The sequence below is a fragment of the Caballeronia sp. LP006 genome, from assembly GCF_031450995.1.
Lineage (GTDB): Bacteria > Pseudomonadota > Gammaproteobacteria > Burkholderiales > Burkholderiaceae > Caballeronia.
Window position 1 is genome coordinate 1,885,690 of the sequence record NZ_JARTVW010000005.1, and the last position, 113,281, is coordinate 1,998,970.

Below are 113,281 nucleotides of genomic sequence, written 5' to 3' on the forward strand. Positions count from 1 at the left end.
GGCGCGCACGTTGTCTTCGTCACGCGCGCGCTCGATGCCTTCCACGATGCCAAGCCGTGTCGCGTGCCCGAGGCCGTTCACCGGCGGATTGTCGAGTGTGATGACGGCGACGCCGTTGTGGATCGTGAAGTGCACAGCCATGAAGATGTCTCCCGTACGCGCGTCTTTGGCGAGGTTATTGTGAGTGATCGACGCAGAATACACAAAGGAGAACGATCGTTCAAATGCGCGTCGTCCGGCGAATGAAAACGCCCCGGATCGACCGGGGCGCGAGGTCAGCCGGAAGCGCTGGTATCAAGATGTCTTCTCACCCTTCTCCGGCAGCACATGCTCCCGATACAACGCGCGCAGCCGCACCTTCTGCAGCTTGCCCGTCGCCGTATGCGGCAACTCGTCGGCGAACACGACATCGTCCGGAATCCACCACTTCGCGACCTTGCCCTCGAAATGCGCGAGCAAATCCTCACGCGTGATGGTCGCGCCCGGACGCAGCACGGCGACGATCATCGGCCGCTCCGTCCACTTCGGATGCGAGCACGCAATGCACGCCGCCTCCGCCACCTGCGGATGCGACACCGCTATGTTCTCCAGATCGATCGAACTGATCCACTCGCCGCCCGACTTGATCACGTCCTTGCTGCGATCGGTGATGTTCATGAAGCCATCGGCGTCGATGGTCGCGACATCGCCCGTTGGAAACCAGCCGTCGATGAGCGGCGACTCGTCGCGCCGGAAATAGCGGTCGATGACCCACGGTCCGCGCACGTGCAGATCGCCGAACGACTGGCCGTCCCACGGCAGTTCGTGGCCGTCGTCGCCGACCACTTTCATATCGACGCCAAAGAGCGCGCGCCCCTGCTTTTCGAGCGAGATGCGCTGTTCCTCGGCTGAACGCTGCTTCTGCCGGAAACTCAGCCGCGCGAGCGTGCCGAGCGGCGACATCTCCGTCATGCCCCACGCATGAATCACCTGCACGCCGTAGTCTTCCTCGAAGGTCTTCAGCATGGCGGGCGGACACGCCGAGCCGCCGATCACCGTGCGCTTCAAGGTCGAAAAGCGCAAATCGTTCTGCTTCATGTAGGCGAGGAGCGCCAGCCATACGGTCGGCACGCCCGCCGAATAGGTGACGCCTTCCGCTTCCATCAACTCATAGAGCGACTTGCCGTCGAGGTCCTTGCCGGGAAACACCAGCTTCGCGCCGACGAGCGGCCCCGCATGCGGAATGCCCCACGCGTTGACGTGGAACATCGGCACGACGGGCAGGATGGAATCGCTCGATGAAGCGCCCATCGCATCGGGCAAGGCCGCGCCATAAGCATGCAGCACCGTCGAGCGATGCGAGTACAGCGCGCCCTTCGGATTGCCCGTCGTTCCCGACGTGTAGCAAAGAAACGATGCCTGACGTTCATCGAGCATCGGCCATTCGTAGACGCCATCCTGTTCGCCGACGAGACTTTCGTAGCTCATCACCGGCACGCTCAGGTTCGAAAGATGCTGCTCGATGCAAGCGGCATCGCCGAGTGCGATCCAGCCTTTCACGTTCGGACACTGCGGCGCGATCATCTCGACGAGCGGCGCGAAGGTCATGTCGAACAAGACGTACGAATCGTCGGCATGATCGATGATGAACGCGACCTGATCCGGAAAGAGACGCGGATTGATGGTGTGGCACACGGCGCCCATGCCCGCCACGCCGTAATAGCACTCCAGATGCCGGTAGCCGTTCCAGGCCAGCGTGCCGATGCGCTCGCCCTGCTCCACGCCGAGCGCGATCAAGGCCTGCGCGAGTTGCTTCGCGCGCTTCTCGCAATCGCGGTAGGTGTAGCGATGGATATCGCCTTCGATACGCCGCGACACGATTTCCGTATCGCCGAAGTGGCGCGAGGCATGGGACAACAGGGACGACGCGAGCAACGGTATTTCCATCATCTGGCCGTAAAGCGGCGACGTCATGGGTGATTTCCTCGGTGAGTCGGTTGGCGAGTCTGGGCTCGAGTCATTGGATCGGTCATTGGCTTTGCGCCGCCCGATGCCCGGCCGGGCGCGGCCCTGCAGGCCCGCGGGCGCGGATTTACAATATCGTTTAACCAAAAGGCGCTCAATATGTCGTTTTCCCCAAGCAATGCCGTGCGTGCAGCGTCCGGCGAGAAGGCTTCCGGCGCTGATTCCATGGACGCCATCGCCGCCGCGATCAAGGTTGGCCAGCCCGGCTCGTTCGCGGCGCTCGGGGCCGCGTTTCTGACGCGCCTTCCCGCCACGCCGGTGCCCGATCCTTATCTCGTCGCGATCTCGCGCGAAACGGCGGACATGCTCGGCATCGATCCGGATGTCGCGGAAGGCAGCGAGCAAAAGCGCTTTGCCGAATACTTCGCCGGCAATCCCACGCGCGAATGGCCCGCCGGCGAACTGCCTTACGCAGCGGTCTATTCGGGGCATCAGTTCGGCGTGTGGGCAGGTCAATTGGGCGATGGCCGCGCACTTACACTCGGCGAGATCGAGCCAGACGCCGATCGGGACCATGACGGCACACGCTTCGAACTTCAGCTGAAGGGCGCGGGCCGCACACCGTATTCCCGCATGGGCGATGGCCGCGCCGTGTTGCGTTCGTCGATCCGCGAATTCCTGTGCTCCGAAGCCATGCACCATCTGGGCATTCCCACGACGCGCGCGCTCGCCATCGTCGGCTCCGATATGCCGGTGCGGCGCGAGAGCATGGAAACAGCGGCGATCGTCACGCGCGTCGCGCCGAGCTTCGTGCGCTTCGGGCATTTCGAACACTTCTATTCGAACGACCGCGTCGACGATCTCAAAGCGCTTGCCGATCACGTGATCGAGCGCTTCTATCCGCATTGCCGCGATGCCGACGATCCCTACCTTGCGCTCCTAGACGAAGCCGTGCGCAGTACCGCCGATCTGATGGCGGAGTGGCAAGCCGTCGGCTTCTGTCACGGCGTGATGAACACCGACAACATGTCCATTCTCGGTCTCACGATCGACTACGGCCCGTTCGGTTTCATGGATGGCTTCAACGCGCATCACATTTGCAACCACACGGACACGCAAGGGCGCTATTCGTACAGCCGTCAGCCGCAGGTCGGCTATTGGAACCTGTTTTGTCTGGCGCAGGCGCTGGTTCCGCTCGTCGGCGCGAACCTGCCGGAAGAAGGCCGTGCGCAACGCGTGGTCGAGGAAGCGCAGAAGGTTCTCGAACGCTACAAGGCGCGCTTCGGCCCTGTGTTCGAAGCGAAGATGCGCGCCAAGCTCGGCCTCGAAATCGCGCGCGAAGGCGATGACAAACTCGCCAACGGTCTCCTCGAAATCATGCACGCGAACCGCGCGGACTTCACGCTCACGTTCCGGAACTTGTCGAAGCTCGCGAAATCCGATACCTCGAACGATTCGCCCGTGCGCGACCTCTTTCTCGACCGCGCCGCTTTCGACGCGTGGGCGGTGCAGTATCGCGAACGTCTCGCGCACGAAACGCGCGACGATACGGATCGCGCGGCCGCGATGAATCGTGTGAATCCGAAGTACGTGCTGCGTAATCACCTGGCCGAACAGGCGATTCGCCAGGCGAGCGAAAAGGATTACACCGAAGTGGCGCGGCTTCTCGACGTGCTGCGCCGTCCCTACGACGAACAACCCGAATACGAAGCCTACGCCGGCCTGCCGCCCGACTGGGCGAGCGATCTGGAAGTGAGTTGTTCTTCTTAGGATCGCCCCAAAATAGCTGGCCTGATCCGTTTTTCCGACTTTCGGCCGATAAAAGGAATGATATGAGCAGAGACGACACCACCGACAACACTGGCGCCACGGCGTATCCGCTGCAAAAGGACGATGCGGCGTATCGCAGCGAACTCAACGACATGCAGTATCAGGTCACGCGCCACGCGGCGACCGAGCGCCCGTTCTCCGGCGAATACTGGGACCACTTCGAGCGCGGCGTGTATGACTGCGTGTGTTGCGGCACGCCGCTTTTCGAATCCGCGACCAAGTTCGACGCGGGCTGCGGCTGGCCCAGCTACTTCAAGCCGATCAACGGCGAAGTGATCGAAGAGAAGACCGACCGCTCGCACGGCATGCTGCGCATCGAAGTGCAGTGCAAGAACTGCGGCGCGCATCTCGGCCACGTCTTCGAAGACGGCCCGGCGCCCACCGGTTTGCGGTATTGCATCAACTCGGCTGCGCTACAATTCGAATCCAAGTAAGCGCGGGCGGGTTGTGGCGGGCTAATCAATAAGCCCGTGCATAATTTTCTGCCGCATGGAACGCCCGCTTCTCGAGAGCGGGCGTTCGTTTCGCGCGCCGCAGCCTGCTCGCTGCCCACCTCATCGCCACGCCAATGAAATTTCTGTTCGATCTGTTTCCGATCATCCTGTTTTTCGTCGCATTCAAGATCTGGGGCATCTATACGGCAACTGCCGTGGCCATCGCGGCGACGCTCGTGCAGATTGCGTGGGTGGCGTTCCGCCATCGCAAGGTCGATCCAATGCTGTGGGTGAGTCTCGGCGTGGTCGTGGTGTTCGGCGGCGCGACGCTCGTGCTGCACAACGATACCTTCATCAAATGGAAGCCCACCGCGCTTTACTGGCTCTTCGCCGTGGCGCTGATCGTCGCGCAACTCGGCTTCAAAAAGAACCTCATCGAAGCGATGATGGGCAAGCAGATCGTCCTGCCGCATCGCGTGTGGGGACAATTGAACGTGGCGTGGGCGGTGTTTTTCGCGCTGCTCGGTATCGTCAATCTCGTGGTGGCGTTTCACTTCACCACGGACCAATGGGTCAACTTCAAGCTCTTCGGCGCGACGGGGTGTCTCGTGGCGTTTATCGTCGCGCAAAGTTTCTGGCTCGCCAAATACATGAAGGAGGATGGTCAATGAACGCTTCCTTCGATTTTCCGAACGCGAGCGCGGCCGAGAAGATCGCGCATCTCGAAGCGCGCCTCGAAGCGGCGCTCGAACCGCAAACCGTGCATATCGAAGACGACAGCGCGGCGCATGCCGGGCATGCCGGCGCGGCTTCGGGCAGTCATTACACGGTCACGGTCATCGCCGAATGCTTCGCGGGCCGCGCGCGAGTGGCGCGGCATCGACTGGTGTATGATGCGCTGGCCGCGGAAATGCAGCATGGCGTGCATGCACTGGCCATCCGGGCTTATACGCCGCAAGAGTTCGCAGAACAATTCGAATAGACTCCGCGCGGGCTTTGGCGCCTGATTGCCGCGCTTTTGCCTCGCCTCTCCCGCGTGTCGAATCACTCAGCTTCTTCCAGATCAACCTCTCAATCAAGCGCCTTTCGAGATCGCTCGTTGCTCAGTTAGGAACCTCCGATGACTTTGAAAAAAACCCGCGTCTGGGTCTTGCTGGCTGCGTTCGCCGCGGCTCCCGCGTTTGCGCAGAACATCGCCGTCGTCAATGGCACGCCGATTCCCACGTCGCGCGCCGATGCGCTCGTGAAGCAACTCGTCCAGCAGGGTCAGCAGGATTCGCCGCAATTGCAACAGGCGGTGCGCGAGGAACTCATCAACCGCGAAATCCTGATGCAGGAAGCATCGCGCGAAGGCCTGCCAATGCGTCCCGACGTGAAGGCGCAGATCGCGGTCGCGCAACAGACGGTCGTGCTGCGCGCGATGATCGAAGACTTCGTCAAGAAGAACACGCCGACCGACGCCGAGATCCAGGCGCGCTACGAGCAACTCGTGAAGCAGACGGGCGGCGGCAAGGAACTGCATCTGCATCACATCCTGGTAGAAAGCGAAGCGCAGGCGAAGGACTTGATCGCGAAGATCAAGGGCGGCGCGAGCTTCGAGGATTTGGCGAAGCAATACTCGAAGGACCCGGGATCGGGCAAGAACGGCGGCGATCTGGACTGGTCCGCGCCGCAAGCCTACGTGCCGGAATTCGGCGCCGCCGCCGAGAAGCTCAAGAAGGGTGAAGTAACGCCGCAGCCGGTGAAGACGCAATTCGGCTGGCACATCATCCGTCTGGACGATACCCGCGACGTCGCCCCGCCGCCGCTGGAACAAGTGAAGGCGCAGATCGCGCAGCAGATTCAGCAGGAGAAGCTGCAGGCGTTCGAGGAAGGGTTGCGGAAGAAGGCAGTGGTGAAATAAGCACGCTGATCGCCCTTCGTCGCTGTCGGACAAAGCCGCCTTCGGGCGGCTTTGTCGTTTTCGGTGCGTGTCTGCAATCGGCAAAAAAACACCCCGAAAAACCACTTCGGGGTGCTCTCATCCCACCAATACGATCCATCCTCACCCCATGAACCGCCGCGCGTTCTGAAACACGCGCAGCCACGGACTGCCGTCAGTGGTCCAGTCATCCGGTGTCCAGCTCATCTGCACATTGCGATGCACGCGCTCCATATGCGGCATCAGAACGGTGAAGCGGCCGTCGGGCGTCGTGACCGACGTGATGCCTTGCGGCGAGCCGTTCGGGTTGAACGGATACTGCTCCGTCGCGCGGCCGTGATGATCGACGAAACGCATGGCGACGAGTGCCTTCGCGGCATCGCCCTGTTGCGAGAAATCGGCGAAACCTTCACCGTGCGCGACCGCAACCGGAATGCGCGAGCCTTCCATGCCGCTAAAGAAGATCGACGGCGAACTCTCCACTTCCACGAGCGAGAAGCGCGCTTCGAACTGCTCGGACTTGTTGCGCGTGAACTTGGGCCACGCCTCGGCGCCGGGGATGATGGACGCCAGGTTCGACATCATCTGGCAGCCGTTGCAGATGCCGAGCGCGAAGGTATCGGCGCGGCTAAAGAAGGCGGCGAACATATCGGAAAGACGCGGGTTGAAGCGAATGGTCTTGGCCCAGCCTTCGCCCGCACCCAGCACGTCGCCATACGAGAAGCCGCCGCACGCCACCGCGCCCGCGAAGTCGGCGAGTGTCGCGCGGCCTTCGAGCAGATCGCTCATATGTACGTCATGCGCATCGAAGCCCGCGCGGTCGAATGCATACGCGGTTTCGAGATGCGAGTTCACGCCCTGCTCGCGCAGGATCGCCACGCGCGGACGCGTGTTCGTCGCGATGAACGGCGCGGCGACGTCTTCCGCCGGATCGAAGGTCAACACGGGCGACAAGCCGGGATCGCCGGCATCGAGCAATGCGTCGTATTCGGCGTCGGCACAAGCGGGGTTGTCGCGCAGACGCGCGATGCGCCAGCTCACCTCGCTCCATGCGCGCTGCAACTCGGTACGCGGCGCATCGAAAATCTTCTTCGCGTCGCGATAGATCTCGACCGTGTCGCGCTCGTTCGGCTTGCCGATGACATGCGCGCACGCCGACAAACCATGCCCGCGCAACGCGCCGAGCACGGCATCGCGATCCGCCGCGCGCACTTGCACCACCGCGCCGAGTTCTTCCGTGAACAGCGCGCGGATCGTGCGGTCGTCGCGCCGGCCGCTCGTCTGCTTGGTCCAGTCTTTCGCGTCGCCGTAATCGGATTCGTGGTCGGCATCGAGTGTCAGCATGTCGACGTTGAGCGACACGCCCACGTGCCCCGCGAACGCCATCTCGCAGACCGTCGCCCACAGGCCGCCGTCCGAGCGGTCGTGATAGGCAAGCAGCTTGCCGTCGGCGTTGAGCGCCTGAATGGACGCGAAGAAGCGCTTGAGGTCTTCGGGATCGTCGACGTCGGGCACGGCATCGCCCACTTGCTGCGTCACTTGCGCGAGGATGCTGCCGCCCATGCGATTGCGCCCGCGCCCCAGATCGATGGCGATCAGCACCGTATCGGACTCCGCGACGAGTTGCGGCGTGAGTTGACGGCGCACGTCCTCGACCGGCGCGAACGCCGAGATGATGAGCGACACCGGCGACACCACTTCCCGTGAGCCGCCGCGTGCGTCCTGCCACTTGGTGCGCATCGACAGCGAATCCTTGCCGACCGGAATGCTGATGCCGAGCGCCGGGCACAGTTCCATGCCGATGGCCTTCACCGTGTCGTAGAGCGCCGCGTCTTCGCCCGCGCTGCCGCACGCGGCCATCCAGTTGGCGGAGAGCTTGAGCTTGCTCAACGATTCGATCGGCGCGGCAGCGATATTCGTCACTGCTTCGCCCACTGCCATGCGGCCGGATGCGGGTGCGTCGATGACGGCGAGCGGCGTGCGCTCGGCCATCGTCATGGCTTCGCCGCGATAGCCCGCGTAGTCCATGGTCGTGATGGCGCAATCGGCCACCGGCACTTGCCACGGGCCCACGAACTGGTCGCGCGCCGTCGTGCCGCCCACCGAACGGTCGCCGATGGTGATGAGAAACGACTTGCTCGCGACGGTCGGGTGCTTGAGCACATCGACGGCGACTTCCGAAAGCTGCAGGCCGGTGACATCGACCGGCGTGAAGCTCGGATGTTCGCGCGCAACGTCGCGATGCATTTTCGGCGGCTTGCCGAGCAGCACATCCATCGGCATGTCGACGGGTTCCTGACCTTCGTTTTCATCGTCGATGAGTTCGAGGTCGCGCTCGTCCGTCGCCACGCCAACCACTGCCACCGGGCAGCGTTCACGCTCGCAGATTGCCTCGAAGGCCGGCAGATCGGCGGGCGCGATGGCCAGCACATAGCGCTCTTGCGCTTCGTTCGACCAAATTTCGCGCGGCGACAGTCCGCTTTCCTCGAGTTGTACCTTGCGCAGTTCGAAGCGCGCACCCTTGCCCGCGCCATCGACGAGTTCGGGGAACGCATTCGAAATGCCGCCCGCGCCGACGTCGTGAATCGACAGAATGGGGTTGTGCTCGCCCAGTTGCCAGCACGAGTTGATGACTTCCTGCGCGCGGCGTTGAATTTCAGGATTGCCGCGCTGCACGGAATCGAAGTCCAGCTCGGCGGTGTTCGCGCCCGTGGCCATCGAACTCGCCGCGCCGCCGCCCATGCCGATGCGCATGCCCGGTCCGCCGATCTGGATCAGCAGCGTGCCCGCCGGCAGATCGTTCTTGTGCGTGTGCTGGTCCGAGATATTGCCGATGCCGCCCGCGATCATGATCGGCTTGTGATAGCCGCGCACGCGGCCCGCGACGTTCTGCTCGAAGGTGCGGAAATAGCCGCCCAGGTTCGGACGGCCGAATTCGTTGTTGAATGCCGCCGCGCCGATGGGGCCGTCAATCATGATCTGCAACGGCGACGCAATGCGATCCGGCCGGCCATACGCCTCATGCGTTTCCGACGGATTGCGCGAGACGAGCGGCGTGGCGGCATCGCGGGCGTTTTCCCACTTTTGACGCGCATCGGGCAAATCGAGGTTCGATACCGTGAAGCCCGCGAGACCGGCTTTCGGACGCGCGCCGCGACCGGTCGCGCCTTCGTCGCGGATTTCGCCGCCCGAGCCCGTTGCCGCGCCCGCGAACGGCGAGATCGCGGTCGGGTGATTATGCGTTTCGACCTTCATCAGCGTGTGCGTCAACTCGACCTTGCGCTGATACTGCTCGCTCTCGCCGCGCGGAAACCAGCGCTCCGCGACGCCGCCCGCCATGATCGCCGAGTTGTCCGAGTACGCGACGATCGTGCCTTCGTGATTCAGCTTCTCGGTGTTGCGGATCATGGCGAAGAGCGACAGATCCTGCTTCTCGCCGTCGATGGTCCATTCGCCGTTGAAAATCTTGTGGCGGCAATGTTCGCTGTTGGCCTGCGCGAACATCATCAGTTCGACGTCGGTCGGATTGCGGTTGAGGCTTTTGAAGGCATCGACGAGATAAACGATCTCGTCTTCCGCGAGCGCGAGGCCCAGTTCCGCGTTGGCCGCTTCGAGCGCCGAACGCCCGGCGCCGATGATATCGACCGTCTGCAAGGGCTTGGCGGGCAGTTCGTCGAAGAGATGCAGCGCCTGATCGCGCGAGGCCGCGACGCTTTCGGTCATGCGGTCGTGCAACGCGTGGGCAACGGCGGCGCGCGCTTCGTCCGACAGGGTTTTCTTGCCGCCGAGCAGACCGCTCTTCAGGACGACCGTGTATTCGACGCCGCGCTCGATACGCCGCACTTGCGTGAGGCCGCAATGATGTGCGATGTCGGTTGCCTTGCTCGCCCAAGGCGACACCGTGCCGAAACGCGGCACGACCAGAAACGTTTCGGCGTGTCCGCGTTCCTTGCCTTCTTCGAGCGGCGCACCGTAGTGCATCAGCGCGTGGATGCGGTTGCTGTCCTCATCGGAAAGCGGTTCGGCCGAATTCACGAAGTGCAGAAACTGGCCGCGCACGCCGACGATGTTCGCGTCGATGCGCGCGAGCGTCTCGAGGAGGCGGGTCTGACGGAAATCGGAGAGAGCCGAAGCGCCGGGGAAACACGAGAAGTGGGCCATTGTGACGGTGCGTCGATGACGTCTGTGTGCCGCTAGGTGCCGCGCTCGAAACGCCGGAAACGGCCACGAGCGTGGATGAGCGACGTGAGGCGAAAGGAAGACCGCGATTATACCCCGGATGCGTCTCAAATTCGGCCGGCCCGACCGGCGCCATTGCCCGTCGCGCGTGCGCATCCCGCCGCAAACGTGACGCATGGCTTATCCTGAAATCGATCCTGCAGTGTACGCAGTGCAGAAACGTTCGCGACGGACATGCTGCGATCTGGCACCTATGGTCCCGGCGCGGCTCATTTGGCGCTATCATGGCGCGCTTTCTTCGGGTGTGGCGAGTCTGCCGCGCCCGCCGTCTCATCGTCGACATGCGCGGCGCGCCCGAGCTTGCGGCGCGGTATGCGGCGCAAGTTCGCGCCTTCGGGCAAAAAAGTCATGGATGTCATCGTTATCGGCGGAGGAATCGCCGGCATCGCCACCGCTTACCAGTTGCATGCGGCCGGGCATCGCGTCTGCGTGGTCGAGCGCTACGCGACCGTCGCCCAAGGCGCCACATATGGCCAGGGCGGCGCGCTTCTGCCCTCTCCGCTCGACGTCTGGTTCGGACCGACCTTCATGTCGTCGAACCGCGCGAAGCAAAACGGCATGGTCGTGAAGACCGGCTTTCATAGCGCCGTGCGCGATTTTTTGAAACAACTCGCCATGCTGCGCGAGCCGGACGCGTTCGCGGCGCAATATGCGTTGCTGGAACCGCTCGTCGCGTTGTCGCGCCGTACCGTCGCGGAAATCGAGAGCGCACTGCAACTCGAATTCGAACAGCGGCGCGGCATGTTGCACGTGTTTCGTCACGCGCGCGAGCTGGAGGAAGCGCAACCGGCCATCGATCTGTTGCGGCAGTTCAAGGTGCCGCATTGCGTGCTGACGCCTGAGGAATGCGTCGCGGCGGAGCATTCGGTGCCCGAATATCCCGAATTCGCAGGCGGCGTTTTGCTGCCCGAGGAGCGCACGGCCAATTGCCCGCTCTTCACCAAGCAACTGAAGCAGCTGCTCGAAGACGGCGGCGTGCAGTTTCGCATGAATCGCACGGTGACGGCGCTGCGTCTGGACGATAAGCGCGCGGCCGTCGAACTCGCCGATCCGGACGCAAGCCGCAACAAGCGCAACGAAAATGTCGAGTTGATCACGGCGGACGCCGTCGTGGTCGCGGCGGGAGCCGAGACGCCCGCGCTCGTCAGGAAGTCCACGCCGTGGCTCTATCCGCTGCGCATGCATACGCTCACCGCGCCGATTGCGTACGAAGAGCGCGCGCCGCATCTGACGGTCGTCGATTCGATGAAGCGCATCACGATGACACGTGTGAACCAGCGTCTGCGCGTGGCGGGCGCGGGCGTGTTCCAGAGCGCGTCCAAGGCCGACAAGCCGCTCGATGCGAGCCTCGCGCGACGTGCGCTCGACGTGCTCGGTCAGGGCACGCACGACTGGATTCCGGGCGCGGGACGCGTCTCGGCCGCGCGTCCGTGGGAAGGCCTGCGCCTCTTTTCCGCCGATGGCCTGCCGGCAGTCGGCGCGACACGGCATCCGCGTGTGTTCGTCAACGCGGCGCATGGTCCGGCGGGCTGGGGGCTCGCGTGCGGGTCGGCGAAGGTGGTGGCGGACCTCCTGTCCGATGTGACGCCCGAGGTTCCGGAACAGACACTTGCGGCATTGAGTATCGAGCGGTTTTGAAGAGCGCGCGTCCGTGCTCTCGCGTGCTGCGGTGCTAGTGGCTGCGTCGGCTTGGCATTCGGTTTGTGCGAGCCGCGCGCGTCTTTGAGCGACTCACGAAACTTGCGATCCTGGTCGAGCCGAATCGCCACATGCTTCAGGCACGAACGGTGCGAATCGGCGCAATGTTCGCTGCACGCCTATCATCGTCGACATGACCGATCCCCGACCGCCCTACTTCACGCCCCGCGACGATGCCCTCGCGCTCCTGACGCTCACGGAGCTGCGTTCGCTCGAAGCGCGCGCCGCTGCCGCGCTGCCGCCTCACACGCTGATGGCCCGCGCAGGCGCCGCCGCCGCACAGCTTCTGCTCCATACGCGCGACTTTCATACGAAGAAGCCCGTCTGGATCGTCGCCGGCCCCGGCAACAACGGCGGCGATGCGCTCGTAATGGCCGAGCGGCTTCACCGCGCGGGCGTGACGGTGCGCGTTTGCATGCCGGTCGAGGTCAAGCCCGACGACGCCCGCTGGGCGCTCGAAGCGGCGCGTGCCGCAGGCGTGACGATCGACACCGCAGTCCCCGCATCGTTCGATGAATTCGGCTGGCTGGTCGACGGCATGTTCGGCATCGGCCTGACACGGGTGCTGGACGGCGTGTTCGCCGGCATCGCGACACGTCTGTCGCAAAGCGCGCGCGATGCCGACAGCCGCGACCATGGCCGAGTGCTCGCGCTCGATGTCCCGAGCGGTCTCGACAGCGACACCGGCGCACCCGTCGCGGGTGGCGCAAGTGTGCGCGCGAACGAGACGATCACGTTCATCGGCGCGAAGCCGGGCCATTTCACGGCGGAAGGCCGCGATCTGTGCGGCACGCTGCACGTCGCCACGCTCGACATCGAGCCGCCCGCCGCGCCTTCCATCGTGCTCAACGTGCCGGCCCTTTTCGCGGCCCACATGCCGCCGCGCGACAACGCGACCAACAAAGGCACGTTCGGCACGCTTGCCGTGATCGGCGGCGATACCGGCATGTGCGGCGCGCCCATCCTCGCCGCGCGCATGGCGCTCTACGGCGGCGCGGGCAAGGTCAACGTGGCGTTTCTAGGCGAAGGTGCGCCGTCCTACGATCCGCCGCATCCCGAACTGATGCTGCATCACGTCGACGACTTCGCGCTCGAAAAGATGGACGCAATTTCGATCGGCTGCGGCATGGGCAAGAGCGACCGCGCGAGAAAAGTGCTCGCCGATGTCCTGAAGCTCGACGCCGCCAAGCTGCTCGACGCCGATGCGCTCAATCTCGTCTCGAAGGACGACGCCCTCGCCGCAGAAGTCGCGGGACGCGGCGCCAAGGGCAATCCGTGCGTGCTCACGCCGCATCCGCTAGAAGCCGCGCGGCTCTTGCAAACCGATGCAAAGGCGGTTCAGGCGGACCGCATCGCGGCCGCGCGTCGGTTGGCAGCGCGTTACTCGGCGGTCATCGTGCTGAAAGGCTCGGGCACGGTCATCGCGTCGCCGGATGGCCGCGTCGCCATCAATCCGACCGGAAACGCAGGACTCGCCACCGGCGGCACCGGCGACGTGCTCGGCGGATTGATCGGAGCATTGCTCGCCCAAAAGTTGCCTGCGTATGAGGCGGCGCTGGCAGGCGTGTACTTCCACGGCCAGGCTGCCGAGCATCTGGCGAGCGAAGGCACCGGGCCTGCGGGACTGACGGCGGGCGAACTTGCGCCTGCCGTGCGCAGTCTCATCAATCGGCGCTTCTATCAACGGCAGCAGCGCGCCTGATTTGTCCGAGGCTTGCACGGCGCCGCGATGACGCCTTGCAAGCATTCGTTCATGCATCGTCGCTATACTGCCTCTTGCTTCTTACATTCGAGCATCCGCGGCACCGCTGGTCGCGTTCACGAACTGACTGACGCCACCCGCTAAGCCGCCTTTGCACGAACGTTTCCTTTGTCACTCAGGACTATCGAACCGTTATGACGCTCAAATCGCTACCCGCCTGGTCGGCGCTCCAATCGCACTACGATGCCATCTCCGGCGAGCGCCTGCGCGACTGGTTCGCGCCGCAAAACGACACCGCGCCCACGCGCGCCGAGCGCTTCACGTTCGACGGCGGCGGTATCAGCATCGACTTCTCCAAGAACCGCATCACCGACGCCACGCTCAAGCTGCTCATCCAGCTCGCCGAAGAGGCGAAGGTGACCGAGCGCCGCGACGCCATGTTCGCGGGCGATATCGTCAATATCACGGAACATCGCGCGGTGCTGCATACGGCGCTGCGCGCGCAAACCGACGACGCGCCCTTCGCCGAACAGGTCCGCGCCGAGCGCGCGAAAATGGCCGCGTTCGCCGACAAGGTCCGCGACGGCTCGTGGACCGGCTATACCGGCAAGCGTATCCGCCATGTGGTGAACATCGGCATCGGCGGCTCGGACCTCGGGCCGAAGATGGTCGTGCACGCGCTGCATCATCTGGCATCGAAAGAACTCGACACGCATTTCGTCTCCAATGTCGATGGCGCCGATCTCTGGAACGTGCTCCAGCAAGTCGATGCCGAAGAGACGCTCGCGATCATCGTCTCCAAGACCTTCACGACGCTCGAAACCATGACCAACGCGCACTCCATGCGCGATTGGTTCTTGAAGCAGGGCTGCCCGGAAAGCGAGCTTTCGAAGCACTTCGTCGGCGTCTCGGCGAACCCGGCGGAAGTGGTCAAGTTCGGCATCGCGAAAGAAAACGTCTTCGAGATGTGGGACTGGGTCGGCGGGCGCTATTCGCTGTGGTCGGCGGTGGGCCTGTCCATCGTGATCTCGGTCGGACCGAAGAATTTCGACGCGCTGCTGGAAGGCGCGTACGCGATGGATCAACACTTCCGCGAAGCGCCGCTCGACAAGAATCTGCCCGTGCTGATGGGCATGATCGGCATTTGGTATCGCAACTTTTTCGGCTCGCAGAGCGATCTGATCGCGCCTTATTCGCAGGCGCTGCACTATCTGCCTTCGTATCTTCAGCAACTGGAGATGGAAAGCAACGGCAAGTCGGCGACGCTGGCAGGCGGCATGGTCGATTACCCGACCGCTGCCGTGATCTGGGGCGAGCCCGGCACGAACGGCCAGCACGCGTTTTTCCAGATGCTGCATCAAGGGCCGACCATCATCCCGATCGATTTCATCGCCGTGCTCACGCCTGAGCATCCGCTCGTCGATCACCATGCGAAGCTGCTCGCCAACTGCTTCGCGCAAAGCGAAGCGCTGATGCTCGGCCGCACGCTCGAAGAGGCGAAGAAGGTCGCGGGCCCGGGCAAGGAAGAACTTGCCACGCATTTGAGCTTTCCGGGGAATCGGCCGACCACGACCATCATTCTCGATGCGCTCACGCCCGAGGCGCTCGGCGCGCTTATCGCGCTGTACGAACACAAGGTGCTCGTGCAGGGCGCGGTGTGGGACGTGAACTCGTTCGATCAGTGGGGCGTGGAACTCGGCAAGATTCTCGGCAAGGTGGTCGAGGCGGATATCACCGCCGCGAGCGCCGATCCGAAGAAGCACGATGCCTCGACCTCCGCGTTGATCGAGCGCGCGCGCAAGGCTCTGAAGTATTGACGGCTGGTTGCGTCGTTAAAGCCCGCATCGGCCCGCATCGGTCGATGCGGGCTTTTTTATACGCTCAGGCCATTGACGAGCCGCCCTGCTTCGATCGTCACGGTGGCATCGCAACGTTCGGCGAGTTCGACGTCGTGCGTGACGAGCACGAGCGTCGCGCCGTTGCGTTCGTTCATCGCGAACATGAGATCGATGATGGCATAGCCCGTGGCGGCGTCGAGGCTGCCGGTGGGTTCATCGGCGAACAGCACCGCCGGATGCGTGACGAAGGCGCGCGCCAACGCCACGCGTTGCTGTTCGCCACCAGACAGCAGCTTGGGATAATGCGCCGTGCGTTGCGCGAGACCGACCTGATCGAGCAGCGAGCGCGCGCGCGCGGCAATCTGATCGTGCGGCAACTCCGCGCGCAGTTCGAGCGGCAGCATGACGTTCTCGAGCGCGGTGAGATGCGGCATCAACTGGAACGACTGGAACACGAAACCGACCGCGCCGCTTCTGAGCGCGGCGCGCTGGTCTTCATCGAGCGTGGAAAGCTCCTTGCCCAATAAACGAACCGAGCCCGCACTCGCGCTGTCCAAACCCGCGAGCAGGCCGAGCAGTGTCGACTTGCCCGAGCCCGATGCCCCGACGATCGCCACGCTGCTGCCCTTCGCGATGGACAGATCGATCTGATCGAGTATCGTGAGCTCGCCCGTTGCGTCCTTCACCCGCTTGCTTAAACCCCGAACTTCGATGACCGGCTCGATATTGTTTTGCATGGACACCCTGAAAAAGAACTGGAGCGCGCGTGCTTGCGTCGCCTTGACAATGCTTGCGACAAGTTCCGCGCTGCATGCACAAGACGCAGCGACGAACAAGCCTGCAATCGTCGTGCTTGGCGACAGCCTTTCTGCCGAATACGGTTTGCCTCGCGATACCGGCTGGGTCAATCTGCTGCGCCAAAGGCTTGCGAAAGAGCGTCTCGATTATAGCGTCGCCAATTCGAGCATCAGCGGCGACACCACGAGCGGCGGACGCGCGCGATTGACCGCCGTGCTCATGCGTATCAAGCCGGCGGTGGTAGTCGTGGAACTCGGCGCGAACGATGCCTTGCGCGGCGTGCCGCTTGCCACCACCGAAACGAATCTGCGTGGAATAGTCGAGGCATCGCAGGCGGCGCATGCGAAGGTTTTACTCATCGGCATGTACGTTCCGCCCAATTACGGCCCCGACTATTCGCAAAAGTTCCACGCCATCTATGAACGCATCGCCAAGGACAAGAATGTGGCGCTCGTCCCTTTCCTGCTTGCCGGGATCGAAAACAAGCCGACGATGTTCCAGTCGGACCAGATTCATCCGACGGTGCAGGCCCAGCCATTGCTATTAGAAAACGTCTGGCCAAGCTTGAAACCCTTGCTGGGCGCAAGTGCGTCGTAACAACGAAGACGCCAGCCGCGACAGCTTTTCCAACAAACGCGGAACACGGCCAAGATTCAGTTATCTGAGACTTTCGCGTAACTCTTATAACCCCGCTCGCAAGAGAGCGCTCTACAAGGAGGTCACGTGAAATACTTCCCTCTGGTTGCATTGACCATCGCGATTTCGGCATGTGCCGCTCAACCGCCCGCAGGCGTGCAGCAAGTCGGCATGAGCGACAAGCCGGTCAAGGCGGTCGCCGAATGCGTCTCGCATGCATGGGCTGACAAGACGCAACAGCAAGTCGTGTCGCAAGATACGCTGGCCAACGATCAGGCCGTCGATGTCTATGTGCCGGGTCAGCAGCCGCCGAATGGCGCGGCCGCCGTGGTGCGTCCGAAGTGGTCCGGTCCGGGCTCGTGGGTGGGTTTCCGCGCATCGGATGCCGCTGGCAGCCAGGCGACGGGCGACATTCAGGCTTGCCTGTAAGGACACTGTTGCTGGTTACATCGGGCAGCATTGAAAAAGCCCCGCGTCCTTTCGGACGCGGGGCTTTTTTGTGCGACTGACGTTTTACTGCTTCTTATTGATTGGCCGCAGGCACCGGCGCCTGACTTAGCTTGACCTTCGAGCGCGCCTTCAACGAGTCGATATACGCTTCCATCTCGGCTTGAGCATAGACCTGCGCGATCTGCTGCTGCGCGCCGGCGAGACGATCCGCGGCCACCGCGTTGGCTTTCTCGATACCGTTGACGCGATAGATCGCATAGCCGTCCGTGCCGAGATCGACGCCGACGTACGCGGGCAACTTCGAGGCATCCGCCTTGAAGATCGCGCTCAACGCGGCAGGCGGCAAGCCCTGCGCGTCGTTGCGCGAGACGATGATCGGTGACGTGAAGCCATCGGTCGACTTCGATTTCTGCAGATCGGCAAGCTTCGTCTGGCCTTCCTTGAGCGCCATCGCAGCTGCGTCTTGCGCGACGACCTTCGTGCGTACCGCGTCCTTCACGGCGTCGAACGCGGGAACGGTCGAAGCCTTGTAGTCGGTCACGCGCGCGGCGATCAGCGTGTTGTTGCCTGCATCGACGGCTTGGGTGTTGTTGTGATCTTTCACCGAGTCCGGTGAGAACACGGCCGCCAGAAACTTCGCATTGTTGAGCGGATTGTCCTGCGGCAATTGCGTGTTGAGCTTCGGACCGACCGTAGCGGTCTGAACCGTGAGCTTGTATTTGTCGGCCGCGGGCTGCAGCGACTTCGCCTGTTCGTAGACGGTGTCAGTGAAGCCTTGCGCTGCTTCTGCAAAGCCCTTGCTGCCCTGTTGCGCGGCGTAGTCCTTGGCGAGCGCTTCCTTCACTTCGTCGAACGACTGCGTAACCGACGGCTTGACGTCCGTTGCCTGAATGATGTGGTACCCGAAGTCCGACTCGACGATATCGCTCACTTCGCCCTTTTTCAGGTTGAACGCGGCGTCGTCGAAAGCCTTGCCGCCCGCGATCTGACCGCGCGCGAAGTAACCGAGGTCACCGCCCTTCGACGCCGAGCCCGGATCTTCCGAATTCTTCTCCGCTACTTGCGCGAACTGATCGGGATGCGCCTTTACTTGCGCGAGCAGTTGTTCGGCCTTCTGCTTCGCCTTCGCCTTGTCGGCCGCGCTGGCGTCTTTCGGCGCGTTCACGAGGATGTGACTCGCGCGCACCTGACCTTCCGTGCGGTAGCGCTGGATGTTGTCGTCGTAGAACTTCTTGAGATCGGCGTCGCTCGGCTTCGATGCCGCCGCGAGCGTGGACGGCGACAGCACGAGGTACTGAATGGTCGCGGTCTCGGGCGTGGCAAAGTCATTGCGATGCGCGTCGTAGTACGAATGCAGTTGCGCGTCGGTGGGTTGAACTTTCGCGGCGTAATCCGCCGCGCGCAGCGACATGCCCTGCACCGCGCGACGCTGCTCGGACAATTCGGTCAAGCTCTGCGCGAGCGACTTCGAGGTGAACGAAGACTCCTGAATGCTTGCCGGGATCTGCTGATTTGCGATTGTGTAGCGCATGCGCTCGTCGTACTGCGCGGGCGTCATGCCCTGCATGGCGAGCATTTCCTTGTAACGCTCGATGTCGACGGAGCCATCGGGCTTGCGCAGCGACGCGACGATCGGATCGGACAGCAGCGCGCGACGCACGGCGTCGTCGGATGCGGTCAGATGCAGGCGTTGCGTCTCGTCCGACAGCGCGCGCTGTTGCACGAGACTGTCGACCATGGCGGCGCGCGCTTCGGGCGTGTCGAACATGCGGGCGTCGAACTGAGCGCCCAGCATGGAGCGCGCGCGATCCACCTGCTGGCGGAAGGCGTTATCGAATTCGGGGCGCGTGATCTTGTGACCGTTCACGCTGGCGACGTAAGCGCTTTCGTCGAAAAAGTTGCTGAAACCCTGAATCCCGACAATGCCGAGACCCGGCACGATGATCAGGATCAGCAGGGCCATCATCAGGCGCTGGTGATTACGGAAGAAGTCGAGCATGCGTAGCGCTGCGTGGTTAGAACAAAACGCTCGATATTACAACAGCGCGAGGGGAAAAGGCGACAAGTCGGGGTGTAAGGCTTCCGGTGGGAGCCGCGTTTGATGGTCCATCTATGTTCCAGGAAGCGGAAAATCCTTCGTACTCAAAGGCTTAACCGTTCATGCGGAAGATTCGGCGGCATTATCGCAATGCCTGCAAATTTGGCGATGCACGAGACGCGTGGACGCTGGAAATTGCTTCGGAATCTTAATTAAGAAGCGGAAAAGAGAAAGTCCCGCAAGCTTGTGACTTGCGGGACTCTTTCAGTCGATCCTGGCGGAGCGGACGGGACTCGAACCCGCGACCCCCGGCGTGACAGGCCGGTATTCTAACCAACTGAACTACCGCTCCTTGCTTGATGCTCAACGCAGACTGCTGTGAACCGGAAACTGGTGGGTGCTGAGAGGCTCGAACTCCCGACCTACGCCTTGTAAGGGCGCCGCTCTACCAACTGAGCTAAGCACCCGTTCCGCGATTCAAGCGTTGCTGCTATTTGCTACTCCGCGCTGACCAGCAGCTCATGTAAGAGTTGCCGTATCCAGCGAGTCCGCTAGTTTAGCGCATCCTTCAGCGCTTTGCCAGGCCGAAATTTCGGCACCTTGGCCGCCTTGATCTTGATGGCCGCGCCCGTGCGCGGATTGCGTCCCGTACGCGCCACGCGCTTGCCCACGGCAAAGGTTCCGAACCCCACGAGCGTCACCGTTCCGCCCTTCTTCAAGGTCGCGCTCACGCCGCCGATCACGGCTTCGAGTGCACGCCCCGCTGCCGCCTTTGAAAGATCGGCTTGCTCCGCGATATGGTCGATCAGGTCAGTCTTGTTCATTGTGATCCCCGAATCTGTAATGGCACGATGTAGGCGATGTCGTTTCGTATCGAAACGAGCAGCATCGATTTTTCGATTCGATGCGCGGCCATTAAACGCAGCCGAAACGGGAGTGTCAACGAGGGTTGCGCCTGATTTCATCTGCTTTGGAAGCACTGCTCGAATTGGTCGACGCAAACAAAAAGACCCCGCAAGCGTGAACCTGCGGGGTCTTTTTTTACGACTTGGGCCGTAAGTGCGACAGCGTCAATGAAGCGTGCTCAGTGCTTCACGAACTCGCCGACAGCCGGACCATCTTTCTTCGCTTCAGCGGCCACTGGCGGCTTGGCTTCTTCTTCCGGCAACGGTGCCGGCGCGCGTTCGAGCGCCAGTTCCAATACGCGATCGATCCAGCGAACCGGAATGATCTCGATGGCGTTCTTCACGTTGTCCGGAATGTCGGCCAGATCCTTGGTGTTTTCTTCAGGGATCAGCACGAGCTTGATGCCGCCGCGATGCGCCGCCAGCAGCTTCTCCTTCAACCCGCCGATAGGCAGCACTTCGCCGCGCAGCGTGATTTCGCCCGTCATCGCGACATCCGCGCGAACCGGAATACCGGTCAGCACAGAAACCAGCGCCGTCGTCATGGCGATACCGGCGGACGGACCGTCCTTCGGCGTCGCACCTTCGGGCACGTGAATGTGGATGTCCTTCTTCTCGAAGGCCTCGTCCGACACACCGAGACGACGCGAACGCGAACGCACCACCGAGCGCGCCGCTTCGACGGATTCCTTCATCACGTCGCCGAGCGAACCCGTGCGGATCACGCCACCCTTGCCGGGCATGACCGCCGCTTCGATCGTCAGCAAATCGCCGCCGACTTCCGTCCACGCAAGACCCGTCACCTGACCGATCTGGTTTTCCTTCGCGGCCAGACCGAAGTCGTACTTGCGCACGCCGAGGAAGGTGTCGATGTTCGTGCCATCGACCTTCACCGCGCCTTCGGCCTTCTTCAGCAACAGCATCTTCACGACCTTGCGGCAGATCTTCGACACTTCACGTTCGAGCGAACGCACGCCCGCTTCACGCGTGTAGTAGCGAATGATGTCGCGGATGGCTTGTTCCGCCACTTCGATCTCGCCGTCCTTCAGACCGTTGTTGCGCTTTTGCTTCGGCAACAGATAACGCTGCGCAATGCTGACCTTCTCGTCTTCCGTGTAACCCGAAAGGCGGATGACTTCCATCCGGTCGAGCAGCGGCGGCGGGATATTGAGCGAGTTCGACGTCGCGACGAACATCACGTCCGACAGGTCGAAGTCCACTTCGATGTAATGGTCCGCGAACGTATGGTTCTGTTCCGGGTCCAGCACTTCGAGCAACGCCGATGCAGGATCGCCGCGGAAATCCATCCCCATCTTGTCGACTTCGTCGAGCAGGAAGAGCGGATTGCGCACGCCGACCTTGGTCAGGCTTTGCAGAATCTTGCCGGGCATGGAACCGATATACGTGCGACGGTGCCCGCGAATCTCGGACTCGTCATGCACGCCGCCAAGCGCCATGCGCACGAATTTGCGATTGGTCGCGCGAGCGATGGACTGCCCAAGCGACGTCTTGCCGACGCCCGGAGGCCCGACGAGGCACAGAATCGGCGCCTTCACTTTCTCCACGCGCTGTTGAACCGCGAGATATTCGAGAATGCGTTCCTTGACCTTTTCCAGACCGAAGTGGTCTTCGTCGAGCACGCGCTCGGCATTGGTCAGGTCGTTGTTGACCTTGCTCTTCTTGCGCCACGGAAGACCAATAAGCGTGTCGATGTAATTGCGCACGACAGTGGCTTCAGCCGACATCGGCGACATGAGCTTGAGCTTCTTGAGCTCGGCGTCCGCCTTCTTCTTGGCTTCCTTCGGCATGCGCGCGGCCGTGATGCGCTTCTCGAGTTCTTCGAGATCCGCACCCTCCTCGCCTTCGCCCAATTCCTTCTGGATGGCCTTGACCTGTTCGTTCAGGTAATACTCGCGCTGGCTCTTCTCCATCTGGCGCTTCACGCGGCCACGGATACGCTTCTCGACCTGAAGGATGTCGATTTCAGCTTCGAGTTGCGCGAGCAAATGCTCGAGGCGTTCGATCACAGGGAACATCTCGAGGATGTGCTGCTTTTGATCGAGCTTGAGCGGCAAATGCGCGGCGATGGTGTCCGCGAGACGACCCGCTTCGTCGATGCCCGACAGCGACGTCAGGATCTCGGGCGGAATCTTCTTGTTGAGCTTCACGTACTGATCGAACTGCGACACGATCGCGCGACGCAGCGCTTCAGTCTCGGCGCTGTCGGCGTGGTCGGGTTCGAGCGGCATCACGTCGCAGGAAAACTGCGTTTCCTGTTCTTCGATGGACAGCGTCTTTGCGCGCTGCAAGCCTTCGACGAGCACCTTCACGGTACCGTCCGGCAGCTTGAGCATTTGCAGGATGTTGGCGACACACCCTACTTCGTACATGTCCTTTTCGGTCGGCTCGTCCTTCGCCGCCGTTTTCTGGGCGACGAGCATGATGTGCTTGCCACCTTCCATCGCGGCTTCGAGCGCCTTGATCGACTTGGGCCGCCCGACGAAGAGCGGAATCACCATATGCGGGAAAACGACTACGTCGCGCAGCGGGAGCAGCGGCAACGTGATGCGTTCCTGCGGGAGGAGTTGGGTTCCTGACATTTCATTTCCCCATTAATGGAATCGGTTCGTTCGTAAGTAAGGCCGTTAAGAGCTATTGCAAGCCTTTATCGGAAGGGAAAAGTCGTTAGTCGACGACCTGGTCAGTAACGTCCACAATAAACCGAAAAATAAACAAAGGCCGTTCACGTTGCCATGAACGGCCTTTCGCCGGGACACAGCCTGCTTCAGTTCGACCCTGCTACTTTCGGTGCGTCTTCGTAGATGAGCAACGGCTTGCCGTCGCCGTCGATCGTGTTGTCGTCGACGATCACCTTCGAAACGCCCTTCATGGTCGGCAGCTCGTACATGACATCGAGCAACGCTTGTTCCAAGATCGAACGCAACCCGCGCGCACCCGTCTTGCGACGAATGGCTTTTTGCGCGATGGCCTGCAGTGCCGCCGGACGAATCTCCAGTTCCACACGTTCCATGGCAAAGAGCTTGTGATATTGCTTTACCAGCGCATTTTTCGGCTCGATCAGAATCTTCACGAGCGCGGCTTCGTCGAGCTTGCCGAGCGTGGCCACAACCGGCAGACGGCCGATCAGTTCGGGAATAAGACCGAACTTGATCAGATCTTCCGGTTCCACATCCCGCAGTACTTCGCCGGCATCGCGATCCTGCTTGCTTTTCACGCTCGCGCCAAAGCCAATGCCGGTTTTTTCCGTACGATCGGTAATGACTTTCTCGAGCCCGTCGAACGCGCCGCCGCAAACGAACAGGATGTTGGTCGTGTCGACCTGAATAAAGTCCTGGTTCGGATGCTTGCGCCCGCCTTGCGGCGGCACCGAAGCCATCGTGCCTTCGACAAGTTTCAGCAGCGCCTGCTGGACGCCCTCGCCCGACACGTCGCGCGTGATGGACGGGTTATCCGACTTGCGGCTGATCTTGTCGATTTCGTCGATATAAACAATTCCGCGCTGCGCCTTGTCGACTTCGTAATTGCAGTTCTGCAGCAGCTTCTGGATGATGTTTTCGACGTCTTCACCGACATAACCGGCTTCGGTCAGCGTGGTAGCGTCGGCAATGACGAACGGCACGTTCAGCATGCGTGCAAGCGTCTGCGCGAGCAGCGTCTTGCCGGAGCCGGTCGGCCCGATCAGCAAGATGTTGCTCTTCGACAGCTCGATCTCGTCTTTCTTGTCGAGGTGCTTGAGACGCTTGTAGTGGTTATACACGGCCACGGCGAGAATTTTCTTCGCGCGTTCCTGGCCGATGACGTACTGATTGAGGATGTCGCTGATTTCCTGCGGGCTCGGCAGGTCGGACTTGGTCAGCCCGGCCTCTTCTGCCGCGCCGGCCGCTTCGTCGCGAATGATCTCGTTGCACAAGTCGATGCATTCATCGCAGATGAACACGGACGGCCCAGCGATGAGCTTCTTCACCTCATGCTGGCTCTTGCCGCAAAACGAGCAATACAGCAGCTTTTCGCTGCTGGAACCTTTTTTGTCCGCCATAAATGTGTGAGCCTCCGGACACTCTTGTTACATGATACGCCCTTCGATCCGGCCACGCAGTTTCGCCTGTGTGGCCCGTCCGAAGCGCGTTTTGGCGCGTTTCGCGTGACGCCGCATGCGCCACTCGCAACAGCCGGCTTCGTGTTTCGTGGAAGCCGGCGCGGCGTCGTTCCGGACGCCTTAAGGACGCTTATGCAAAACCTGGTCAACGATGCCGTACGCTTGCGCGTCATCGCCCGACATGAAGTTGTCGCGGTCGGTGTCGCGTGCAATGCGCTCGACCGGCTGACCCGTGTGATGCGACAGCAATTGGTTCAGACGCTCCTTCAAGTACAGGATTTCCCGCGCTTGAATTTCGATGTCCGACGCCTGACCACGCGCGCCACCCAGCGGCTGGTGAATCATCACGCGCGCATTCGGCAACGCGACGCGTTTGCCCTTTGCGCCCGACGCCAGCAGGAACGCGCCCATGCTTGCGGCGAGCCCCATGCAAAGCGTGGTGACGTCGGGTTTGACGAATTGCATCGTATCGTAGATTGCCATGCCGGCCGAAACCGAACCGCCCGGGCTATTGATGTAGAGGCTGATGTCCTTGTCCGGATTTTCGCTCTCGAGAAACAGCAACTGCGCGACGACAAGATTCGCCGACTGATCATTGACTTCGCCGACGAGAAACACCACGCGCTCTTTCAGGAGGCGCGAATAGATGTCATAGGCACGCTCGCCGCGGCCGCTGGTTTCCACGACCATCGGAACGAGGCCGAGCGCCTGGGCTTCGAAGTCCCGCGATGCGTGGGACGCCAGTGTGTCGAGCAATTCAGCGCGAAAGGTCATGCAATTTCCTTGTTCGGAATAGGGATACTGATCGACGAAGGAGCATCCGGTAGAACGGCATGCGTACGCACAAACTTTAATGCAAAAAAGGCGTGAGGGCCGTCAGTCCGACGACCCGCACGCCCCCGGGCTCTACGCGTCAGGCTTGCGCCGTTGCGCTGGCCAGTTCCTCGAAGCTGACTTCCTTGTCGGTCACCTTGGCCTTGCCGAGAACGAAATCGACGACGTTGCTTTCAACGACGTACGCTTCCATTTCGGAGAGGCGCTGCTGATTCGAATAATACCAGCGGACGACTTCCTTCGGGTCTTCGTAGCTCTTGGCGAATTCGTCCACTTCCGCGCGGATCTGCTCGGGCTTGGCCTGCAGTTCGTTGGCCTTCACCAGTTCTGCCAGCACGAGGCCCAGCTTCACGCGACGCTCGGCTTGTTCAGCGAACATTTCGGCGGGGATCGGTGCGTCGGCAGCGTTCGGCACGCCACGTTGTTGCAGATCCTGGCGCGCCATTTCGACGAGACGTTCCTGGTCCTGTTCGATCAGCGCCTTCGGCACGTCGAGTTCGGAAATCTTGAGCAACGCGTCCATGACCTGATTCTTCACGATCTGCTGCGTGCGGCGCTTTGCTTCGCGCTCGAGGTTGTCCTTGATCTCGCCGCGCATTTTCGTGAGATCGCCGTCTTCGATACCGAGCGACTTCGCGAATTCCGCGTCGATTTCCGGCAGATGCGGCCACTCGATCTTTTTCACGGTGACGGCGAACTGCGCGGTCTTGCCGGCGACGTCCTTGCCGTGATAGTCCTCGGGGAACGTAAGGTCGAACTCGCGCGTTTCGCCGACCTTCAGGCCGGTCGCTGCTTGTTCGAATTCCGGCAACATGCGGCCTTCGCCCAAGACGAACGCGAAGTCTTCCGCGCTGCCACCTTCGAACGGCACGCCGTCGAGCTTGCCGATGAAGTCCAGCGTGACGCGGTCGCCTTCCTTGGCCGCCGTGTCCGCGCCGCCGTCGCCATGCTCGCCGCCTTCGCCGCGCGCGTGGAAGTGCACGCGCTGCTTGCGAAGGATGTCGAGCGTACGGTCGACTTCGGCTTCGGAAATGGTCGTGACGGTGCGTTCGATTTCAGCGGTGGCGACGTCGCCGAGCTTCACTTCGGGATACACCTCGAAAGTGGCGTCGAATGCGTAGTCTTCCGCAGCGGCTTCGACCTTCGGCGCAAAGCTCGGCTGGCCCGCGACGCGCAGGTTTTCGGTGCGCGTGACGTCGAAGAATTCCTTGCCGACCTTGTCGCTCAACACTTCGGCTTCGACCTGACCGCCGTATTGCTGCGTGACCATCTTGAGCGGCACCTTGCCCGGGCGGAAGCCCGGCATGCGCACGGTCTTGGCCAACTGGCGGATGCGCGAGTCCACTTCCTTCTGCACGGTGTCTTTCGGCAGCGAGATGGTGACGCGGCGTTCGAGCTTGCCGAGGTTTTCAACTACGTTAGCCATGGCTTCAATCGTCCTAGAGTATTCGGGTGTTCGGTGTTCGGTTCTTCCGCGGTTCTGGTTGCGCGGGTCCGGATGAGTTCTGCATGAGCCGCGCCGGGTGCGATGTCGGGCTTCGAAAACGCGCCGCCATGTCGAGACAAGGGAGCGCATCTCGCGACCGCCAGATGTTCGCCAACGCCGAGTCAGCCGGCAGAGCCAAGTATTCTAGCAAACAAATCGCGCGGCCTCTGGCCACGAAACCCGCTTGGCCCGTTTCGAGCGATTTGCACGGTTTTTCCGCACATTTCCGCTCGAAATACACAATTTGAGTCCATCGGCACGACACTCCGATGGCGGTTATCGCACCTTCGCTATTTTGCTGCGGGCGGAGCGCTGATAAGCTTGCCGGCGCGTGATCACGAGAAGCGAAAGGAGCGCGCGTTGCGTTGCACGCTCGATTACCTCAACGCATGAAGCGCATGCGCCATACGCATGGCGACGCGCGATGCAATGCGCATACATCGGGCTTCGCTTCGGCTTTTCAACGTCCACTCACACAGAAAATATTCGAGACACCATGCCTAACGTCACGTCTGCCACGTCTGCCCCTGTCGTCGTCATCGCGCCCGATTCGTTCAAGGGTTCGCTTTCCGCCGAGGGCGTTGCCAACGCCATTGCAGAGGGCATTTTGCGCGCGCGTCCGGATGCCGAAATACGCATTCATCCAATGGCCGATGGCGGCGAAGGCACGCTCGACGCCATGCTCTCCGCAGGCGGCGAACGACGTCTGCTCAACGTGCGCGGCGCGGCTTCGGCCCGGCGCGACGCGGCGACCGGATTGCTGGCGGATGGCGGCGCGATCATCGAGACGGCCGAAGTAGTCGGCATCACGGACCCGGACGGCATGGCGACGCCCGTCACGGAGCGCAGCACGCTTGGCATGGGCGAGGCGATTCGCGCCCTGCTCGATTCGGGCGCGCGCACGTTCTACGTTGCGCTGGGTGGCAGCAGCACGAACGACGGCGGCGCGGGTCTGCTCGTCGGGCTCGGCTTGAAGCTTTTCGATGCGAACGGGCGCGAACTCGAGCCGGTGCCGTCGGCGTTGGCGAAGATCGCGCGTATCGATGCGTCGGGGCTCGATCCGCGCGTGAAGGAAGCGGAGTTCATCGGCATGTCGGACGTCGATAATCCGCTCACCGGCGAGCACGGCGCGACCGCGATCTTCGGTCCGCAGAAGGGGGTGACGCCGGAGCAAGTGGCGACCATCGATGCCGCCCTCGCGCATTTCGCGGATCGACTCGAACCGGCGATGGGAATCGTCAAGCGCGACGAGCCGGGCGCGGGCGCGGCGGGTGGCCTGGGTTTCGCGCTGCATATGCTGGGCGCGCGCTTCGAAACCGGCGCCGAAGTGGTTGCGCGAGAGATCAGACTGGATGCGGCACTCGAGGGCGCTGACTGGCTCATCACCGGCGAAGGCCGGTCGGACGTGCAGACGCTGCACGGCAAGGCGCCGTTCATCGCCTGCAAGCACGCGCGGGACGCAGGCGTGCCGGCGACGCTTTTGTCGGGCGCGGTGGATTCGGCGGCGCTGCCGCGTCTGTCGGAGTTTTTCAGCGGATGCTTTTCGCCCGCGCCCGGCCCGATCACGCTCGATGTCGCGATTCGCGACGCCGCGCGCTTGCTGGCGAACGAAGCGGAGCAGTTGACGCGGTTGAGGTTTGGAGCGAAGTGAAGGGTCGGTGCTTGCGAAATGGCAAGCGCCAACAAAAAACCCCTTTAAGAAACAAAGGGGTTTGTTTGGTGCGAGGAGCGGGACTCGAACCCGCACACCATTGCTGGCGTCAGGACCTAAACCTGGTGCGTCTACCAATTTCGCCATCCTCGCAGCACGACTTCGAGCGGGGTTTCGTTTTGCCGCACAACCTTGGTTGCGTGGCGCCGCAAAGCGCCCGGCGCTGTTTCGCCGTGTTCGACACCGGTCCAGTGTGTCGAGCCCGAGATTCTAACGCATTCGTCTGGTGATGTCTGGGAAAATCCGTGACAGCTTTCTAGGGGCGTGATTTTGGCTCAGGGAAGCATTGAATCTTCAGGAATCCTCGACGTCGATCGTTGCCAGGTTCGAGGATAGTCGCGTCTGTTGTGAGCCACCCGACAGCGAACGATTCAGGGCTCACGCATCCGTTCACGGTTCAAAGCGTCTCCTCCGGCGCGGCTCGTCAAATTGCGACGCGCGATCGAGTGCAAGAAGCCGCAGCGCGCATCGTCAGACAGACACGCCGCCCAACTCCACCATGACCACTTCGCCTTTGGCCTGCGAGCGTCCGGCGAAATCGATACCCGATTGCCCCATCAGCTTCCTGATCTCGTCAGGCATCCTTTCGCTTGCTTGCGCTGCCGCAATCGGCCTGTCGATATGCGACAGAAACTGCCGCACGCTAGATGGCGGCAGGAACACGAAAACGTTCAGCGGATAAGACAGCTTTGCATCGCTGGCTCGGTTGGCCGTGATGTGCAGTCCCATGGTCGGCGAGACGTGCATCTGACGCGGACACACTCGAAAATCGAAGCCGAAATCGCTTGCCACGCTTCTCAGGAGAAACGGCAGGCATCTGTCTCCAAACTGCTTGTTCTCGGTCTTGCTGAGGGCCATGGCAGCCTCCGGTGCGCGCACGGTTCGTTCACGAGCGCCCAGTGTTGCGCGGCGCGAAAACGGCGTCGGTGGGTCGGCGCACATCCGCGTCGATCACCGTGCATCGGGAAGACGTTCGCCGCGCCTGGCAGCGGAGCCTTTCGCGGGCGGATAAAATAGGCGTCGCGTCACGTTCATGCGTCAGAACAATCAAAGCCGGACGCCCCGCCCCACTTGGCCTACCCCACAAGCTCAGTTCGTGAATTTCGACGATTATTGCCAGCAAAAAGCCGCGCCCGAAGGCTCGGGCACTTACTACGCGCTCCGTCGCGCGCCCACGGCGCGTCAGCCGCTTTTGAGCGCGCTCTATGCGTTGCGGCGCGAACTCGAAGAGACCGTGAAGGAAACGAGCGACCCGACCATCGGGCGGACCAAGCACGCGTGGTGGCAAAACGAACTAGGCAAGCTCGATGCCGGTGAACCCACGCATCCCGTGACAAAAGCCTTGCTGGCGCACGCACCGTCCGCGGCGCAACCCGTGCTCGAAGATGCGGGCCGCGCGCTGATCGATGGCTTCGGCATGGATCTCGATCAGGCGCGCTATCTGGACTGGCCAGGACTGCGTCGCTATCTGGAGCAGACTGGCGGCGCGTTCGGAACGGCGGTCGCGCGTGCGACCGCGCGCGATCCGGCGCAAGCCGCGTCGTGGGCGGCGCCGCTCGGTTCGGCGCTGTTGCTGGCCGAGCGCGTGCAGGAAATCGGCGACGACGCGCGACATGGACGCATCTACGTTCCTATCGACGAACTGCAGCGCTTCGGCGTGACGGCAGCGGACATCATCAATCGCAAATACAGCGATAGCTTCACGGAACTAATGCGCTTCCAGACCGAACGCGCCCGACGTGCGCTCGAAGATGCGCTTGCCGCAATACCGCCGGCCGAGCGTTCATCGCAACGTGTTTTGCGCTCGCAGGCGGCGCTGTCGCTTGCGCTGCTCGACGAGATCGAGCGCGAGGGTTTTCAGGTGCTGCATCAGCGGATAGCGCTAACGCCAATTCGGAAGCTCTGGATCACCTGGCGGACGCGATAGGCGCGTGGACAGCGCTTTTCAATGCTGTTGATTCTTCGGCGCGTCGATTGGACGCGGGGCGCAACGGGCTGACGTCGTCACCGCGATTCGAAGGCGCTCGTGAATACCGCTTCCGCCATTCGTGTCTGCAAACGGCCAATGCACGCGAATAAACCGCAGCGCTTGCGCAGCAGGCCCAATGCGGCTATCGATCGGGTCGAACGCGTGAGCGGCGGCTCTTCAATGGCGCGAGCCGGAAACGGAAGACCGCTAGAACGAAGCAATAACGTCTACGCACGAATCAATGGCAGCGCGTCCGAAGACGGCCCCAGGCTCGCCACCGATTCGAGCTCCGCGCACGCGCTCAGAACCGTCGCATAAACCCGCCTGAAGTCGATGCCGACGCTCACGCCGCCATCGACGTCCAAGTCATCCAAACGCGGCGCTGCCCCATACAGCCCGCCGCTCACGCTTCCACCCAACACAAATTGCGGTGCGGCCGCGCCGTGATCGGTGCCTCGCGCATCGTTTTCACGAGCGGAGCGCCCGAACTCCGAATGACTCATCACGAGCGTGCCGCGCCAGTCGCCCGACGCGATCAACGCGCGTCGCAACGAAGCGAGCCCGTCCGCAAGCTGCGCCAGCACACGCGCGTGCTTGGCCGCCTGATGCTCATGCGTATCGAACCCCGGCAGCGTAAGACGCACGAGCGCGACCTTGTCACGTTCAGCGCGCCCGACGATGAAACACGACGCCGCATCGCATGAAGCGGCAAACGAAGCGCGTGCCTGCCCGATCCATTCGACCGCGCGGCCGGCATTTGCGAAAGGCCCCGCCTCCGCCGTGCCAACGACGCTCGCACGCGTTGCGTCCGAACGCGCAAGCCAGCCATCACGGCGATATTCGGCGGCGCTCGAAGCCGTATCCCAGATTTCGCGGGAGCGAAAATGCGAGCGGCTGGAGCTCGCATACCCCACGCCCTGAACGATGGCGAATTCGCGCGCTTCCCAAGCTGGCATCAACGCGAGCAAGGAAGGATGCAGTCCGGTTTGCTCATCAAGATGCAAGACATGCTCGCGCGGGATCGCAAGCGTCGGCCTGAGCGCGCGATAGCGATCATCGTTGAGCGGGATGACCGTGTTGAGGCCGTCATTGCCGCCGCTGAGTTCGACGAGCACCAACGTCTTGATCGAACGTCGCGCACGCGCCGTGGCGAATCCGTCCGCGCTCGCGCCACCTGCAAGCGCGCCGGCGATCTGCATGAAGCGGCGTCGGTTCATCGCGGCTCGCGCTCAACGCTTGTAGAGATCGCGCACGGCCTCTTCGATATGTTGACGCAAGAGGCGCCGCTCATCGGCGGTCATGACGGTATGGCGCGGAGGACGCGCGGGCGGTGCCTGATCGACCTGCTGAACAGGCTGCATCGTGGCGGCTTTGGTGTCGCGGTCGGGAAAATTGCCGTTCTTGGACGAGCGCTGCTGCGCGCGAATCATACGGCCGTCGAAGCGATTCGGCCGGGTGTCGGACGTGGTGTCGAAAGCGGTTGAGGGACGCGCGAAGCCCGGCGTCTGGGCGAAAACATGGTGCGTGCTCAGGATGGCGGAGAGCGCGCTGGCGAGAAGCGTTAGCTTGAAGATGCGCTCGACGCGCACGGGTCCGCGTTGCCGCGCTCCCAACATGTTTTTCCCTTCGTTGCTCGACAACCGGACAGCCTCATTCTTTTAGCGCACGTCTCAAAAGGCTTGGTCCGGCCAAATGACGCGCTGGTCTAATGGAGTATCTACCGAATGGCGGGCTTAGGTAAGGGAGTGTACGCATAGAACCTTTTGGGCGTGCCACAGTCGCCGTAAATTTTGTAACGGACTGTTACACTCGCTTTTGTTACAAACTCGACGATTGAACAAACGCGCTAAGATGCCGCCATGGAAACCAAGAACCCATCCAAAATTCTCGTCGTCGACGACGACCCGCGCCTGCGCGATTTGCTGCGCCGTTATCTGGGCGAGCAAGGCTTCAACGTGTATGTCGCGGAAAACGCGCCGTCGATGAACAAACTCTGGGTGCGCGAGCGCTTCGATCTGCTCGTGCTCGACCTCATGCTGCCCGGCGAAGACGGTCTTTCCATCTGCCGCCGCCTGCGCGGCAGCAACGACCGCACGCCGATCATCATGTTGACGGCCAAGGGCGAGGACGTGGACCGCATCGTCGGTCTGGAAATGGGCGCGGACGACTACTTGCCGAAGCCGTTCAACCCGCGCGAACTCGTCGCGCGCATTCACGCGGTGCTGCGCCGCCAGACGCCGTCGGAGTTGCCGGGCGCGCCGTCCGAAACCACCGAGGTATTCGAGTTCGGTGAATTCGCGCTGAATCTCGCCACGCGCACGCTTACCAAGAACGGCCAGGAAATTCCGCTGACCACGGGCGAATTCTCGGTGCTGAAGGTGTTTGCACGGCATCCGCGTCAGCCGCTCTCGCGCGAAAAGCTGATGGAACTCGCGCGCGGCCGTGAATACGAAGTGTTCGACCGCAGTCTCGACGTACAGATTTCCCGCCTGCGCAAGCTGATCGAGCCGGACCCGAGCAGCCCGCGTTTCATCCAAACGGTGTGGGGCCTGGGCTACGTGTTCATTCCCGACGGCGCGGCCTGATGCCTCATGCTTTGACGCGAGTCCGCCACGCTTTTTTTCCTCCATCGAGCCGAACCCGATAGACCCATGCGCATCGACAGGCGGCTACTGGCGCTTGCGTTCGGCGGCCTGTTCTGGCGAACCTTCGCGCTGATCGCGCTGCTCATCGCGGTCAGTCTCACGGCATGGTTCCAGAGCTTTCGAGTGATCGAGCGGGAGCCGCGCGCGCAGCGCGTGGCGCTTCAGCTCGTCGCCGTGGTCAAGCTCACGCGCACGGCCCTGCTCTATTCCGATCCCGATCTTCGTCGCGCGCTCCTGCAGGATCTGGAGAGCAACGAAGGCGTGCGCGTGTATCCGCGCGAGACCACCGACAAATACCGCCTGCAGCCGGATGAATCGCTCAACCGTCTGATCGAGCGCGACGTGCGCGGACGCCTTGGCAACGACACGATCATCGCGCAATCCGTGAACGAGATTCCCGGCGTGTGGATCAGCTTCAAGATCGACGACGACGACTATTGGGTTGCGCTCGACCGCGATCAACTGGATACCGTCACCGGTCTGCAATGGGCCGGCTGGGGCGTCTTCGCGCTCGCGCTGTCGCTCTTCGGCGCGGCGTTTATCACGAGTCTCGTGAACCGGCCGTTCGCGCGACTGGCGCTCGCCGCGCGCAAGGTCGGTTCGGGACAATCGCCCGAGCCCTTGCCGGAGCGCGGCATGGGCGTCGCCGCGGAAACCAATCGAAGCTTCAACCAGATGGTGCAAGACCTCGAACAGCTCGAAGCGGACCGCGCGTTGATGCTCGCGGGCATTTCGCACGACCTGCGCACGCCGCTCGCGCGTTTGCGGCTCGAAACCGAAATGAGCCCGTCGGACGAAGCCACCAAGCTCGCGATGATCGACGACATTGAACAGATGGACATGATCATCGGGCGCTTCCTCGACTACGCGCGGCCGATGCAGCGCATGCCCGAGGCCGTCGATCTCTCGATGATCGCGAGCGAACTCGTCGCGCGCTTCCAGGCCGACGAAGGCGTCGTGATGCGCACCGACCTAGCGCCCGGCGCGGTGATCGAAGGCGACCCGACGGATGCGCGCCGCGTGGTCGGCAATCTGCTCGAAAACGCGCGCAAGTACGGGCGCAGCGAGCAGGACGACATCGCGCGGATCACCGTGCTTACGCGCGTCACGCACGGCAAGGTCGAACTCTCGGTGATGGACGAAGGCCGCGGCATCCCCGACGACCAGGTCGCGCTCATCACACGGCCCTTCTATCGTGTCGATGCCGCGCGCACGCAAGCGAACGGCACGGGTCTCGGCATGGCGATCGTGCAGCGGCTCGTCTCGCGTCAGCGCGGCACGTTGCGCCTGCGCAATCGCACGCCGCTTGCGGGCTTCGAAGTCACCATCGATTTCCCGGTGATGAAAGGCGCACGTTTCGACGGCGTCTGACACCTCCCGCGTTTCCTGGAAATTCGTCAAAAACTATTTGAAGTTATAGTCAAATACTATTGCTTCGATTTAGTGATACGCTTAATATGGATTTGTGCAGCGCGATGGCATGACGATTGTTTCCATCTCCGCGTTACGAAGATTCAGTAGCCTCATTTTGCGTTTGTCCTTTCAACGAACACAGGAGTCACTGCATGAAGACCGTTGGCGATAAAGTCGAAGCATTCACCGTCACCGCTGCCAAGCCGGGTTTCAATCACCACGAAGAAAACGGCCAGTCGGCATTCGAAGAAATCACCGAGCAGTCGTTTCCGGGCAAGTGGAAAATCATCTACTTCTACCCGAAGGACTTCACGTTCGTCTGCCCGACTGAAATCGTCGAGTTCGGCAAGCTGGCAAAGGACTTTGAAGACCGCGACGCCATTTTGCTCGGCGGCAGCGTCGACAACGAGTTCGTCAAACTCGCATGGCGTCGTGAACACAAGGACCTGAACAAGCTGAACCACTACTCGTTTGGCGACGTGAAGGGCGAACTCATCGACCAGCTCGGCGTGCGCGACAAGGAAGCCGGCGTGGCGCTGCGCGCAACGTTCATCGTCGATCCCGACAACGTCATTCAGCACGTCTCGGTCAATAACCTGAACGTCGGCCGCAATCCGGAAGAAGTGCTGCGTATTCTCGACGGCCTGCAAACGGACGAACTCTGCCCGTGCAATCGCGCGGTCGGCGGCTCGACGCTCTGATCGCACGAGCCTTTAAGCGCCTGAGGCAACGCCCGTAGCCCGCCCTCTTTCGAGCGCCCGCTTGGAAGCCGGCGGGCTTTATTGACGCCATCGAATAAGGAGAACGCATGGAATTCCTGTCATCGATCAAGGAGCTGGTGCCGGACTACGCGAAAGACATTCGCCTGAATGTCGACGGGACGATCGCCCGTTCGTCGCTGGAAGGCAACGACGCAGTCGGTGTCGCGCTCGCCGCCGCGTATGCCGCGAAGGCGACGAAGATCGTGAATATCATCCGCGAGTCGGGTGTCATGGCGCCGGAAGAAGTCAATGCCGCGCTCACGGCGTCCGCGCTGATGGGCATGAACAACGTCTGGTATCCGTACCTGGAGATGGCCGACAACGCCGATCTCAAGACGCAGCCGGCTGGACTGCGCATGAACGCGTATGCATCGCACGGCGGCGTCGACAAGCGGCGCTTCGAGATGTACGCGCTCGCGGCGTCGATCATCGGCAAGTGTCACTTCTGCGTGAAGTCGCACTACCAGAATCTCGTCACCGAAGGCATGTCGACGACCCAGTTGCGCGATGTCGGGCGCATCGCGGCCGTGATCAACGCGGTGGCGCTCGCCATCGAGGCCGAGGCGAAGTAAGCCCTTGACGCCACGCGCGCGTGGCGTTCGACTTCAACTATCGATCGACGTGCGCCGCAACAGCACCGCGGCCTGCGCCTCGATACCTTCCTTGCGGCCGAGATAGCCGAGCTTTTCGTTGGTCTTCGCTTTCACGTTGACGCGATCGACGGCCAAGTCCAAGTCTTCCGCGATATTCGCGCGCATCGCCTCGATGTGCGGCGCGAGCTTCGGCGCCTGCGCGATGATCGTGCTGTCGATATTGGCGATGGCGAAACCCGCTTCCGACACGCGCTTGAACGCTTCGCGCAGCAGCACGCGGCTGTCGGCGCCGGCGAATTCCGTCGCGGTATCCGGAAAGTGCCGGCCGATATCGCCGAGCGATGCCGCGCCGAAGAGCGCGTCGGTGATGGCGTGCAGCAGCACGTCCGCGTCCGAATGGCCGAGCAGGCCGCGTTCGTAGGGAATCGTCACGCCGCCAATGATGAGCGGGCGGCCCTCGACGAGTTGATGTACGTCGTATCCCTGTCCGATTCTGAAATCCATCGATGCAACCTTGCTGTAGAAAGTGTGTGTCGGAGCCGTCAGGCCTTCGTGGCGAGCATCGCGCCCGCGAGCGCGAAGTCTTCCGGATAGGTCACCTTGAAGTTGCGCAGGCTGCCCTGAACTAATCGCGGCGAATGGCCGAGCCATTCGATTGCGCTCGCTTCGTCCGTGAGATCGTGACCGTCGTGACGCGCACGTTCGATCGCTTCGCGCAACATGCCGAGGCGGAACATCTGCGGCGTTTGCGCCTGCCAGAGCCCGTCGCGCGATTCCGTGCGGGCGACGCGCGGGTGGTCATCCGCTGCATCGGGCATGCTCGGTGCGACCCGTTTCAGCGTATCCGCGACCGGCAATGCGAGAATGCCGCCCACGGCGTCGTGACGCAGGGCGCCGACGAGCTTGCGAATCAGTTCCGGCGTGATGCCGGGACGCGCGGCGTCGTGGACGAGCACCCAGTCGTCGTCGCGTGCGCCGAAATCGGCCAGCGCGACGAGACCGTTATACACCGATGCCTGTCGTGTAGCCCCGCCACAGCGCTGCACCGCGAAGCGCAGGCCGGCAAAGCGGCGCGCATCGAAGTGATGATCGTCGGGAGCGAGTACGACGAGGGTCTGCGAGAATTCGGAACACGCGTCGAAGGCGGATAACGTGTAACCAAGCATCGGGCGGCCCGCGACGGTCTGATATTGCTTCGGCATGGGTGCGCCGGAGCGGCTGCCGTTGCCGGCGCACGGAATCAGCGCGAACAGGCGCGAGGTAGTGGCGGGTGAAATCGTTGGCGCAGTAGACGGCGCATTTGACGAATTTGCAGTCGTAGTCACGGGCAGATCACTGAGCCAGGTCAAAGTGGAGCCCGGATTTTATAATAGGTCTTTAGCGACCACGTCCGGCGCGTCCTCGAAGAGGGCGAAAGAGCCGACGGTTAATTGCATATATATGTCCTCGAAAGCCGTCAACGCGCAGTCCAGTTCTCCCATCCCGCTTGTGAAGGCGGGTCAGCGCTTTGTCTTCGACGGCGCGCCCGGTTCATCCGATGCCCTCGCCATCGCGCGTTATTACACGGCAAATCGCGAGTCCGTGCGGCTCTTGACGGTGCTCTGCGCAAGCGCGGTCGATGCGCAACGCCTCGCAACCGAAATCCCCTATTTCGCGCCGGATGCCCGCGTGCGTCTCTTGCCGGACTGGGAAACGCTGCCGTACGACACGTTCTCGCCGCATCAAGACCTCGTGTCCGAGCGTCTCGCGACGCTGCACGATCTCGGCGAAGGACGTTGCGACATCCTGCTCGTGCCGGCGACCACGGCGCTTTATCGCATGCCGCCCGCGTCGTTTCTCGCGGCTTACACGTTTTCGTTTACGCAGGGCGAGCGCCTCGACGAAAGCAAGCTCAAGGCGCAGTTGACGCTCGCGGGTTACGAGCACGTGAGTCAGGTCGTGCGTCCCGGCGAATATTGCGTGCGCGGCTCGCTGATCGACCTTTATCCAATGGGCTCGCCGCTGCCGTATCGCCTCGACTTGTTCGACGATCAGGTCGATTCCATCCGCGCCTTCGATCCCGACACGCAACGCAGCCTGTATCCCGTGCGCGACGTGCGCCTCTTGCCGGGCCGCGAATTTCCGTTCGACGAAGCCGCGCGCACCGCGTTTCGCAGCCGCTGGCGCGAAGTGTTCGAGGGCGATCCGAGCCGCTCGCAGATTTACAAGGACATCGGCAGCGGCGTGCCGTCGGCGGGCATCGAATATTACTTGCCGCTCTTCTTCGACGACACCGCAACCCTCTTTCACTATCTGCCGGAGAACTCGCAACTCGCGTTTGTCGGCGACATGGACGCCGCGATCAAACGCTTCACGGCCGACACGAAGCAGCGCTACAACTTTCTTTCGCATGATCGCGAGCGGCCTTTGCTCGAACCGCGCCGCCTCTTTCTCAGCGACGACGACTTTTTCACGTTCGCCAAGCCATTCGCGCAACTGAAGTTCCCGGCGTCGCCCGAAGGCGGCTGGGCCGTGCCGCTGCCAGGGCTTGCTATCGACCGCCACGCGGACGAACCGTTGCTCGCGCTGCGCCATTATCTGGAGCAGACCGAAAACCGCGTGATGCTGGTCGCGGAATCGGCGGGACGGCGCGAAGCCATCCAGCAATTGCTCGTCGATAACGGCTTGCGCGGCGAACTGCGCGACACGTTCCAGGAATGGCTCGGCGCGGATGCCAAATTCACGCTCGGCATAGCGCCGCTCGCGAACGGTTTTTCGTTGCCGGAAGCGAAGCTGTCTATCGTCACCGAGACCGAGCTCTACGGGCCGCTCGCGCGCCGCGCAGGACGCCGCCGCCAGGAACAGGCGAGCAATGTCGATTCGATGGTGCGCGATCTCGCCGAATTGAAAATCGGCGATCCGGTGGTGCACGCGCAGCATGGCATCGGCCGATACATGGGTCTCGTGTCCATGGACCTCGGCGAAGGCGAAACCGAGTTTCTGCACCTCGAATACCAGAACGACGCCAAGCTCTACGTGCCCGTCGCGTTGTTGCATGTGATCTCGCGCTATAGCGGCGCCGATCCCGAAAGCGCCCCGCTCCACACGCTCGGTTCGGGCCAATGGGAAAAAGCCAAACGCAAGGCCGCGCAGCAGATTCGCGATACCGCAGCCGAACTGCTCAACCTCTACGCCCGCCGCGCCGCGCGCGAAGGCTACGCGTTCAAGCTCGATCCACGCGACTACGTGAAGTTCGCCGAGAGCTTCGGCTTCGAGGAAACGCCCGACCAGGGCGCCGCGATTGCCGCGGTCATCGGCGACATGACGAGCGGCAAGCCGATGGATCGGCTCGTGTGCGGCGATGTCGGCTTCGGCAAGACGGAAGTGGCCTTGCGCGCGGCGTTCATCGCGGTGATGGCGGGCAAGCAAGTGGCGATACTTTCCCCCACCACGCTGCTCGCCGAACAGCATACGCAGACTTTCACCGACCGCTTTTCCGACTGGCCCGTGCGGATTGCCGAACTGTCGCGCTTCAAGAGTTCGAAGGAAGTCACGCAGTCGATCGCGCAGATCAACGAAGGCAGTGTGGACATCGTCATCGGCACGCACAAGCTGTTGTCGTCGGATGTGAAGTTCAAGCGGCTCGGGCTCGTGATCATCGACGAGGAACATCGCTTCGGTGTGCGGCAGAAGGAAGCGCTCAAGGCGTTGCGTGCGGAAGTGGATGTACTCACGCTCACCGCGACGCCCATTCCACGCACGCTCGGCATGGCGCTCGAAGGCCTGCGCGACTTCTCCGTGATCGCGACCGCGCCGCAGAAGCGCCTTGCCATCAAGACCTTCGTGCGGCGCGAGGAAGACGGCGTCATTCGCGAAGCCATGCTGCGCGAGCTGAAACGCGGCGGGCAAGTCTACTTCCTGCATAACGAAGTGGAAACCATCGAGAATCGCCGTTCCATGCTCGAAGCACTAGTGCCCGAAGCGCGCATTGCCGTGGCGCACGGCCAGATGCACGAGCGCGAACTCGAACGCGTGATGCGCGATTTCGTCGGCCAGCGCGCGAACGTGCTGCTGTGCACGACCATCATCGAAACGGGTATCGACGTGCCGAGCGCGAACACCATCATCATGCATCGCTCGGACAAGTTCGGTCTCGCGCAGCTGCACCAATTGCGCGGGCGTGTCGGGCGTTCGCACCATCAGGCTTATGCGTATCTGCTCGTGCACGACCCGCAGTCGCTGACCAAGCAGGCGCAGCGCCGGCTCGAAGCCATTCAGCAGATGGAGGAACTCGGCTCGGGCTTCTATCTGGCCATGCACGACCTCGAGATTCGCGGCACGGGCGAAGTGCTCGGCGACAAGCAATCGGGCGAGATTCACGAGATCGGTTTTCAGCTTTACACCGACATGCTCAACGACGCCGTGCGCGCACTGAAGGAAGGCCGCGAGCCGGATCTCAACGCGCCCCTCGCCGCCACGACCGAGATCAATCTGCACGCACCGGCCATCTTGCCCGCCGATTATTGCGCGGACGTACAAGAGCGTCTTTCGCTCTACAAGCGGCTTGCGAACTGCGAATCGAGCGATGCCATCGACGGCATTCTCGAAGAGCTCGTCGACCGCTTCGGCAAGTTGCCGCCGCAAGCGCATGCGCTCGTGGAGACGCATCGGTTGCGGCTTGCCGCGAAGCCGCTCGGTATCTCGAAGATCGACGCCAACGAGAGTTCCATCGGCTTGCAGTTCGTGCCGAATCCGCCTGTCGATGCCATGAAGATCATCGAGATGGTGCAGAAGAACAAGCACATCAAGCTCGCGGGACAGGACAAGTTGCGCATCGAAACGCGCAGCCCCGATCTCGCGGTGCGCATTGCCACGGTGAAGGAAACGTTGCGCGCGCTCGGCGCGCCGGTGCGGCAGTCGGCGGCCGTGGCGCGTTAGGTTCATCCGGCGCGTTGGTATCGACGGGAGACACGGCGCGCGCATCGACCGGAAGAAGGGTCAAGCGCCCCGCCCGACGCACCCCGTCATTGCCGCTCTTTGAAAGGCAGCGACGGGAGCCATGCCGCAGCGCATATATTGACCAGAAGGTCAGCAAGCGTGGTTTCGGCTATGATCGGCTTCTACCCCGCAGGAGCGAAAAATGTCCCAAATCGCCGCTGAGGCGCAACAAGCCACGACCTCCGCCACGCCTCAATCCTTACCCTGGATCGAACGTCTCGTTTCCTTCGATACAGTCAGCCGCAATCCCAACCTCGGCCTCATCGAAACCGTGCGCGACGAACTGCGCAAAGCGGGTGTCGAAGCCAGCATCACGACCGATTCACGCGGCCAGTGGGCCAATCTCTTCGCCACGGTGCCCGCGCACGACGGTCAGACGAACGGCGGCATCGTGCTGTCGGGACACACCGACGTAGTGCCGGTCGACGGTCAAAACTGGAAAAGCGATCCTTTCAAGCCCGAAATCCGCGATGGTCTGCTCTACGGTCGCGGCACCTGCGACATGAAGGGGTTCATCGGCGCGGCGCTCACAATGCTGCCGAAGATGCAGGCGACAAAGCTCGCCAAGCCGATCCACTTCGCGCTTTCGTTCGATGAAGAAGTAGGCTGCGCGGGCGCGCCGCTCATGATCGCCGACTTGCAAAAGCGCGGCGTCAATCCGGATGGCTGTATCGTCGGCGAACCGACTTCCATGCGCCCGGTCATCGCACACAAGGGCATCAACGCGTTCCGCTGCTGCGTGCGTGGCTTTGCGGCGCATTCGTCGCTTACGCCGAAGGGGCTGAATTCGATCGAGTACGCCGCGCGCCTCATCTGCTTCATTCGCGACGTCGCCGATGAATTCCGCGCCAAGGGCCCGTTCGACGAGTTCTACGACGTGCCCTTCACCACCGCGCAGACGAGCACGATCAAGGGCGGCAACGCGCTCAACACCGTGCCCGCGGAATGCACTTTCGACTTCGAATTCCGCAACTTGCCGACCATCGACCCGGACCCTATCTTCAAGCGCATCGAAGCGTTCGCGCGCGACACGCTCTTGCCGAAAATGCAGAAGGAGCACGAGAACGCGGCCATCGAATTTTCGAAGATCGCCGCCGCGCCCGGACTCGACGCCACCGAGCAGGCCGCCATCACGCAACTCGTGCGCGCGCTCACCGAGAATCAGGAGAAGCGCAAGGTCGCTTACGGCACCGAAGCGGGACTTTTCGCGATTGCGGGCGTGCCGAGCATCGTGTGCGGACCGGGCAACATCGAACAGGCGCACAAGGCGAACGAATACGTGTCGCTCGACCAACTCGTCGCTTGCGAAGCGTTTCTCGGCAAGTTCATCCATAGCATGTCGGTCGAAGCCCAGGCGCGCTAATCATCGACCGTCGCACGATCCATCGAGCCATGTCCACAGCAACGCATTCCGACCATACGATCGACGGCACGCCCATTCCGACCCTCGACGAGATCGCCGAGCAGCATATGGCGCTCACGCCCTGGGTAGCGCGCACGCCGATCTTCGAGCGGCACGATTTTCCGACGCTCGAAGGCACACCCGTCACGTTCAAGTTCGAGCTGCTGCAGGCAAGCGGCACGTTCAAGGCGCGTGGCGCGTTCTCGAACATCCTCGCGCTCACCGACAGCGAACGCGCGGCAGGCGTGACGTGCGTGTCGGCGGGCAATCATGCGGTCGCGGTGGCTTACGCGGCGCAGCGCATGGAAGTGGGCGCGAAGGTGGTCATCACGAAGAACGCCAGTCCGACGCGCATCGCGCTTTGCCGGCGCTTCGGCGCGGAAGTCGTGCTGGCGGAAAATGTGATCGAGGCCTTCGAGATCGTGCGGCGCATCGAGGCCGAGGAAGGACGCTTCTTCGTGCATCCGTTCAATGGTTATCGAACGGTGCTGGGCACGGCGACGCTCGGTTACGAGTGGACGTCGCAGGCGCCGGATCTCGATGCGGTCATCCTGCCAATCGGCGGTGGCGGGCTGTCCGCCGGCGTTTCGACCGCCATGCGTCTCGCCAACCCTTCGCTGCATGTCTATGGCGTGGAACCGGAAGGCGCGGATGCGATGAGCCGCAGCTTCGCCGCCAATCACACGATCAAGCTGAGTTCCCTGCACAGCATCGCCGATTCATTGATGGCGCCGCATACCGAGCAATACAGCTATGAACTGTGCAGGCGACATATCGACGAGATCGTCACCGTATCGGACGACGCGTTGCGGCACGGCATGCGGCAGTTGTTCAACGAACTGAAGCTGGCTGTGGAACCGGCGTGCGCGGCGGCGACCGCTGCGCTGCTCGGACCGTTGCGCGAGCGTCTGCAAGGCAAGCGCGTGGGCGTGTTGCTGTGCGGAACCAACACGGACCCGGCGACGTTCGCGACGCATTTGGCGAATACGTGAAGTGCCATTGCAGGCGCTGAGTGGAACTCAAGCATCTGGCAATTGCTCGATGCTCACAGTGACATCGTAGGTAAAAGCGGCTTGAAGCGGCGCTTGCGGTGTTCAGGCGAACACGCGGAAAAGCGCGGCTCTCGCGGTTCCTCGTCAACGAGCGCAAACTAACGCGCCTGCGTTCACAGCACCTCGGCCAGCCTTCTGCGCTCATTGCGCTGCATGAAGTAATTCGCGGCGATCACCCCGACCGTCACCAGCGCGATGAACAACGTCGCGAGCGCATTCATCTCCGGATTCAGCCCAAGCCGCACGCGCGAAAACACGACGAGTGGCAGCGTGGTCGATCCCGGTCCCGACAGAAACGCGGAAAGCACGAGATCGTCAATCGACAAGGTGAACGACAGCAGCCAACCCGCCACGAGCGCCTGCGATATCAGCGGCAGCGTGATCGCGAAGAACACGCGCAGCGGTGTCGCGCCGAGATCGAGCGCGGCCTCTTCCAGCGACGGATTCAGCTCCCGCACGCGTGACTCCACGATGATCGCCACATACGAGATGCACAGCATCACGTGGCCGATCCAGATGGTGAAGAGCCCGCGCCCCGCCGGCCAGCCGATCAGCTTGGCCATCTCCACGAAAAGCAGCAGCAACGAGATGCCCTGAATGACCTCGGGAATCACGAGCGGCGCGTTGATCATGCCCGTGTAGAGCGTGAAGCCGCGAAAGCGTCCCATGCGCGCGAGCACGAACCCCGCCCACGTGCCGATCACGACCGACGCGCACGCCGTCAGAAACGCGATGCGCAACGACAGCCATGCCGCCGCGATAAGCTCGTCGTCGTACCAGAGCGCCTTGTACCAGCGCAGCGAAAACTCCGTCCACACGGTGACCAGCTGCGACTCGTTGAACGAATAGACGATCAGGCTGAGGATGGGGATATACAGGAACGCGAACCCGATTCCGAGCGCGGTGATCTGCAGCGGACGGCTCGGCTTGATCATCGTTTCTCCTCCAGTTGCTTCGCCTGGAAGTGCTGGAAAAGCGCCATCGGCACGAGCAGGAGGAGCACCATCGCGCAGGTGACGGAGGATGCCATCGGCCAGTCGGCGTTATCGAAGAACTCGTTCCACATGACGCGGCCGATCATCAAGGTATCCGCGCCGCCGAGCAACTCGGGAATGACGTATTCGCCCACCGCCGGAATGAACACGAGCAGACATCCGGCAATAATCCCGTTCTTCGACAACGGCAAGGTAATCTGCAGGAACGCCTTCCAGGGCTTGGCGCCGAGATCGTAAGCGGCTTCGAGCAAGGTGAGATCCATCTTCACGAGATGCGCGTAAAGCGGCATGACGAGAAACGGCAAGTACGAATACACCATGCCGATATAAACCGCGACATTCGTGTGATAAAGCTCGATTGGCGAATGGATGAGGCCGATCGACATCAGGAAGTTGTTGAGCAAGCCGTTGTTCTTGAGAATGCCGATCCACGCGTAGACGCGTATCAGGAACGACGTCCAGAACGGCAGCATGACGGCCATCATCAGCAGATTGCGCGAGGCCGGATTCGCCCGCGCGATGTAATACGCCATCGGATAGCCGATCACGAGGCACAGCAAGGTCGAAACCGCCGCGACCAGCAGCGAATTCATGTAGGTCGCGAAGTACAGGCTGTCGGTGACGAGAAACGCGTAGTGCGAGAAATCGAGCGCGATATTCAGCACACCCTCTTTCAACGCCACGATATCCGTGTACGGGGGAATGCCGAGCTGGCTGTCCGCGAAGCTGATCTTCACGACGAGCAGGAACGGCACGAAAAATAGCAGCAACAGCCACAGGAACGGCCCGGCGATGACCGCGGTGCGGCCGCTCACGCCCATCCGGTCGAGCAGTTTCATCATCATGCCGTCAGCACCACGCCCGCCGACGCGCTCCAGCGCACGTAGACTTCATCGTCGAAAGTGGGGGAATCGATTTCGCCGAGCGCGAGGCTCGATACGTTCGCGACCACCGTCTTGCCGCTTTCGAGCGTCACGTGATAGAGCGTGTAGCCGCCCATGTAAGCGATATTCGTCACACGTCCGCGGCCCCAGTTGAACGCGCCCTCGGGCGGCTTTCTCATGAGCGCGATACGTTCCGGGCGCACCGAGATGGTCACCGGCATGCCGAGCGGCCCGGTAATGCCGTGGTTCACATAGAGCCTGACCGGCAGTTCCGGCGACTCCACGAAGATATGGTCTGGCTCGTCCTCGACCACGTTGCCGTCGAAGAGATTGGTCGAACCGATGAACTGCGCCGAGAAGCGGCTGTTCGGATACTCGTAGACCTCGTGCGGCGTGCCGATCTGCACGATACGCCCTTCGCTCATCACGGCGAGGCGCCCGGCCATGGTCATCGCCTCTTCCTGATCGTGCGTGACCATGATGCAGGTGACGCCCACCTGATCGAGGATGTTGACGAGTTCCATCTGCGTGCGCTGGCGAATCTGCTTGTCGAGCGCGGACATGGGTTCGTCGAGCAAGAGCAGCTTGGGACGCTTGACGAGGCTGCGCGCGAGCGCCACGCGCTGCTGCTGGCCGCCCGACAACTGATGCGGTTTGCGCTTCGCGTACTGGCCCATCTGCACGAGTTCGAGCGCGGCTTGCACGCGCTCCTTGAGTTCGCCACCGCGCACGCCTTCCTGCTTCAAGCCGAATGCCACGTTCGATTCCACGCTCATGTGCGGAAAGAGCGCGTAGGACTGAAACATCATGTTCACCGGCCGGCGATACGGCGGCATCTGCGCGAGGTCTTCGCCTTCGATCAGAATCTGCCCTTCGGTGACGGTCTCGAGCCCGGCGAGCATGCGCAACAGCGTGGACTTGCCGCAGCCGGAACTACCGAGCAGCGCAAACAGTTCGCCCTTCGCAACCGACAGGTCGACGCCCCTCACGGCCACCGTCTCGCCGAACTTCTTCACGACGCCGACGACCTGCACGAAGTTGTCGTCCGACACGAGTCCGGTGGACGGAAAATTGTCCGGCGCTTGTCTGCCGGAATTAGGCGCTGCCTTCAACGCGCTCGACTGCTCACTCATGATTGCCTGTTCGACTCCTGCAACTTGTCCTTCATCGATGACTTCGTCTGCCCGGCTACGCGACGATCACGAACAAAGCCCCCGGAGGTCCAGGGGCTTCGTCGGTTCAAAGCATAACCCGCTTTTGCAAACTAGCGGCCGGATTTGAGTTCGGTCCACAAGCGCGTCTGCAGACGCTGGATTTCGGGCGGCAACGGCTTGAGCAGGAACAGCGTCTTGATGACATCCTGCGGCGGATAGACAGCCGGATCGTTCGCCACGTCCTTGTCGACGTACTTGCGCGCTTCGAGGTTCGCGCTAGGGTAATACACCGCATTCGTGATCGCGGCGTGCACCTGCGGCGTCTCGATGTAGTTGATCCACTCGTGCGCGGCGTCCTTGTTCTTCGCGTCCTTCGGAATGGCCATCACGTCGAACCACACCGGCGCGCCGCCCTTCGGAATGTAGTACTCGATCTTGTAAGCCTTCTTCGCGTCCACGGCGCGATGCTTGGCAATGACGACATCGCCCGACCAGCCGTAGGTGAAGCACACGTCGCCGCCCACCAGGTCGTTGATATAGCCCGACGAGTTGAATTGCGTGATGTACGGGCGAATCTTCTTGAGCATCGCGAGCGCCTCGCGATAATCGGCGGGATTCGTGCTCATCGGGTCCTTTCCGATGTAATGCAGCGCGGCGGCGAACATCTGGTCGGGCGCATCCAGCACGGACACGCCGCACGCCTTCAGCTTCGAAATGTTCTCGGGCTTGAAGAGAATGTCCCAGTTATTGAGTTCGACGTTCGCGCCGAGTATTTTCTTTACCTTGTCGACGTTATAGCCGAGGCCGGTCGTGCCGTACGCCCAGGGCACCGTGTACTTGTTGCCGGGGTCCGCGCCTTCCACGAGCTTCATCAGTTCGGGATCGAGATACTTGAGGTTCGGCAGCTTGGACTTGTCGAGCGGCGCGAAGATGTTTGCCGCGATCTGCTTGCCCGCGTAGTTGCTCGTCGGCACGACGATGTCATAGCCCGAATTGCCCGTCAGCAATTTGGCCTGCAGCGTGTCGTCGCTGTCGTAGTTGTCGTACTTCACCTTGACGCCGGTTTGCTTGGTGAAGTTGGGGATCGTGTCCTTGGCGATGTAATCCGACCAGTTGTACACGTTGAGCTGCGTGTCTTTGGCCGATGCCGTGAGGGACATCAGCGGCAACAGCGTCGCCGCGCACGCCAGCGCGCCCGCGAATTTGGCCAGCTTGGCCACGGGGGCCGCCAGTTTCTCGTTCATCTCGTTTCTCCCTTGTTCCGACTGTCGACGGCGTCGTGTCGGGCCCAGCTCTCAAGGAACGGCCCGCGAACCCCATAAAAACCCGAAAACTACCATTAAACCGAAGCACGACAAAAATAATGTCCGGCTTGTCGCGCGAATCTCACGTGCGTCGAGGGCAGCCGCCTGGTCATAAGGCCTGCCCGTGCCACGGTTCATCGATCTGCTGTACCGAAAGTGCGCGCATTTTAGCGTCTAATGACGCCGTGCGACACCTGATAAAACCACACTCGTCAAAGGGAACCACGCCGCGAAAGCATCGCGAAATGTCATTATCGATGGAAGGGACTTGAGGCATCCAGGTGCGACCGTCGCTCGTAAAGACAGAAGAGCGGCGCGACGGCACGGGTTGAGCCCAATTCCTTGCCTGACGAATAGCCAGCGGAACACTCGTTGCTAGCCAATTCGGATGTGCGTTGATTTTCCCCACGCATTCTCAACCGGCAACGCGTGCGCTCGTGCCGCGGCTTCAGAAGCCGTGACACGACAGCGCTGTTGCAACGCTATTCAAGGCAACCGACCGCATGAACACCAATCCGTCCGCGCTTGCGCAGCTTTCGGCTACCGAGCCCGACGTACCGCCTCAATCCGGCAATCGTCAAGACCGGCCCCGCGCGCCACGCGGCCGCTGGTACACGTTCGTCGGCGCGGGTTCGCTCGTCGCGGTCGGCTACATGGACCCGGGCAACTGGGCGACGGCGCTGGCGGGTGGCGCGCGTTACGGCTATCAGTTGCTCTTCGTCGTGCTGCTCGCGAGTCTCATGGGCATGCTGCTGCAATGGGTGGCGTCGCGCGTGGGCGTCGTCACCGGCCGCGATCTCGCGCAGTTGTGCCGCGAGCGCTATAGCCGCCGCACGACGCTCGTGCTGTGGCTCGCGTGCGAAATCGCCATCATCGCGTGCGACGTGGCCGAAGTCGTCGGCAGCGCGGTCGCCTTGCAGATGCTCTTCGGCGTCTCGCTGACGGCGGGCGTGTTGTTCTCGGCGGTCGGCACTTTCATCATGCTCGCGTTGCAAAGCCGTGGACAGCGGCCGCTCCAGCGTGCCATCACGGCGATGATCCTGTTCGTCGGCTTCTGTTTCGTCGTCGAACTGGCGCTGGCGCATCCCGTCTGGAGCGATGCCTTGCGTGGCTTCGCGCCCCCGCGCGAGCTTCTGCGCGATGCCGGCATGCTCTGGCTCGCCGCCGGCGTGCTGGGCGCGACCGTCATGCCGCACAACCTTTATCTGCACTCGGCGCTGGTGAAGGAACACGCCCCTCACCACGACGACGCAACCATCGGCCGCGCGCTCAAGGGCGTGAATATCGATACGTTCGCATCGCTCGGGCTGGCGTTTATCGTCAATGCGTCGTTACTGGTGGTGGCCGCGTCGGTGTTTCATGCAAGCGGCCACTTCGATGTCGATGATCTCGCGGACGCGCATCGGCTCATCGCACCGCTCGTGGGAAGCCACTGGGCGGGCATTGCGTTCGCCGCCGCCCTGCTCGCGTGCGGCTTGAACGCGACGGTCACGGGCACGCTCGCCGGTCAGGCAGTGATGGAGGGCTTCCTGCAGCTGAAGATGGCGCGCTGGGCGCGGGCGCTCTTGACGCGTTCGCTTGCCATCGGCCCAGCGCTTTTCGCCGTCGCGAGCTTCGGGCAGCACGGTTCGAATACACTGCTCGTCGCGACTCAGGTCGTGCTGAGTCTGCAATTACCGCTGGCAGTGATTCCGCTCGTGCGCTTCGCTTCCGATGCCGGTCTCATGGGACGCTGGCGCGTCGCCCGCGTGCCGCTTGCACTTGCCTGGGCTTGTGCAGGACTGATTCTTGCACTGAATGGCGGGCTGTTGTGGCAGATGGTGGGTTCGGTCTGAGCGAAAGGCGTTGGTATCGGCGTCGGCGCCTGGGCAATCCTCCCGCGGGCTCGAGCAAGAAATGCCTGCAAGCGCGGTAGTGCGAGTGCCCAACCAATGACTCGGCACAGCGCGCCGCGTCAGCAGCCCTGCCGCACACCCCGACAACAAAACGCCAAACTACCCGATGCATCGTCCAAATTCGTTTGTTTTGCCGACACTCCTTCGTGCGGCTCATGCCCAAACCGGCGCTCGGCGCCGTCTTCGCGCCGCGATGTTCGCCCTTGCCACGCTGAGTGCAGCGAGCACGGCGCATGCCACTGTCTCCGTGCTGCAACCGGCACGCGAAGCGGCGGCGTCGCAGCCGCTCGAAATCACGCTGCTTTATACCGATGACGGTAGCAAACCGCTTTCCATCGATGTGCCGAAGCAACTGACGGTGAATCTCACCAATGGCGATCTGCCGCCTGCGCCGCTCACGCTCGCCCGCGATCCGAAGGTGCCGGACCATGTGCGCCTCGCGCCTGGGCAGTATCGCCGGGTGCGCTTTACGGCTGCGTGGCCCGAAAGCGCGCGCGGCACGATGAAGATCGATCCGGTCGGCTTCGATGCTTCACCCATGCTCGTCACGCTCAACCGCGGCAATACGCAGACGCAGGTGGTCGCCGCCGAGAAACGCGAAGCGCAGGCGACGACGCCCGCGCAAATGGCCACCGCCACCGCCGCCGCGAACACGACGGCCGTGCCGACGACGACCATCGACACCATGCTGTCCGGCCGCCTTTCGACCTTCGAGCCGATGTACTTCGCCGATGGCGAAAACGGCGACAATCTCGCCAAGTTCCAGTTCAGCTTCAAATACCGGCTGCATCTGCCGGACGACCCGCGCTCGCGCGGCTTCCTCGACAATCTCTACTTTGCGTACACGCAGACGACCATCTGGAACCTCTCCGCGCCGTCCGTCCCGTTTCGCGATACGAGCTATCAGCCGCAGCTTTTCTACTACGTGGAAGACACGGGCGTGAAGAGTCCGTTGTTCACGCGCATGGGCGTGGCGGCGGGTATCGGGCATGAATCGAACGGCAAGAGCGGCGATGAATCGCGCGCGATCAACATCATGTTCGTGCGGCCGACGTGGGATTTTGGCGACCTGAACGGCGAGCATCTGACCATCTCGCCAAAGATCTATTACTACTTGTCGAGAAGCGGGAATCACGACATCGCGGATTATCGCGGCTACACCGACTTCCTGGTCAAATACGGCAGCCCGGATGGCTGGCAGCTCGCGACGACCTTGCGCAAGGGCACGAAGCACTGGTATGGCAGCGTGGATTCGCAGCTCACCTACCCGCTGGCTAAGCTGATCGGCAGCGCATGGGGCGGTTATGTGTTTGCCAGCTACTTCAACGGTTACGGCGAAGATATCCTCGATTACAACCAGCGGCGTCACTGGATCGCGCGAATAGGCTACAGTATTGCCCGCTAATGTCTTTCAATGCGCGCGTCATGGCTTTCGTCATGGCGCGCGGCAATCAACGAATCCATGTCTTCGAATCTCCACGGTCTTCCTGATAGTCCCTGCATCGGCGTGTGCTCCACGCTTTTCGACGACGTCTGCAAAGGCTGCGGCCGCACGGCGGGTGAAGTGTCGAACTGGGTGTTTCTTTCCGATGCCGAGAAGCAGGCCGTGTGGGAGCGGATCAGGCGTGAAGGGACGGCGATGCGGTTCAGGAAGCCAACGTGAACCGGCTCGGCTAAAATGATTTTGGCGGACCCGGACGAGCAGCATCCGCCTCAGTCATGGCGAAACCCGGGATGGGCTGCCGATGCGGGGTTGCTGGTTTCCCGACACAACAAAACCAGCGCCATAACCAATGAAAAAGCCGCGCATACGTCTGTATGCGCGGCTTTTGTTTGCAATGCCGACTGCGGCTTTACTGAATGCCCTGACTCGACAAGAAGTCCTCGTAATTCCCACCGAAGTCGCGCAATGTGCCATCCGTCTTCACTTCGATGATGCGGTTCGCCAGCCCGCTCACGAACTCGCGGTCATGCGACACGAAGATCAGCGTGCCTTCGAACTTGTCGAGTGCAATCTGCAGCGATTCGATGGACTCCATGTCCATGTGGTTGGTCGGCTCGTCCATGAGCAGCACGTTATGGCGGCCGAGCATGAGCTTGCCCCAGATCATGCGGCCCTTCTCGCCGCCCGACAGCACCTTGACGTTCTTCTTGATGTCGTCCGCGTTGAAGAGCAGGCGCCCGAGCGTGCCGCGCACCATCTGGTCGTCATCGCCTTCCTGACGATACTGGTCGACCCAGTCGGTCAGCGTCTCGTCCTTCGGAAACTCTTCGTAAGTGTCCTGCGGCATGTAGCCGACGTTCGCGTTCTCCGCCCACTTCACGCGGCCGCCGTCCAGGTCGAGCGCGCCCCTGAGCGACTTCAGAAGCGTGGTCTTGCCCGCACCGTTTTCGCCGATGATGGCGATCCGCTCGCCCGGCTGCACGCTCAGGCTGAAGTTCTGAAAGATCGGGCGGTCGTACTTCTTCGTGATGCCCTCGGCCACCACCGCGATGTTGTGCAGCTTCTTCTCGAACTCGAAGCGGATAAACGGATTCTGCCGCGACGACGGCTTGAATTCCTCGATCTTGATCTTGTCGATCATCTTGAGACGGCTGGTCGCCTGACGCGCCTTCGACTTGTTCGCCGAGAAGCGGCGCACGAAGTCCTGCAGGTCGGCCACGCGTTCCTTCGCCTTCGCGTTCGCGTTCTGCTGACGCTCGCGCGCCTGCGTGCTCGCCAGCATGTAGTCGTCGTAGTTGCCCGGCCAGAGCTTGAGCGTGCCGTAATCCATGTCCGCCATGTGCGTGCAGACCTGGTTCAGGAAGTGTCGATCGTGCGAGATGATGATCATCGTCGAGTTGTACTGGTTGAGCACGTCTTCCAGCCAACGGATCGAGTTGATGTCCAGGTTGTTGGTCGGCTCGTCCAGCAACAGCACGTCCGGTTTCGAGAACAGCGCCTGCGCCAGCAGCACGCGCAGTTTCCAGCCTGGCGCAACGTTGCTCATCGGGCCATTGTGATCGGCGATATCGATGCCGATGCCAAGCAACAATTCGCCCGCGCGCGCTTCGGCCGTATAGCCGTCGTATTCGGCGAACTTCGCTTCGAGGTCGGCGGCGCGCATGTAGTCGTCGTCGGTGGCGTCGGGGTTCGCGTAGATCGCGTCGCGCTCGGTCATCGCGGCCCACATTTCGGTGTGACCCATCATGACCACATCGAGCACGCGCATGTCTTCATACGCGAACTGGTCCTGACGCAGCTTGCCCAAACGCACGTTCGGCTCGAGCATGACGTTGCCCGAACTCGGCTCCAGATCGCCACCCAGGATCTTCATGAAGGTCGACTTGCCGCAGCCGTTCGCGCCGATCAAGCCATAGCGGTTTCCCTCGCCGAACTTGACCGAGATGTTCTCGAAGAGGGGCTTGGGCCCGAATTGCATGGTGATATTGGCGGTAGACAGCACGGCGCGTCCTTTGAATGATGTACGGCGAAAAACCTATGATTTTAGCAGATTTTGGTGGCGATTCTGGCCGGGAGCGGCATGAGGCTTGGCATTCCGGCAGATTACGCGGATCAAAAAACATCGGGGCGCCGGCCGAACCGGCCGCGCCCCGCGCTCAACCGCTCTCGATCCGCGCGCGGCGGATGCGCTTCAAGTCCGTTCAGCGATAAACGCCTTCACCACGGCTGCATCCGCAGGAACGATATCGAACCTTTGTGGCAGTTTTTCAAGTCCCACGAACGCGATAGGACGCTCGGGCTCGCGGTTCAACGCCTCGCGGATGGTCTCGCCGAATTTGATCGGCTGCGCGGTCTCGAGCACGATCATCGGCACGCCGGGTTTGAGGTTCTCGCGCGCAACCTTCACGCCGTCGGCGGTGTGCGTGTCGATCATCGTGCCGTAACGCTCGAACACATCGCGAATGGTGTTCACGCGGTCGTCGTGATCGCTCTTGCCCGACACGAAGCCGAATTGCTTCACCCGCGCAAAGTCGCCGCTCGCCGCGAGATCGAAGCCGCCCTTCTCGTCGACGTCGCGGAACAGTTGCAGCACGCGCGCCGGGTCGCGGCCCAGCAGGTCGTACACAAAACGCTCGAAGTTCGACGCCTTCGAAATATCCATGCTCGGGCTGGTCGTGTGATACGTCTCGTCCGCGCCGCGCACGCGATAGATGCCCGTGCGGAAGAACTCGTCGAGCACGTCGTTTTCGTTGGTGGCGACCACGAGCTGATCGATCGGCAGACCCATCATGCGCGCGATATGCCCCGCGCAGACGTTGCCGAAGTTGCCCGACGGCACCGTGAACGACACGCGCTCGTCGTTGCTCTTCGTCGCGGCAAAATAGCCCTTGAAGTAGTACACGACTTGCGCGACCACGCGCGCCCAGTTGATCGAATTGACCGTGCCGATCTTGTGCTTCGCCTTGTAGGCGTGATCGTTCGATACGGCCTTCACGATGTCCTGGCAATGGTCGAAATTGCCTTCGACCGCGAGGTTGAAGATGTTCGGGTCTTGCAGCGAGAACATCTGCGCCGTCTGAAACGCACTCATCTTTTTATGCGGCGAGAGCATGAACACACGCACGCCGGTCTTGCCGCGCATGGCATATTCGGCGGCGCTGCCGGTATCGCCCGACGTTGCACCGAGAATGTTGAGCGTTTCGCCGTGCTTTTCCAATGCGTACTCGAAGAGATTGCCGAGTAGTTGCATTGCCATGTCTTTGAAGGCGAGCGTCGGACCATTCGACAGTTCGAGCAACGACAGCGGCGTGCCGTCCTCCACGCCGAGCGTCTTCAGCGGCGTGATCTGCGCGGCGCTTTCTTCGTGGCGCACGTTGCTGTAGACCTGCGCGACGTAAGTCTTGCGCGTAAGCGAACGCAGGTCGTCGGCGGGAATGTCATCGCTGAATTTCGACAGCACTTCGAAGGCGAGATCCGCATACGACAGCGTGCGCCAGCGCGCGAGTTCATCGGCCGATACGCGCGGATATTCCGCCGGCAGATACAGACCGCCGTCCTTTGCGAGACCGCCGAGCAAGATGTCCGAGAACGTGTGGCGCTCGTTCGAGCCGGCGCCGCGCGTCGAGATGTAGTTCATGTCGCGTTCCTGTGCTTAATTCAGCGTTGCCATGCGCAGTTTCGTCACCTTGGAGACGACCGTGGAAAGCGCTTCGATCTGGGCGATCGCCGCGTTCGCGTTCTTTTCCACCGTCTCGTGCGTGATGAGGATGATGTCCGTCTCGCCCTTGTGCTCGCCGCCGACGTCTTCCGATTCCTTCTGCAGCAACGCGTCGATGGAGATGCCCTTGTCCGCGAGAATGCGCGTGATGTTGGCAAGCACGCCCGTCACGTCGGCGACACGCAAACGCAAGTAATAGCCGCTCGTCACTTCGTCGATTGGCAAGATGGGCGTGTTCGCCAGACTGCCCGGCTGGAAGGCCAGATGCGGCACGCGATGCTCCGGGTCGGCCGTATGCAGACGCGTGACATCCACGAGATCGGCGACCACGGCCGACGCCGTCGGCTCCGCGCCCGCGCCCTTGCCGTAGTAGAGCGTGGTGCCGACCGCATCGCCATGCACGACGACCGCGTTCATCGCGCCTTCGACGTTGGCGAGCAGACGCTTGGCCGGCACCAGCGTGGGGTGCGTGCGCAACTCGATGCCCTTCTCCGTGCGCCGCGCGATGCCGAGCAGCTTGATGCGATAGCCGAGATCCTCCGCGTAACGAATATCGATGGCCGCGAGCTTGCTGATGCCTTCCACGTACGCGCGGTCGAACTGCACCGGCACGCCGAACGCGATCGCGCTCATGATCGTGACCTTGTGCGCGGCGTCGACGCCTTCGATGTCGAAAGTGGGATCGGCCTCCGCGTAACCCAGATCTTGCGCGCCCTTCAACGCGGTCGCGAAGTCCAGCCCGCGGTCACGCATCTCCGAAAGAATGTAGTTCGTCGTGCCGTTGATGATGCCCGCGATGTATTCGATACGGTTCGCGCTCAGGCCCTCGCGAAGCGCCTTGATGATTGGAATGCCGCCCGCCACCGCTGCTTCGAACGCAACCATCACGCCCTTCGCGTGCGCGGCTTCGAAAATCTCCGTGCCGTGCACCGCGAGCAGTGCCTTGTTCGCCGTGACCACGTGCTTGCCGTTGGCGATGGCGCGCAGCACCAATTCGCGCGCGAAGCCCGTGCCGCCGATCATTTCGCAAATGATGGATATCGCCGGGTCGTCGACGACGGCGAGGAAGTCGTCGGTGACCGCCACGTCGGCTGCCGCTTGCACCTTCGACGGTGTACGCACGGCAATGCGCGTGATCTCGATACCTCGTCCCGCGCGGCGCCTGATTTCTTCCTGATTGCGGCGCAGCACCGTGAAGGTGCCGCTGCCAACCGTGCCGAAGCCCAACAGTCCTACTTTGATCGGTTCCATACAGCGTGAGTCTTCTAAGAAAAGTTAAGCGGAGTGACGTTTGCGATAGCCGTCGAGAAAGCGCGCGATGCGGTTGATCGAGTCGGCCAGATCGTCGAGGTTCGGCAGGAAGACCACGCGGAAGTGATCCGGCGTCGGCCAGTTGAAGCCCGTCCCTTGCACGAGCAGCACGCGTTCTTCGAGCAGCAGGTCGGTGATGAATTGCTGATCGTTTTCGATCGGGTACATCTTGGGATCGAGCTTCGGGAACATATACAGCGCGGCCTGCGGTTTCACGCACGTGACGCCCGGAATGGCCGTGAGCATGTCATAGGCGAGCTCGCGCTGTTTGAACAGCCGCCCGCCCGGCACGATCAGGTCGTTGATGCTCTGATAACCGCCGAGCGCCGTCTGGATGGCGTATTGGCCGGGCACGTTCGGGCACAAGCGCATGGACGCGAGAATGCCCAGGCCTTCGAGATAGTCTTTCGCGCGACGGCGATTTTCCTCGATGAGGCCCGACACGGCCATCCAGCCCGCGCGATAACCGCACGAACGGTAGCTCTTCGAGAGACTGTTGAACGTGACGGTGAGCACGTCCTCGGAGAGCGCGGCCATGGACGTGTGCGTCATGCCGTCGTAGACGATCTTGTCGTAGACCTCGTCCGCGAAAATGATCAGGCCGTGTTCGCGCGCAATGTCGATCAGTTCGAGCAGCAGTTCGTCCGAATACAGCGCGCCCGTCGGATTGTTTGGGTTGATGACGACGAGCGCCTTGGTGTTGGCGGTGATCTTCGAGCGGATGTCGTCGAGATCGGGCATCCAGCCATTGCCTTCGTCGCACATGTAGTGACGCGGCGTGCCGGCCGAAAGACTTACCGCGGCCGTCCAGAGCGGATAGTCGGGCGCGGGCAGCAACACCTCGTCGCCATCGTTCAGAAGCGCCTGCATGGCCATGACGATGAGTTCCGACGCGCCGTTGCCGATGAAAATGTCGTCGAGCGTCACGCCCGTCACGCCCTTTTGCTGCGTGTAATGCATGATCGCCTTGCGCGCGGCGAATACGCCCTTCGAATCCGAATAGCCCGACGAACCCGGCAGATTGCGGATCATGTCCTGAATGATCTCGTCCGGCGCTTCGAAACCGAACGGCGCCAGATTGCCGATATTGAGCTTGATGATGCGATGCCCTTCTTCTTCGAGACGCTTCGCGTGTTCGAGCACGGGCCCGCGAATGTCGTAGCAGACGTTTTGCAGCTTGTTGGATTTGAGAATCGGTTTCACGGGCGCGGCTCTTGTGTTTGGGCTGTCTGGTGGATTCGTTTTTAAGGATTCGTTCTGGCGTTCTGGCGTTCTGTCGTTTCGGCGTTTCGATGCAGCAGGTGCTTCGGTCGATGCTCCGGCGGTTCGTGTCCGCTTCTGGAACGCGCACGCGAAGCGAGATGACACGAAGTGACGCGGGATGGCGACGAGCTGCGGCAGACTACGGCATGTTACTGGACTGCCGCCGCTTCTCGGGATTTTGAACCCTGGGCGAGGAACACCGCGCCGGATAGGGGCGCAGGCGTAACGGTACGGATTGCGTGTCGAAGGCGGCTTTTGGCGGCACGCGAGCGCAACGGGGGCCGCACGAGCGGTCCGCGCGGCTGGAAAGTTATAATTTACTGATTATGGCCCGGTTCCGCAATGCACCAAACACTGGCGCGAAGCGCCTTTTGGTGCGTTTTCCGCCGCCTTCTCGCGCTTTTTTCAGCCGCGTTCGGCGGATGTCGGGTTTCACTCCTTTCCTTGCCGGACCATCGTTTTGAAACTTCATCAAGACTCCAGCGGCGCGCTCAACACCATCACGAGCTACGGAGACGACTTCGTCGCAATCAATCTCGAACGCCATGAGGGCAGCGTGATCGTCATGCCCGAGGCGCCCGTCGTCAAATGGCCGGTGGCATCATTCGACGCGCTCGCGCCCGAGCATTTCGAGGAACTCGTGAAAGCCGCGCCCGAAGTGGTCATCTTCGGCAGCGGTTCCAGATTGCGCTTTCCGCATCCGCGACTCACGGCGGCGTTGACCAAGCATCGTATTGGCGTGGAAACGATGGATATCGGCGCTGCCTGCCGCACCTACAACATATTGATGTCCGAAGGCCGGCGCGTGGCCGCCGCACTGCTGATCGAGGAATGAGCGGAAACTAAGGCTCGGCTAAGGATGCGCCGCAATACTTCGGCGACAGGCGCCTCTTTGGCGCACGCGCTGGCGTCGCGACGCCCGGCGTGCGCCAATTTGACGAATCCGGCCTGGCAGTGCGATACACTCCCGCCCGGCGAACGTTGCGCCGAGCCTGAAAGGCGGTAACACGGCGTGCGCCACGGCCAGTCCGGCGCTCATGCGAGCCTGCACGCAAGCGACGGCTTCGCGCCCCGCGCGGCCGGTTGCGCCACTCATTCACAAGCGCCGCGCATGGCGGCATCGAACAGGTCGACTTCATGAACGATACGCCTTCGCGGCTACCGCTCACGCGTCTCTCACTCATTCTTCTCGTCGTCGCGCTGGCCGTCATCTGGTTCGGGCCGCTCGGGCTCAGGCATCTCGTGCCGAGCGACGAGGGCCGCTACGCCGAAATGGCGCGCGAGATGTTCGTCACCGGCGACTGGATCACGCCGCGCTACAACGGCTACAAATACTTCGAGAAACCGCCGCTGCAGACCTGGGCGAACGCGCTGACCTTTGCGTGGTTCGGCGTCGGCGAATGGCAGGCGCGGTTCTATACGGCGCTTTGCGGCTTCGCGGGCGTGCTTATGGTCGGCTACACGGGCGCGCGGGTCTTCAACGCAATGACGGGCTTCGCGGCCGCCGTGATTCTCGCGACCTGCCCGTACTGGAACCTGATGGGCCACTTCAACACGCTCGACATGGGCCTGTCGTTCTGGATGGGGCTCACGCTCTGCGCGCTTTTGCTCGCGCAACGCCCAGGGCTCGCCGTGCGCGAAGTGCGGCTCTGGATGTGGCTTTGCTGGGCGGCGATGGGCGCGGCCATGCTCTCCAAGGGGCTCGTCGGCGTGATCCTGCCGGGTGCGGTGCTGATCATCTACTCGCTCGTGGCGCGCGACTGGGCGCTCTGGAAGCGGCTTTATATCGGCAGCGGGCTGATCGTGTTCCTGATCGTCGTCGCGCCGTGGTTCGTGCTCGTGCAGATGAAGAACCCCGAGTTCTTCAATTTCTTCTTCATCGTGCAGCAGTTCAAGCGCTATCTGACGCCCGAGCAGAACCGTCCCGGACCGTTCTATTACTTCGTGCCGGTGCTCATCGTCGGCTTTCTGCCGTGGCTGTCGATCGCGTTCCAGAGCGTGCGCCACGGTCTCAAGACGCCGCGCCAGCCCAACGGCTTCGCGCCCGTGACCATGCTGCTCGTCTGGTCCGCGTTCATTTTTCTGTTTTTCAGCGCCTCGCATTCGAAGCTGCTGTCCTATGTCTTGCCGATTGCACCGGCGCTCGCGCTCGTCTTCGGGCTTTATCTGCCGTCGCTGACGAAGCCGCGTTATCGCATGCATCTGATCGGCTATGCGGTGTTCCTGATCGCCGCGGCGTTCGGCGCGATCTTCATCGGCCGGGCGGGCAGCGCGAATACGCCCAATGCGCTGTATCGCGCGTTCCAGATATGGGTTTATGCGGGACTGGCGGTGGCGTTCGTCGTGACGCTCACGGCGCTCTGGCTCAATCGCCGGAACGTGCTTGCGGGCGCGGCAGGGCTGGGCGCGGCGTGGCTGCTGCTCGGCACCATCGCGGGAACGGGTCACGACGTTTTCGGCACCGACAGCTCGGGCGTCAAGCTCGTGCCGGCCGTGAAAGCCGCGATGGCGAAACTCCCGCCCGGCACGCCCTTCTACTCGATCGCCAAGCTCGATCACACCATGCCGTTCTATCTCGATCAGCCGATGATCATGGTGCAGGAAGCCGACGAACTCACCTTCGGCGTGCAGACGGAGCCGCGGAAGTGGGTGCCGAGCATCGACCAATGGGTCAAGCTTTGGGACTCGCAACCGTATGCGCTCGCGCTGATGCCGCCTGGCCGCTACGACGACCTCGCCGCCCGCCATGTGCCGATGCAGGTCATCGCCCGCGACGCGCGCCGTGTGATCGTCGAGAAACCGCAACCGTGATGGCGCACTCTGCCACCTCGCGCGGCACCACGTCTGACACAGTGCGTGCCACGCGCGCAAACGGATTGCACGACCGTTCGGCCAACCCCGTTGTGGCGGCCCGGCTTTTTCCTTATCGTGTGAGACCAGCAAGACCGTCGGCACGATCAACCAGGCGCCAACCCGCGACTAATCCGCAATGAATCCGATTTCCTTCGCTTGTATCCTCATCGGCGTATTGTTGAACGCGTGCGCGCAGTTGCTGCTGAAGGCGGGCGTCAACGCCGTCGGGCACTTCGAACTCACGGCGAGCAACATTCTGCCGGTCGGTTTCAGGATCGCGACGCAATGGCCGATCATCGGCGGCCTTGCCTGCTATGTGCTGAGCGTGGGCGTGTGGATCGTCGGCCTGTCGCGCGTGGATGTGTCGATCGCCTATCCGATGCTCTCGCTCGGCTATGTCGTCAACGCCTTCGCGGCGTGGTATTTGTTCGGCGAGGTGCTGTCGCTGCAGCGGCTGATCGGCATCGGCATCATTCTGCTCGGCGTGGTCGTGCTGGCGCGCGGTTAGGCGCCGCGACCGGCGTTGAATTCACTCGTGCCGCCAATACATCAGATCAACTCCATTTTCTTAAGCAAATAGTCCATGACTCAGACATCGCGGCCGTTCCTGCCCTTCGTCAAGCCCGACATCGATGAAGAAACCATTCAGGGCGTCGCCGACGTGCTGCGTTCCGGCTGGATCACGACGGGCCCGCAGAACCAGCAGTTCGAGGCGGAATTGTCGGCGTTCGTCGGCGGCAGGCCGGTGCGCGCGTTCAACTCAGGCACCTGCACGATGGAAATCGGCCTGCGAATTGCAGGCGTCGGCGCGGGCGACGAAGTCATCACGACGGCGATGACTTGGGTATCGACGGCGAACGTGATCATCGAAGTCGGCGCGACGCCGGTTTTGGTCGATATCGACCCGGCCACGCGCAACATGGACCTGAACTTGCTGGAACGCGCCATCACGCCGCGCACGAAAGCGATCATGCCGGTGTTTCTGGGCGGCCTGCCGGTGGATATGGACCGGCTTTACGCCATCGCGCGCGCCCACAAGCTGCGCGTGATCGAAGACGCGGCGCAGGCGTTCGGTTCGAGCTGGAACGGCAAGCGCATCGGCGCGTTCGGCGATCTCGTTTCGTTCAGCTTTCACGCGAACAAGAACGTGACGTCGATCGAAGGCGGCGCGCTCGTCTTGAACGACGAGGACGAAGCCGAACTCGCGCGGAAGTATCGCCTGCAGGGCATCACGCGCACGGGTTTCGACGGCATGGACTGCGACGTGCTCGGCGGCAAGTACAACCTGACGGATGTGGCGGCGCGCGTGGGTCTCGGGTCGCTGCGCAAGGTGGAAAGCATCACGCAACGGCGGCGCGAACTGGCGCAGCTTTACTTCGATGCCTTCGACGGCGGCGCGGCCGTGAAACTCGGTCTAGGCTTGCCGCCGCGCAACTTTAAGGACAGTAACTGGCACATGTTTCAGGTCACGCTGCCGCTCGATCAACTGAATCTCACGCGCGCGCAGTTCATGGGCGAGCTGAAGGAGCGCGGCATCGGCACCGGCGTGCACTATCCGGCCCTGCATTTGTTCACGCTGTATCGCGAGCGCGGCTTCAAGGAAGGCATGTTCCCGCACGCGGAGCACTTCGGCGCATCCAACGTGACGTTGCCGCTTTTCCCGCAAATGAGCGCGGAGGACATCGCGCACGTGGTCACTTCCATCGACGAGATCTGTGCGCAGCACGCCAGACTGCATGCCTAACAAGGACACCCAGCGCAACATGAGTCATACGGATTTCGCGGCGACGGCACCCGAGGTAACGGTCGTCATTCCGGTCTACAACGAGGAAGCCGGCCTCGCCGCCCTCTTTGAGCGCCTTTATCCGGCGCTCGATGCGCTCGACGCATCGTACGAGGTGATCTTCATCAACGACGGCAGCCGCGACAAGTCGGCCGCGCTGCTCGCGCAGCAGTTCCACGTGCGTCCGGACACCACGCGCGTGATCCTGCTCAACGGCAACTATGGTCAGCACATGGCGATTCTCGCGGGCTTCGAGCAATCGCGCGGCGAGATCGTTGTCACGCTCGACGCCGACTTGCAGAATCCGCCCGAGGAAATCGCCAAGCTCGTCGAAAAGATGCGTGAAGGCTACGATTACGTCGGCACCATTCGCGAACAACGGCAGGACAGCCTGTGGCGCAAGAAGGCATCGCTTGCCATGAACCGTCTGCGCGAGCGCATCACCAAGATTCGCATGACGGATCAAGGCTGCATGTTGCGCGCGTACAGCCGGCATATCATCGACACGATCAACCGCTGCGGCGAAATCAACACGTTCATTCCGGCGCTTGCCTACACCTTCGCGCAGAACCCGATCGAAGTGGGCGTGGCGCACGAAGAGCGCTTCGCGGGCGAATCCAAGTACTCGCTTTATAGCCTCATCCGGCTGAACTTCGACCTCGTGACGGGCTTTTCGGTCGTGCCGTTGCAATGGCTGTCGTTCATCGGCGTGATTCTTTCGGTCGGATCGGCGGGCCTGTTCCTGCTGCTGTTGATTCGCCGCTTCATGTTCGGCGCGGAAGTTCAGGGCGTGTTCACGCTCTTCGCCATCACGTTCTTCATGCTCGGCGTGATCATCTTCGCGCTCGGCCTGCTCGGCGAATATATCGGCCGGATCTATCAGCAAGTGCGCGCGCGTCCGCGCTATCTCGTGCAGACCATCCTCGAGCAGCGCGACGGCCTGCCCACGGCCAGCCAGCCGCGCCAGCAAGTGATCCATCTGGCGGTCGCCGATCGCGAGGACGAAGGCCGATGAAGCCGCGCGCCGTCGTATTCGCTTATCACAATGTCGGCGTGCGCTGCCTGCAGGTGCTGCTCGCGCGCGGCGTCGACGTGCGGCTCGTCGTGACGCACGAGGACAGCGCAAACGAGAACATCTGGTTCGGCAGCGTGGCGCAGGTCGCGGCGGAACATGGCATCGACGTGATCACGCCCGCCGATCCCAAAGCGCCCGACGTGCACGACGCAGTCGCCCTCGCCGCGCCGGAATTCATCTTCTCGTTCTACTACCGGCACATGCTGCCCGTGACGCTGCTCGCGTTGGCCAGGCGCGGCGCGTACAACATGCATGGCTCGCTGTTGCCGAAATATCGCGGCCGCGTGCCGACCAACTGGGCGGTGCTCAACGGCGAAACCGAAAGTGGCGCGACGCTGCACGAAATGGCCGAAAAGCCCGACGCCGGCGCGATCCTCGCGCAGACGTCCGTGCCTATCCTGCCGGATGACACCGCCGCTCAGGTCTTCGACAAAACCGTGGTCGCCGCCGAGCAAACGCTCTGGCGCGTACTGCCCGCCCTGCTTGCCGGCGAAGCGCCGCGTCTGCCGAACGATCTCGCCGCCGGCAGCTACTACGGCGGGCGCAAACCGGAAGATGGCCGCATCGACTGGACGGCGAACGCACAACGCGTCTACAACCTGATTCGCGCGGTGGCGCCGCCCTATCCCGGCGCGTTCACGGACATGGGCGGCGAGCGCTTCATCGTCGCGCGGGCGCGGCTCGTTCCTGAAACCGGTGCGCCCGGCGTTACGCGCGAGCGGCTCGCCGCGCTCAGGGATTTGCCCTGCGGCCTGACGCTGGCGGATAATGCGCTGTTTGGCGTCTGCGGCGATGGCCGCGTCGTCGCCGTGCACGAGTTGCGTCATCGGCCATTGAATGCCGAAGCGCAGCCCGTGGGCGAGGAGCGCACCGTCGAACCCGCCGAATTCGGCCGAATCATTCAATCCTCTCGTCATTCATGAAAAAAGTTCTCATCCTGGGTGTCAATGGCTTCATCGGCCATCACCTTTCCAAGCGCATCCTCGAAACGACCGACTGGGAAGTCTTCGGGATGGACATGCAAACCGATCGCCTGGGCGACCTCGCGAATCACGAGCGGATGCATTTCTTCGAAGGCGACATCACCATCAACAAGGAGTGGGTCGAGTATCACGTCAAGAAGTGCGACGTGATTCTGCCGCTCGTCGCCATTGCCACGCCCGCGACCTACGTGAAGCAGCCGCTGCGCGTGTTCGAACTGGACTTCGAGGCCAACCTGCCGATCGTGCGGTCGGCGGTCAAGTACGGCAAGCACCTCGTGTTTCCGTCGACCTCCGAGGTGTACGGCATGTGCGCGGACGAGCAGTTCGATCCGGAGAACTCCACGCTCTCCTACGGCCCCATCAACAAGCCGCGCTGGATCTACGCCTGCTCGAAGCAGTTGATGGACCGCGTGATCTGGGGTTACGGCATGGAAGGCCTCAACTTCACGCTGTTCCGCCCGTTCAACTGGATCGGCCCGGGCCTCGACTCCATCTACACCGCGAAGGAAGGTTCGTCGCGCGTGGTCACGCAGTTCCTGGGACACATCGTGCGCGGCGAGAACATCAGCCTCGTCGATGGCGGCGCGCAAAAGCGTGCGTTCACGGATATCGACGACGGCATCGGCGCGCTGATGAAGATCATCGAAAACAAGGACGGCATGGCGTCGGGCAAGATCTACAACATCGGCAATCCGGTCAACAACTTCTCGGTGCGCGAACTCGCGCACAAGATGCTCGCGCTCGCCGCCGAGTATCCCGAGTACGCGGAGACCGCGAAGAAGGTGCAACTCGTCGAGACTTCGTCGGGCGCGTACTACGGCGCGGGCTATCAGGACGTGCAGAACCGCGTGCCGAAGATCGACAACACCATGCAGGAACTGGACTGGAAGCCGGAAGCGAGCATGGACGACGCGCTGCGCAAGATTTTCGAAGCGTATCGCACGCTCGTCGGCGAAGCTCGCGCGCTCGTCGAGCAGTCTTAAGGAACGGCGCGTGGCCCGTATCGTTCTCAAGATCGACGTCGACACCCTGCGCGGCACGCGCGAAGGCGTGCCCAATCTCGGCAGATTGCTCGACAAATACAGCGCCCGCGCGACGTTTCTGTTCAGCCTCGGGCCGGATCACACCGGCTGGGCGCTGCGCCGCGTGTTCCGGCCGGGCTTTCTCAAGAAGGTGTCGCGCACGTCTGTCGTCGAGCATTACGGTGTGAAGACGCTGATGTACGGCGTACTGCTGCCAGGGCCGGATATCGGCCGCGAGGCGAAGGCCGAAATGCGCGCCATCCACGAAGCCGGGTTCGAATGCGGCATCCATACGTGGGATCACGTCTACTGGCAGGACAACGTGCGCGCGCGCGATCAGGCGTGGACCGTGTCGCAGATGCAGCAAAGCCATGCGCGCTTCATCGAGATTTTCGGCGCGCCGCCCGTCACGCATGGCGCGGCGGGCTGGCAGATGAACGGCTACGCGTTCGAACAGATCGACGCCTGGGGCATGCGCTACGCATCCGACGGGCGCGGCCATACGCCGTATATTCCAGTGCTCAATGGCCGCACGCTCGATCACATTCAGATGCCGACCACCCTGCCGACCCTCGATGAGATCCTCGGCGTCGATGGTGTCGACACGACCAACGTGGCCGCGCATCTCTTGCGCCACACGCAGAACAATCCGCGCGACCAGGTTTTCACGCTGCACGCCGAACTCGAAGGCCAGAAGCTCGCGCCGGTGTTCGAGCAACTGCTGGCGGGCTGGCGCGCGCAGGGACACAGCTTCGCCACGATGGGCGACTATCATGCGACGCTGGACCGCGCTTCCCTGCCCACGTACCCTGTCACGTGGGGCGAGATCCCTGGCCGCGCCGGCGAGTTGATCGTTCAGCCGGGCTGATCCGCTTCTGCTTGCTAGTCCCTCTGCTTCAAATAAACAACATCTGACCAAGGTAGGGCTACGCGCCCGACCCTGGCCGACAAAGGAGAAACTTCGTGTCAGTCGCAGTCGATCAGCCCGTCCCCGACTTCACCGCACCCGCCACCGGCGGCGAGTTCACGCTCTCGAACCTGCGCGGCAAGAAAGTCGTGCTGTTCTTTTATCCCAAGGACAACACGCCCGGCTGCACGACGGAAAGCCTGCAATTTCGCGACCACTACGATCAATTCCAGGCCGCTGGCGCGGAAGTGGTCGGCATCTCGCGCGACAGCGTGAGATCGCACGACAACTTCAAGGCCAAACTGGAGCTGCCGTACACGCTGGTATCGGACGCCGACGAAGCCATCTGCTCGCTTTTCGATGTCATCAAAATGAAGAAGATGTATGGCAAGGAAGTGCGCGGCGTCGAGCGTTCCACGTTTCTGCTGGATGCAAAAGGCGTGCTGCGCCGCGAGTTTCGAGGCATCAAGGTGCCGGGGCACGTCGAGGCCATCGTCGAGGCTGTACAAGCAATTTGAGGCGCGCTATATTGGTCCGCAATGAGCGCCTGTCCAACCCATGACCTTCTACCGAGCGAAAGCTGCCGTACGCCTTTAGGCGCAATCGGCAGGAGCCCGGGCTATGCGAGGCATCTACGGCGGTACAGCGCACCAGACTCGAAGTCAGCCGCTGGTTCCGGTAGTCGGGACGGCGGCTTTTTTATTGGCGTCGCGCGAATGCCACAGTCGGCCACGAAGTTTTCGGGACCTTCGCACGACACCAGTGGACGCACACTCAAGGAGCAGATCGAAACTTAGGCGAACCGGCGTTTTCGACAAACGAAGCGCGCCGCCGGACGCAGACTGCGAACCACGATTCGCTGCGAGGGCGAACGAGCAGAATGCGACAGGCGGCGCGCAATATACGACCCGATTCCTTTCGAGGGAACACCATGCCTTTGCCTACCGCCCCGGCCAAGCTCGGCCATCTCCTCCCGGCTGAGGAATACAAAGCCAAAGCCCGGCCGTCGAAGCAGAAGAAACAGACGTCGTCATCCGGCGACGAGGAAAACGGCGCGGTCCAGACCGTCGCCGCCGAGCGTCCCGCGGCGAATGCCGCGCATACGCTGCGTTCCATCGCGAGCGAGGTGCTGACCCAGATTCCGCTCGAAGCGCCGAGCGAAGCCGTCATGCCCGCCGCGCCCGCACCCGCCACGCGCGCACGCCGCACCAAACAGACCGCCGCGCTCCTGCAGCCGGCGCCGAACGCGCGTCAGGCAGCCGATGAAGCCGCGCCCGCAACGCCTGTCGAACCCGCCGCGCGCGAAGCCCGTACCGGCCGCGCGGATGCACCCGTCGCGCCCGCAGCCACGACCGCCGCGCGCGCCGCGAAAGAGCCGGCCGCGCAGAACAAACGCCGTCAGCGCGGCGTGCAGGAAGCCGAATTGCACAAGCTTTTCGTGCTCGATACCAACGTGCTGATGCACGATCCGAGCTCGCTCTTCCGCTTCGAGGAGCACGACGTCTATCTGCCGATGATGACGCTCGAAGAACTCGACAATCACAAGAAGGGCATGTCGGAAGTCGCGCGCAATGCGCGTCAGGTGAGTCGCACGCTCGACGCGCTCGTTGCGCACGCGGGCGAGATGTCGGCGGGGCTGCCGCTCGCCGCGCAGGGTAATCGCGACGCGCTCGGACGGCTCTACTTCCAGACGACGCTCACCGATATCGAACCGGTCGAAGGCTTGCCTGTCGGCAAGGCGGACAACCAGATTCTCGGCGTCGTGCGCGCGTTGCAGAAAGAGCGCCCGGACCGGCAGGTCGTGCTGGTGTCGAAAGACATCAACATGCGTATCAAGGCGCATGCGCTCGGCTTGCCCGCCGAAGACTACTTCAACGATCAGGTTCTCGAAGACAAGGACCTGCTCTATTCGGGCGTACGCGCGCTGCCGCAGGACTTCTGGACCAAGCACGCCAAGGGCATGGAGAGCTGGCAGGACACGAAAACCGGCACCACGTATTACCGCGTGACCGGTCCGCTGTGTTCGTCGATGCTCGTCAACGAGTTCGTCTATCTGGAGCCGCAGAACGGCGAGCCGTCGTTCCATGCGGTGGTGCGCGAGTTGAACGGCAAGACGGCGCTCTTGCAGACGCTGCGCGACTACGGCCATCACAAGAACAACGTGTGGGGCATCACGGCGCGCAATCGCGAGCAGAACTTCGCGCTCAACTTGCTGATGAACCCGGAGGTCGATTTCGTCACCCTGCTCGGTCAGGCCGGCACCGGCAAGACGCTCATGGCGCTTGCCGCCGGCTTGGCGCAAGTGCTCGACGACAAGCGCTACAACGAGATCATCGTGACGCGCGCGACCGTGCCGGTGGGCGAGGACATCGGCTTTTTGCCGGGCACCGAGGAAGAGAAGATGCAGCCGTGGATGGGCGCATTCGACGACAACCTCGAAGTCCTGCAGAAAACCGACGATGCCGCCGGCGAATGGGGCCGCGCGGCGACGCAAGAACTGATTCGCTCGCGTCTCAAGGTGAAGAGCATGAACTTCATGCGCGGCCGGACGTTCGTGGATAAGTACGTGATCATCGACGAGGCGCAGAATCTCACGCCCAAGCAGATGAAGACGCTCGTCACGCGCGCGGGTCCGGGCACGAAGATCATTTGCCTGGGCAATATCGCGCAGATCGACACGCCTTATCTGACTGAAGGCAGTTCCGGCCTGACGTACGTGGTGGATCGCTTCAAGGGATGGACGCATAGCGGCCATGTGACGCTTGCGCGCGGCGAGCGCTCGCGTCTGGCGGATTACGCGTCGGATATTTTGTAAGCGCTTTTGACTTGACGAAACGGCCCGGTGAAGCGATTCGCCGGGCCGTTTCTATTCGTCCGATCGTTTCGCCACTGCAACACTTACGACGCAAACTTCATGTGATGTCTCAGGAAAACTTGCCGCACGTCCGTTCGACGGTCTAGTATCGACAGACTGCCCTCTTTTGGCGAGATGCTGCTCGCCGTCTGCAATGCGTCGAATCTGGCTGCCGTTTCTTGTCTCCGTTCTGCTCGCCGCGTGTGGAAGCGTGCCGCAGGAGAGCGCGCGCAAGCCGGCGGCATCGTCGACAGCCGCGAATCGCACGTACAAGCCGCCTCCTGGTTTCCCCACTTTCGTCGACCATAGCGTCGGGCGCGAGGAAATCTCGATTCAGGCGATGGCGCTCGTTGGTGTGCCGTATCGATGGGGTGGGAATACGCCGGAAGCGGGCTTCGACTGCAGCGGACTCGTACGCTACGTGGTGGATCGCGCGGCGTCGGTGAATCTGCCGCGAACGACCGCCGAGATGAGCGGGCGCGGGGAATCGATCGAGCCGGACGGCGTTGCGCCCGGCGATCTGATTTTCTTCAACACGACGGGGCGGGCGCATTCGCATGTCGGGATTTATGTCGGCAAGTTGCGGTTCGTGAATGCGCCGTCGACGGGCGGGACGGTCCGGCTCGATTATTTGACCAATCCTTATTGGGCAAAGCGTTTCGACGGAATCCGGCGCGTTGCGCCGCCGAAGAGCGGGCCCGCGCCTTTCGATGCGCCGACGTACTTGGCGTCGCCTGCTGGATCTGACGTGCCGACGGCGGCGGGTGCGAGCGCTCAGGCTTCGGCTAATGGACGGTTATTTTCGACGCCTGCCGATTCATATGCTCGGGAAAGCGCGGCGGGGACGAGTAACGAGGCATATCAACCGCCTGTATCGGCATTGAATGCGGGGGAACGGCGAAGCACGGTGACCAATGCCGCACGATCCAACGCCGATGCGTTCGAGCCGCCGCCATCCAGTTTAAGTGCAGCGCAGCGGCAGGCGCTTGCGGCCGGCGCGACGGCCAGTTCCGCGCGATCGAATGCCGATGTTTCCGAGCCGCTCCCATCGACCTTGACAGCGGCGCAGCGGCAGGCACTCGCGGCAACCGGTACTGCACAACCCAGTACCGATGCCTTCGAGCCGCCGCCACCTTCTTTGAGCGCAGCGCAGGGTCAAGCGCTTGCGGCAGGTGCAACCACCAATACCGCACGATCCAGCGCCGACGCCTTCGAACCTCCGCCGCCCGCCTTGAGCGCCGCACAACGCCAAGCCCGACTTGCCGGTGCAATTGCGCCATCCGCAGTGGCAGGCTCGGCAAACGCTTCCCCCGATCCTATCCAAGCCGCCGCTGACGCCTTCGAACCGCCGCCGCCGACATCGAACGCCGCACGCAAGCAAGCGCGCGCGGCGCAGGCAACGAGCGATCCCGCCGATCCGCCCGCGCACGTCATCCGCGCATCGACCGGCTCGCTTACCGCGCCGCGTCCGAACCAAGCTGACGATCCCATCGCGCGCTTCGCCACCGGCAGCAACTGAGACTCACACGAGATTCAAGGCGCGCGGCCGCGTCCCGAAACACCGACTTTGAGGCCGGAATCTCTTCGTCGCGCTGTTCGCGTCTGCCGTTTTGTTCTGTCCGCGTTGCCCTATATCGCCGGATTTAGGCTTCATGGATAGAAATAGCCCTTCGGTTTCGGCACCGCCGCGCGCGGCTCAAGCGCATCCAATACATATCGAACCGAGCGAAACGCAACCCCATCGCCATCCACAGTCGTCGCCCCCCTCTGCTATCGTGACTAGATCCCGCCGCGACAGGCGGCGCAATCAGAAGGAGCCAATCACCATGGACTTGGGTCTTGCCGGGAAAGTCGTCCTGATCACGGGCGGCAGCAAGGGAATCGGTTTTGCATGCGCAAAAGCCTTTGCAAGCGAAGGCGCAAAAGTCGCGATCGTCTCGCGCGATGCCGCCAACCTCGCGCGCGCCCGCGAACAACTCGCGAAAGAAGGTCATCACGTGCATCTCGCCCGCGCCGATCTGCACGAAGCGCACAGCGCCGAAGATGTCGTCGAGGAAGCGAGCGCCGCGCTCGGCCCCATCGACATCCTGATCAACAGCGCCGGCGCCGCGCGCCGGTACGATCCCGACACGCTCGACGCTGCCGCGTATAAAGCCGCGATGGACGCGAAGTACTTCTCCTACGTCTATCCGCAGCAAGTGGTGCTAAAGCGCATGGCCGAACGCTTGCGCGGCGATCCGAACATCGAGCCGGGCGCGATCGTGAATATCGTCGGCATGGGCGGGAAAATCGCATCGGACATTCATATCGCGGGCGGCGCGGCCAATGCGGCGCTCATGCTCAATACCGTCGGCCTTGCGCATCACTATGCCAAGCTCGGCATTCGCATCAACGCGATCAATCCGGGATCGACGCTCACCGAACGCGTCGAGGAAGCCCTCGCGCTCGAAGCCGAACGGCAAGGCACGACACGCGACGCCGTGCTCGCCGAGAGCCAGTCGAAGGTGCCGCTAGGCCGCTACGCGAAACCCGAGGAAATCGCCGACGTCGCGCTGTTCCTGGCGAGCCGTCGCGCGAGTTATGTATCGGGCGCAATCATTCCGATGGACGGAGTGTCGTCGCCGATCATCTGAGAGCGACGCCGCCGAGCGCGGCAATCGATTTGCAACAGATGCAAAACGGCCCCGTCGTGAACGGGGCCGCTGAAGAAACCGACTACAAGATACGGTGGCCGATCCACCAACCGACCGCCGCGAGCACCGCGGATGCCGGAATAGTCAAGATCCACGCCCACACGATATTTCCCGCGACGCCCCAGCGCACCGCGCTGAATTTCTGCGTCGCGCCCACACCGACGATGGCGCCCGTGATCGTATGCGTGGTGGACACTGGAATGCCGAGGAACGATGCGACGAAGAGCGTGATCGCCCCGCCCGTTTCCGCGCAAAAACCACCGACGGGCTTGAGCTTGGTAATCTTCTGACCCATGGTGCGCACGATGCGCCAGCCGCCGAACAAAGTGCCAAGACCCATCGACAGGTAACACAAACCGATAACCCAGATAGGCGGCGCATCTGCCGTGGAAGAAGCGTAGCCAGTCGCGATCAGCAGCATCCAGATGATGCCGATGGTCTTCTGCGCGTCATTCCCACCGTGGCCGAGCGAATAGAGCCCGGCGGAAATGAGCTGCAAGCGCCGGAAGCGCCTATCTACCTTCGATGGCGGCGTGCGGAAATACAGCCACGACACGAGCAGCATGAAAAACGAGCCGAGCACGAAGCCGAGCAGCGGCGAAATGAAAATGAACGCGACAGTCTTCAGGAGACCGTCCATGTTGAGCGATCCCCAGCCCGACTTGGCGAGGGCGGCACCGACGAGTCCGCCGATCAGCGCGTGCGACGAGCTAGACGGAATGCCGTAGTGCCATGTGACGATATTCCAGCCGATCGCGCCGACGAGCGCGCCGAAGATCACGTAGTGGTCGACGATATCGGGATCGATCGTTCCCTTGCCGACGGTCGCCGCGACCTTCAGGTGGAAGATGAAATACGCGATGACGTTGAACGCCGCCGCGAAAGCGACCGCTTGTTGCGGCTTGAGCACGCCGGTGGAGACCACCGTGGCGATGGAGTTGGCCGCGTCGTGAAAGCCGTTCATGAAGTCGAACGCGAGCGCGACTATGACGAGCAAGGCGACTGCCCAGATGGCGAGTTGAATCGAATGCATCGGTTGCTTTTGTTTTGACCAGCTGTGAAAAGCGCCGGTTTTGTCCTCTTGACCCGCCGCACGGAGCTTTGATCACGCGCTGGCGGGCATGGCCGGCGTGGTCAGGCGTTTTCCAGAACGATGCCTTCGATGATGTTCGCGACGTCTTCGCACTTGTCGGTGATCGTCTCCAGCAACTCGTAGATGGCCTTCAGCTTGATCAGCGTCTTGACGTCGTCTTCCTCGCGGAAAAGTTTCGACATGGCGGAGCGCAAGACGCGGTCGGCGTCGGATTCCAGGCGGTCGATTTCTTCGCAGATCTTCAGGATTTCGCTCGCGCGCTTCATGTCCGCGAGCAATTCCACCGCCTTCTGCACACGCAGGCACGTCGCCGTGCAGATGTGCGCGAGCTGGCTCGCCTCGGAAGTCACCGCGCGTACGTCGTAGAGCGAAATGGCCGTGGCGACGTCCTCCATCAAGTCGAGGATGTCGTCCATCGTCGTGATGAGCTTGTGGATTTCGTCGCGATCGAGCGGCGTGATGAAAGTCTTGTGCAGCAGATCGATGGTTTCGTGCGTGAGCTTGTCGGCGCGCTTTTCGGCCGTCTGGACGTTCTGCTTGTGGACCTCGGCTTCGTCGAGGTTATCGATCAGCAATTCGAGCTCGCGGCTTGCATCGATGATGCATTTCGCGTGCGCGTTGAAAATCTCGAAGAATTTGCCCTCGGTGGGCATGAAACGACCGAACATGAAAATCCCGAAAAATGGGTCAATGAGACAGACATCAAACCGACATATTGTACCTTCGCCCGGCAGCCCACGCACCGCGCGCGAAGCGCCGCGCGGCGCGTGTCGACACGAAGTCTTGACATCGAGCAGAAGGGATGCGCGCGGCTTCGGGCGTTATTCGCCGTAAAAACTCTGCGCGCCGGCAAAGTTGTCGAACTTCGTGTATTGGCCGTGGAAAGTCAGCCGCACGGGCCCGATCGGACCATTACGCTGCTTGCCGATGATGATTTCCGCCGTGCCCTTGTCCGGGCTGTCGGGGTTATAAACTTCGTCGCGGTAGATGAAGAGAATCACGTCCGCGTCCTGCTCGATAGCGCCGGATTCCCGCAAATCCGACATGATCGGACGCTTGTTGGGGCGCTGTTCCAGACCGCGATTCAACTGCGAAAGCGCGATCACCGGCACGTCGAGTTCTTTCGCGAGCCCCTTGAGCGAGCGCGAGATTTCCGAGATTTCGGTCGCGCGGTTTTCGCCGCCGCCGGAGCCGGACATCAACTGCAAATAATCGACGATGATGAGCCCGAGCTTGCCGCACTGCCGCGACAAACGCCGCGCGCGCGAGCGCAGTTCCATGGGGTTCAGGCCGCCCGTTTCATCGATGAAAAGCTGCGCCTCGCTCATTTTTTGAACCGCGTGCGTGAGCTTCGGCCAGTCTTCGTCGGTGAGGCGGCCGGTACGCATTCTGTGTTGATCCAGCCGGCCGACCGAGCCGAGCATACGCATGGTCAGTTGCGTGCCAGGCATTTCCATCGAGAAAACGGCGACGGGCAGACCATACTCCACCGCCACGTATTCGCCGATGTTCATCGAGAACGCCGTCTTACCCATCGACGGACGTCCGGCCACGATGATCAATTCGCCGCCGTGCATGCCCGACGTCATGCGGTCGAGGTCGACGAAACCGGTTGGCGTGCCCGTGACATCGCTTGGATTGGCCGTGTGGTAAAGCGTGTCGATGCGCTCGACAACTTGCGTAAGCAGCGGTCCGATTTCCAGAAAGCCCTGCGTGCCGCGCGCCCCGTCCTCGGCGATGGAAAACACACGCGATTCCGCCTCGTCCAGAATCTGGCGCACTTCCTTGCCTTGCGGATTAAAGGCATCGGCGGAGATTTCATCGGCGACGGAAACCAGGCGGCGCAGCACCGCGCGATCGCGCACGATTTCCGCGTAACGGCGAATGTTCGCTGCGCTCGGCGTGTTCTGGGCAAGCGCATTCAGATACGCGAGCCCGCCCACTTCCTCGGCCTTGCCGGCCATGTTGAGCGCTTCGTAGACGGTAATGACGTCGGCGGGCCGCGTGGTCGAGATCAGCTTGCCAATGTGCTCGTAGATGATCCGATGGTCATAGCGATAAAAATCGCCTTGCGACATCACGTCGGCGATTCGGTCCCACGCCGCGTTGTCCAGCAGCAAACCGCCGATCACCGATTGCTCGGCTTCGATCGAGTGCGGCGGAACCTTCAGCGCGTCGAGTTGCGGGTCTTTGGACGGAGCGTTCATGGGGTGGAATTATCGATGAAATAGACGCAAGCGGACAATAAAAAAGGCAGGAACCTGAAACGGTTCCTGCCCTTCTTTTCTGCCGGACTCGGCTGGCTGGGCGTGAAGCCTTACCAGCGGTCCGCAGCGACCTTAGCCGTGCTCGCCCAGCACCGACACCGTGACGTCGACCAGCACGTCCGTATGCAGCGCCACTTGAACAGCGTGGTCGCCCACCAGCTTCAGCGGGCCTTGCGGCAGACGCACTTGCGCCTTTTCCACTTCTGCGAAGCCTTGAGCCTTGAGCGCTTCGGCGATGTCGGCGTTCGTGACCGAGCCGAACAGACGGCCGTCCACACCTGCCTTCTGCGAGATCTGAACCGTGAAGCCGTTCAGCTTTTCGCCTTGCTTTTGCGCGGAAGCCAGCTTTTCAGCAGCAACCTTTTCGAGATCGGCGCGGCGCACTTCGAATTCGGCGATTGCGTCTTTCGTTGCGCGGCGAGCCTTCTTGCCGGGGATCAGGAAGTTACGTGCGTAGCCGTCCTTGACCTTGACGATGTCGCCCAGGTTGCCCAGGTTGACGACTTTTTCCAAAAGAATAATTTGCATTTTGGCTTGTTCCTTATGCGTCGTCTGATTAGGCCTTGTGCAGGTCGGTGTACGGCAGGAGCGCGAGGAAACGCGCGCGCTTGATTGCCGTGTCGAGCTGGCGCTGATAGTGCGCCTTCGTGCCAGTCAGACGAGCCGGCGTGATCTTGCCGTTTTCGCCGACGAAGTCCTTCAGCGTTTCCGTGTCTTTGTAGTCGATGTACTCGACACCGGCTGCCGTGAAACGGCAGAACTTCTTGCGCTTGAAGAGCGGGTTTTGTTGCTGACGACGCTTGTCGAATTTCTTACCAGTCGGGCGGGGCATGTTCAGTCCTTTCCAATGTCCTGCAATTCTGTGATGTGAAACACCAGGGTTCGTGCGTTGCGGCTTTTTTTAGCCAGAAAGCCGGTGAAGCGTGTTTCCACGCCCATCTGACAGCTTTCCAGTCTGCCGCTCACCTCGCCGGCGGCTACGGCCGGCATTGTCAGTTCGACTTGACGGGCAATGCCCGCTTCGACGACTTCCGTTCGGTGATGCAACGTGCAGCTTGCGATTGGTACGCCGGCGGGCGTGTATCGCACCGGTTCGCGTTCCACGACGCTCGCTGTCAGTTGCAGCCTGTTCACTTAATTCCTGGTGGCTGACGAAAATCTTCGCCTTAAGCCTGCGCTTCGGACGGCTGCGAGGCCGCCTTCTTGGCTTCTTCGCGCTGCACTTCCTTCATCATCGGCGACGGGCCGGTTTCGGCCTTCTTCATCTTGACGATGAGGTGACGCAAAACGGCGTCGTTGAACTTGAATGCGTGCTCGAGTTCTTCGAGCGTAGCTTGATCGCATTCGATGTTCATGCAGACGTAGTGAGCCTTCGCGAGTTTCTCGATCATGTAGGCCAGTTGGCGACGGCCCCAGTCTTCGATACGGTGGATCTGGCCACCGTGCGAGGTGATCGTGCTCTTGTAGCGCTCGATCATGGCGGGCACTTGCTCGCTCTGATCGGGATGCACGATAAATACGATTTCGTAATGACGCATATTCACTCCTTGTACTGAACTTTTGGATTAAAGCCACCCGGGCGTCGGACCGGTGCGGCAAGTGAGAAGCCCAAGACTATAACGCGATGCCTTCCCCAAGGCAAGCCAAATCGGCGGTTTCCGAAAGACTTTGGCCATGATTTCAAGCAGTTACAACGTGGCCGCACAAAGCCGCACGAGTCGCACAAAGCCGAACAGAGCAGCACAGAGCCGCACGAGCCGCACAAAGCCGCGCGAGCGACGCTCAAGCTGCGTGCGTTCCGGCGGGCAATGGTTCGCCGGGAAGCGCGAGCGGACAGCTCCAATAACCGTCCTGCGCGTAAATTTCCTTCAAATAATCAATAAAGTAGCGCACGCGCGCCGGAACGTAGCGCTGCTGCGGATAAACCGCGAGGATGTCGTAGTCGGGCAGCTCGAAGTCGTCCAGCACGGTTTCGAGTTCGCCCGACGCCAACTGACGCTGAATCTCCCAGGTCGAACGCCAGCCGAGCCCGAGCCCCTCCGACGCCCAGCGATGCAGCAACTCGCCGTCGTTGCAGTCGAGATTGCCGGTCACGCGCACCGTCACGAGCTTGCCGTTACGGCGAAAGTACCAGCCGCGGTTCTGTCCGCCTTGCAGATTGAACGCAAGACAGTTGTGATTCGGCAAGTCTTCGAGCGTCTTCGGCCGGCCGTGCTTCCTGAAATACGCGGGCGTGCCGCAAACCACGCGGCGGTTGCTCGCGAGCTTCACGGCGACGAAGTTCGGGTCCACCGCCCCGCCGATGCGGATCGACAAGTCATAACCTTCGCGCACCAAATCGACGACGCGGTCGGTCAGATTGAACGACATCTGCAATTCCGGTTTGTCGACGAGGAAAAGCGGCGCGTGCGGCGCGACATGCATGCGCCCAAACGCCGCCGGCGCCGACACGATCAGATGCCCGCCCACCGCGCGCCGGCCGGCCGCGAGTTCGTTCTCGGCCTGATCCCACTCCGCGAGCAGATTCTTGCAGCGGTCGAGAAACGCTGCGCCCTCTTCGCTCACGACGAGCCTGCGCGTCGAGCGATACATCAGTTTGACGCCTAGGCGCTTTTCGAGCGCGTCGATGCGCCGGCCCAGGATCACCGGCGACACGCCCTCTTCCAGTGCCGCCGCCGCGAGACTGCCGGCTTCGGCCACGCGCACGAAGGTTTCGATCTGCTTGAAGCGGTCCATCTCTTTGTCTCCGGCCTCATTCGATACTTTTTGTTTGGTAAAAAACGACTCCGGTTGATCTTATCAAACCTTTTGCACGCGCCTAAAGTGCATCGGAAGCCTGCTGCCATGCGCACGACCAAGACAGCAACCCCGAATAGAGACCCCTGGAAGGAGACAACCATGCCCAAGATGAGAGCCGTCGACGCAGCCGTCCTCGTGCTGGAGAAGGAAGGCATCGACACCGCGTTCGGTGTGCCCGGCGCCGCCATCAACCCGTTTTACTCGGCGCTCAGAAAAGCCGGCAGCATCAGCCATGTGTTGGCGCGCCACGTCGAGGGCGCCTCGCACATGGCCGAAGGTTATACGCGCGCGGCTCCCGGCAATATCGGCGTTTGTATCGGTACGTCGGGGCCGGCGGGCACGGACATGATCACGGGCCTCTACTCGGCTCAGGCGGATTCGATCCCCATTCTCGCGATCACGGGCCAGGCGCCGCGTGCGCGTCTGTACAAGGAAGACTTCCAGGCCGTCGATATCGAATCGATCGCCAAGCCCGTCACCAAGTGGGCCGTCACCGTGCGCGAACCGGCGCTCGTGCCGCGCGTGTTTCAGCAGGCGTTCCATCTGATGCGCTCGGGCCGTCCGGGTCCGGTGCTGGTCGACTTGCCGATCGACGTGCAGCTCGCCGAGATCGAATTCGATATCGACACCTACGAGCCGCTGCCGATCTACAAGCCGAAAGCCACGCGCGCTCAGGTCGAAAAAGCGCTCTCGATGCTCAACGACGCCGAGAAGCCCTTGATCGTTTCCGGCGGCGGCGTGCTGAACGCAGCGGCGGAAGATCTGCTCGTCGAGTTCGCCGAAACGCTCGGCGTGCCAGTGATCCCGACTTTGATGTCGTGGGGCGCGATTCCCGACGATCATCCGCTGATGGCAGGCATGTGCGGTCTGCAGACGTCGCACCGCTACGGCAACGCGACCATGCTCGCGTCGGACTTCGTGCTTGGCATCGGCAATCGCTGGGCGAATCGCCATACGGGCAGCGTCGAGGTCTACACCAAGGGCCGTAAGTTCGTGCACGTGGATATCGAGCCGACGCAGATCGGCCGCGTGTTCGGACCGGACCTCGGCATCGTGTCGGATGCGAAGTTCGCGCTCGAACTCTTCGTCGAAGTGGCGAAGGAATGGAAAGCCGCGGGCAAGCTTGCGGACCGTTCGCAATGGGTCAAGGACTGCCAGCAACGCAAGAGCACGATGCTGCGCAAGACCCACTTCGACAACGTGCCGATGAAGCCGCAGCGCGTCTACGAAGAGATGAATCTCGCGTTCGATCGCGACACCTGCTTCGTCTCGACGATCGGTCTTTCGCAGATCGCGGGCGCGCAGTTCCTGCACGTGTTCAAGGCGCGTAACTGGATCAACTGCGGCCAGGCCGGCCCGCTCGGCTGGACCATTCCCGCCGCGCTCGGCGTGCGCGCCGCGGACCCGCAACGCAAGATCGTCGCGCTCTCGGGCGACTACGACTTCCAGTTCATGATCGAGGAACTCGCTGTCGGCGCGCAGTTCAAGCTGCCTTACGTGCACGTGGTCGTGAACAACTCGTATCTCGGTCTGATTCGTCAGGCGCAGCGCGGCTTCGACATGGACTACTGCGTGCAGCTCGCGTTCGACAACATCAACGCGCCGGAGCTCGAAGGATACGGCGTGGATCACGTCGCGGTCGCCGAGGGTCTTGGCTGCAAGGCGCTGCGCGTGCACAAGCCCGAAGACATCGCGCCGGCGTTGAAACAGGCGCAGGCGCTCGCGGCGCAACATCAGGTGCCGGTCGTGGTCGAGATGATTCTCGAACGCGTGACCAACATCGCGATGGGCACCGAGATCGACGCGATCAACGAGTTCGAAGAGCTCGCCGAAACGCGCGCCGATGCGCCGACCGCCGTGACCGTGACGCCGCTCGACTGAGCGTCCTAGAACTGACCGACCATCAGGAATAAAGACATGCCGAAATTTGCCGCGAACCTGACCATGCTGTTCAACGAAGTCCCTTTCCTCGACCGCTTCGCGGCGGCGTCGAAGGCGGGCTTCAAGGCGGTCGAGTTCCTGTTTCCGTATGCGTACTCGACCGGCGATTTGCAAGCACGCATCGAGGAACACGACCTGCGGATCGTGCTGCACAACCTGCCCGCGGGCAACTGGGAAGCGGGCGAACGCGGCATCGCCTGCCTGCCGGATCGCGTGAGCGAGTTCCGTGAAGGCGTGCCCCGCGCAATCGAATACGCGAAGGCGCTGAAGGTGCCGCAAGTGAACTGCCTCGTTGGCATTCCGACGGCGGGGGTATCGAAGGAACAGGCGCGCACGATGATCATCGAAAACCTGCGCTTCGCCGCCGATGCATTGAAGAAGGAAGGCATCCGCCTGCTCGTCGAGCCGTGCAATGCCTACGATATTCCGGGCTTCGCGCTGAACCGTTCGTCCGAAGGGCTCGACGTGATCCGTGCGGTCGGCTCGGACAATCTGTTCCTGCAATACGACATCTATCACATGCAGCGCATGGAAGGCGAACTGGCCGCGACGATCAAGAAGAACCTGGCGTCGATCGCGCATATCCAGCTCGCCGACAATCCGGGGCGCAACGAACCGGGCACGGGCGAGATCAACTACGCGTTCCTGTTCGATCTGCTCGATTCGATCGGCTACGAAGGATGGATCGGCTGCGAATACAAGCCGCTTGCAAGCACCGAAGCGGGCCTTGGCTGGCTTCGCACGATCGCCGCCGCAAAGCCGCGCGCCGCCGCTTAAAACCCGAGACACAAGGAGAGCAAGAGAGTATGGCAACCATTGGATTCATCGGCCTTGGCATCATGGGCGCGCACATGGCGCGCAACCTCTTGAAGGGCGGTCACAAGCTCGTCGTGAACGGCAAGTTTCCGGTGCCCGACGACATCCGCGCACAGACGCAAGTCGCGGCCGATTCCACCGGCGTGGCGCAAGCGAGCGAGATCGTCATCACGATGGTGCCCGACACGCCCGATGTCGCCAACGTCCTCTTCGCCGATGACGGCGTGGCCAACGGCCTCACGAAGGGCAAGCTCGTGATCGACATGAGCTCGATCAACCCGCTCGATACGCAGGACTTCGCGAAGAAGATCAACGCGCTCGGCTGCGACTATCTCGATGCGCCCGTGTCCGGCGGCGAAGTCGGCGCGCGCGAGGCATCGCTCACGATCATGGTGGGTGGCCCGCAGAAATCGTTCGATATCGCGAAGCCTCTGTTCGATCTCATGGGCAAGAACATCTCGCTCATCGGCGACAACGGCGCGGGTCAGACCTGCAAGGTGGCGAATCAGATCATCGTCGCGCTCAACATCGAAGCCGTCGCCGAGGCCTTGTTGTTTGCCTCGCGTTCGGGCGCCGATCCGGAACGCGTGCGCCGGGCGTTAATGGGCGGGTTCGCCGCGTCACGCATTCTCGAAGTGCACGGCGAGCGCATGACGAAGCGCACGTTCGACCCGGGCTTCCGTATCGAACTGCATCAGAAGGACTTGAATCTTGCGCTCGAAGGCGCGCGCAAGATGGGTCTCGCCCTGCCCCACACCGCGAGCGCGCAGCAGTTGTTCAGCGTGTGCGCGGCCAATGGCGGCAAAGCCTGGGATCACTCGGGACTCGTGCGGGCGCTTGAAATCATGTCGAACTTCCAGGTTGCTCAAGAACCGCAGAAGGCGAAAGCCGCGGCTTGAACGACCGGTACCGTGGGGCGTCCCGCGTATGGGCACGCGGGACAAATGCCGCTCTGGGCTGAGGGCGGCAAGTGGGGTCCGAGAGCGGCACCCGTCGGTCGAGCCGGGTAAGCCTTGGTCGGTCAGACGGTTTTCCGTCGGGTGTCCGCGTCGGATTGTTGGATCGCGCATGAACCAGCCATTGTCACAATCTCCGAACTATCCTTGAAGTGATGCGACTAACGAAGCCTTGCCCTGGCGCAAGCGCTCACCATCGACACTTAAGGAGTTCAGCAATGGGAATCCTCAGCTTTATCAAGGAAGCAGGCGAGAAGCTCTTTGGTGCAACCTGGCAAACCGCGCAGGCCGCGCCCGCGGCCGTGGATGTCGCGGAGCTCAATCTCAAGGCCGGCGAAGCCATCGCGACGTACATTCGTTCGCAAGGGCTCGAAGCGCAGGATCTGCAAGTGAAGTACGACGGCGCGTCGCATACGGTCACCGTATCGGGCGAAGCGGCGGATCAGGCCACGAAGGAGAAGATCCTCGTCGCGGCGGGCAACGTGCAGCACGTGGACAAGGTGGATGACCAACTGACCGTGCCATCGCCCGCTCCGGAGTCGCAATTTCATACGGTCGTGGCCGGCGACAATCTCTGGAAAATCGCGGAGAAGTATTACGGCAGCGGCGCGAAGAACGATGTCATCTTCGAAGCCAACAAACCCATGCTCAAGAGCCCGGACAAGATCTATCCGGGACAGGTGCTACGCATTCCGGCTGCAAGCTGAAGCAACGAAAAACGCGAACTCCGGTTCGCGTTTTTCGTTTCGGTTTCAGTATGTCTCGAAGATGCGCTGCAGGCCGGGCGCATCGCTCACGCCTCTCGCGAGCGCCAGTTGCAACAGCACGCGCGCCTTGTACGGATTGAGCGTGCCCGCGCTGACGGTGCCGAGCGCATCGTCGGGTGCGGCGCCGTTGCGCATCACATGGCCCGAGCCGACGCGCGATGAACGCACCACCGCCACGCCTCGCCCAATGGCATCGGCGAAGGCTTGCGCGAGCGTCGAACTCATGGAGCCGTTGCCGGTACCCGCAAGCACGATGCCCTTCACGCCAGCGCCGACGAGCGCATCGACCGGAACGCGCGATACGCCCGCATAACTCGCGACGATTTCGACCATCGGCCAGTCTTGCGGAACGGTGAATTCGCTCGCGAGCGTGTGCGGCCGCACGACCGTGCGTTGGAAGTCGACGCGTCCGTCCTGCACGAAACCGAGCGCGCCCGCTTCGGGCGAACGAAAGGCATCGACGGCATAGGTGCTCGTCTTCGTGACTTCGCGTGCGCTGTGGATCAAATTGTTGAACGCGATCAGCACGCCCTGCCCCGCCGCCTGCCTCGAAGCGGCGACCGTCAGCGCGTTGAGCAGATTCAACGGACCATCGGCGGACAGCGCACTGGAGGGCCGCATCGCCGCGGTCAGGACGACCGGCTTCGCGCTCTTCACCGTCAAATGCAGCAAGTAAGCGGTCTCTTCGAGCGTGTCCGTGCCGTGCGTGACGACCACGCCATCGATATCGTCTTGCGCGAGCAGTGCATCGATCCGCCGCGAAAGCGTCGTCCACAGCGCGGGCGTCATGTCCTTGCTGTCGATGCTCGCAATCTGTTCCGCGTGAATGCGCGCGACCGAGCCGAGCGCGGGCACGGCTTCGAGCAGCTTGTCGACGCCGACCACGCCTGCCTTGTAACCCGCTGTCCTGGATGCATCGCCAGCTTGTCCGGCGATGGTGCCGCCCGTCGCGAGAACGGCGAGGCGCGGCAAGGTATCGAGAGAAGTGTTCATGCCGGCGATTGTAAATCAGCCGAGATGAACCTGAACTCGCTCAAGCCGCTTCGCGCAGTTGCGCCGCGATCTGCGCTTCGTCGAGTTGCGGCGCGAACATCTCGATCAGCCGGTAAGCGTAAGCCCGCAAGAACGCGCCCTTGCGCAAGCCGACGCGCGTCGTGCTCGCCTCGAACAGATGCTGTGTATCGAGCGCGACGAGTTCGCTGTCGCGCTTCGGGTCATACGCCATCGCCGCGACGATGCCGATACCCATGCCAAGCTCGACATACGTCTTGATCACGTCGGCATCGATGGCGGTGAGGACGATATCGGGAATGGCACCCGCGCTCGCGAAGGCCTGGTCGATATGCGAGCGTCCCGTGAAATCCTGATCGTAAGTGACGACGGGATACTCGGCGATCTGTTCCAGCGTGATGTTCTCGAGTCCGACGAGCGGATGGCCCTTCGGCACGACGACCGTGTGATGCCACGAGTAGCACGGGAACGTGACGATGTCGGGATAGCGGTCGAGCGCTTCCGTCGAGATGCCGATATCCGCTTCGCCGTTGATGATCATCTGCGCGATTTGCTGCGGACTGCCCTGACGCAGCGCGAGATGCACCTTCGGGAACACTTCCGTGAACTGGCGGATCACCTTCGGCAGCGCGTAACGCGCTTGCGTGTGCGTCGTCGCCACGACGAGATGGCCGTTGTCCTGATCCGCGAACTGGCGCGCGACGCGGCGCAGGTTTTCAGCGTCGAGCAACATGCGCTCAATCAACTGATGCACCTGTTTGCCAGGCTCGGTAAGACCGGTCAGACGCTTGCCGCGTCGGATGAAGATATCGACGCCGAGTTCGTCCTCGAGGTCCTTGATCTGCTTCGACACGCCAGACTGCGACGTATAGAGCACGTTCGCGACCTCGGTCAGATTCATGTTCTGACGCACTGCTTCGCGCACGAAGCGCAATTGCTGGAAGTTCATTTCAGCCTCTCTTTATGCCGTTGCTTTTGTTTGTTGTGCCCCGCTCGCATCGCCTGCCGGGAAGACGCGCAACGCGCGCGGCACGGCGGTCGCGCCGTCGCCTACGTCGAGTCGCAGCGTGCGCCACGACTCGCGGTCGAGTTCCGCTTCGAGAATGCGCCCCGAGTTGCCTTCGAGTTCCACGCGCACGGAGCCGCCGAGCGTCACCACGCGCCGCACGCCGACCACGATGCCGTCGCGATGCGTGCCATCGACGGGATAGATCGCCAGATCGTGCGGCCGCACATAGGCCAGCGCGCGGCCGCTGAAATGCGCGGGCACGGCAATGGCCTGCGTGGCGCCATCGGCGACGAAGCCGTTGGCATCGACATGACCTTGCAGGCGATTGGCCGCACCGAGGAACTCGTAGACGAACGAGGTCTGCGGATGGTCATACACGTCTTGCGGGCTGCCCACCTGCTCCACGCGCCCGTGATTCATCACGACGATGCGGTCCGCCACTTCGAGCGCCTCTTCCTGGTCGTGCGTGACGAAGAGCGTCGAGATATGCAGATCGTCGTGCAGACGGCGCAGCCAGCTACGTAATTCCTTGCGCACCTTGGCGTCGAGCGCGCCGAAAGGTTCGTCGAGCAGCAGCACTTTAGGTTCGACGGCAAGCGCTCGCGCCAACGCGATACGTTGACGCTGACCGCCCGACAGTTCGGACGGAAAGCGCTCCGCGAGCCAGTCGAGTTGCACGAGCTTCAACAATTCATGCACCTTCTCGCGGATGACGGCCTCCGTTGGCCGCTCGCGACGCGGCTTCACGCGCAAGCCGAAGGCGACGTTCTCGAACACGGTCATGTGGCGGAACAGCGCGTAATGCTGGAACACGAAGCCGACTTGCCGCTCACGCGCGCCCACTTCGGCAACGTCCTCGCCGTTGAGCACGACCTGACCGGCATCGGCATATTCGAGGCCGGCGATCACGCGCAAGAGCGTGGTCTTGCCGCAGCCGGAAGGTCCGAGCAGCGCGACGAGTTCGCCCGACGGAAAATCCAGCGTGACGTTGTCGAGCGCGGTGAAGGTGCCGAAGCGCTTCTGCAGATTGCGAACGATGATGCTCATGATTGATCCACGCCTTCCATTTATACGGTTGCCTTCGCGTCGCTCAGCGTGGCCGTCATGCGGCGCTCCGCGAGCAGCTTCAGCCCGAGCGTGACGAGCGCGAGCAATGCAAGCAGCGACGCCACCGCGAAGGCGGCCGAGAAGTTGTATTCGTTGTAGAGAATCTCGACGTGCAGCGGCATGGTGTCGGTCTGGCCGCGAATGTGGCCCGAGACCACCGAGACCGCGCCGAACTCGCCCATCGCGCGCGCGTTACAGAGAATCACGCCGTAGAGCAGGCCCCACTTCACGTTGGGCAAGGTCACGCGCCGGAAGATCTGCCAGCCCGACGCGCCGAGCACGTGCGCGGCCTCTTCCTCGTCGTTGCCTTGCGCCTGCATCAACGGAATCAGTTCGCGCGCGACGAACGGGAAAGTCACGAAGATGGTCGCGAGCACGATTCCCGGCACCGCGAAGATGATCTGCACATCGTGCGAAATCAGCCACGGTCCGAACCAGCCCTGCGCGCCGAACATGAGCACGTAGATGAGGCCGGAGATCACGGGCGACACCGAGAACGGCAAGTCGATGAGCGTCGTCAGAAGCGCCTTGCCGCGAAACTCGAACTTGGCGATGGCCCACGATGCCGCGAGCCCGAACACCACGTTGAGCGGCACGGCAATCGCGGCGGTCAAGAGCGTGAGCTTGATGGCCGACCACGCGTCCGGGTCCTTGAGCGAATCGAAGTAATAGTCGATGCCTTTCGCGAAGGCCTGCACGAACACGGCGACGAGTGGCACGACCAGAAACAGCGCGAGAAACACGAGCGCGATACCCGTGAGTATCCAGCGCACGGCGCGCGGTTCGGTGACGGGATTGAGCCGGTTGGTCTCGCCGCGCGCGGCGGTGTTCACGGGAAGCGCCTTGCTGTTTGGCGTGCTCATGCGTGACCTCTGCCCGGAGTTCCGGCATGCAGCGAGGGCCCCGCGGCCACCGCGGGCGCCGCGCCCGTCTTGCTCGTGCGGCGTTGCAGGAACCATTGCAGCGTGTTGATGAGGAGCAGCATGAGAAAGGACACGCACAGCATCACGACGGCGATGGCCGTCGCGCCGGCATAGTCGTACTGTTCGAGCTTGGTGATGATGAGCAGCGACGTGATCTCCGATTTCATCGGTACATTGCCCGCGATGAAGATGACCGAACCGTATTCGCCGAGCGCGCGCGCGAACGCAAGCGCGAAACCGGTCAGAAGCGCGGGAAAGAGCGCCGGCAACACGACGCGGCGAAACGTCAGCCAGCGCGTGGCGCCGAGACATGCGGCGGCTTCTTCCTGTTCGCGCTCGAAGTCTTCGAGCACCGGCTGCACCGTGCGCACGACGAACGGCAAGCCGATGAACGTCAGCGCCACGAGCACGCCGAGCGGCGTGAACGCCACCTTGATGCCGAGCGGCGCGAGATACTGCCCGATCCAGCCGTTGCTCGCGTACACGGCGGCAAGCGAAATGCCGGCAACGGAGGTCGGCAGCGCAAACGGCAGATCGACGATGGCATCGACGACACGCTTGAACGGGAACGTGTAACGCACGAGCACCCATGCGACCAGGAAGCCGAAGATCGCGTTGATGACCGCCCCGCCGAGCGCCGCCGTGAACGTGAGTCGATACGACGCCAGCACACGCGGCCCGGTGACGGCGCGAACGAACTGCGCCCAGTCGAGCGTCGCGGTCTTGGCGAAGGTCGCCGCAAGCGGAATCAGCACCACGAGGCTCAGGTAAGCCACCGTGATGCCAATCGTCAGCCCGAAGCCGGGTAACGCACTCGGCTTTCGGAAAGTGAACGTTGTCATCTTTGCTTCATCCTTGATCGTCCTGCCTTCGGCGCCGGGGGATAAGCGCACTGTTTTTTTGTCTCGTCATGCGCGGCCGTCTTTGCGGCCGCTTTCATTGCGACTCGAGCGCCTCGCGGCGCCCGGTCTCTTGCCTGCTTACTGCGGCTGATAAATCGAATCGAACACGCCGCCGTCCGCGAAGTGCGTCTTCTGCGCTTTGGTCCAGCCACCGAAGGTGTCGTCGATGGTGTAGAGCTTGAGCTTGGGGAACTGCTTGGTCAGCTCTGCGGGCACCTTGTCCGAACGCGGACGATAGAAATTGCGCGCCGCGATCTGCTGGCCTTCGTCGCTATACAGATACTTCAGATACGCTTCGGCCAGCTTGCGCGTGCCGTGCTTGTCGACGACCTTGTCCACCACCGCCACCGGCGGCTCGGCCAGAATGCTCACCGAAGGAACCACGATCTGAAACTTCTCCGGACCGAATTCCTTGAGTGACAGGAACGCCTCGTTTTCCCATGCGATCAGCACGTCGCCCTGACCGCGCTGCACGAAGCTGGTGGTCGCGCCGCGTGCGCCGGAATCGAGAACGCCTGCGTTCTTGTAGAGCTTGGTCACGAACTCCTTCGCGGTCTCTTCGTTGCCGCCGGGCTTGTGTTGCGCATACGCCCACGCCGCCAGATAGTTCCAGCGCGCGCCGCCCGAGGTCTTCGGGTTCGGCGTGACGATCGACACGCCCGGCTTGGTGAGATCGTCCCAGTCCTTGATGCCCTTCGGGTTGCCCTTGCGCACCAGAAACACAATGGTCGACGTGTACGGCGATGCATTGTCCGGCAGACGCTTCTGCCAGTCCGTCCCGACGATGCCCTTGGAGGCGAGCGCGTCGATGTCGTAAGCAAGCGCAAGCGTCACGACGTCTGCCTGAAGCCCGTCTAGAACCGCGCGCGCCTGGCCGCCGGAACCGCCATGAGATTGCTTGAAGGTGACCGTTTCGCCGGTGTCCGCCTTCCACTTCTTCGCAAAGGCCTGGTTGAAGTCCTGATACAACTCGCGCGTCGGATCGTACGAGACGTTCAGAAACGACGTGTCCGCGTGCGCGGTGGCCGAGATTCCGAAACTCGCCGCCGTGATCGCCAGCGCGGCAAAGAGTTGTTTCGCGCCGCCCTTCAATCCAGCCCTGATGCTATACATTCCCCGTTCTCCGTCTTATCGAATTGACGGAATCAGTCTAAAGGCGAGCTTATATGATTAGAAATAATTGTTTCTCACTTTTTTAGATACAAAAGTGCTAAAGCGGGTTATTTCGCGGTTTGAGAGGCAAGTAGAGACGGTTCGAGCGCGCTGCAGCCTTGTCAGTAAAGGATCTGGCGACGAACTTCAAGTAAAGCTTGAAAAGCGCGAAATACTGTATAAAAATACAGTCATCTGTCCATCCATACAGTGCGCCGAGGCTCCAGCAAGTGACCAAACCCTCAAAACTTACCGCGCGACAGCAGCAAGTGTTCGAGCTCATCCAGCGAGCCATCGACCGCACGGGCTTTCCGCCCACGCGTGCCGAGATCGCTGCCGAGCTTGGCTTCAGCTCCGCGAACTCCGCCGAGGAACATCTGCGGGCACTGGCGCGCAAGGGCGTGATCGAACTCGCGGCGGGTTCGTCGCGTGGCATCCGCCTGTTGGGAGGCTCCGCGCGCATCGACCGTTCGGACGATCTTCCGCATCAGTTCACCTTGCCGCATCAGAGCATCATGCAGTTGTCGCTTCCGCTGGTCGGGCGCGTTGCGGCGGGCAGCCCCATCCTTGCGCAGGAGCATATCTCGCAACACTATGCGTGCGACCCTGCGTTCTTTTCGGGCAAGCCCGACTATTTGCTGAAGGTGCGCGGCTTGTCCATGCGCGACGCGGGCATTCTCGACGGCGACCTGCTTGCCGTACAGAAGCGCAATGAAGCGAAAGACGGGCAGATCGTGGTCGCGCGTATTGGCGACGATGTCACGGTGAAACGCTGGAAGCGCCGGCCAGATGGCGTGGAATTGGTCGCGGAGAATCCCGACTACGAAAACATCTTCGTGCGCTCCGGCAGCGGTGACTTCGCGCTGGAAGGAATCGCGGTCGGGCTCATCCGCTCCGGCGAGTTCTAACGCACGACTCGAGCGCGCGGCGCGTCAACATCGCCGCCCGCTTCGCCTCCTCGCCCTCGCGCGACGCGGCACGTTTCAAAAATTACAAGCATGACGGCCACCGCTCGCGGCGTGCCGCGGTGCGTCCTATCGTCTGTCGTCTGTCGTCCGCCGTCTGGAGAGTCATCATGGAACGTTTCGCCCGTTTGCTGCCCTTTCGTCAGTTTGGCCGTCTGCGTCATTTGCGCTCGCTGATCTCATGCGCCGTGGCGCGACCTGAAGCGGCGCCCGATCTCTTCGACGAGATGCCCGCGTTGCCGTCGCGTCAACCCGCCTTCGCCCGTGTGTCGCTCAATAGCGCGGTGCATGCGGAATCGGAACAGCGCGCGCCGGTGCGGGTGTATCGCAGTGAGTCGCGGGTAATCATGGTCGGCAATATCGGCGAGGTGTCGCGCATGATCGACCGGTGTATCGACGAGGAACGCGCCGGCGTTAGCAGCGGCATTCTGGCCTGAGCGCGGTCGAGCGTTTGCCGAGTGAATTTGAGTTATGTGCAATGCAGGCAGTCCGCAATCTATCGGCTGCAAGGAATGAAGCTCGGGATATATCCGGCGTGAACATGGTCAATCGTTCTTTCATGTCACCCATGTCACGCCAGGGGTCGTTCCTTCGCATGTCCCGCACTACGCGTTGTTTCGTCGCCGCGCTCGTCATTCTCTTCATCGTTGCAGGGTTAAGCCTTGTCTATGCGTCGCCCTATATCGCGCTGAACCGCGTCAAGCACGCGGCCGATGCGCGCGATGCACAGACCGTCAACGAATACGTCGACTTCCCTGCACTGCGTGAAAGTCTCAAAGAGCAAGTCGGCGCACTGCTGACGCGGCGCGTCGATATCCAGAAGAGCGGCAATCCGCTCGCGATCATCGGTGCAATGATCGGCGCGGCGCTCGTAGGGCCGCTGGTGGATTCCTACGCTACGCCCGAAGGCGTCGCCGCGATTTTGAATGGCATTCCGCCGCGGGGAGATCCAGGCGAGCATCCACCCGATGTCGTGCCACCGGTTCGAGACGGTCAGGCGGCGGCGAGTTCACCGCCGTCGGAAGCGGCATCGAGCATGGTTGCGACTCAAGAACCGCCGCGACAACCACCGCAGACCACGGCCGGATATCGCAGCTTCGATACGTTCGTGGTGACCTACCAGCACGGTGCCGGCGATGCGCGGTACTCCGCGATCTTTCATCGGTACGGGTTGATAACGTGGAAGCTGGTTGCGGTTGATTTGAACGGGTGAGTTCGTTGTTGGACAACCATTAAAGTGCCGGTAAGCGCTTCATGGCATTTTTTGCGGCGTTAAGCGTGCGCGGCCGTCACGCAAGGAGACGGCAGCTGGCGCTGATAGCGCAAAAGAGCACTGGCCGACGCAGGCCAGCCTCATCGCGCAAAGCTATCCTCAAACACTTACTTCGGCCCGGTCCGGCTTCGCCGCATAAGCCGCCTCATCTTCCGCTTCGGCCGACTCACCTGCCTGACAAACCGCAACCAATATGCTGCATGACACGCGATCGAGCAGCGGTGTGTTGCCCGCGCCCATCCACCAGCGCGCGAGACCGCTGCGGCATCGATGGCCGACCACGACCAGATCGACCTTGAGACTTTCCGCCAGCGTGGCGATTTCATCGATCGGATGCCCGAATGCGAAATGCCCCTGCGCCTGCAAGCCGCGTTCGCGCAGCCACTCCACGCCTTCTTGCAGGATATCGCGTGCGGCATCCTCGAACCGTCCGCATGCCATGTCGGTCAGAAGACCGGCGCTTTGCGCAATGCTCGAACGCATATCCACCACCGCCAGCACGTGCGTCTCCGCGTTCAAGGCAAGCGCGAGATTCGCGCCCTGACGCAACGCCTTGCGGCCCTCTCTGGAGCCGTCGTAGCACAACAGGATTTTTCGATAGCCTGACATCATGATCTCCCTGCCGCGTAGCCGATGGTGTCGGCAAATCGAGTGCGGCGCATCTTCATCATGGTAGGTCGCCTCATGCGTGGCAACGATGGAAAACGCTTACACGGCAACAAGCGCTAGCGCACACCGTGCCAGAGGCGTGCGAGCCTTGCCGGACAGGCTTGCGGCGCCATTTGCCAAAACAACAGGAAGAAGCGATGCACGCTTCGATCACAGGAACGATGCATGCGCTTGCATGCAAAGCGCCGCGCTGGTGCATTGGATTACACTAACCGGCTGAGTTTTCTCCTCGCAGGACCGCCGCATGACCGACATAAATCACCGAGCTGGCGCGAACTCGAACGCGGCGCCAGCGATCGAATTCAGCGAAGTCAGAAAACATTACGGCAAGCGAAGTGTCGTCGATGGCTTGTCGTTCGACGTTCAGCCTGGCGAGTGCTTCGGCCTGCTCGGCCCGAACGGCGCGGGCAAGACGACGACGCTCAAGATGCTGCTCGGCATTACATCGCCCGACAGCGGCACGATCCGTCTCGTCGGCGAACCCGTGCCAGCGCGCGCACGCTTCGCGCGGCAACGCGTGGGCGTCGTGCCGCAATTCGACAACCTCGATCCCGACTTCACCGTGCGCGAAAACCTGCTCGTCTTCGGCCGCTATTTCGGCTTGGCAGGCGCGCGCATGGAAGCCATCGTGCCTTCGTTGCTCGAATTCGCGCGCCTCGAAAGCAAGGCCCAAGCGCGCGTCGGCGAACTGTCGGGCGGCATGCGGCGGCGGTTGACGCTCGCGCGTGCCCTCGTCAACGATCCCGACGTGCTCGTGATGGACGAACCCACCACCGGTCTCGATCCGCAAGCGCGCCATCTGATCTGGGAACGCCTGCGCTCGTTGCTTTCGCGCGGTAAAACCATTCTGCTCACGACGCACTTCATGGAAGAGGCCGAACGCCTGTGCGACCGGCTTTGCGTGATCGAGGAAGGCCGCAAGCTCGCGGAAGGAAGGCCGCGCGAGTTGATCGAATCGGTGATCGGTTCGGACGTCATCGAAATCTACGGACCCGATCCGCAGGCGCTGGCCGCCGAACTGGAACCGTTCGTCGCGCGCACGGAGATCAGCGGGGAAACGCTTTTCTGCTATGTCGACGACCCGCAGCCCGTGCATGCGCGCGTGAAGGGCCGGACGGACGTGCGCTATCTGCATCGTCCGGCGAATCTCGAAGATGTTTTTCTGCGCCTGACCGGGCGCGAGATGGTGGACTAATCAAGCGATGGACACTTTCGATCGATCAGGCGCAAGCATCGAGAAAACACGCGTGCGAGCCAAACACGCCGATACGCTCTCGCCCATGAGCAACGCGCTTCCCGCCAACGCGAGCAACTGGATGTCGGTATGGCGGCGCAATTATCTGGTGTGGAAGAAGCTCGCCATTGCATCGATGATCGGCAATCTCGCCGATCCGATGATCTATCTCTTCGGGCTAGGCCTCGGTCTCGGCTTGATGGTCGGCCATGTCGACGGCGTGTCGTACATCGCGTTTCTGGCGGCGGGCACGGTGGCGTCGAGCGTGATGATGTCCGCGAGTTTCGAGGCCATGTATTCCGGTTTCTCGCGCATGCACGTGCAGCGTACGTGGGAAGCGATCATGCATACGCCGCTCACGCTCGGCGATATCGTTCTCGGCGAAGTGATCTGGTCCGCGAGCAAATCGGTCTTGTCGGGCGTGGCGATCATGCTGGTGGCGGGCGCGCTCGGCTATGCGAGTTTTCCGTCGATGCTGCTCGCGCTGCCCATCATCGTGCTTACGGGACTCGCATTCGCGAGCACGGCGATGATCGTCACAGCCATCGCGCCGAGCTACGACTTCTTCATGTTCTATCAGACGCTCGCGCTCACGCCCATGCTCTTGCTCTCCGGCGTGTTCTTTCCGGTCGCGCAATTGCCTGCTTTTGCGCAGCATGTGACGCAGGCGCTGCCGCTTTATCACGCGGTCGAGTTGATCCGCGCCGCCATGCTCGGCCGGCCCGTGCACGGACTCGCGTTGCATCTCGCGGTACTCGCGGCGTATTCGGTCGTGCCGTTCTTCCTGTGCGCGTGGCTGTTTCGCCACCGCATGATGAAATAAAGGGCGATGAATCATCGCCCTTTATCCCGACAGACAACCACGGATTTACTTCACGCCGAACTCTTTGTGGCCGCCGAAGCCGAAGCGCATTGCCGAAAGCATGCGCTCGGGGAAGGCTTCGGCATCGCGCGACCGGAAGCGCGTATAAAGCGCCGCTGACAACACTTGCGCCGGCACCGCTTCCTCGATGGCCGCTTCGATCGTCCAGCGCCCTTCGCCGCTATCGGCCACTTCGGTCGAGTAGCGTTCGAGCGAACCATCGCCCGCAAGCGCGCCCGCCGTCAGGTCGAGCAGCCACGACGACACCACGCTGCCACGCCGCCAGACTTCCGCGACGTCGGCCAGATCGAGCGTGTAGCGCTCGTTTTCCGGCAATTCGGTCGATTCCTTGTGCTTCAAAATATGGAAGCCCTCGGCATACGCCTGCATCAATCCGTACTCGATGCCGTTGTGCACCATCTTCACGAAATGTCCCGAACCGACCGGTCCGCAATGCATGTAGCCGTTCTCGACACGCGCATCGCGTCCGTCGCGGCCGGGCGTCAAGGGAATGTCGCCGCGTCCCGGCGCAAGGGTCGCGAGAATCGGATCGATACGGTTCACCACTGCGTCATCGCCGCCGATCATCATGCAGTAACCGCGCTCCAAGCCCCAGATGCCGCCTGACGTGCCGACATCGACGTAATGCAGGCCCTGCGATTTCAGCTCGGCGGCGCGGCGGATATCGTCCTTGTAGAAGCTGTTGCCGCCGTCGATGATCACGTCGTCCGGGCTCAGAATCTGCCGGAGATCTTTGAGCGTGTCCTCCGTGATCTTGCCGGCGGGCAGCATGAGCCAGACGACGCGCGGCGTGGCAAGTTTTGCGACCAGATCGCCGAGATCCTTCGCGCCGGTCGCGCCTTCGCTCGCGAGTGCGTCGGTTGCTTGCGGACTGTGATCGTAGACGACGCATTGATGCCCGTCGCGCATCAGGCGGCGTCCGATGTTGCCGCCCATGCGCCCCAGTCCCACGATGCCAATCTGCATGTCCGTTACTCCTTGCCGTTGTGTTTGACGCGTTCGATCTGCTTTTTCGCTTCTTCGTAGACGCGTTCCGGCGTGAAGCCGAATTTGGCCTGAAGCGCCTTCAACGGTGCGGACGCACCGAACGTGTGCATGGCGAGCACGGTGCCGAGCCGGCCGACGTAGCGGTCCCAGCCGAGCGTGCCGGCCTGTTCGACCGCAACGCGAGCATTCACCGCATTCGGCAACACCGATTCCTTGTAGGCTTCGTCCTGTTTCTCGAAGAGGTCCCACGAAGGCATCGATACGACGCGCGCCGCGATGCCTTCGGCCTTCAGCTTCTCGTAGACGCCCACGCACAGCGCGACTTCGCTGCCGGTGGCAAGCAACAGCACTTCGGGCGTCTTGCCGCCTTCGGTGTCGGCAAGCACGTAAGCGCCGCGCCGCACGCCTTCAGCCGACGCGTATTTCTTGCGATCGAAGGTCGGCAGCGGCTGACGCGTCAGCACGATGCACGACGGCTCCTTGTGATACGACAGCGCGACGCGCCATGCTTCGCCGACTTCGTTGGCATCGGCGGGACGCAGCGTGGTGAGGCCCGGCACGCCGCGCAACGAAGCGAGTTGTTCGATCGGCTGGTGCGTCGGTCCGTCCTCGCCCACGCCGATGGAATCGTGCGTGAACACGTAGACCACCGGCAGTTCCATGATCGCGGAGAGGCGGATCGGCGGCTTCATGTAGTCGCTGAAAATCAGGAACGTCGACGCATACGGCCGCATGTTGGACAGCGCGAGTCCATTGGCAACCGAGCCCATGCCGTGCTCGCGAATGCCGAAGTGCAGATTGCGGCCGTCGTAGCTCGTTGCCTCGAAACTGCCCGCGCCGTCGAACTTCAGATTGGTTTTCGTCGATGGCGACAAGTCCGCCGCGCCGCCGATCAGCCAGGGAATGGACTGCGCGATGGCGTTCAGCACCTTGCCCGACGACTCGCGCGTGGCGATTCCCTTTTCGTCCGGCTCGAAGGTCGGAATGCTCTTTTCCCAGCCTTCCGGCAGCTTCGCTTCGAGCATCAGCGTGAGTTGCTTCGCGAGATCCGGATAGTCCTTGCCGTAGGAATCGAACTGCTTCTTCCAGGCTTCGTGCGCCGCCTTGCCGCGCGCGCCCATGCCGTCGGCGAAATGTTGCACCACGCCGTCGGGCACGAGGAACTGCGCGTCTTCCGGCCAGCCGTACGCGCGCTTCGCAGCCTTGATCTCATCGGCGCCGAGCGGTTCGCCGTGCGCGGCCGCCGTGTCCTGCTTGTTCGGCGCGCCCCAGCCGATGATGCTCTTCACCACGATCAGGGTCGGCTTGTCGGTGGTCGCCTTCGCCTTGTTGATGGCCGCTTCGAGCGCGGCGGCGTCGTTGGCGTCGTCGACGTGCAGCGTGTTCCAGTTGTAGCCGTGAAAGCGCGCTTCGACGTCGTCGCTATACGCGAGGTCGGTGTGTCCTTCGATCGTGATGCGGTTGCTGTCGTAGATCCAGATGAGGTTCGACAGCTTCAGGTGCCCCGCGATCGATGCCGCTTCGTGCGAGATTCCTTCCATCATGTCGCCGTCGCCGCAAAGCGCGTAGACACGGTAATCGAATAGCGGCGAATCGCTTTTGTTGAAGTGCGCTTCTTTCCAGCGCGCGGCCATCGCCATGCCGACGCTGTTGCCGAGACCCTGACCGAGCGGACCTGTCGTGGTTTCGACACCGGTCGTCATGCGGTATTCCGGGTGGCCCGGCGTCTTGCTGTCGAGCTGACGAAAATTCTTGATATCGTCGATCGAGATGGCCGGCTTGCCGGTTGGCTTGCCGAACTCATCGACTTCCTTCACGCCGGACAGATGCAGCAGCGAATAGAGCAGCATCGACGCGTGCCCGACCGACAGCACGAAGCGGTCGCGATTCGGCCAGAGCGGCGCGTCGGGATCATAGCGAAGATGGTTCTGCCACAGATGAAACGCGACTGGCGCGAGCGCCATCGGCGTGCCGGGGTGACCCGAATTGGCTTTTTGCACGGCGTCCATCGACAGCGTGCGGATGGTATTGATCGTGAGCGTGTCAAGATCGGCGGAAGACTTCGGCGTTGCTTGAGACATGAGCGACGACTCCTTTGCTAAGGGCGCGCTGTGGCTGAGGGCGCCGCAGCGGGCAACCAGGACCATCGAGCAAGTGTAGTGCCTTACAGCCGGCACTGCATCGCAAGTGACACGTGGGACGCGCCGTCGCCCTTATCTGGCGGTGATTCCGGGGCGCGGACAAGCGGCGGCTTTACGGCAGGATACGGACGCAATGCATCCTTGAAGCTTTGCAAAAGTAAGGCAAGGGCTAAGTAAGCGAAGCGCGCATCGCCGATATTGCGTGCGCGCGAACGGTCAATCGTGACACATCCGCGCGCAGGCCATCAGGTTTCGCGCCAAGGCCTTGTTCGCAAACGGTTTAAGGCGCGGCAAAGGCGTGACCGGAAGGACGATTCAAGGCGCCGGGTTCGGCTGACGTTCATGAAGCGCTTCGATCTCGGCGATGACTTCGTCGGAAAGTTCGACGTTCACGCTGTCGATGTTTTCCTTCAGCTGTGCCATCGACGTTGCACCGATCAGCGTGCTCGTCGTGAACGGACGGCTGTTGACGAACGCCAGCGACAACTGCGCGGGCGTCAAACCGTGGCGCTTCGCCAGTTCGACATAGGAAGTGACGGCAGCGATTGCCTGCGGCTTGCTGTAACGCTGAAAGCGCTCGAATAGCGTGATGCGCGCGCCGGCCGGGCGCGCACCGCCTTCGTATTTGCCCGAGAGCCAGCCGAAGGCCATCGGCGAATAAGCAAGCAGGCCCACGCCTTCCTTGTGCGTGAATTCGGAGAGCCCGAGTTCGTACACGCGGTTCACGAGACTGTACGGATTCTGAATGCTGACGACGCGCGGCAAGCCCGCCTTTTCCGACGCGCGCAGGAATTGCGCGACGCCCCACGGCGTTTCGTTGGACAGCCCGATATGACGAATCTTGCCGGCCTTGACGAGTTCGCCGAGCGCGGCGAGCGTTTCCTCGATCGGCACCGTGTATTCATCGTCGATATACGGATAGTTCGGGCGGCCGAAGGTCATCGTGCTGCGGTCGGGCCAATGCAGCTGATACAAATCGATGTAATCCGTTTGCAGGCGCGCGAGGCTGCTGTCGACGGCTTCGACGATATTCTTGCGGTCGAACTGGTTGCCCGCGCCGCGGATGTGCCGCGGATTGTGCGGCTGGCGCGCGGGCCCGGCGATCTTGGTGGCAAGCACGATATCGGCGCGCTTGCCGCCGTTCCTCGCGAGCCACGTACCGATGTACTCCTCGGTGCGGCCTTGCGTTTCAGGGCGCGGCGGGACCGGATACATTTCGGCGGCATCGATCAGATTCACGCCTTGAGCGAGCGCGTAGTCGATCTGTTCATGCGCCTCGCTCTCGGTGTTCTGCTCGCCCCAGGTCATGGTGCCAAGCCCGATCAGACTCACGTCGACACCCGAATCTCCCAGCTTCCGATACTTCATTGCGTTCCCTCTTGTTGCCATTGTGTTGGCGTTGCGTTGGCGTCCTGTCGGCCTTTCGTCGGCGATGCAGTCGAACGGCGGGCCGCAACCGCAAAAATTACCATAGCCGTGCGAGATCTGCTGTCGTGGCTAAAATAGCGGGCCGCGTCACGGCTTTGCAGCGCATCCGAACCTACCCATTTGCACAAGGAAGTCTCAGCCGATGCCCTCTCCCGCTGCTCCAACTGACAACGAACGCGCGCAGCGAGGCTCATCGCTCATCATTACGCTGGTCGCGGCCACGTTTTTCATGGAGAACCTCGACGGCACGATCATCGCGACCGCGCTGCCGCAGATGGCGCATTCGTTCAACGTGCATCCGGCCGAGATGAGTCTCGGCATCACCGCGTATCTGCTGACGCTCGCGGTGTTCATCCCGATTTCCGGCTGGGCCGCCGACCGCTTCGGTTTGCGCACGGTGTTCGGCAGCGCGATCGCCGTTTTCACGGCCGCTTCCGTGCTGTGCGCGACGACTTCGACCCTGCCCGCGTTCGCAGCGGCGCGCGTCTTGCAGGGCATCGGCGGCGCGATGATGGTGCCGGTCGGGCGCCTGGCCGTGCTGCGCGCCACGCCGAAGAACGACCTCATGCGCGCCATCGCCATCATCACCTGGCCGGGGCTCGTCGCGCCGGTGATCGGACCGCCGCTCGGCGGCTTCATCACCACGTATTCGTCGTGGCGCTGGATCTTCTATCTCAATGTGCCGCTCGGCATCATCGGTTTCTTGCTCACGTTGCGCTTCATCGACAACGTGCGCGCGGATGCGAAGCGCCGCTTCGACCTCGTCGGCTTCGCGCTGTGCGGAATCGCCTGCACGACGCTGCTCTATGCGATGGAGTTGATCGGCCGCAACGAGACGTCGTGGCGCTACGCCGGCGTGCTTGTGATCGTCGGCGTGGTGGCGAGCGTCGCGTCGTGGTGGCATTTGCGGCGCGCGGCGCATCCGGTCGTCGATCTGTCGGCGCTCAAGGTAAGGACCTTTGCCGTGGCGATGGGCGGCGGGTCGCTGTTTCGGATCGCCATCAGCGCGGCGCCGTTTTTACTACCGCTGATGTTTCAGGTCGGCTTCGGGCTGAACGCCTTCGAATCCGGCCTGCTCACGCTCGCGGTGTTCGCGGGCAATCTTTCGATGAAGCTCATCACCACGCCCGTAATGCGGCGCTTCGGCTTCCGGCCGGTGCTGATCGTCAACGGCGTGATCGCCGCGCTTTCGCTTGCCGTGATGAGCTTGCTCACGGCATCGACGCCGACGTTCGTGATCGTCGCCGTGCTGTTCGCGAGCGGCTTGTCGCGCTCCTTGCAGTTCACGGCGCTCAATACGCTGAGTTTCGCGGATGTGCCGAAATCGCAGATGAGCGCGGCATCGGCGTTATCGAGCACGCTCTTTCAGATGACGATGGGCGTGGGCGTCGCGGTCGGCGCCATTGCCCTGCGCTTTGCCGAATGGCTGCATGGACACGACGCGCAGTCCATCGCGACGGAAGATTTCAGCGTGGCATTTCTGATCGTCGGGCTGGTGGGATTGATCGGCGTGGTGGATCTGTTCAGCCTCAAGCGCGATGCGGGAGCGCTCGTGTCGGGGCATAAGGGGAAGGTTTGACGGATTCGTCCTGTGTTGGGTTTCGGAGCGACGCCGTCGAGATCAAGGCCGCGTTTTTTGCGGTGATCTCCTGAGCGACCTTTGCCTAGCCTCAAGTTTCGCTCCGACGCGCCGTAATCCGCGTTATGAACACGCACAGTCTCGACTCCATCGCCGCTCTCAGCGAAGCCGTAGCCGTCATCCGTCACGCGCGCGGGCTGAAGAATCCGAACGACCTGCCCACCGGCACGCCTGAATGGAAAGCCGCGAGCGATGCCTTCGCCGACGACTTCGTTCGCGCGCTCGACGGCGAACCGAGCGTGCGCGCCTGGTGGTGTTTCTGATCTTCCGATCGTCGATGCAAGCCGGCGCGTTGGACGCTGTTTCCCGCGCGAATCCGGCAATTCCTACGAGCCTCTTTTCCGAAATTCCGGTTTCCCGAGTCAAGTCTTCCTAAATCGCTCAACGTTTGCGCCTGGCTATCAAGACCACCGGCCCCCACGCCGAAAACTTGCATATCACCATGATCCTTTCGGGAGCCGCCTGTGAAGTGGGCCGTTTCTTTTCTATCTATCGTCGTTGTCAGTTCCTTGACCGGCTGCGCACCGCTGCCGGCCGCCAATCCGGTCGCGCAGACCGATAAGCCGCCGGTCGCCACGGGCATCATCAGTTTCGAGATTCCCGCCGATGCCCTCGGCGCCCGCGATGCGCAGCTCAGCGCAATCCTCACCAAAGCCGGCTCGCTTGCAGCCGCGCAGAAGCAGCCGACCACCATTCTCGTCACCGCGCTCGCGCAGGATTTGCCCTATATCAATCAGGCAATCTGGAAAGGCGTGCCGGCGAAACGCACCGTCCGGCTGAGCCTCGAGAACCGCACCGCCGGCGCGCGCGAGCCGTACAGCGTGTCGATCAAACCAACGCAAGGAGGCTGACATCATGCGACGCACTCTCTTGGTCATCGGCGGCTTGCTGGTTTTTGCGACCGCATCCGCCGGTCCGCTCGATGTCAGCGCGCCCGGCGTACAAACCTTGGCCGCGCTCATGCCCGGCTCGCCGCGTGTGTATCCGCCGCTGCCGACGCTCGCCATGCTGCCGCCTTCGACCGGCGACGACGAACTTCCCGCCAAGCCATCTGCGAAAAAAAGCAGAAAGGCGCGCCCGGTCGCGGATTGCCGATGCGACGGTCCCGAACCGCGTCTCGTGGTATCAGGCGAATCGCGCAGTTATATGAAAGACATCGAACAGCGGCTGGACGCCGCGTTGATCCGCTGAACGCCAGATGGGCGGACAACAAACGCCTATCGACCGCTTCGTATAAGACCAACACGGGAGCCACGATTCATGTTTCCACCAGCGATAGCCGCCACGCGGCTTGCCCTCGCCGCCTGCGCGGCGCTCGGATTGTCGCTTGCATCCGGCGCTGTGCACGCCGATGACTGTTTCGAACTGGCGGGCGCGTATCAGGGCGTCAATCCGCTCGTGCTGCGCGCGGTTGCCTGGCGCGAGTCGAAAGGCGACGCCAGCGCGATCAACCGCAACGCCAACGGTTCCATCGATGTCGGCCAGTTGCAGATCAATTCGATTCATTTTCTCGACCTGGCGCGCCAGGGCATTCCGCACCGCGCGCTCGCCGATCCGTGCGTGAACGTGTTCGTCGCGGCGTGGCTGCTCAAGCAAAAGATGGTCAAGTACGGCAACACGTGGCGCGCGATTGGCGCTTATCACTCGGAATCGCCGAAACATCGCGATGCCTATGCACGAAGCATCCAGAGCATTCTCGTGAGCTGGGGCGAATTGCAGCCGGCGATGCCCTGAGGCTTCGGCATCGACGATTCAGCGCCTTCGCGCCTTCGCGCCTTCGCGCCTTAGCGCCTTAGCGCCTTCGCGCCTTCGCGCCTTAGCGCCTTAGCGCCTTAGCGCCTTAGCGCCTTAGCGCCTTAGCGCCTTAGCGTTTGAGCCAGTCGAGCCAGCCAAGCGCGATCGCCGCGTTGACGATCACACCGGCCGTGGCCGCGATTGCCGCGATCATCGTCCAAAAGGCCGAACGGCGCGATGCCTGCGCGGATTCGCGGGCGAGTTGCGCGGCGTCGTTGGCCGAATTGACGGATGCGAACATCGCGCGAAACTGCTCGTCCTGATGCGCGACCTCCTTGCCGTGCAACCACGCGCGTTTGGATGCGGCTTCGGGGTCGCTCGTGGCGGCTTCGTCGAGATCGGCGCGGACGGACGCTTCGCCCGCGGCGTCGTAGCGGCGAAAGCGTGCTTCGCGGGTGCTGCCGTGGTCTTCTTCGGGTGGATGGCTCATGTGACGCTGATTTTGATCGTGGCTTCGAGAACAGTCGATTCTGCCAGCAGTCCGAGGCGCGTCGTGTCCCGGTTCGCAGGCAGCACGACATGACCGCGCAACCACGCGCGGCCATGTCGATCACCGCACCGGCTTCAAAGCTGACTCATCCCGCCATCGATCACTAGTTCAGAGCCCACGATGAACCCCGCCTCCGCCGACGCCAGCAGCAGCACCGTCGCCGCCACTTCGCTCGACTTGCCGAAGCGCCCGAGCGGAATCTGGCTTTGCAGTTGCGCGGCGGCTTCATCGGCGAGGCCGAGCTTGTCGTGCAAAGGCGTCGCGATGGGACCGGGGCTCACCACGTTCACACGCACGCCGCGCGGCAGCAATTCCGCCGAGAGCGTCTTCGCAAGCGAGATGAGCGCTGCCTTGCTCGCGGCATAGATCGACGAAGCGGGCATGCCGATATGCGCGTTGATCGAACCGTTCAGCACGATGGATGCGCCTTCGTTCAGTAGCGGCACGAGCGCCTGAATCTGAAAATACGGACCCTTCACGTTGATCGCGAAGGTTTCGTCCCACGCTTTCTCGTCGATGTCGACGAACGGAGCGAACGTGGCGACGCCTGCATTGACGAACACGGCGTCGAGCCGGATGTGCGCGTCGCCGAGATGCCGCGCGAGTTCCTGCGCGGCGGCGATGGTGCCCGTGACATTGCGTATGGCGACGGCGTTAGCGCCGAGCGTCTCGCGCGCCTTGCCGAGAGAGACTTCATCGCGACCCGTGATGACGACGCGCGCGCCTTCCGCGGCGAATGCCTGCGCCGCCGCCAGACCAATGCCGCTGTTGCCGCCCGTAACCAAAACTGTCTTGCCTTCGAAGCGATTCATGACGTTCTCCTTTGAACGTTGATCAGTGTGAAGGCAGTATGGCGGGCTTTGCGAGCAATGCCGTACGGGTAAATCGAGGAAAATGTGCGGAATTGTCGAACGAGTTTAGCGGCGCACGGCTGCGAACCGTGCGTATTGCCAATCCTAGCCTCAGCGATCGTTGCTCATGCCTTTTAGCTGATCGTTGCCGGCGTCGCGCGCGGCATCTGCGGTAGCGAAATTTTCTTCCGATACGAGCGCGCGTCTCACTTCGCGCGCTTCGAAATCGACTAGCACGAGTACCCAGACGAATCCGCCCGCTTGCTCGGCCGTCTGCACGAACGCGCGGACGTTGCCTTCTTTTGACGATGTCATCCTGACCTCCTCCTTGGTGGAACCACGACACGCGCGGTGACGACGAACGTCGCTCAGGCTTCGAAATCCAGACCGCCAAGCAGCACGGAAGTCTCGGCCTGCGAGCGCGTGACCATATCGACATCGCGTGCGCCTTGCCAGGCCGCGAACTTGATGTCGAGTGCGTCCAGATAGCGCATAAAGCGCGCCTCCCCGTGCGGATGCATGAGACGCTCGATCTCCTCGTCGTCCCACGTGAGAAAGATGTTGAGCGGCAACGGATAACCACGCGCGCGCTCGTCGTTCGCATGCGGTGGGGTTTGAGCGCTGAGGTGCAATTTGGCAGGCTGGTGCGGATATTCGCCGGGAACGATATCGACGCGCACGCCGTGAAGCAGCGCCGCCACTCGCTCGGCGATACGCGGCATGAATTCGCTTTCGAAGCGAAGCGCCTGCTCCCGGTTCAACGCCCTTCTCCGTGTGCTTTCAATGCGTGCGGCGCGCCGTCAGACTGGCGGCAAATCCTCGAGCGATTTTTCGATCTGCCCGTCTTGCACGCGCGCTTCGATGCCGATATGGCCGTTCGCGTAGGGCAGCGAGCTGACTTTCGGACCGAGAAAAGTGCGACCGCCGAGGGTAAAGAGCGTGCGGACTTCCTTGCCGCTCTTGATGGCGTCCACGACCTCCTGCACTTCCACGATGGTGGTGGGCGCGGCCCAGTCGTTGGTCGCGGAATCGAAGCTGCCCCAGCGCACGTTGGTCACGCGATCGTTGACCCAGCGCACGCCGTCTATCGCCAAGGTAGTCATGGCTGCCTCCGTTGCCGTGTTCGGAATGGTGGTTTGATGATGCTAGCACGGGGGAGGTGTGGGGGTTAGCGGAAACCAATGCCGTCAGTGGAGGCATGTAATGCAGTTGATGCGCCTACACCAAAGAGTAAACCCCGCTTTGGCGGGGTCGGTGTTGCGTAGCCTTTGTTAGCAGTTACCGGCTTGCATGCACTGTTGAATGTGCATGCTTCGCTGATAGTTGTCCATCATCATCCCTTGTGCCGTCGTTCCGCTCGACAACGAAGCGTCTCTAGCGCGGTTGAAGTCGTTTGCGCTTTCAGCCATGGATGGCGCTCTCGAATAGATTCTCGGACTGCACCCAGAACCCGCAGGGACAGACAGCACCACTGTTTGTCCTGCGTCCGTCAAGTACATGCATCCAGTGGCCATCCCATAAGGCGTTCGGATCGGCCCAGTTCGGACCAGATCAGCCGAAGCAGCCCATGCCGTTGATGATGCGGCAGCAATTGAAAAAAATGTTATTAGCGAGCGCCTCATTACCCCTCCGTGAAAAAGGAGCAACCCTGAAGCGGATTCGACCTACCGTCCATACGACAATTCTGAACCGACTCAGTAGGCTGGCAGCTCAGCTGCTGCATCGCCCAATTCGGCAAAATCTGTCTCACAAGTTTGGATCATTTGAAAGCAAAAACGGCGCTCTGCATTCGCAGAGCGCCGTTCCGTAATACTTTAATCTTCAGAATTCTTTGTGGGGTGGCTGATGGGACTCGAACCCACGACGACAGGAATCACAATCCTGGACTCTACCAACTGAGCTACAGCCACCACTGAACTACCTGATTCCATCTTGCCGAAAGTTGCTCAGCAATCAAGAAGCGAGATTATACGAACTAAAATTGCGCTTGCCTAGCCCTTTCACGCATCTTCGTTCGCTAGACGGCTTCAAGATTCGATAGCTTCCGCACCTTCGCGCAAATGAGCACGCGCTTCGTCGAAAATCGCGAGATCGCCGGTTGCCAGCCGCCGGCTATCGGAAAGCACGCGCCGCCATCCACGCGCACCGGCAGTGCCGCGATACAGCCCAAGCGCGTGACGTGTCACCGCGCCGAGATACGTGCCGCGCGCATGTTCGTTGCGTGCATAGCCAATGAGTCCGGCTTCGATTTCCTCGCGTGAAGGAATCGCCGTCGTCGCGCCATAAAAGCGTGTATCGACGCCCGCGAGCACATACGGGTTGTGATAAGCCTCACGGCCCAACATGACGCCATCGACGTGTTTCAGATGTTCCTCGACCTCGTCGAGCGTCTTGATGCCGCCGTTGATCGAAATCTCCAGATGCGGAAAATCCCGCTTCAGTTGATACGCATATTCGTATTTGAGCGGCGGAATCTCGCGGTTCTCCTTCGGGCTCAGGCCTTTCAGGATCGCGTTGCGAGCATGGACGATGAACACTTCGCAACCCGCATCGGCGACGGTGCCGACAAAATCGCGCACGAACGCGTAGTCCTCGACGGAATCGACGCCGATGCGGTGCTTGACCGTCACGGGAATCGATACGGCATCGCGCATGGCTTTCACACCGTCTGCTACTAGTTGCGGCTCTTTCATCAGACATGCACCGAACGCGCCGCGCTGCACGCGCTCGGACGGGCAGCCGCAATTCAGATTGATTTCGTCATAGCCCCACTGCTCGCCGAGCTTCGCGCTCTTTGCCAGATCGGCCGGCTCGCTGCCTCCGAGTTGCAACGCAACCGGCGCTTCCGCGGGCGTGAACGCAAGGTGACGCGCGACATCGCCGTAAAGCAGGGCGCCCGTGGTCACCATCTCTGTGTAGAGGTAAGCGTGCCGCGACACGAGCCGATGCAACGAGCGGCAATGCCTGTCGGTCCAGTCCATCATCGGAGCGACGGACACGCGGCGGGGGCTGATTTTTTGAACGGCGGACATGTGGAGCGACTGACCGTGGCGCGGTCTGCATCGGTTTAAGGCGAAGGTGTGATTTTACCGCAGTGCGGCGAAGCGCTTTGTCTGCGGGCGGATAACTTCAGATCCACTCAGTCCATTGTTGTAGTCGGTTGAGCTATCGATACGTGGCCCTGAGATCAGTGTCATTCCCGGCGGCGACACCCGGTGGTTGGGACCGGTCACCGGCCCCGTCAGGCGTGATCCGAATGCCGTTGGACCTCCTTCGCCTCCATCCCGCAGATTGGCCGTGAGACCTTCCGCGTGCGATCAAGCGGCGCACGTCGCAGCTTCCGCATTCCTCCAAAAAAACCGAATATGCGATCCGCGCGAATTTTCAGCCGACGCGCCTGTCTCATCAAAGACCGCGGCGCTCCAGCCGCGGCTTCGCTCGTGGAGACTCGACATGAAAAAAACGACCCTCGCGCTGCTCCTCATCTGCTCGGCCGTAGTGGCGCAAGCCCAAACCGCGCGCCCCGACGATAACGCCTCGATGGTCAAGCCGCCGAGCGCACCCGGCTCGCCTTCCGCCGAGACCACGCGCCCGAACAATCCCGACAACATGCCGGTGAAGCGCCCCAACCCGCCGCCCAACAGCGACCGCATGCTGCATCACAGTCCGGCGAGCGACGCCATTGCAAAGTAAGCGCGTCCGCGTCATATCTGCTTAGGCATCGCTTCGACACCGGCTCGCGCGCCCCTATAATGGCGCGTCACGACAACCAACGAGAGCCGCGGTTCGCCGCAAGCGGTCCTGCCAATGCATAAAGTCATTCTGCCGTTCGTTTCTGGTTTTCTTGCCGCACTCTTCTTTCGGGAATCGACGCTCGCGCTGCTGCATGCAGCAGGTCTCATCGATCAAGCCGGCTTTTCCATCACCCCTTTTCTGCCGCTCGGCATTCCAACTTTCATCGCGAATGCGTTATGGAGCGCGGTGTTCGGCGTGCTGCTCTCGTGGCTCTTGCGCGTCGCGCCGGAGAACCGCGCGCCGTGGATTGGCTCGCTCGTATTCGGCGGCATCGTGCTGACCGCGGTCGGCGCATTCGTGATCGATCCCGCGCGCGGCATCTGGCCAAGCGGCAATATGCTGCCGCGACTCGCGCCCAACTTCATCGCCAACGCAATCTGGGGCTGGGGCGCGCTCGTCTTCATGCGCGCTTTCTCGGCCGGCAACGAGTCGCGTTGATCGCGCGTTCTCGCTAAGAACGCTCAGTCCTTGAGCAAACGCAGCGGATGCGTCGCCGGCGTCCAGGCACTCTCGAACATACGTTCGACATCCTTGACGCCCACCTCCTCCGCCCGCGCGATCTTCCAGCTCGGCTGATTGTCCTTGTCGACGATACGCGCCCGAATGCCTTCGATCACATCGCCGCGTTCGAACGTCGTGCGCGTGAGATCGAGGTCGCGGCGCAAGGTCTCCGCCATCGACGAATACCGCGCGCGATCCACCTGCTGCAGTGAGACATCCACCGACAAAGGCGAACGTTCGCGCAGTTCCGCCGCCACGCGCTCGGCCCACTCGCGCGCGGCGCCATCCGTCTCACGCGCGAGCGATGCGAGAATCGCCGCGCCATAGCCCGTGGCGAAATGCTTGTCGATGAGCGTGCGTCCCTCGGCAAGCGCGCTGCGGTCGAGCGTCGGGCTCACCTTGTATTTGGTCGTCTCGTTTTCGACGAAGCGAACGATCGCCACGCCATCGAGAAAGCGCTGATGCCGTAGCGATTCGATCAAGCCCGGCAACGCGCCATCGTCGAGATAAGCGTCGGCCATGCGCGCATAGAGCGCGTCTGCCGCGCCCATGCTCGCGCCCGTCGCGGCCAGATAACGCCCGATCGCGCCAGGCGCGCGCGCGAGAAACCAGCTCACGCCGACATCGGGAAAGAGTCCAATACGCGTCTCGGGCATCGCCATCTTGGTCGACTGCGTGACGATTCGCAGCCCGCCCGTATGATGCGCGCCTTGCGAGATACCCATGCCGCCGCCCATCACGACACCGTTCATCACCGCGATATACGGCTTCGGGAAGGTGAAGATCGCGTGGTTGAGCTTGTACTCGTCGGTGAAAAACGCGTCGATCGAATCGCGGTCGCCCGCCTGCGCCGACTCGTAGAGAAAGCGGATATCGCCGCCCGCGCAAAACGCCCGCACGTGCGGGCTATACACCACGACGGTGCGGATTGCCTGGTCGTGACGCCAGGCGCGCAAGGCCTCGCTGATCGCGCGCAACATGGGCGCGGACAGCGCATTCAGAGCCTTCGGGCGATCGAGTGCAATGAAGCCGATGCCGTTGGCGGAGTCGATACGGATATCTTCGGTGGTCATCGTGTTGGAGTGTCGGGTCGGTTCGTTCTGTCAGTCAGTTTGGCAGGCCAGATGCCAGCCAGTACTCAACCTGCGGTCAACCTGTTGTTCACTACGCGAGCCACGCGTCGAGCGATAACTCGAGTATCTCGGCCGCAGGCATTGCCCGCGATACGCCGCACAGCGCCAGCGCGACGATGCCATGCAAAGTCGCCCACAACGCCTGAGCGCAATCGGCCGGCAGTGTCTCCAGCGGCAGGCGCTTGAGCCGCCCCGCGGCGCGTAGTTCGACGAAGGCATCGGTCATCGACGAAAGCGCAGCCATGCCGTCATCGGTGCCATGGGTTCCATCGCCGCGGCGGTCCGCGTCCATGAACATCAGCCGATACGTCTCGGGCTCGGCCAGGCCAAATTCGACATAGACGCGCGCCATTGCTCTAAGACGCGCGGCGGGATCGGCAATGCTCGCTTGCGGCGCAAATGCCGCGCGCAATGTCGCATGTCCTTCCACGCACAAAGCGTGCGCGATGTCCGCGCGGCTCCGAAAATGCAAGTACAAAGCGGCAGGCGAATAGTCGATTGCCTGCGCGAGCCGGCGCATCGAAAGTGCTGCGAAGCCTTCACGCTTCACGATAGCTCGCGATACGTCGAGTATGCGCCCGCGCAAGGCATCCCGCTGCTCTTGCCGCAGCTCACGCGCCTTGCCCGGTGGTGTCGATATGTGTCGCGGCAGATCCATGCGGGATATTGTCGACATCGCCTGTCGGCTAGTCAAACCCGAATTTGCATGACGCGAATGGTCACCGCGCAAGCGGCGCGGCTAGCCAGCAAAACGATCAGACGATCATCTTGCCGCTGTCGCTATCGCGAGGCGCGGCTCGATAAAGCGGCTCGTCGGATTCGCCCAGCAGCACGGAGGCGAAGACGATGCATAGACCCAGGAAAACGACACCGACGGCTGCCCAGATGAGCCATAGTGCGTTCGACTCGATAAGCGAGTGGAAAAAGGAGAGAAACATGACGACCCCGCGCGACTTTTTATAATGGTTGCTCGTTGTGGCTTGCATAATAAAGCGCAGATGCCCGAGCAAATGTCGTGCCGCACGAATCGCCATGCGTGCGGCCTGTAGCGAGATAGTACCCGCAAAGCGGAGATACGCAGTCGAATTAACGGAACGCTAGCGTGCGCCGCTTTCAGGCGAGCACGCGTCCCGGCGGAAAATGACCGCTCTTGAGAAGCACGGGCATGCCATTCGTGAGTTCCAGATGCTCGCGCGCCACGGCTTCGATGCGCGCACGGCCTGCATCGAAAGCGCTGATCCAGCCGCGGCTGTCGTAAGTCTCGGCGCCGAAATGATCCTCCAGCGCTTCCACCGATATGGCGCACGGTACGCGTCGTCCGTCGACGAGCGCGGCGAATTCGATGGTGAGGTTGGAGTCGCAATAACCGGGCGCGTCCGGAAGGAAACGGATGTCCATGATGTTCTCGTGGCTCAGGCGCGGTTGCTGTCCGAAGAAACCGGCCCCGGAGTGTTACAGCACCGACGCAAAGTCGTTCAGGCATTCTCTGCAGGATTGGTTTCGAGCAAAGGACCGAGGCGCTTATGGTAACTGCGTCGATGCGGCGCGGTCCAGCGGCGCGCAGTGTAAAGCGTCAGGCTGCGAGCACGTCCTCGTTCACATCGACGACGAGCAGCGAGCTCGCCAGCGGATCGGCGTAATTGAAATCGAGCAGGCGGCTCATGTCGCGCACCCGCTCGCATACGCGCTCACGCGCCTCCTCCGACAGATGCGGATAGTCGCGCAGTACCTGCGGCTCGAACCGATAATGCACACCCCAGGCAATGTTGCCCGGATGATTCGCCACCCCGCTCGTGCGCCAGCTCACGAACAACGCGGGCGTGGCTTCGAGGCCGATCTCCGCGATGTCCGCGCCGCTCGGAAAGAGGTCGATCAGGCAGTTGGCGATGTCATAAAGCACCGCGTGCCGGAGATGAACGGGGCGCATCACGTCATCGGTTGCAACAAGCGGTCGATATACTCGCGCCCCGCCTGTTCGACGTGCGCAAGCGCGGCATCCTCGGTGGCGAAACGCCGTTCCGGGCCGAGATCGACGAGCGCCTCGAAGCGATGCACATCGTCCGGACCACCACGCGCCAGGCTCACCGAGCCGACATAGATCGGCTTGAGCGCCTGTCCGGCGTTGTCTTCGTTGCGATCGCCATCGTGCGCCTGCACGAGCCGGGCGGACGCGCTGATGTAATACCCTCGGTAAGGACCGGTCACTCTTTCGGCCATCGTGTTGACCTCCTTTTTATGTTGGCGACGAATCACACGTCATGCGGCAATTACAACCGGCGTTTGCTATCTATCAGGCGCGCGATCCGGAAAATAGTTCACGCGAAACTGTCTTTACCGCTTAACGCCGTTCGTTCGATGATTCGCAAGCCTCGCGCCCGGTTCGAGCCACCGTGCTTTTTCACGGCGCGCGTAGCGTATGGGACAATGCGTATCCCAAAAAGCCGCCGAAAAAACGTCCTGCGGCGAAGTCATTGCAATCACGAGGAAAAGATGAAGGAATTCGATCGGCGCTCACGCCGGCTCATCGCGCGCGCGGCGGCGCCTGGCATCGCCCTGATCGCGGTTTTTGCCATCGCCGGAACGAGCGGATGTGCTTCGTCCAACGATGCATCGCTCATCAATCTTCCCGATGGCCAGACGGGCTACGCAGTGAACTGCAGCGGCGCCGATGCCGGATCGAGCTGGGCGAGCTGCTACGTGCTCGCGGGCAAGGCATGCGGCGCGACGGGTTACGACATCGTGTCGAAGGACAACGAGGAAGGCGGTCCGAGCGGCGGCGGCTTGAACAACGTCGTGACGGCAAACGTCAAGAATCGCTCGATGATCGTACGCTGCAAGTAGCGGTGCCCCGCCGCGTCAATGCGCGCTCATCTTCGAAAACACGTTCAGCACGATGACGCCCGCGACGATCAGCCCCATGCCCAACATGGCGGGAATATCGGGCGTCTGCTTGAAGAAGAACGTGGCGACGAGCGTAATCAACACGATGCCCGCGCCCGACCACACGGCATAGACGAGGCCGACCGGCAAGGTCCGCAAGGTCAGCGACAGCAGATAAAACGACAACCCATAGCCGATCACGACGATGGTCGCGGGTAACGCGCGCGTGAAGCCATCGGAGGCGCGTAGCGCGGAGGTCGCGACGACTTCCGCGACGATCGCAATCGCAAGCAACACATAAGCGGTGGAACGCATCGGCTGGTTCGGTCTCCGTTGAGTCTTTGGAATGCGTGACGACGCTCAGACGCGGCCGAGCGACAATGCGGCGAAGTCATGGCCGAGCACCGCGCATAGCGCTTCGACCACCATCTGATGATCTTCGCGCTGCGGCAGCCCCGACACCGTCACGGAGCCGATCACGCCGACATTCGCGACGCGCAGCGGAAAGCCGCCGCCGTGCGTTGAGTAATCGGCGGCATTGAGGCCGTACTTGTCGGCGAGCGTGGTGCCCGCCTGTTGCAGCGAGAGACCGAGCCCGTACGAACTGCGGCGAAAGTGTTCGACAGTCCTCGCCTTGCGTTTTGCCCAGCGCGCGTTGTCGGGCGTGGCGCCATCGAGCGAAGCGAAGAACATGCGCTGACCGAACGTACGCACATCGATGACCACGACCGCGCCGCGCGCCATCGCCATCTCGCGCAGTTGCGTGCCGGTTTGCCAGGCTTCATCGGCATGAAACTGCGGAAACACAAGCGTGCGTTCCTGATGCGCGATGATCTGCAGATCGTGAGGAATATCCATGATGGCGTGCGTCCTTTGAAAAGGTTCGATGTGCGTTAGCGCTGACGAGCTTTAGGGGATTTTGACACGAGGGATACGCAGGCGTTGCGCCGCGTCTGGTCATGAAGTGGAGGTATTGCGACTTGCCTTACTTCCAGTACTGCGCCCATACATGTATGCAACTGCGTGCTGGAAAAGCAAAAGCCCGGTTTTAACCGGGCTTTTGCTTGAATGCTTGGTTGCGGGGGTAGGATTTGAACCTACGACCTTCGGGTTATGAGCCCGACGAGCTGCCAGACTGCTCCACCCCGCGTCCGTCGAAGAAAAGATTATAAGTCATCACTTACTCAAGCGCAATGGTCTTCATGCGTTCTTCTTCGTAAGCTCATCTTCCACGCGGGCAGCAAAGCTTCATTGGTTTAGTCGAAAGGCCATCGCGGGACGCATGGCATAATCGATCGGTCATCGAGCATTGAAAAAAGATTCGGGCACGGCATGCATTACTTGCGTCGCGGCATGATCAGAAAGCTAAGCGGGTTCGCTGCGCTATGCGCGATCCTGCTGCTTTCGTTCGCGCCGCTCGTATCGCAAACGCTGGATGGCAAGCGCGTCGAAGCGCTCTTCTCGTCCATATGCGCGTCGAGCTCGAATGGCATCGCGCATACGGTCGATACCGCATCGCACGCGAACCATGACGCTTTTTCGCATCTGCAAGCGTGCGGATATTGCGACCTGCTTGCGCATGCGCCTACGCCGCCATCGATGCCGCATGGCTTCACGGCATCGACTTTGGCCGACGACACTTTCGTCGCCAAGCAAAACAGCACCGCGCCGCATCGCATGCCGCCAGGCGTGGCGCTGCCTCGCGCGCCGCCTGCTCTCGCCTGATACGCGTTCCCCTCTTCCGACATGCCATACCTCGCGTTTGCACGCTTCGCGCGGCAAGCGTGAAAATCACAAGGATGCATCATGAGTACCCTATCCGCCTTGCGCGGCGCGCTGGCTTGCGCATTCTTCGCATCGGCGTCGTTTGCGTTCGCGCACGCGCTGCCGAAGCTGCAACAGCCTGGGCCCGGCGCGACCGTCAACGCGCCGCACGAAGTATCGATCGACTTCGGCGAAGCGCTCGAACCGACCTTCAGCAAACTGACCGTGACCAATGGTCAGGGCAAGCAGGTCAACACCGAAAAGTCCGTCGTCGATACGAAAGACAAAAAGCACATGAGCGTCGCACTTCACGACTTGCAGCCGGGCGTCTACAAAGTGCAATGGACAGCTGTCGCCGCCGATGGTCATCGCACGCAGGGCAACTATAACTTCACGGTCAAGTGAGAAAGCAATGAAGAAAATCGCTGTATTGTTCGGCGCGCTGACGTGCGCATCTTTCGCGACGCTGTCTCATGCCGCGCCGCTCGAAGCGCGCGATTGCTGGGTTCGCGCAATGCCGCCGAACCTGCCTTCGTCGGGCTACTTCACGCTGGCCAACAATGGCGACAAAGCCGTCACA

110 protein-coding genes and 5 tRNA genes (2 of these 115 running past the window's edge) are annotated in these 113,281 nt (G+C 62.2%); 54 read left to right on the plus strand and 61 right to left on the minus strand.

Annotated features, from left to right (window positions below; translation table 11 throughout):
- Together P9250_RS25390 and P9250_RS25395 are read right to left on the minus strand one after the other, a co-directional pair.
- Positions 1-141, minus strand: partial view of a 3-hydroxyacyl-CoA dehydrogenase NAD-binding domain-containing protein gene (locus tag P9250_RS25390; RefSeq protein ID WP_310395825.1) — the 5' end (the start) only. The gene continues 1,944 nt to the left of window position 1, outside the view; 141 of the gene's 2,085 nt are visible here — the first part of the coding sequence; its start codon is at positions 139-141; its stop codon lies beyond the left edge, outside the window.
- Between the two features lie 153 nt (positions 142-294).
- On the minus strand, positions 295-1,953 hold the full coding sequence (locus P9250_RS25395) for a 3-(methylthio)propionyl-CoA ligase (protein WP_250464839.1): 1,659 nt from the start codon (positions 1,951-1,953) through the stop codon (positions 295-297).
- Between the two features lie 150 nt (positions 1,954-2,103).
- On the opposite strand from P9250_RS25395, the gene P9250_RS25400 reads away from it, so the two are divergent.
- The 5 genes from P9250_RS25400 to P9250_RS25420 all read left to right on the plus strand — a co-directional run bounded on the left by P9250_RS25400 (position 2,104) and on the right by P9250_RS25420 (position 6,111).
- Positions 2,104-3,714: a protein adenylyltransferase SelO gene (locus tag P9250_RS25400; RefSeq protein ID WP_409014943.1), complete on the plus strand. Its 1,611-nt coding sequence runs from the start codon at positions 2,104-2,106 to the stop codon at positions 3,712-3,714.
- Positions 3,715-3,776: 62 nt separating this feature from the next.
- Entirely contained in the window at positions 3,777-4,208 is a 432-nt protein-coding gene (gene msrB / locus P9250_RS25405) for a peptide-methionine (R)-S-oxide reductase MsrB (RefSeq protein WP_244827911.1), read from the plus strand.
- Between the two features lie 134 nt (positions 4,209-4,342).
- Positions 4,343-4,879: a septation protein A gene (locus tag P9250_RS25410; protein WP_244827912.1), complete on the plus strand. Its 537-nt coding sequence runs from the start codon at positions 4,343-4,345 to the stop codon at positions 4,877-4,879.
- A complete protein-coding gene (locus P9250_RS25415; RefSeq protein ID WP_310395829.1) occupies positions 4,876-5,190 on the plus strand; it encodes a BolA family protein in 315 nt (104 codons plus the stop codon). The genes P9250_RS25410 and P9250_RS25415 overlap by 4 nt, the downstream gene beginning before the upstream one ends.
- Before the next feature lie 138 nt (positions 5,191-5,328).
- Positions 5,329-6,111: a peptidylprolyl isomerase gene (locus P9250_RS25420; RefSeq protein ID WP_244827914.1), complete on the plus strand. Its 783-nt coding sequence runs from the start codon at positions 5,329-5,331 to the stop codon at positions 6,109-6,111.
- 141 nt (positions 6,112-6,252) lie between these two features.
- On the opposite strand, the gene purL is transcribed toward P9250_RS25420, so the two are convergent.
- Both purL and P9250_RS25430 read right to left on the minus strand, forming a co-directional pair.
- On the minus strand, positions 6,253-10,290 hold the full coding sequence (gene purL / locus P9250_RS25425) for a phosphoribosylformylglycinamidine synthase (protein WP_310395831.1): 4,038 nt from the start codon (positions 10,288-10,290) through the stop codon (positions 6,253-6,255).
- Between the two features lie 287 nt (positions 10,291-10,577).
- Positions 10,578-10,718, minus strand: coding sequence for a hypothetical protein (locus P9250_RS25430; protein ID WP_250464833.1), 141 nt, complete (start codon positions 10,716-10,718; stop codon positions 10,578-10,580).
- Between P9250_RS25430 and P9250_RS25435 the strand changes: the two genes are divergently transcribed.
- The 3 genes from P9250_RS25435 to pgi all read left to right on the plus strand — a co-directional run bounded on the left by P9250_RS25435 (position 10,717) and on the right by pgi (position 15,585).
- Positions 10,717-12,006, plus strand: coding sequence for an FAD-dependent oxidoreductase (locus P9250_RS25435; protein ID WP_310395833.1), 1,290 nt, complete (start codon positions 10,717-10,719; stop codon positions 12,004-12,006). The genes P9250_RS25430 and P9250_RS25435 overlap by 2 nt on opposite strands.
- A 193-nt stretch (positions 12,007-12,199) precedes the next feature.
- Entirely contained in the window at positions 12,200-13,768 is a 1,569-nt protein-coding gene (locus P9250_RS25440; protein ID WP_310395836.1) for an NAD(P)H-hydrate dehydratase, read from the plus strand.
- A 194-nt stretch (positions 13,769-13,962) separates the two neighbouring features.
- On the plus strand, positions 13,963-15,585 hold the full coding sequence (pgi, locus tag P9250_RS25445) for a glucose-6-phosphate isomerase (RefSeq protein WP_244827919.1): 1,623 nt from the start codon (positions 13,963-13,965) through the stop codon (positions 15,583-15,585).
- A 56-nt stretch (positions 15,586-15,641) separates the two neighbouring features.
- Here the strand turns inward: pgi and P9250_RS25450 are convergent, their stop codons facing one another.
- Positions 15,642-16,343, minus strand: a complete 702-nt coding sequence (locus P9250_RS25450; RefSeq protein ID WP_244827920.1) for an ABC transporter ATP-binding protein — start codon at positions 16,341-16,343, stop codon at positions 15,642-15,644.
- Between P9250_RS25450 and P9250_RS25455 the strand changes: the two genes are divergently transcribed.
- Positions 16,342-17,001, plus strand: coding sequence for an arylesterase (locus P9250_RS25455; RefSeq protein WP_310395839.1), 660 nt, complete (start codon positions 16,342-16,344; stop codon positions 16,999-17,001). The two genes, P9250_RS25450 and P9250_RS25455, sit on opposite strands and share 2 nt — an antisense overlap.
- 126 nt (positions 17,002-17,127) lie before the next feature.
- Positions 17,128-17,469, plus strand: coding sequence for a hypothetical protein (locus P9250_RS25460; protein ID WP_310395841.1), 342 nt, complete (start codon positions 17,128-17,130; stop codon positions 17,467-17,469).
- 94 nt (positions 17,470-17,563) lie between these two features.
- Here P9250_RS25460 and P9250_RS25465 read toward each other — a convergent pair whose 3' ends face one another.
- The 8 genes from P9250_RS25465 to tig all read right to left on the minus strand — a co-directional run bounded on the left by P9250_RS25465 (position 17,564) and on the right by tig (position 26,810).
- On the minus strand, positions 17,564-19,489 hold the full coding sequence (locus P9250_RS25465) for a SurA N-terminal domain-containing protein (protein ID WP_309963696.1): 1,926 nt from the start codon (positions 19,487-19,489) through the stop codon (positions 17,564-17,566).
- Positions 19,490-19,803: 314 nt separating this feature from the next.
- A tRNA-Asp gene (locus P9250_RS25470) sits at positions 19,804-19,880 on the minus strand.
- Positions 19,881-19,919: 39 nt separating this feature from the next.
- Positions 19,920-19,995 (minus strand) — tRNA-Val (locus tag P9250_RS25475).
- An 84-nt stretch (positions 19,996-20,079) separates the two neighbouring features.
- Entirely contained in the window at positions 20,080-20,493 is a 414-nt protein-coding gene (locus tag P9250_RS25480; protein WP_310395843.1) for an HU family DNA-binding protein, read from the minus strand.
- A gap of 119 nt (positions 20,494-20,612) precedes the next feature.
- Positions 20,613-23,033, minus strand: coding sequence for an endopeptidase La (gene lon / locus P9250_RS25485; RefSeq protein WP_244827924.1), 2,421 nt, complete (start codon positions 23,031-23,033; stop codon positions 20,613-20,615).
- Between the two features lie 185 nt (positions 23,034-23,218).
- Positions 23,219-24,490, minus strand: a complete 1,272-nt coding sequence (gene clpX / locus P9250_RS25490) for an ATP-dependent Clp protease ATP-binding subunit ClpX (RefSeq protein WP_244827925.1) — start codon at positions 24,488-24,490, stop codon at positions 23,219-23,221.
- Positions 24,491-24,670: 180 nt separating this feature from the next.
- Positions 24,671-25,324: an ATP-dependent Clp endopeptidase proteolytic subunit ClpP gene (gene clpP, locus P9250_RS25495; RefSeq protein WP_244827926.1), complete on the minus strand. Its 654-nt coding sequence runs from the start codon at positions 25,322-25,324 to the stop codon at positions 24,671-24,673.
- Positions 25,325-25,463: 139 nt separating this feature from the next.
- Entirely contained in the window at positions 25,464-26,810 is a 1,347-nt protein-coding gene (tig, locus tag P9250_RS25500; protein ID WP_250509030.1) for a trigger factor, read from the minus strand.
- Between the two features lie 556 nt (positions 26,811-27,366).
- Here tig and P9250_RS25505 point away from each other — a divergent pair.
- The gene (locus P9250_RS25505; protein ID WP_310395846.1) at positions 27,367-28,521 is read left to right on the plus strand and encodes a glycerate kinase; all 1,155 of its coding nucleotides are present in this window, start codon (positions 27,367-27,369) and stop codon (positions 28,519-28,521) included.
- A gap of 66 nt (positions 28,522-28,587) precedes the next feature.
- Here the strand turns inward: P9250_RS25505 and P9250_RS25510 are convergent.
- Both P9250_RS25510 and P9250_RS25515 read right to left on the minus strand, forming a co-directional pair.
- A tRNA-Leu gene (locus tag P9250_RS25510) sits at positions 28,588-28,674 on the minus strand.
- Between the two features lie 378 nt (positions 28,675-29,052).
- Positions 29,053-29,439 (minus strand): hypothetical protein, encoded by a 387-nt coding sequence (locus P9250_RS25515; protein ID WP_250464820.1) that lies wholly within the window; start codon positions 29,437-29,439, stop codon positions 29,053-29,055.
- Positions 29,440-29,677: 238 nt separating this feature from the next.
- On the opposite strand from P9250_RS25515, the gene P9250_RS25520 reads away from it, so the two are divergent.
- Positions 29,678-30,508: a squalene/phytoene synthase family protein gene (locus P9250_RS25520; RefSeq protein WP_244827930.1), complete on the plus strand. Its 831-nt coding sequence runs from the start codon at positions 29,678-29,680 to the stop codon at positions 30,506-30,508.
- Between the two features lie 269 nt (positions 30,509-30,777).
- Here the strand turns inward: P9250_RS25520 and P9250_RS25525 are convergent, their stop codons facing one another.
- Together P9250_RS25525 and P9250_RS25530 are read right to left on the minus strand one after the other, a co-directional pair.
- A complete protein-coding gene (locus P9250_RS25525) occupies positions 30,778-31,767 on the minus strand; it encodes a DUF1501 domain-containing protein (RefSeq protein WP_310395848.1) in 990 nt (329 codons plus the stop codon).
- A gap of 12 nt (positions 31,768-31,779) precedes the next feature.
- A complete protein-coding gene (locus P9250_RS25530) occupies positions 31,780-32,139 on the minus strand; it encodes a hypothetical protein (RefSeq protein ID WP_310395850.1) in 360 nt (119 codons plus the stop codon).
- Positions 32,140-32,409: 270 nt separating this feature from the next.
- Between P9250_RS25530 and ompR the strand changes: the two genes are divergently transcribed.
- From ompR to P9250_RS25550, 4 genes are all read left to right on the plus strand, one after another.
- Entirely contained in the window at positions 32,410-33,135 is a 726-nt protein-coding gene (gene ompR / locus P9250_RS25535) for a two-component system response regulator OmpR (RefSeq protein WP_008349770.1), read from the plus strand.
- A 66-nt stretch (positions 33,136-33,201) separates the two neighbouring features.
- A complete protein-coding gene (locus P9250_RS25540; protein ID WP_244827933.1) occupies positions 33,202-34,566 on the plus strand; it encodes an ATP-binding protein in 1,365 nt (454 codons plus the stop codon).
- Positions 34,567-34,760: 194 nt separating this feature from the next.
- A complete protein-coding gene (locus tag P9250_RS25545; RefSeq protein ID WP_244827934.1) occupies positions 34,761-35,309 on the plus strand; it encodes a peroxiredoxin in 549 nt (182 codons plus the stop codon).
- Positions 35,310-35,416: 107 nt separating this feature from the next.
- Positions 35,417-35,941, plus strand: coding sequence for a carboxymuconolactone decarboxylase family protein (locus P9250_RS25550; protein WP_244827935.1), 525 nt, complete (start codon positions 35,417-35,419; stop codon positions 35,939-35,941).
- A 33-nt stretch (positions 35,942-35,974) separates the two neighbouring features.
- Here the strand turns inward: P9250_RS25550 and ispF are convergent, their stop codons facing one another.
- Complete coding sequence (ispF, locus tag P9250_RS25555) at positions 35,975-36,466, minus strand: 2-C-methyl-D-erythritol 2,4-cyclodiphosphate synthase (RefSeq protein ID WP_244827936.1); 492 nt, start codon at positions 36,464-36,466, stop codon at positions 35,975-35,977.
- A gap of 38 nt (positions 36,467-36,504) precedes the next feature.
- Positions 36,505-37,164 carry a 2-C-methyl-D-erythritol 4-phosphate cytidylyltransferase gene (ispD, locus tag P9250_RS25560; protein WP_310395854.1) on the minus strand — a complete coding sequence of 220 codons (660 nt, stop codon included), beginning with the start codon at positions 37,162-37,164 and terminating at the stop codon, positions 36,505-36,507.
- Positions 37,165-37,402: 238 nt separating this feature from the next.
- Here ispD and mfd point away from each other — a divergent pair, with 238 nt between their 5' ends.
- From mfd to P9250_RS25575, 3 genes are all read left to right on the plus strand, one after another.
- Positions 37,403-40,879 carry a transcription-repair coupling factor gene (gene mfd / locus P9250_RS25565; RefSeq protein WP_244827937.1) on the plus strand — a complete coding sequence of 1,159 codons (3,477 nt, stop codon included), beginning with the start codon at positions 37,403-37,405 and terminating at the stop codon, positions 40,877-40,879.
- 202 nt (positions 40,880-41,081) lie between these two features.
- Entirely contained in the window at positions 41,082-42,302 is a 1,221-nt protein-coding gene (gene argE, locus P9250_RS25570; RefSeq protein WP_244827938.1) for an acetylornithine deacetylase, read from the plus strand.
- Positions 42,303-42,331: 29 nt separating this feature from the next.
- Positions 42,332-43,333: a threonine/serine dehydratase gene (locus P9250_RS25575; protein WP_310395856.1), complete on the plus strand. Its 1,002-nt coding sequence runs from the start codon at positions 42,332-42,334 to the stop codon at positions 43,331-43,333.
- Positions 43,334-43,506: 173 nt separating this feature from the next.
- On the opposite strand, the gene P9250_RS25580 is transcribed toward P9250_RS25575, so the two are convergent.
- The 4 genes from P9250_RS25580 to P9250_RS25595 all read right to left on the minus strand — a co-directional run bounded on the left by P9250_RS25580 (position 43,507) and on the right by P9250_RS25595 (position 47,670).
- Positions 43,507-44,325 carry an ABC transporter permease subunit gene (locus P9250_RS25580; RefSeq protein ID WP_244828036.1) on the minus strand — a complete coding sequence of 273 codons (819 nt, stop codon included), beginning with the start codon at positions 44,323-44,325 and terminating at the stop codon, positions 43,507-43,509.
- A complete protein-coding gene (locus P9250_RS25585; RefSeq protein WP_250464810.1) occupies positions 44,325-45,233 on the minus strand; it encodes an ABC transporter permease subunit in 909 nt (302 codons plus the stop codon). Before P9250_RS25585 ends, P9250_RS25580 begins: the two co-directional genes overlap by 1 nt.
- A complete protein-coding gene (locus tag P9250_RS25590; protein WP_250464807.1) occupies positions 45,230-46,405 on the minus strand; it encodes an ABC transporter ATP-binding protein in 1,176 nt (391 codons plus the stop codon). Before P9250_RS25590 ends, P9250_RS25585 begins: the two co-directional genes overlap by 4 nt.
- A gap of 131 nt (positions 46,406-46,536) precedes the next feature.
- Positions 46,537-47,670: a polyamine ABC transporter substrate-binding protein gene (locus tag P9250_RS25595; RefSeq protein WP_250464805.1), complete on the minus strand. Its 1,134-nt coding sequence runs from the start codon at positions 47,668-47,670 to the stop codon at positions 46,537-46,539.
- Between the two features lie 563 nt (positions 47,671-48,233).
- Here P9250_RS25595 and P9250_RS25600 point away from each other — a divergent pair.
- The 3 genes from P9250_RS25600 (at position 48,234) to P9250_RS25610 (ending at position 51,288) form a co-directional block, all read left to right on the plus strand.
- A complete protein-coding gene (locus P9250_RS25600; RefSeq protein WP_310395859.1) occupies positions 48,234-49,565 on the plus strand; it encodes an Nramp family divalent metal transporter in 1,332 nt (443 codons plus the stop codon).
- 253 nt (positions 49,566-49,818) lie between these two features.
- Positions 49,819-51,030, plus strand: coding sequence for a phospholipase A (locus P9250_RS25605; RefSeq protein WP_310395861.1), 1,212 nt, complete (start codon positions 49,819-49,821; stop codon positions 51,028-51,030).
- A 57-nt stretch (positions 51,031-51,087) separates the two neighbouring features.
- Entirely contained in the window at positions 51,088-51,288 is a 201-nt protein-coding gene (locus P9250_RS25610) for a DUF1289 domain-containing protein (RefSeq protein ID WP_310395863.1), read from the plus strand.
- Positions 51,289-51,478: 190 nt separating this feature from the next.
- Here P9250_RS25610 and P9250_RS25615 read toward each other — a convergent pair whose 3' ends face one another.
- The 4 genes from P9250_RS25615 to P9250_RS25630 form a co-directional block, all read right to left on the minus strand.
- The gene (locus P9250_RS25615) at positions 51,479-53,071 is read right to left on the minus strand and encodes an ABC-F family ATPase (protein ID WP_250464797.1); all 1,593 of its coding nucleotides are present in this window, start codon (positions 53,069-53,071) and stop codon (positions 51,479-51,481) included.
- Between the two features lie 189 nt (positions 53,072-53,260).
- Complete coding sequence (gene thrC / locus P9250_RS25620; RefSeq protein WP_310395865.1) at positions 53,261-54,706, minus strand: threonine synthase; 1,446 nt, start codon at positions 54,704-54,706, stop codon at positions 53,261-53,263.
- A 15-nt stretch (positions 54,707-54,721) separates the two neighbouring features.
- Positions 54,722-56,038, minus strand: coding sequence for a homoserine dehydrogenase (locus P9250_RS25625; protein ID WP_310395867.1), 1,317 nt, complete (start codon positions 56,036-56,038; stop codon positions 54,722-54,724).
- A 24-nt stretch (positions 56,039-56,062) separates the two neighbouring features.
- A complete protein-coding gene (locus P9250_RS25630; protein WP_244825201.1) occupies positions 56,063-57,301 on the minus strand; it encodes a pyridoxal phosphate-dependent aminotransferase in 1,239 nt (412 codons plus the stop codon).
- A 520-nt stretch (positions 57,302-57,821) separates the two neighbouring features.
- Here P9250_RS25630 and P9250_RS25635 point away from each other — a divergent pair.
- The 12 genes from P9250_RS25635 to P9250_RS25690 all read left to right on the plus strand — a co-directional run bounded on the left by P9250_RS25635 (position 57,822) and on the right by P9250_RS25690 (position 71,471).
- Entirely contained in the window at positions 57,822-58,196 is a 375-nt protein-coding gene (locus P9250_RS25635) for an Mth938-like domain-containing protein (RefSeq protein WP_244825202.1), read from the plus strand.
- A 302-nt stretch (positions 58,197-58,498) separates the two neighbouring features.
- On the plus strand, positions 58,499-60,172 hold the full coding sequence (locus tag P9250_RS25640) for a glycosyltransferase family 39 protein (protein ID WP_250492356.1): 1,674 nt from the start codon (positions 58,499-58,501) through the stop codon (positions 60,170-60,172).
- Positions 60,173-60,350: 178 nt separating this feature from the next.
- A complete protein-coding gene (locus tag P9250_RS25645) occupies positions 60,351-60,722 on the plus strand; it encodes an SMR family transporter (protein WP_244825204.1) in 372 nt (123 codons plus the stop codon).
- A gap of 75 nt (positions 60,723-60,797) precedes the next feature.
- On the plus strand, positions 60,798-61,958 hold the full coding sequence (locus P9250_RS25650; RefSeq protein WP_310395870.1) for a DegT/DnrJ/EryC1/StrS aminotransferase family protein: 1,161 nt from the start codon (positions 60,798-60,800) through the stop codon (positions 61,956-61,958).
- Positions 61,959-61,977: 19 nt separating this feature from the next.
- On the plus strand, positions 61,978-63,012 hold the full coding sequence (locus tag P9250_RS25655; RefSeq protein WP_244825206.1) for a glycosyltransferase: 1,035 nt from the start codon (positions 61,978-61,980) through the stop codon (positions 63,010-63,012).
- Positions 63,009-63,995: a formyltransferase gene (locus P9250_RS25660; RefSeq protein ID WP_310395872.1), complete on the plus strand. Its 987-nt coding sequence runs from the start codon at positions 63,009-63,011 to the stop codon at positions 63,993-63,995. Before P9250_RS25655 ends, P9250_RS25660 begins: the two co-directional genes overlap by 4 nt.
- Positions 63,992-65,038, plus strand: a complete 1,047-nt coding sequence (locus tag P9250_RS25665; RefSeq protein WP_244825208.1) for a bifunctional UDP-4-keto-pentose/UDP-xylose synthase — start codon at positions 63,992-63,994, stop codon at positions 65,036-65,038. Before P9250_RS25660 ends, P9250_RS25665 begins: the two co-directional genes overlap by 4 nt.
- 10 nt (positions 65,039-65,048) lie before the next feature.
- On the plus strand, positions 65,049-65,945 hold the full coding sequence (locus P9250_RS25670) for a polysaccharide deacetylase family protein (protein WP_250492352.1): 897 nt from the start codon (positions 65,049-65,051) through the stop codon (positions 65,943-65,945).
- A gap of 95 nt (positions 65,946-66,040) precedes the next feature.
- Positions 66,041-66,502, plus strand: coding sequence for a peroxiredoxin (locus P9250_RS25675; protein WP_244825211.1), 462 nt, complete (start codon positions 66,041-66,043; stop codon positions 66,500-66,502).
- A gap of 413 nt (positions 66,503-66,915) precedes the next feature.
- The gene (locus P9250_RS25680) at positions 66,916-68,799 is read left to right on the plus strand and encodes a PhoH family protein (RefSeq protein ID WP_250509041.1); all 1,884 of its coding nucleotides are present in this window, start codon (positions 66,916-66,918) and stop codon (positions 68,797-68,799) included.
- Positions 68,800-68,992: 193 nt separating this feature from the next.
- A complete protein-coding gene (locus P9250_RS25685; RefSeq protein ID WP_310395876.1) occupies positions 68,993-70,357 on the plus strand; it encodes an NlpC/P60 family protein in 1,365 nt (454 codons plus the stop codon).
- A gap of 307 nt (positions 70,358-70,664) precedes the next feature.
- Positions 70,665-71,471: an SDR family oxidoreductase gene (locus tag P9250_RS25690; protein ID WP_244825216.1), complete on the plus strand. Its 807-nt coding sequence runs from the start codon at positions 70,665-70,667 to the stop codon at positions 71,469-71,471.
- An 82-nt stretch (positions 71,472-71,553) separates the two neighbouring features.
- On the opposite strand, the gene P9250_RS25695 is transcribed toward P9250_RS25690, so the two are convergent.
- From P9250_RS25695 to P9250_RS25730, 8 genes are all read right to left on the minus strand, one after another.
- Positions 71,554-72,564, minus strand: a complete 1,011-nt coding sequence (locus P9250_RS25695; protein ID WP_310395878.1) for an anion permease — start codon at positions 72,562-72,564, stop codon at positions 71,554-71,556.
- 101 nt (positions 72,565-72,665) lie between these two features.
- The gene (locus P9250_RS25700; RefSeq protein WP_244825219.1) at positions 72,666-73,292 is read right to left on the minus strand and encodes a DUF47 domain-containing protein; all 627 of its coding nucleotides are present in this window, start codon (positions 73,290-73,292) and stop codon (positions 72,666-72,668) included.
- 153 nt (positions 73,293-73,445) lie between these two features.
- On the minus strand, positions 73,446-74,831 hold the full coding sequence (locus P9250_RS25705; protein WP_244825221.1) for a replicative DNA helicase: 1,386 nt from the start codon (positions 74,829-74,831) through the stop codon (positions 73,446-73,448).
- A gap of 132 nt (positions 74,832-74,963) precedes the next feature.
- The gene (rplI, locus tag P9250_RS25710; protein WP_310395881.1) at positions 74,964-75,419 is read right to left on the minus strand and encodes a 50S ribosomal protein L9; all 456 of its coding nucleotides are present in this window, start codon (positions 75,417-75,419) and stop codon (positions 74,964-74,966) included.
- 28 nt (positions 75,420-75,447) lie between these two features.
- A complete protein-coding gene (rpsR, locus tag P9250_RS25715; RefSeq protein ID WP_060857153.1) occupies positions 75,448-75,723 on the minus strand; it encodes a 30S ribosomal protein S18 in 276 nt (91 codons plus the stop codon).
- Positions 75,724-75,725: 2 nt separating this feature from the next.
- The gene (gene priB / locus P9250_RS25720; protein WP_244825224.1) at positions 75,726-76,025 is read right to left on the minus strand and encodes a primosomal replication protein N; all 300 of its coding nucleotides are present in this window, start codon (positions 76,023-76,025) and stop codon (positions 75,726-75,728) included.
- Between the two features lie 32 nt (positions 76,026-76,057).
- Complete coding sequence (rpsF, locus tag P9250_RS25725) at positions 76,058-76,429, minus strand: 30S ribosomal protein S6 (protein WP_061117413.1); 372 nt, start codon at positions 76,427-76,429, stop codon at positions 76,058-76,060.
- 244 nt (positions 76,430-76,673) lie between these two features.
- The gene (locus tag P9250_RS25730) at positions 76,674-77,627 is read right to left on the minus strand and encodes a LysR substrate-binding domain-containing protein (protein WP_310395884.1); all 954 of its coding nucleotides are present in this window, start codon (positions 77,625-77,627) and stop codon (positions 76,674-76,676) included.
- Between the two features lie 162 nt (positions 77,628-77,789).
- On the opposite strand from P9250_RS25730, the gene gcl reads away from it, so the two are divergent.
- From gcl to lysM, 4 genes are all read left to right on the plus strand, one after another.
- Positions 77,790-79,571 (plus strand): glyoxylate carboligase, encoded by a 1,782-nt coding sequence (gcl, locus tag P9250_RS25735; protein WP_244825227.1) that lies wholly within the window; start codon positions 77,790-77,792, stop codon positions 79,569-79,571.
- Between the two features lie 36 nt (positions 79,572-79,607).
- Positions 79,608-80,408, plus strand: a complete 801-nt coding sequence (hyi, locus tag P9250_RS25740) for a hydroxypyruvate isomerase (RefSeq protein ID WP_310395888.1) — start codon at positions 79,608-79,610, stop codon at positions 80,406-80,408.
- A gap of 29 nt (positions 80,409-80,437) precedes the next feature.
- A complete protein-coding gene (locus P9250_RS25745) occupies positions 80,438-81,346 on the plus strand; it encodes a 2-hydroxy-3-oxopropionate reductase (RefSeq protein ID WP_244825230.1) in 909 nt (302 codons plus the stop codon).
- Between the two features lie 275 nt (positions 81,347-81,621).
- Positions 81,622-82,110: a peptidoglycan-binding protein LysM gene (gene lysM, locus P9250_RS25750; protein ID WP_310395890.1), complete on the plus strand. Its 489-nt coding sequence runs from the start codon at positions 81,622-81,624 to the stop codon at positions 82,108-82,110.
- Between the two features lie 45 nt (positions 82,111-82,155).
- On the opposite strand, the gene P9250_RS25755 is transcribed toward lysM, so the two are convergent.
- From P9250_RS25755 to P9250_RS25780, 6 genes are all read right to left on the minus strand, one after another.
- On the minus strand, positions 82,156-83,163 hold the full coding sequence (locus P9250_RS25755) for an asparaginase (RefSeq protein ID WP_310395892.1): 1,008 nt from the start codon (positions 83,161-83,163) through the stop codon (positions 82,156-82,158).
- Positions 83,164-83,203: 40 nt separating this feature from the next.
- On the minus strand, positions 83,204-84,130 hold the full coding sequence (locus P9250_RS25760; protein ID WP_244825235.1) for a CysB family HTH-type transcriptional regulator: 927 nt from the start codon (positions 84,128-84,130) through the stop codon (positions 83,204-83,206).
- Positions 84,131-84,142: 12 nt separating this feature from the next.
- A complete protein-coding gene (locus tag P9250_RS25765; protein WP_310395894.1) occupies positions 84,143-85,237 on the minus strand; it encodes a sulfate ABC transporter ATP-binding protein in 1,095 nt (364 codons plus the stop codon).
- Positions 85,238-85,257: 20 nt separating this feature from the next.
- Positions 85,258-86,160: a sulfate ABC transporter permease subunit CysW gene (gene cysW / locus P9250_RS25770; RefSeq protein WP_310395896.1), complete on the minus strand. Its 903-nt coding sequence runs from the start codon at positions 86,158-86,160 to the stop codon at positions 85,258-85,260.
- Positions 86,157-87,062: a sulfate ABC transporter permease subunit CysT gene (gene cysT / locus P9250_RS25775; RefSeq protein ID WP_310395898.1), complete on the minus strand. Its 906-nt coding sequence runs from the start codon at positions 87,060-87,062 to the stop codon at positions 86,157-86,159. Before cysT ends, cysW begins: the two co-directional genes overlap by 4 nt.
- 138 nt (positions 87,063-87,200) lie before the next feature.
- Complete coding sequence (locus P9250_RS25780) at positions 87,201-88,235, minus strand: sulfate ABC transporter substrate-binding protein (protein WP_310395900.1); 1,035 nt, start codon at positions 88,233-88,235, stop codon at positions 87,201-87,203.
- Between the two features lie 269 nt (positions 88,236-88,504).
- Between P9250_RS25780 and lexA the strand changes: the two genes are divergently transcribed.
- From lexA to P9250_RS25795, 3 genes are all read left to right on the plus strand, one after another.
- Positions 88,505-89,182, plus strand: coding sequence for a transcriptional repressor LexA (lexA, locus tag P9250_RS25785; protein ID WP_250464764.1), 678 nt, complete (start codon positions 88,505-88,507; stop codon positions 89,180-89,182).
- A gap of 167 nt (positions 89,183-89,349) precedes the next feature.
- Positions 89,350-89,676 (plus strand): hypothetical protein, encoded by a 327-nt coding sequence (locus P9250_RS25790; protein WP_244825242.1) that lies wholly within the window; start codon positions 89,350-89,352, stop codon positions 89,674-89,676.
- Between the two features lie 158 nt (positions 89,677-89,834).
- Entirely contained in the window at positions 89,835-90,452 is a 618-nt protein-coding gene (locus tag P9250_RS25795; protein ID WP_310395904.1) for a DUF2939 domain-containing protein, read from the plus strand.
- Between the two features lie 159 nt (positions 90,453-90,611).
- Here P9250_RS25795 and P9250_RS25800 read toward each other — a convergent pair whose 3' ends face one another.
- Complete coding sequence (locus P9250_RS25800; protein WP_250464890.1) at positions 90,612-91,121, minus strand: universal stress protein; 510 nt, start codon at positions 91,119-91,121, stop codon at positions 90,612-90,614.
- Between the two features lie 304 nt (positions 91,122-91,425).
- Between P9250_RS25800 and nodI the strand changes: the two genes are divergently transcribed.
- Positions 91,426-92,376 carry a nodulation factor ABC transporter ATP-binding protein NodI gene (nodI, locus tag P9250_RS25805; protein WP_310395906.1) on the plus strand — a complete coding sequence of 317 codons (951 nt, stop codon included), beginning with the start codon at positions 91,426-91,428 and terminating at the stop codon, positions 92,374-92,376.
- Between the two features lie 85 nt (positions 92,377-92,461).
- Entirely contained in the window at positions 92,462-93,238 is a 777-nt protein-coding gene (locus tag P9250_RS25810; RefSeq protein ID WP_250509048.1) for an ABC transporter permease, read from the plus strand.
- A 45-nt stretch (positions 93,239-93,283) separates the two neighbouring features.
- On the opposite strand, the gene gnd is transcribed toward P9250_RS25810, so the two are convergent.
- From gnd to P9250_RS25825, 3 genes are all read right to left on the minus strand, one after another.
- On the minus strand, positions 93,284-94,348 hold the full coding sequence (gene gnd / locus P9250_RS25815) for a phosphogluconate dehydrogenase (NAD(+)-dependent, decarboxylating) (RefSeq protein ID WP_310396882.1): 1,065 nt from the start codon (positions 94,346-94,348) through the stop codon (positions 93,284-93,286).
- Entirely contained in the window at positions 94,270-96,366 is a 2,097-nt protein-coding gene (gene tkt, locus P9250_RS25820) for a transketolase (RefSeq protein ID WP_244825247.1), read from the minus strand. The genes gnd and tkt overlap by 79 nt, the downstream gene beginning before the upstream one ends.
- A gap of 375 nt (positions 96,367-96,741) precedes the next feature.
- A complete protein-coding gene (locus P9250_RS25825; protein WP_310395908.1) occupies positions 96,742-97,794 on the minus strand; it encodes an NADP(H)-dependent aldo-keto reductase in 1,053 nt (350 codons plus the stop codon).
- 202 nt (positions 97,795-97,996) lie between these two features.
- On the opposite strand from P9250_RS25825, the gene P9250_RS25830 reads away from it, so the two are divergent.
- The 5 genes from P9250_RS25830 (at position 97,997) to P9250_RS25850 (ending at position 101,227) form a co-directional block, all read left to right on the plus strand.
- On the plus strand, positions 97,997-99,433 hold the full coding sequence (locus tag P9250_RS25830; protein ID WP_250509051.1) for a DHA2 family efflux MFS transporter permease subunit: 1,437 nt from the start codon (positions 97,997-97,999) through the stop codon (positions 99,431-99,433).
- A gap of 125 nt (positions 99,434-99,558) precedes the next feature.
- A complete protein-coding gene (locus P9250_RS25835; protein WP_244825252.1) occupies positions 99,559-99,756 on the plus strand; it encodes a hypothetical protein in 198 nt (65 codons plus the stop codon).
- A gap of 201 nt (positions 99,757-99,957) precedes the next feature.
- Positions 99,958-100,344 (plus strand): hypothetical protein, encoded by a 387-nt coding sequence (locus tag P9250_RS25840; protein WP_244825254.1) that lies wholly within the window; start codon positions 99,958-99,960, stop codon positions 100,342-100,344.
- A 4-nt stretch (positions 100,345-100,348) separates the two neighbouring features.
- Positions 100,349-100,684: a hypothetical protein gene (locus tag P9250_RS25845; protein WP_250492342.1), complete on the plus strand. Its 336-nt coding sequence runs from the start codon at positions 100,349-100,351 to the stop codon at positions 100,682-100,684.
- A gap of 69 nt (positions 100,685-100,753) precedes the next feature.
- Positions 100,754-101,227 (plus strand): lytic transglycosylase domain-containing protein, encoded by a 474-nt coding sequence (locus P9250_RS25850; protein WP_310395910.1) that lies wholly within the window; start codon positions 100,754-100,756, stop codon positions 101,225-101,227.
- Positions 101,228-101,357: 130 nt separating this feature from the next.
- Here P9250_RS25850 and P9250_RS25855 read toward each other — a convergent pair whose 3' ends face one another.
- The 7 genes from P9250_RS25855 to dusA form a co-directional block, all read right to left on the minus strand.
- Positions 101,358-101,717, minus strand: a complete 360-nt coding sequence (locus P9250_RS25855; RefSeq protein WP_244825260.1) for a hypothetical protein — start codon at positions 101,715-101,717, stop codon at positions 101,358-101,360.
- A 134-nt stretch (positions 101,718-101,851) separates the two neighbouring features.
- Entirely contained in the window at positions 101,852-102,589 is a 738-nt protein-coding gene (locus tag P9250_RS25860) for an SDR family oxidoreductase (protein ID WP_310395913.1), read from the minus strand.
- Between the two features lie 150 nt (positions 102,590-102,739).
- Positions 102,740-102,943 carry a hypothetical protein gene (locus P9250_RS25865; RefSeq protein WP_244825263.1) on the minus strand — a complete coding sequence of 68 codons (204 nt, stop codon included), beginning with the start codon at positions 102,941-102,943 and terminating at the stop codon, positions 102,740-102,742.
- A 53-nt stretch (positions 102,944-102,996) separates the two neighbouring features.
- Positions 102,997-103,389, minus strand: a complete 393-nt coding sequence (locus tag P9250_RS25870) for a DUF5594 family protein (protein ID WP_250464744.1) — start codon at positions 103,387-103,389, stop codon at positions 102,997-102,999.
- A gap of 39 nt (positions 103,390-103,428) precedes the next feature.
- A complete protein-coding gene (locus P9250_RS25875) occupies positions 103,429-103,731 on the minus strand; it encodes a hypothetical protein (protein WP_244825265.1) in 303 nt (100 codons plus the stop codon).
- Positions 103,732-104,462: 731 nt separating this feature from the next.
- A tRNA-His gene (locus tag P9250_RS25880) sits at positions 104,463-104,538 on the minus strand.
- Between the two features lie 117 nt (positions 104,539-104,655).
- Positions 104,656-105,660: a tRNA dihydrouridine(20/20a) synthase DusA gene (gene dusA / locus P9250_RS25885; RefSeq protein WP_310395916.1), complete on the minus strand. Its 1,005-nt coding sequence runs from the start codon at positions 105,658-105,660 to the stop codon at positions 104,656-104,658.
- 421 nt (positions 105,661-106,081) lie between these two features.
- On the opposite strand from dusA, the gene P9250_RS25890 reads away from it, so the two are divergent.
- A complete protein-coding gene (locus P9250_RS25890; protein ID WP_244825267.1) occupies positions 106,082-106,321 on the plus strand; it encodes a hypothetical protein in 240 nt (79 codons plus the stop codon).
- Between the two features lie 114 nt (positions 106,322-106,435).
- Positions 106,436-106,861 carry a hypothetical protein gene (locus tag P9250_RS25895; protein WP_244825268.1) on the plus strand — a complete coding sequence of 142 codons (426 nt, stop codon included), beginning with the start codon at positions 106,436-106,438 and terminating at the stop codon, positions 106,859-106,861.
- Positions 106,862-106,884: 23 nt separating this feature from the next.
- Here the strand turns inward: P9250_RS25895 and P9250_RS25900 are convergent, their stop codons facing one another.
- From P9250_RS25900 to P9250_RS25925, 6 genes are all read right to left on the minus strand, one after another.
- Positions 106,885-107,997 (minus strand): enoyl-CoA hydratase/isomerase family protein, encoded by a 1,113-nt coding sequence (locus tag P9250_RS25900; RefSeq protein ID WP_310395918.1) that lies wholly within the window; start codon positions 107,995-107,997, stop codon positions 106,885-106,887.
- Positions 107,998-108,088: 91 nt separating this feature from the next.
- The gene (locus P9250_RS25905) at positions 108,089-108,733 is read right to left on the minus strand and encodes a TetR/AcrR family transcriptional regulator (RefSeq protein WP_310395920.1); all 645 of its coding nucleotides are present in this window, start codon (positions 108,731-108,733) and stop codon (positions 108,089-108,091) included.
- A 79-nt stretch (positions 108,734-108,812) separates the two neighbouring features.
- Positions 108,813-109,091, minus strand: a complete 279-nt coding sequence (locus P9250_RS25910; protein WP_310395922.1) for a hypothetical protein — start codon at positions 109,089-109,091, stop codon at positions 108,813-108,815.
- 79 nt (positions 109,092-109,170) lie between these two features.
- On the minus strand, positions 109,171-109,455 hold the full coding sequence (locus P9250_RS25915; RefSeq protein ID WP_310395925.1) for a DUF1488 domain-containing protein: 285 nt from the start codon (positions 109,453-109,455) through the stop codon (positions 109,171-109,173).
- Between the two features lie 175 nt (positions 109,456-109,630).
- Complete coding sequence (locus tag P9250_RS25920; RefSeq protein WP_244825273.1) at positions 109,631-109,984, minus strand: hypothetical protein; 354 nt, start codon at positions 109,982-109,984, stop codon at positions 109,631-109,633.
- A complete protein-coding gene (locus P9250_RS25925; RefSeq protein WP_250525877.1) occupies positions 109,984-110,274 on the minus strand; it encodes a hypothetical protein in 291 nt (96 codons plus the stop codon). The genes P9250_RS25920 and P9250_RS25925 overlap by 1 nt, the downstream gene beginning before the upstream one ends.
- Before the next feature lie 273 nt (positions 110,275-110,547).
- Between P9250_RS25925 and P9250_RS25930 the strand changes: the two genes are divergently transcribed.
- Positions 110,548-110,898, plus strand: a complete 351-nt coding sequence (locus P9250_RS25930) for a hypothetical protein (protein ID WP_250525878.1) — start codon at positions 110,548-110,550, stop codon at positions 110,896-110,898.
- Between the two features lie 15 nt (positions 110,899-110,913).
- On the opposite strand, the gene P9250_RS25935 is transcribed toward P9250_RS25930, so the two are convergent.
- The 3 genes from P9250_RS25935 to P9250_RS25945 form a co-directional block, all read right to left on the minus strand.
- Complete coding sequence (locus P9250_RS25935) at positions 110,914-111,252, minus strand: multidrug efflux SMR transporter (protein ID WP_244825276.1); 339 nt, start codon at positions 111,250-111,252, stop codon at positions 110,914-110,916.
- A gap of 45 nt (positions 111,253-111,297) precedes the next feature.
- The gene (locus P9250_RS25940) at positions 111,298-111,795 is read right to left on the minus strand and encodes a heme-degrading domain-containing protein (protein ID WP_310395928.1); all 498 of its coding nucleotides are present in this window, start codon (positions 111,793-111,795) and stop codon (positions 111,298-111,300) included.
- Between the two features lie 215 nt (positions 111,796-112,010).
- A tRNA-Met gene (locus tag P9250_RS25945) sits at positions 112,011-112,087 on the minus strand.
- Between the two features lie 203 nt (positions 112,088-112,290).
- Here P9250_RS25945 and P9250_RS25950 point away from each other — a divergent pair.
- From P9250_RS25950 to P9250_RS25960, 3 genes are all read left to right on the plus strand, one after another.
- Positions 112,291-112,662, plus strand: a complete 372-nt coding sequence (locus tag P9250_RS25950) for a DUF2946 domain-containing protein (RefSeq protein WP_310395931.1) — start codon at positions 112,291-112,293, stop codon at positions 112,660-112,662.
- A gap of 81 nt (positions 112,663-112,743) precedes the next feature.
- Complete coding sequence (gene copC / locus P9250_RS25955; RefSeq protein WP_244825279.1) at positions 112,744-113,106, plus strand: copper homeostasis periplasmic binding protein CopC; 363 nt, start codon at positions 112,744-112,746, stop codon at positions 113,104-113,106.
- A 7-nt stretch (positions 113,107-113,113) separates the two neighbouring features.
- Positions 113,114-113,281, plus strand: the beginning of a protein-coding gene (locus P9250_RS25960; RefSeq protein WP_250464726.1) for a copper chaperone PCu(A)C. It continues 273 nt past the right edge of the window; only the first 168 of its 441 coding nucleotides appear in the window; the start codon lies at positions 113,114-113,116; the stop codon falls past the right edge of the window.

What these genes read in the sequence shown, in the direction of transcription:
- P9250_RS25395 (WP_250464839.1), bottom strand. Translation starts at nt 1,953, where the DNA reads ATGACGTCGCCGCTTTACGGCCAGATGATGGAAATACCGTTGCTCGCG.
- P9250_RS25400 (WP_409014943.1), top strand. Translation starts at nt 2,104, where the DNA reads ATGTCGTTTTCCCCAAGCAATGCCGTGCGTGCAGCGTCCGGCGAGAAG.
- msrB (WP_244827911.1), top strand. Translation starts at nt 3,777, where the DNA reads ATGAGCAGAGACGACACCACCGACAACACTGGCGCCACGGCGTATCCG.
- P9250_RS25410 (WP_244827912.1), top strand. Translation starts at nt 4,343, where the DNA reads ATGAAATTTCTGTTCGATCTGTTTCCGATCATCCTGTTTTTCGTCGCA.
- P9250_RS25415 (WP_310395829.1), top strand. Translation starts at nt 4,876, where the DNA reads ATGAACGCTTCCTTCGATTTTCCGAACGCGAGCGCGGCCGAGAAGATC.
- P9250_RS25420 (WP_244827914.1), top strand. Translation starts at nt 5,329, where the DNA reads ATGACTTTGAAAAAAACCCGCGTCTGGGTCTTGCTGGCTGCGTTCGCC.
- purL (WP_310395831.1), bottom strand. Translation starts at nt 10,290, where the DNA reads ATGGCCCACTTCTCGTGTTTCCCCGGCGCTTCGGCTCTCTCCGATTTC.
- P9250_RS25435 (WP_310395833.1), top strand. Translation starts at nt 10,717, where the DNA reads ATGGATGTCATCGTTATCGGCGGAGGAATCGCCGGCATCGCCACCGCT.
- P9250_RS25430 (WP_250464833.1), bottom strand. Translation starts at nt 10,718, where the DNA reads ATGACTTTTTTGCCCGAAGGCGCGAACTTGCGCCGCATACCGCGCCGC.
- P9250_RS25440 (WP_310395836.1), top strand. Translation starts at nt 12,200, where the DNA reads ATGACCGATCCCCGACCGCCCTACTTCACGCCCCGCGACGATGCCCTC.
- pgi (WP_244827919.1), top strand. Translation starts at nt 13,963, where the DNA reads ATGACGCTCAAATCGCTACCCGCCTGGTCGGCGCTCCAATCGCACTAC.
- P9250_RS25455 (WP_310395839.1), top strand. Translation starts at nt 16,342, where the DNA reads ATGGACACCCTGAAAAAGAACTGGAGCGCGCGTGCTTGCGTCGCCTTG.
- P9250_RS25450 (WP_244827920.1), bottom strand. Translation starts at nt 16,343, where the DNA reads ATGCAAAACAATATCGAGCCGGTCATCGAAGTTCGGGGTTTAAGCAAG.
- P9250_RS25465 (WP_309963696.1), bottom strand. Translation starts at nt 19,489, where the DNA reads ATGCTCGACTTCTTCCGTAATCACCAGCGCCTGATGATGGCCCTGCTG.
- P9250_RS25480 (WP_310395843.1), bottom strand. Translation starts at nt 20,493, where the DNA reads ATGAAATCAGGCGCAACCCTCGTTGACACTCCCGTTTCGGCTGCGTTT.
- lon (WP_244827924.1), bottom strand. Translation starts at nt 23,033, where the DNA reads ATGTCAGGAACCCAACTCCTCCCGCAGGAACGCATCACGTTGCCGCTG.
- clpX (WP_244827925.1), bottom strand. Translation starts at nt 24,490, where the DNA reads ATGGCGGACAAAAAAGGTTCCAGCAGCGAAAAGCTGCTGTATTGCTCG.
- clpP (WP_244827926.1), bottom strand. Translation starts at nt 25,324, where the DNA reads ATGACCTTTCGCGCTGAATTGCTCGACACACTGGCGTCCCACGCATCG.
- tig (WP_250509030.1), bottom strand. Translation starts at nt 26,810, where the DNA reads ATGGCTAACGTAGTTGAAAACCTCGGCAAGCTCGAACGCCGCGTCACC.
- P9250_RS25505 (WP_310395846.1), top strand. Translation starts at nt 27,367, where the DNA reads ATGCCTAACGTCACGTCTGCCACGTCTGCCCCTGTCGTCGTCATCGCG.
- P9250_RS25515 (WP_250464820.1), bottom strand. Translation starts at nt 29,439, where the DNA reads ATGGCCCTCAGCAAGACCGAGAACAAGCAGTTTGGAGACAGATGCCTG.
- P9250_RS25525 (WP_310395848.1), bottom strand. Translation starts at nt 31,767, where the DNA reads ATGAACCGACGCCGCTTCATGCAGATCGCCGGCGCGCTTGCAGGTGGC.
- ompR (WP_008349770.1), top strand. Translation starts at nt 32,410, where the DNA reads ATGGAAACCAAGAACCCATCCAAAATTCTCGTCGTCGACGACGACCCG.
- P9250_RS25540 (WP_244827933.1), top strand. Translation starts at nt 33,202, where the DNA reads ATGCGCATCGACAGGCGGCTACTGGCGCTTGCGTTCGGCGGCCTGTTC.
- P9250_RS25545 (WP_244827934.1), top strand. Translation starts at nt 34,761, where the DNA reads ATGAAGACCGTTGGCGATAAAGTCGAAGCATTCACCGTCACCGCTGCC.
- P9250_RS25550 (WP_244827935.1), top strand. Translation starts at nt 35,417, where the DNA reads ATGGAATTCCTGTCATCGATCAAGGAGCTGGTGCCGGACTACGCGAAA.
- ispF (WP_244827936.1), bottom strand. Translation starts at nt 36,466, where the DNA reads ATGGATTTCAGAATCGGACAGGGATACGACGTACATCAACTCGTCGAG.
- ispD (WP_310395854.1), bottom strand. Translation starts at nt 37,164, where the DNA reads ATGCCGAAGCAATATCAGACCGTCGCGGGCCGCCCGATGCTTGGTTAC.
- mfd (WP_244827937.1), top strand. Translation starts at nt 37,403, where the DNA reads ATGTCCTCGAAAGCCGTCAACGCGCAGTCCAGTTCTCCCATCCCGCTT.
- argE (WP_244827938.1), top strand. Translation starts at nt 41,082, where the DNA reads ATGTCCCAAATCGCCGCTGAGGCGCAACAAGCCACGACCTCCGCCACG.
- P9250_RS25575 (WP_310395856.1), top strand. Translation starts at nt 42,332, where the DNA reads ATGTCCACAGCAACGCATTCCGACCATACGATCGACGGCACGCCCATT.
- P9250_RS25585 (WP_250464810.1), bottom strand. Translation starts at nt 45,233, where the DNA reads ATGATGATGAAACTGCTCGACCGGATGGGCGTGAGCGGCCGCACCGCG.
- P9250_RS25590 (WP_250464807.1), bottom strand. Translation starts at nt 46,405, where the DNA reads ATGAGTGAGCAGTCGAGCGCGTTGAAGGCAGCGCCTAATTCCGGCAGA.
- P9250_RS25595 (WP_250464805.1), bottom strand. Translation starts at nt 47,670, where the DNA reads ATGAACGAGAAACTGGCGGCCCCCGTGGCCAAGCTGGCCAAATTCGCG.
- P9250_RS25600 (WP_310395859.1), top strand. Translation starts at nt 48,234, where the DNA reads ATGAACACCAATCCGTCCGCGCTTGCGCAGCTTTCGGCTACCGAGCCC.
- P9250_RS25605 (WP_310395861.1), top strand. Translation starts at nt 49,819, where the DNA reads ATGTTCGCCCTTGCCACGCTGAGTGCAGCGAGCACGGCGCATGCCACT.
- P9250_RS25610 (WP_310395863.1), top strand. Translation starts at nt 51,088, where the DNA reads ATGTCTTCGAATCTCCACGGTCTTCCTGATAGTCCCTGCATCGGCGTG.
- thrC (WP_310395865.1), bottom strand. Translation starts at nt 54,706, where the DNA reads ATGAACTACATCTCGACGCGCGGCGCCGGCTCGAACGAGCGCCACACG.
- P9250_RS25625 (WP_310395867.1), bottom strand. Translation starts at nt 56,038, where the DNA reads ATGGAACCGATCAAAGTAGGACTGTTGGGCTTCGGCACGGTTGGCAGC.
- P9250_RS25640 (WP_250492356.1), top strand. Translation starts at nt 58,499, where the DNA reads ATGAACGATACGCCTTCGCGGCTACCGCTCACGCGTCTCTCACTCATT.
- P9250_RS25645 (WP_244825204.1), top strand. Translation starts at nt 60,351, where the DNA reads ATGAATCCGATTTCCTTCGCTTGTATCCTCATCGGCGTATTGTTGAAC.
- P9250_RS25650 (WP_310395870.1), top strand. Translation starts at nt 60,798, where the DNA reads ATGACTCAGACATCGCGGCCGTTCCTGCCCTTCGTCAAGCCCGACATC.
- P9250_RS25655 (WP_244825206.1), top strand. Translation starts at nt 61,978, where the DNA reads ATGAGTCATACGGATTTCGCGGCGACGGCACCCGAGGTAACGGTCGTC.
- P9250_RS25660 (WP_310395872.1), top strand. Translation starts at nt 63,009, where the DNA reads ATGAAGCCGCGCGCCGTCGTATTCGCTTATCACAATGTCGGCGTGCGC.
- P9250_RS25665 (WP_244825208.1), top strand. Translation starts at nt 63,992, where the DNA reads ATGAAAAAAGTTCTCATCCTGGGTGTCAATGGCTTCATCGGCCATCAC.
- P9250_RS25680 (WP_250509041.1), top strand. Translation starts at nt 66,916, where the DNA reads ATGCCTTTGCCTACCGCCCCGGCCAAGCTCGGCCATCTCCTCCCGGCT.
- P9250_RS25685 (WP_310395876.1), top strand. Translation starts at nt 68,993, where the DNA reads ATGCGTCGAATCTGGCTGCCGTTTCTTGTCTCCGTTCTGCTCGCCGCG.
- P9250_RS25690 (WP_244825216.1), top strand. Translation starts at nt 70,665, where the DNA reads ATGGACTTGGGTCTTGCCGGGAAAGTCGTCCTGATCACGGGCGGCAGC.
- P9250_RS25695 (WP_310395878.1), bottom strand. Translation starts at nt 72,564, where the DNA reads ATGCATTCGATTCAACTCGCCATCTGGGCAGTCGCCTTGCTCGTCATA.
- P9250_RS25700 (WP_244825219.1), bottom strand. Translation starts at nt 73,292, where the DNA reads ATGTTCGGTCGTTTCATGCCCACCGAGGGCAAATTCTTCGAGATTTTC.
- P9250_RS25705 (WP_244825221.1), bottom strand. Translation starts at nt 74,831, where the DNA reads ATGAACGCTCCGTCCAAAGACCCGCAACTCGACGCGCTGAAGGTTCCG.
- rplI (WP_310395881.1), bottom strand. Translation starts at nt 75,419, where the DNA reads ATGCAAATTATTCTTTTGGAAAAAGTCGTCAACCTGGGCAACCTGGGC.
- rpsR (WP_060857153.1), bottom strand. Translation starts at nt 75,723, where the DNA reads ATGCCCCGCCCGACTGGTAAGAAATTCGACAAGCGTCGTCAGCAACAA.
- rpsF (WP_061117413.1), bottom strand. Translation starts at nt 76,429, where the DNA reads ATGCGTCATTACGAAATCGTATTTATCGTGCATCCCGATCAGAGCGAG.
- P9250_RS25730 (WP_310395884.1), bottom strand. Translation starts at nt 77,627, where the DNA reads ATGGACCGCTTCAAGCAGATCGAAACCTTCGTGCGCGTGGCCGAAGCC.
- gcl (WP_244825227.1), top strand. Translation starts at nt 77,790, where the DNA reads ATGCCCAAGATGAGAGCCGTCGACGCAGCCGTCCTCGTGCTGGAGAAG.
- hyi (WP_310395888.1), top strand. Translation starts at nt 79,608, where the DNA reads ATGCCGAAATTTGCCGCGAACCTGACCATGCTGTTCAACGAAGTCCCT.
- P9250_RS25745 (WP_244825230.1), top strand. Translation starts at nt 80,438, where the DNA reads ATGGCAACCATTGGATTCATCGGCCTTGGCATCATGGGCGCGCACATG.
- lysM (WP_310395890.1), top strand. Translation starts at nt 81,622, where the DNA reads ATGGGAATCCTCAGCTTTATCAAGGAAGCAGGCGAGAAGCTCTTTGGT.
- P9250_RS25755 (WP_310395892.1), bottom strand. Translation starts at nt 83,163, where the DNA reads ATGAACACTTCTCTCGATACCTTGCCGCGCCTCGCCGTTCTCGCGACG.
- P9250_RS25760 (WP_244825235.1), bottom strand. Translation starts at nt 84,130, where the DNA reads ATGAACTTCCAGCAATTGCGCTTCGTGCGCGAAGCAGTGCGTCAGAAC.
- P9250_RS25765 (WP_310395894.1), bottom strand. Translation starts at nt 85,237, where the DNA reads ATGAGCATCATCGTTCGCAATCTGCAGAAGCGCTTCGGCACCTTCACC.
- cysW (WP_310395896.1), bottom strand. Translation starts at nt 86,160, where the DNA reads ATGAGCACGCCAAACAGCAAGGCGCTTCCCGTGAACACCGCCGCGCGC.
- cysT (WP_310395898.1), bottom strand. Translation starts at nt 87,062, where the DNA reads ATGACAACGTTCACTTTCCGAAAGCCGAGTGCGTTACCCGGCTTCGGG.
- P9250_RS25780 (WP_310395900.1), bottom strand. Translation starts at nt 88,235, where the DNA reads ATGTATAGCATCAGGGCTGGATTGAAGGGCGGCGCGAAACAACTCTTT.
- P9250_RS25790 (WP_244825242.1), top strand. Translation starts at nt 89,350, where the DNA reads ATGGAACGTTTCGCCCGTTTGCTGCCCTTTCGTCAGTTTGGCCGTCTG.
- P9250_RS25795 (WP_310395904.1), top strand. Translation starts at nt 89,835, where the DNA reads ATGTCCCGCACTACGCGTTGTTTCGTCGCCGCGCTCGTCATTCTCTTC.
- P9250_RS25800 (WP_250464890.1), bottom strand. Translation starts at nt 91,121, where the DNA reads ATGTCAGGCTATCGAAAAATCCTGTTGTGCTACGACGGCTCCAGAGAG.
- nodI (WP_310395906.1), top strand. Translation starts at nt 91,426, where the DNA reads ATGACCGACATAAATCACCGAGCTGGCGCGAACTCGAACGCGGCGCCA.
- P9250_RS25810 (WP_250509048.1), top strand. Translation starts at nt 92,462, where the DNA reads ATGAGCAACGCGCTTCCCGCCAACGCGAGCAACTGGATGTCGGTATGG.
- tkt (WP_244825247.1), bottom strand. Translation starts at nt 96,366, where the DNA reads ATGTCTCAAGCAACGCCGAAGTCTTCCGCCGATCTTGACACGCTCACG.
- P9250_RS25825 (WP_310395908.1), bottom strand. Translation starts at nt 97,794, where the DNA reads ATGAAGTATCGGAAGCTGGGAGATTCGGGTGTCGACGTGAGTCTGATC.
- P9250_RS25830 (WP_250509051.1), top strand. Translation starts at nt 97,997, where the DNA reads ATGCCCTCTCCCGCTGCTCCAACTGACAACGAACGCGCGCAGCGAGGC.
- P9250_RS25835 (WP_244825252.1), top strand. Translation starts at nt 99,559, where the DNA reads ATGAACACGCACAGTCTCGACTCCATCGCCGCTCTCAGCGAAGCCGTA.
- P9250_RS25845 (WP_250492342.1), top strand. Translation starts at nt 100,349, where the DNA reads ATGCGACGCACTCTCTTGGTCATCGGCGGCTTGCTGGTTTTTGCGACC.
- P9250_RS25850 (WP_310395910.1), top strand. Translation starts at nt 100,754, where the DNA reads ATGTTTCCACCAGCGATAGCCGCCACGCGGCTTGCCCTCGCCGCCTGC.
- P9250_RS25855 (WP_244825260.1), bottom strand. Translation starts at nt 101,717, where the DNA reads ATGAGCCATCCACCCGAAGAAGACCACGGCAGCACCCGCGAAGCACGC.
- P9250_RS25860 (WP_310395913.1), bottom strand. Translation starts at nt 102,589, where the DNA reads ATGAATCGCTTCGAAGGCAAGACAGTTTTGGTTACGGGCGGCAACAGC.
- P9250_RS25865 (WP_244825263.1), bottom strand. Translation starts at nt 102,943, where the DNA reads ATGACATCGTCAAAAGAAGGCAACGTCCGCGCGTTCGTGCAGACGGCC.
- P9250_RS25875 (WP_244825265.1), bottom strand. Translation starts at nt 103,731, where the DNA reads ATGACTACCTTGGCGATAGACGGCGTGCGCTGGGTCAACGATCGCGTG.
- dusA (WP_310395916.1), bottom strand. Translation starts at nt 105,660, where the DNA reads ATGTCCGCCGTTCAAAAAATCAGCCCCCGCCGCGTGTCCGTCGCTCCG.
- P9250_RS25890 (WP_244825267.1), top strand. Translation starts at nt 106,082, where the DNA reads ATGAAAAAAACGACCCTCGCGCTGCTCCTCATCTGCTCGGCCGTAGTG.
- P9250_RS25895 (WP_244825268.1), top strand. Translation starts at nt 106,436, where the DNA reads ATGCATAAAGTCATTCTGCCGTTCGTTTCTGGTTTTCTTGCCGCACTC.
- P9250_RS25900 (WP_310395918.1), bottom strand. Translation starts at nt 107,997, where the DNA reads ATGACCACCGAAGATATCCGTATCGACTCCGCCAACGGCATCGGCTTC.
- P9250_RS25905 (WP_310395920.1), bottom strand. Translation starts at nt 108,733, where the DNA reads ATGTCGACAATATCCCGCATGGATCTGCCGCGACACATATCGACACCA.
- P9250_RS25910 (WP_310395922.1), bottom strand. Translation starts at nt 109,091, where the DNA reads ATGGCGATTCGTGCGGCACGACATTTGCTCGGGCATCTGCGCTTTATT.
- P9250_RS25915 (WP_310395925.1), bottom strand. Translation starts at nt 109,455, where the DNA reads ATGGACATCCGTTTCCTTCCGGACGCGCCCGGTTATTGCGACTCCAAC.
- P9250_RS25920 (WP_244825273.1), bottom strand. Translation starts at nt 109,984, where the DNA reads ATGCGCCCCGTTCATCTCCGGCACGCGGTGCTTTATGACATCGCCAAC.
- P9250_RS25925 (WP_250525877.1), bottom strand. Translation starts at nt 110,274, where the DNA reads ATGGCCGAAAGAGTGACCGGTCCTTACCGAGGGTATTACATCAGCGCG.
- P9250_RS25930 (WP_250525878.1), top strand. Translation starts at nt 110,548, where the DNA reads ATGAAGGAATTCGATCGGCGCTCACGCCGGCTCATCGCGCGCGCGGCG.
- P9250_RS25935 (WP_244825276.1), bottom strand. Translation starts at nt 111,252, where the DNA reads ATGCGTTCCACCGCTTATGTGTTGCTTGCGATTGCGATCGTCGCGGAA.
- P9250_RS25940 (WP_310395928.1), bottom strand. Translation starts at nt 111,795, where the DNA reads ATGGATATTCCTCACGATCTGCAGATCATCGCGCATCAGGAACGCACG.
- P9250_RS25950 (WP_310395931.1), top strand. Translation starts at nt 112,291, where the DNA reads ATGATCAGAAAGCTAAGCGGGTTCGCTGCGCTATGCGCGATCCTGCTG.
- copC (WP_244825279.1), top strand. Translation starts at nt 112,744, where the DNA reads ATGAGTACCCTATCCGCCTTGCGCGGCGCGCTGGCTTGCGCATTCTTC.